This is a genomic window from Pseudomonas sp. 273, from assembly GCF_029201425.1.
Lineage (GTDB): Bacteria > Pseudomonadota > Gammaproteobacteria > Pseudomonadales > Pseudomonadaceae > Pseudomonas > Pseudomonas delhiensis.
Map to the genome: position 1 here is coordinate 7,052,454 of NZ_CP116775.1, position 112,633 is coordinate 7,165,086.

Genomic DNA, 112,633 nt, shown 5'->3' on the forward strand with positions numbered 1-112,633 from the left:
ACCCTGATCGCCGCCATCTCAACGTTGGGCCTGGGCGCCGCCGTGGCGCAGGCCGAGCCGACCGTCCACATCTACAACTGGAGCGACTACATCGGCGAGACCACCCTGGCCGATTTCGAGAAGGAAACCGGCATCAAGCCGGTGTACGACGTCTTCGACTCCAACGAAACCCTCGAAGGCAAGCTGCTGGCCGGCCGCACCGGTTACGACATCGTGGTGCCGTCCAACCACTTCCTCGGCCGCCAGATCAAGGCCGGTGCCTTCCAGAAGCTGGACAAGAGCCAGCTGCCGAACTGGAAGAATCTCGATCCCAAGCTGATGAAGCAGCTGGAAGCCAACGACCCGGGCAACCTGTACGGCGTGCCGTACCTGTGGGGCACCAACGGCATCGGCTACAACGTCGACAAGGTCAAGGCCGTGCTCGGCGTCGACAAGATCGACTCCTGGGCCGTGCTCTTCGAGCCCGAGAACATGAAGAAGCTCAGCCAGTGCGGCGTCGCCTTCCTCGATTCGGGCGACGAAATGGTGCCGGCCGTGCTCAAGTACCTGGGCCTGGACCCCAACAGCACCAACCCGGCCGACTACGAGAAGGCCGAGGCCAAGCTGATGGCGGTACGCCCGTACGTCACCTATTTCCATTCCTCCAAGTACATCTCGGACCTGGCCAACGGCAACATCTGCGTCGCCGCCGGGTTCTCCGGCGACGTGTTCCAGGCCGCCAACCGCGCCAAGGAAGCCGGCAAGGGCGTGAACATCGCCTATGCGATCCCCAAGGAAGGTGCCAACCTGTGGTTCGACATCCTGGCGATCCCCAAGGACGCCTCGAACCCCAAGCAGGCCCACGCCTTCATCAACTACCTGCTCAAGCCCGAGGTGATCGCCAAGGTCAGCGATTACGTCGGTTACGCCAACCCGAACCCCAAGGCTGGCGAATTCATGGATGAGTCCGTGCGCGACAATCCCGAGGTCTACCCACCTCAGGAGGTACTCGACAAGCTCTTCGTGCAGCACGAGCTGCCGCCGAAGATCCTGCGCCTCATGACCCGTTCCTGGACCAAGATCAAGTCCGGCAAGTAAGCAATCCGAGTACGCTCGGCCGCGGGGGCCGGGCGTCTAAAAGTTGGGAGTTGTGGTAATGGCTATAGCCTCCGGTGCCTACAAGAAAGCCCTCGCGGGCGACCAGCAGCCCAAAGAGGTGTTGGTAAAAATCGACCGGGTCACCAAGCAGTTCGACGAAACCCTTGCGGTGGACAGTGTTTCCCTGACCATCAAGAAGGGCGAGATCTTCGCATTGCTCGGCGGTTCCGGTTCCGGTAAATCCACCCTGTTGCGCATGCTGGCCGGCTTCGAGCGGCCGACCGAAGGTCGCATCTTCCTGGACGGCCAGGACATCACCGACCTGCCGCCCTACGAGCGGCCGATCAACATGATGTTCCAGTCCTATGCGCTCTTCCCGCACATGTCGGTGGCGCAGAACATCGCCTTCGGCCTGAAGCAGGACGGCCTGCCCAAGGCCGAGATCGACAAGATCGTCGAGGAGATGCTCAAGCTGGTGCAGATGACCCAGTACGCCAAGCGCAAGCCGCACCAGCTGTCCGGCGGCCAGCGCCAGCGCGTGGCCCTGGCCCGTTCGCTGGCCAAGCGGCCGAAGCTGCTGCTGCTCGACGAGCCCATGGGCGCCCTGGACAAGAAGCTGCGTTCGCAGATGCAGCTGGAGCTGGTGGAGATCATCGAGCGCGTCGGCGTGACCTGCGTGATGGTGACCCACGACCAGGAAGAGGCCATGACCATGGCCCAGCGCATCGCCATCATGCACCTGGGCTGCATCGAGCAGATCGGCAGCCCGATGGACATCTACGAGACCCCGGCCAGCCGCCTGATCTGCGAGTTCATCGGCAACGTCAACATGTTCGACGGCCAGTTGGTCGAGGACGTGCAGGATCACGCGGTGATCGCCTGCCCGCAGCTGGAGAACCCGATCTACATCGGCCACGGCATCAGCACCCGTGCCGAAGACAAGCGCATTACCTACGCGCTGCGTCCGGAGAAGGTCATGGTTTCCGCGCAGAAGCCGGAGAACCTCGAGCACGAGGGCTTCAACTGGGCCCAGGGCACCGTCTACGACATCGCCTACCTCGGCGGCCACTCGGTGTACTACATCAAGCTGGCCTCGGGGATGATCGTCCAGGCCTTCATGGCCAACGCCGAACGCCACGTGGCGCGCCCGACCTGGGACCAGCCGGTGTACATCAGCTGGTACGACGACAGCGGTGTGGTGCTGCAATCATGAACATCAGCAAATCGCTCATGAAGCGCCTGCCGCGTGGCCGGCACGCCGTGATCGGTGTGCCGTTCATCTGGCTGTTCCTGTTCTTCCTGCTGCCCTTCGCCATCGTGCTGAAGATCAGCCTGGCGGCAGCGGACGTGGCCATCCCGCCGTACACCGAAGTGTTCCAGTACGCCGACCAGACCCTGCAACTGGTGCTGAACCTCGGCAACTACCTGATGCTGACGGACGACCCGCTCTACATCGACGCCTACCTGGGCTCGCTGAAGATGGCGGCGATCAGCACCTTCCTGTGCCTGCTGATCGGCTACCCGATGGCCTACGCCATCGCCCGCGCCAGCAAGGAAATGCAGACCGTCCTGCTGCTGCTGATCATGATGCCGACCTGGACGGCGATCCTGATCCGCGTGTACGCCTGGATGGGCATCCTGTCCAACAACGGGCTGCTCAACGGCTTCCTGATGTGGCTGGGGGTGATCAACGAACCGCTGACCATCCTCAACACCAACCTGGCGGTGTACATCGGTATCGTCTACTCGTACCTGCCGTTCATGGTGATGCCGCTGTACGCCAACCTGGTGAAGCACGACATGAGCCTGCTGGAAGCCGCGTCCGACCTCGGCGCGCGCAACTTCACCAGCTTCTGGAAGATCACCGTGCCGCTGTCGAAGAACGGCATCATCGCCGGCTGCATGCTGGTGTTCATCCCGGCGGTGGGCGAGTTCGTCATCCCGGAACTGCTCGGCGGCCCCGAGACGCTGATGATCGGTAAAGTGCTGTGGCAGGAGTTCTTCAACAACCGTGACTGGCCGGTGGCATCCGCCCTGGCGGTGGTCATGCTGGCGATCCTCATCGTGCCCATCATCCTGTTCAACAAGAACCAAGCGAAGGAACTGGAGGGCAAGGTATGAACAAGCGCTGGTCGTTCTCCAACATCATGCTGGTGTTGGGCCTGCTGTTCATCTACGTGCCGATGGTCATCCTGGTCATCTACTCCTTCAACGGCTCCAAGCTGGTGACGGTGTGGGGCGGCTGGTCGGTGAAGTGGTACGTCGGCCTGCTGGACAACACCCAACTGATCAGCTCGGTGTTCCGCTCCCTGGAAATCGCCGTGTACACGGCGATTTCCTCGGTGGCCCTGGGCACCCTGGCGGCCTTCGTGCTGACGCGCATCCCGCGTTTCCGCGGGCGCACGCTGTTCGGCGGCATGGTCACCGCGCCGCTGGTCATGCCCGAGGTGATCACCGGTCTGTCGCTGCTGCTGCTGTTCGTGGCCATGGCCCAGCTGATCGGCTGGCCGCAGGAGCGCGGCATCGTCACCATCTGGATCGCCCACACCAGCTTCTGCTCGTCCTACGTGGCGGTGGTGGTGTCGGCGCGCCTGCGTGAACTGGACCTGTCCATCGAGGAAGCGGCCATGGACCTGGGCGCCAAGCCCTGGAAAGTGTTCCTGCTGATCACCATCCCGATGATCGCGCCTTCGCTGGCGGCCGGCGGCATGATGTCCTTCGCCCTGTCGCTGGACGACCTGGTGCTGGCCAGCTTCGTGTCCGGCCCCGGCTCCACCACCCTGCCGATGGAAGTGTTCTCCGCCGTGCGCCTGGGCGTGAAGCCGGAGATCAACGCGGTGGCCAGCCTGATCCTGCTGACCGTCTCGCTGTTCACCTTCTTCGCCTGGTACTTCACCCGCCAGGCCGAGGAGCGCCGCAAGCGTGCCGTCCAGGAGGCCATGGAAGCCACGGCCACCGACTGGCAGAAAGGTTCGCCGGCCACCGCCTGACGTCGTCTTGTCGGCCGGCTGCAGCCGGTGCCTGCGAAAGCCATGGGCCACCTTCGGGTGGCCCATGTTTTTGGGGGTGCGGACATATGCCGAAGGGCAAGAAGAATCTGTTTTCTCAGAAGAATCTGACAGTCAATCGCTGCAACTTCCACGCATTTGCCAACTACTATTCAGTGTGTCCGTTGGCGGTTGCCGGCTATTCCCCGCAGCTTGGTCGGCCTCCGTGATCCCGGGCAACTTGCCAGTGCTTACCACAGCACCCAGGCGGGAGGTGGCGCGCAAATACAACACCCCGACAGTTATCCCTAGGGGGAATAACGCGCCAGGGAGCTTCGGCGCCTCCCGCAGTCCCTTCTCACGGAAACGACGAACCCCGCATTGCGCGGGGTTCGTCGTTTTCGGCGCTACCTAGCGGCCCTGCGGGACCAGCCTGAGCAGGCCGTGGCTGTTGGCGGCGACCTCGTCGGGCTGGAAATGCTCGGCGTGGTAGCGGCCTTCGACGTAGTCCTCGGCCTGGTCCTTGTAGTGCGCGTCGAAGAGCACGCCGCTCTGGCCCACCGGGTTGATGCCCAGGGCGTGGGTCGGGTCGGCGAAGTCCACCAGGCGCCGCGTCGAGGGCCCGTAGGTGACGGCCCAGGGCGCCGGGCCGATGGGCGCCGAGAGATTGTTCGGCACCTCGTGGCCGCCGGGGGCGGCGAAGGGGCCGATGTTGAACAGGCGGTCCAGCGGCTTCTGCATGCCCAGCGGGTGCACGTGGGTGAGGGTGTGCGCCTCGCCCCATCTCCAATTGGCCGGGTCCTGGCCGAAGGTGTCGCGCAGGTGCGCAAGGCTCGCCTGCCAGGCGGCCCTGACGATGTCCGCGCGGCTTTCCTTCTGCGCCGTGCCGCGGTCGTCCCACCAGGGCGACGCGTCGTCGGCGGCCAGCCGCGGCAAGGCGCTGTCGATCGCCCGGGTGCTCAGCAGGGTGTTGAAGAAGGCGTCGCCCATCTCGTCGTGCATGGCGGCGTAGGCCAACTGGTAGAGGAACTGGCTGAACAGGGTGGCGGCCACCGAGTCCAGCGGGTAGTCGCCCTTCCAGGCCGCCAGTTGCTCCACCAGTGCCTTCTCCTGGTCGCCGGCCGCCACCTGGCGCAGGCTCGGCAGCAGCGGGGCCAGGGTGCGCGGGCCGTAGTCGGTGCCGGTGTCCAGCTGCAGCGCCTGGCTGTTCTGCAGGTCCCACTTCACCGAGGTGTCGGCCAGGCGTTGGTCCAGGCGCTGGCCGCGGTCGGCCAGGTTGTAGTAGCCGGGGATCGGCCGGCCGTTGGCGGGCACCGGTTGGAAGTTGGCCGAGACGATGTAGCCGCGCGCCGGGTTCTCCTCGTGGGGGTTCTCGACGAAGGGGTAGAAGCCGTCCTTGTCCGCCGCGGCGGTGCTGCCGTCGAGGATGAAGTTGGGCTCGACGCCGGCCGGGCGCCGCGGCAGCTGCGCCGAGGCCCACCAGGCGATGTCGCCGCGGGCGTTGGCCCAGACCACGTTGAGCCCCGGCGCGTGGATCTGCGCGGCGGCGGCGCGGGCCTTGTCCAGGGTGTCGGCGCGGTCGAGGTGGTAGAAGGCGTCCAGCAGCGGGTTCTCGGTCTGCAGGAAGCCCCACCACATGGCGATGGGCGTCTTGCCCGAGGCGGCGCCCAGGGCGTCGTTGACGATCGGCCCGTGGGGCGAGCTGCGCAGCACCAGCCTGACCGGCGCCTGGCCCTTGACCGCGATGCTCTGCTCCTCGCGCTGCAGGTCCACCCACTGGCCGTGGTACCAGACCTGCTCGGGGTTGGCCGGGTTGGTCTTCTCGGCCACCAGGTCCATGTCGTCGTTCTGGAACATGGTCAGGCTCCAGCCGAAGTCCTTGTTGTGGCCGAGCATGGCGAAGGGCACCAGGGCCTGGTGGTGGCCGTAGAGTTCGAAGCCCGGGGCGCTGAGCTGCGCCTCGTACCACACCGAGGGCGCGGCGAAGCGGATGTGCGGGTCGCCCGCCAGCAGCGGCCTGCCGCTGCGCGTGCGGCTGCCGGAGACCACCCAGGCGTTGCTGCCCTCGTACTGTGGCAGGCCGGCGGCCTCCAGGGCCTGCTGGCTGATCTGCGCCAGGGCGCCGAGGTCCTTCCAGTCGCCGGCGGCCAGCGCGGTGGGCCGCTGCAGCACGCCCTCGGGGTGCCAGGCCAGGTCGAAGGCCTTCAGGTAGTCGGCGCCCAGGTCGTCGCGGATGTAGGTGAGCACCGGCTCGGTGCGCAGGGCCACGGCGAAGCTGTAGGCCAGGTAGCCGGACACGGCGAGGGTGTCCTCCACCGTGAACGGCCGCTTGGGAATGCCCAGCACGTCGAACTCCAGCGGCTTCGGGTGGCTGGCCTGGTACTGGTTGATGCCGTCCAGGTAGGCCTGCAGGGCTTTCCAGGCCGGCGACTGGCGGTCCTGGCGGGCGGCGTACTCGGCGGCATGGCTGCGCAGGCGCAGGGTGCGAAACAGGCGGTCGGTGTCCACCAGCTTGGGCCCCAGCACCTCGGCCAGTTCGCCGTTGGCCAGGCGGCGCAGCATCTCCATCTGGAACAGCCGGTCCTGGGCGTGCACGTAGCCCAGCGCGCGGTACAGGTCGCTTTCGTTCTGCGCACGGATGTGCGGCACGCCACGCTCGTCGTAGCGCACCTCGACCTCGGCCTGCAGCCCCGGCAGCCCGGCCAGGCCGTCGCGGGTCGGCTGCTTGCCATGCAGGTACCAGGCGCCCCCGGCGGCGGCCGCCGCCACCAGCACGGCAAGAACGGTCAACGTACGTTTCATGCAAGGCTCTCCTTGTTGTTCTGCGCGGATTCTGCGCATTCGCGCCGGGCGCTTGCATTGACCAAACGCCCGCAAGCTGCAAGTCTTCGGTCAAAAGGAGGCCGCATGCCCGCTGCGCGCGCACCACTCACCCACTCGGCCACCCTGCGCCGCCTGCTCTACGAGGCCCTGGCCAGCCTGGGGCTGGAGCCGGCGCGCATCTACCGCCAGGCGCTGCGCCGGGTGCGCCTGGCGCCGGTGAGCGCCGACGGCCGCCTGCTGCACGACGAGGTGCCGTTGTTCTGGGCGGCGCTGCCGGAGCTTAGCGGCGACGCGGACATCGGCCTGCACCTGGGCGAGGCGATGAAGCCGCGCCTGCTCGACGTGGTCGGCTACCTGCTGCTCGCCAGCCGCGACCTGGAGCAGGCGCTGCACAGCTTCCTGCGCTTCCAGCACATCCTTTCCGGCGGCCTGGCCGCGCAGCTGCGCGAGGAGGGCGAGCAGGTGCGGCTGGTGCTCGACATCCACTACCGCGACTGCCCGCCGCTGCGCCAGCAGATGGAATGCCTGCTGCTGCTGTTCATCAAGCTGCTGAAGGCGGTCACCGACGACGAGTTCGCCTGTTCCGCCATCGAGTTCCGCCACGCCGCGCCCCGGCGCCTGGCCGAGCACCGCCGGCTGTTCGGGCTGACGCCGCGCTTCGCCTGTGAACACGACGCCCTGCTGTTCCCCCGTGCCCTGCTGCGACGCCCGTCGCGCACGGCCAACGCTGCCTTGCACGGCGTGCTCACCCGGCATGCCGAGGAGGAATTGCAACGCCTGCAGGAGAACGACCTGCGCAACCGCCTGCGCTACCTGCTGGCCCACCGCCTGGGCCGCGAGCCCTGCACCCTGGAGGCCTGCGCCGAGCTGCTGGGGCTGCCGGCCGGGGCCCTGCAGCGCAGCCTGGCCGGGCAGGGCAGCGGCTTCCGCGAGCTGCACGAGGAAGTGCGCCGCCAGCGCGCCACCGAGCTGCTGGCCGAAGGCGTGGCCATCCGCGAGGTCGCGCGGACCTGCGGCTTCGCCGAGCTGTCGCCGTTCTACCGCGCCTTCCGGCGCTGGTTCGGGGTGCCGCCGGAGGCCTACCGGCGGCGTTTGCGGGAGATGGCGCAGGCGCGTTGAGGCGACCCGCGCCGGGTTCATTCGGCCAGCGGGATCTCGCGGGACACGTCCAGCAGGGCCATGGCGTCGAGCTGTGTCTCGATCTGCAGGAAACGCATGGCGCGCGTCGGCGAGACGGCCTTGGCCATGCGCGTGATGTAGCGGTTGCGCAGGTCCAGGCGCATCTGCTGGAGCTTCTCGGCGCGCGTGATCAGCTTGCTGGCGTCGGCATCGGCGACCTTGCCGGTGTTGTAGGACCTGGCGTAGTCGAGGATCAGCGCCAGGTGCTGCTTGCTCAGCTTCTCGGCTTCGCTGCGGTAGGTGTTGTAGATCGGCCAGAACGCCTCGCCTTCCTTGTCGGTGAGGTTCATGTTGGCTTCGACGATGCGCTTGCGCTTGTAGTCGATGTCGGCCAGGCGGTTGTCGATCTCGGCCTTGTGCTCGGACATCACCTGGTCGGGGTTGGGCGCCTGGTCGTCGGCGACGGCCAGCAGCGGCAGGGCGAGCAGGGCGCACAGGGCGAGGGTGGGGCGTAGCGGCATGGGAGGCTCCTTGTAGTCGCGCGCCGGCCCTTCATGGGCCAGCTCCGGCAAGTGTAGATGCTGGCGCCCGGCTGTCCGCCCGCCAGGGGCAATAGCAGCCTTGCGCGAGGGTCTGGGTGGCCTGCACCGGGCGGCCGTCGACGAGGGCCTGCAGCACCGGCTCGATGAAGCTGTTGGCCGAGCTGCACACCGCGCCTTCGCTATAGGGACCGAAATAGGCCAGGCGGCCCTGGCGGTCCCAGATGGCCACTGCCGGGCTTGCCGGCAGCGCCTCGGCGCCGGGCGGCATGGCCAACGGCTGCAGGGCCTGGAGGGTGGCGGGCAGGCGGCCCTGGCTGGCGGGTTTCTGTACGGCGAAGAACTGCACGCCGAGCGGCGCGAAGCGCGCCAGCAGCTCGGCCAGGTGCTGCTGGTTGCCGACGTTGCACGGGCAGGCCGGGTCCCAGAAATGCACCAGGCGGATGGCGCCTGGGCCGGCCAGCCCCGCCGGCAACTGCAGGCCGGCGCCGCTGAACAGCGTCGGCTGGGTGTCGAAGGGGCGGATGTAGCGCTGCTGGAACCACTGGTAGGCGCCCAGCAGGGTGGCGCCGGCGAGCAGTGCGGCCAGGCTGGCGAGGATGAGCTTGCGGCGGGCAGGCATGGCGAATCCCGGTAAGATAGCCCCCAAGAGTGCCATGCCGCCGCCCGCGGCAGAACGGCCCGGTTGCCGCCGGGCACTCGCCCCCGTGCCACCGTAAACGCGGAAAACCCCGATGCCAGAAGCCTTCCAGCCCGATCTGCTGCGCCAGCGCCTGCGACCCCTGACCGCAGCCGGGCGCGATGGCCAGGTCGCCGCCTACCAGTCCTTCTACGGGCTCGACCTGGCGGCCCGCTACCCGGGCCTGGACAGCCGCCTGGGCTATCTCGAGTGCGCCGGCTACCGCATCGCCGTGCAGACCTGGCGCCCGGCCCTGGCCCGCGGCAGCCTGCTGTTGCTGCACGGCTACTACGACCACATGGGGCTGTACGGCCATGTCGTCGACTGGGCGCTGGGCCTGGGCCTGGCGGTGATCGCCTGCGACCTGCCGGGGCACGGCCTGTCCGACGGCGCGGCAGCCAGCATCAACGACTTCGCCGAATACCAGGCGGTGCTCGCCGGCCTGCTGGACGCGGCGGCGCAGCTGGACCTGCCGCAACCCTGGCACCTCTTCGGGCAGAGCACCGGCGGCGCCATCCTGCTGGACTACCTGCTCACCGGCGCGCCGCGCCCGGAGCTGGGCCACACCCTGCTGCTGGCGCCGCTGGTGCGGCCGCGGGCCTGGGGCTGGTCGAAGCTCAGCTACCAGCTGCTGCGGCCCTTCGTCGATTCCATCCCGCGCAAGTTCACCGACAACTCCAACGACGCCGGCTTCCTTGCCTTCCTCCGCGATCGCGACCCGCTGCAGCCGCGCATCCTGCCCACCGCCTGGGTGGGCGCGCTGGCGCGCTGGATCCCGCACATCGAGGGCGCGCCGCCCAGCCCGCGCAACCTGCTGGTGGTGCAGGGCGACGCCGACGAAACGGTGGACTGGCGCTACAACCTGAGGGTGCTGGAGGAGAAGTTCGAGCGCATCGAGTGCCTGCTGCTCACCGGCGCGCGGCACCACCTGGCCAACGAGAGCGAGGCACTGCGCCGGCGCTACTTCGACTTCCTCGGCGAGCGCCTGAGCTAGTTGGCGGGGGACGCCAGCCCGGCTTTCACCGCGGCCAGGGCGGCCTGGTAGTAGGCCTGGCCGGCCGGCGACTCGGCGAAGTCGGCGAACTGCTGCAGCTCGGCGTCGGAGAGGCTGCGGTAGACGTACAGCAGGGTGTTGTCGAGGTCGGCGCCGATCTGCTGCACGACGTTCTGCCGCTGCCCTTCGAGCAGCCCCTGGCCCTGGCCGAGCAGGCCGGGGAGCATCTGGCTGAGGCTGTCGGCGGCCACGCTGGCCAGCGCCATGCTGACCTCGGCGCCCGCTTCGCTGGCCGGCAGGGCACGGCTCAGGCGCTGGGCGAGCTGCTGGCGCTGCGGCGTGGCCTGCTGGCGCGGCAGGCCGTTGGCGTACTGGGCGAGCTGGTCGCTGCGGGTGGCGAGGGTTTCCGCGGCGGCGATCTTGTGCCCCAGGGGCGATTCGAAGAAGGCCAGCGCCGGCCCGCTGTCCGCCAGGTTCTGGCGCAGCCCGGCCAGCGCCCGGGCATCGATCTGCGCCGGGGCGAAGCGCTGGTTGCTGTTGTTCACCAGGGCCTGGTACAGCGCCGGCGGCAGGTTGGCCTGGTAGCGCTTCTGCGCGGCGTGCAGGGCATCGTTGAAGTGCGCGCGTTGTTCCGGCCAGCCGGCGGCCTGGTACAGGCGCTGGTAGTCGTCGGCCAGGACGGGTAGGCCCAGCATCAGCAGGGCTAGGGCAAGCAGTGCACGCAAATCGGGTCCTCCTGGCGACAGTGGCCATCCGCCGCGGCTATTGTCGGCAAGCCCGGCCCCGCTTGTCGAGGCGCTTGTCGCCGGCGTTACAATAGCGCATGAACCCGCATTCCGATTCCTCCCCCCTGCAGAACGCCGTCGACGACCTGGCCGAACGGGGCTGGTCGCTGCAGCGCGACTTCCTGCCCGCGGACCTGGTCGCCGCCCTGGCCACGGAGTGCCGCAAGCGCGCCGCCGCCGGCGAGCTGGCCTCGGCCTCGGTGGGGCGCGGTGCCGGCCAGGCGGTGCGCGAGGGCATCCGCGGCGACCGCATCCAGTGGCTGGAGCCGGGCCAGGCCGTGGCCTGCGATCGCTACCTGGGGCTGATGGACGAGTTGCGTGTGGCGCTCAACCGCGCGCTGTTCCTGGGCCTGGAGGACTTCGAGTGCCACTTCGCCCTGTACCCGCCGGGCGCCTTCTACCAGAAACACCTGGACCGCTTCCGCGACGATGACCGGCGCAGCGTGTCGGCGGTGCTCTACCTCAACGACGGCTGGCTGCCCGAGCATGCCGGCGAGCTGCGCCTGTACTTCGCCGACGGCAGCCACGACGACGTGCCGCCGCTGGGCGGCAGCCTGGTGCTGTTCCTCTCCGGCGAGTTCCCCCACGAGGTGCTGCCGGCCCACCGCGAGCGCCTGTCGCTGACCGGCTGGTTCCGCCGCCGCGGCGATGCCCCGCTCTAGGGCTCAGTGGCCCCAGACGCGGATGGTGCCGCTGATGTCCTGGATGTCGCGGACCTCCAGGCTGCCCAGGCGGCTTTCCCCGACGTAGAGGTCGCCGGCGACGCGCACGCGGATGGTCTGCGCCGGCAGGCCGCCGGCATTGAGCTGCTTGTTGATGGTGGTCAGGTCCGGCAGGGTCAGCGCCAGCTGCTGCTGGCCGTTGCTGCCCTGGACCACGTCGACCTGCAGGGTCGGCAGCTCGACGCCGAAGACCGGCAGGCTCAGGCCCAGTTGCGCGGCGCCCAGGGGCAGCGCGCCGCCGCGGCCGTCCGGGCAGACGGCGGCGCTGGTGCAGCCGTTGTCGATCTTCACGTTGCGCAGCGAGACGCTGCCGCCGTCGTCGACCCAGGCGGCCTTGCCGATGCTGGCCATGACGTCGGCGCGGATGCTCAGGCCGTCCTGGCCGCTGATGCGGCCGAGGTTTTCGTTGTCCAGCGGTTCGAGCGCGGCCTGGCTGGCGCCGGCGGCGCACAGCAGCAGGCCGCCGAGCAGGTGCGGCAGGCTGTCGAGAAACTTGACCATGGTGGCGGTTCCCTCGCGGTGGGCGACATGGCGAGGCAGTCTGCGCGCGATGCGGCCGGCCCGCCATGTCGGCGCGGCAGTTCCAGCCGAAGGATGGGCCCGGCCGCCGTCGGCGGCCCGCCATCGGTTGCCAGGTGACCGGGGCGGATGTGCGGGCTAGTCTGTTGCGATCGAAAAGGGAGCGCTTCGCCCATGCAGAAGATTCTCGTCAGCCGCTGCCTGCTGGGCCACCGGGTGCGCTACGACGGTGGCAGCCACGGCCCCTTCGACCTGCTGGAACGCTGGCAGGCGCAGGGCCGGGTGGTCGCGCTGTGCCCGGAAGTGGCCGGCGGCCTGCCCACGCCGCGGGCGCCGGCGGAGATTCCCGGCGGCCGCGGCGCCCTGGTGCTGGAGGGCCGGGCGCCGGTGGTGACGGTGAACGGCGAGGACGTCACCGGCGCCTTCGTCCGCGGCGCCGAACAGGCCATGGCCCTGGTCGACCGTCACGGCATCCGCCTGGCCATCCTCAAGGCGCGCAGCCCCTCCTGCGGCAACCGCGAGAACTACGACGGCAGTTTCTCCGGCCTGCGCGTGCCCGGCGAAGGCGTCACCGCGGCGGCGCTCAAGCGCATGGGCGTACTGGTGTTCAGCGAAGAGGAGCTGGACGCGGCGGCGGTCTGCCTGGCCGGCCTGGAAGCCGGCGGCTGAGCGCGCTGTGGTAGCCTGAAAGGCGCGGCGTAGAGCCACCCGACAGCCCTTGTAGCACTCTTTCCCTTGAGCCGTCGGCGTGGCGGCCTATGCTGAAGAGTCCCGCTGGAGGCTCGCTTTAGCGTGCCGGGCCTCCCCATCCCGCTCACAAGGAGAACTCCATGAAGCTCACGTTGCCTTGCCTCGGCCTCGCCGGCCTGCTGCTCGCCGCCTCCACCGCCGCGCTGGCGGCCGGCATGCCGCGTACCCCGGCGCCCGAGGGGCCAAGGTGTATTTTATCGAACCGCAGGACGGCGCCACCGTCGGCCAGACCTTCACCGTCAAGTTCGGCCTGGAAGGCATGGGCGTGGCGCCGGCCGGCGTCGACGCGCCGAGCACCGGGCACCACCACCTGCTGGTCGACCTCAAGGAGCAGCCGGCCATGGACATGCCGCTGCCGATGACCGACAACATCCGCCACTTCGGCAAGGGCCAGACGGAAACCAAGATCACCCTGCCGCCGGGCAAGCACACCCTGCAGCTGCTGCTGGGCGACAAGAACCACGTGCCCTTCGAGCCGAACGTGGAGTCGCAGAAGATCACCGTGATGGTGAAATGAGCCATCGGCTCGCTCCTACAAAAGAAGCCGCAGGGCGCAATGAAAAAGGGAGGCCGAGGCCTCCCTTTTTCATTGCCGGCGTGCCTTAGAACAGGACGCGGCTGCGGATGGTGCCGTTGACGTGCTGCAGCTTCTCCAGCGCCAGGTCCGAGTACTCGGCGTCGACGTCGATCACCACGTAGCCGACCTTCTCGTTGGTCTGCAGGTACTGGCCGGAGATGTTGATGCCGTTGTCGGCGAACACCTTGTTGATCTCGCTCATCACGCCCGGGATGTTGGCGTGGATGTGCAGCAGGCGGTGCTTGCCGGGGTGCGACGGCAGGGCCACCTCGGGGAAGTTGACCGAGGACACCGAGGTGCCATTGTCGCTGTACTTGACCAGCTTCTCGGCCACTTCCAGGCCGATGTTGGCCTGGGCCTCGGCGGTGGAGCCGCCGATGTGCGGGGTGAGGATCACGCGGTCCAGGCCACGCAGGGGGCTGGCGAACTCTTCGTCGTTGGACTTGGGCTCGACCGGGAACACGTCGATGGCGGCGCCGATCAGGTGCTCGTCCTTGATAGCGTCGGCCAGGTGGTCCAGCTCGACCACGGTGCCGCGGGCGGCGTTGATCAGGATGCCGCCCTTCTTCATGGCGCGGATTTCCTTCTCGCCGATCATCCACTGGGTGGACGGCAGTTCCGGCACGTGCAGCGAGACGATGTCGCACAGGCCCAGCAGCTCGTGCAGCGAGCCGATCTGCTGCGCGTTGCCCAGCGGCAGCTTGGTCACCACGTCGTAGAAGAACACCTGCATGCCCAGGGCCTCTGCCAGCACCGAGAGCTGGGTGCCGATGGAGCCGTAGCCGACGATGCCCAGCTTCTTGCCGCGGATCTCGAAGGAGTTGGCCGCCGACTTGATCCAGCCGCCGCGGTGGCAGGAAGCGTTCTTCTCGGGGATGCCGCGCAGCAACAGGATGGCCTCGGCCAGCACCAGCTCGGCCACCGAGCGGGTGTTGGAGTAGGGCGCGTTGAACACCGCGATGCCGCGCTCACGGGCGGCGTTCAGGTTGACCTGGTTGGTGCCGATGCAGAAGCAGCCGACGGCGATCAGCTTCTTGGCGCAGTCGAAGACTTCCTCGGTGAGCTGGGTGCGGGAACGGATGCCGATGAAGTGGGCGTCGGCGATCTTTTCCTTCAGCTCGTCGCCGGACAGCGCGGTCTTGAGGTACTCGATGTTGGTGTAGCCGGCGGCCTTGAGGGTATCAACGGCATTCTGGTGCACGCCTTCCAGGAGAAGGAATTTGATCTTGCTCTTGTCGAGAGAAGTCTTGCTCATCTGCTTGAACCTGTAGTCCCGGGATAATGGCTAGAAAATGAACAGCTCTGGCCGAACCGGCCGGTGCCGCAGCTCGGCGCCAGGTGGCGAACTGCGTGGGGTGCGTATGCTAGCATGTTCTCCCTTTTCCTTGTCCGGTTGCGACCTGAGCTGTTCTCAGGACGACCATGAACCATTTGAGAGTTCCTCCGATGACCCGCGAAGCCCTGATCGAATCGCTCAAGCCCCTGCTGGAGCCCGGCAAGCTGCTGACCGATGCCGATTCCCTGGATGCCTATGGCAAGGACTGGACCAAGCATTTCGCCCCGGCGCCGCTGGCCATCGCCTTCCCCAAGAGCATCGAGCAGGTGCAGGCCGTGGTGCGCTGGGCCAACGAGCACAAGGTCGGCCTGGTGCCCTCGGGCGGCCGCACCGGGCTGTCCGCCGCCGCCGTCGCCGCCAACGGCGAGGTGGTGGTGTCGTTCGACTACATGAACAAGATCCTCGACTTCAACGCCTTCGACCGCACCGTGGTGTGCCAGCCGGGCGTGGTGACCAAGCAGCTGCAGCTGTTCGCCGAGGAGCAGGGCCTGTACTACCCGGTGGACTTCGCGTCCTCCGGTTCCAGCCAGATTGGCGGCAACATCGGCACCAATGCCGGCGGGATCAAGGTGATTCGCTACGGCATGACGCGCAACTGGGTGGCCGGCATGAAGGTCGTCACCGGCAAGGGCGACCTGCTGGAGCTGAACAAGGACCTGATCAAGAACGCCACCGGCTACGACCTGCGCCAGCTGTTCATCGGCGCCGAGGGCACCCTGGGCTTCGTGGTCGAGGCCACCATGCGCCTGGAGCGCACGCCGAAGAACCTCACCGCGATGGTCCTGGGTACCCCCGACTTCGACTCGATCATGCCGGTGCTGCACGCCTTCCAGGGCAAGCTCGACCTGACCGCCTTCGAGTTCTTCTCCGACAAGGCCCTGGCCAAGGTCCTGGCCCGCGGCGACGTGCCGGCGGCCTTCGAGACCGACTGCCCGTTCTACGCCCTGCTGGAGTTCGAGGCCAGCACCGAGGAAGTGGCCAACGAGGCCCTGGCCACCTTCGAGCACTGCGTGGAGCAGGGCTGGGTGCTGGACGGCGTGATGAGCCAGAGCGAGCAGCAGCTGCAGAACCTGTGGAAGCTGCGCGAGTACATCTCCGAGACCATCTCGCACTGGACGCCGTACAAGAACGACATCTCCGTCACCGTCAGCAAGGTCCCGGCCTTCCTCAAGGACATCGACGCCATCGTCGAGGCCAACTACCCGGACTTCGAAGTGGTCTGGTTCGGCCACATCGGCGACGGCAACCTGCACCTGAATATCCTCAAGCCCGAGAACCTGTCCAAGGACGAGTTCTTCGCCAAGTGCGCCACCGTCAACAAGTGGGTGTTCGAGACCGTGCAGAAGTACAACGGCTCCATCTCCGCCGAGCACGGCGTGGGCATGACCAAGCGCGACTACCTGGGTTACTCTCGCTCCGAGGCCGAGATCGCCTACATGAAGGCGGTCAAGACGGTGTTCGATCCCAACGGGATCATGAACCCCGGCAAGATCTTCGCCGAGTGAGCTGATCCAGCAGTAGATCCCAGCAGGGCCGGTTCACCGGCCCTTCGCTTGTCTGGGCCGAGGGATTCGGCCGGCAGCGCCCGCGGGAGGCGGGCACCGCGCAGCGTCACGAGCGCCGCGGGGCATCCCATTCATCCGTCCAGGAGTCGGTCATGAGTTACCAGCATCAGTACGTCGACGGCACCCGCATCCACTTCCCGCTGGGCAAGGTGGTCTGCGTCGGGCGCAACTACGCCGAGCACGCCAAGGAGCTGAACAACCCGGTGCCCACCGAGCCGCTGCTGTTCATCAAGCCCGGTTCCTGCACCGTGCCGGTGGAAGGCGGCTTCGTCATCCCCGAGGGCCGTGGCGACGTGCACTACGAGGCGGAGATCGCCGTGCTGATCGGCAAGCCGCTGTCGCGCCAGCCCAGCGCGGAAGAGGTGCTGGACGCCATCTCCGGCTACGCCCCGGCCCTGGACCTGACCCTGCGCGACGTGCAGGCCAAGCTCAAGGAGAAGGGCCTGCCGTGGGAGCTGGCCAAGTCCTTCGACGGCGCCTTCGTGCTGGCGCCCTTCGTCAGCGCCGACCGCTTCCCCGACCCGACCGACATCGGCATCCGCCTGAGCATCGATGGCGAAGTGCGCCAGGACGGCAATAGCCGCGACATGCTCAACCCGATCGTGCCGCTGATCCAGCACATCTGCGGGCACTTCTCGCTGCAGCCGGGCGACGTGGTCTCCACCGGCACGCCGGTGGGCGTGGGCCCGCTCAAGCGCGGCAGCGCGCTGGTGCTGGAACTTCCCGGCGCCAGCCGGTTCGAAAGCCGCGTCCTCTGATCCGTACCCCGCCAAGGGCCGCCCTCCGTGCGGCCTTTGCTTTCTGCGGGGCGTTGCCAAACCCAGACAACAAGAACCCTCGATGACCCAGGTCCGATCCTCCCGTCTTCTGCGCTGGCTGCTGCTGGCATTGCTCTTCGCCGCCGTGGTGCTGGTGGTGCTGGCCAAGCTGTTCCACTGGGACGACCGTGCCCGCCTGTGGTGGCAGGAAGAGAACACCAGCGCGCAGGACCGCGCCGACAGCGTCTGGCTGCCCGGCTATCGCGCGGTGATCCAGGGCAAGCCGCTCAAGGGCGGCCTGGAGGGGCAGGAGACCTCCGACCTGGCCTACAACCCGGTGACCCGCACGCTGTTCACCGTGACCGGCAAGAAGCCGCTGCTCGGCGAGCTGTCGCTGGACGGCGAGGTGCTGCGGGTGATCCCGCTGCTGGGCCTGGAGAACCCGAGGGGGTGGCGGTGCTGCCCAACGGCAACGTCGCGGTGACCGACGAGCGGCAGAACTCCCTGACCATCTTCCACCTCGACCCGCAGACCCACGAGCTGAGCACCGCCAAGCTGGCCAGCTTCGACCTGGGCAACCTCGGGGAGAAGAGCAACAAGGGCTTCGAGGGCATCGCCTGGGACCCGGCGCAGAAGCGCCTGCTGCTGGGCCGCGAGCGCGACCCCATGACCCTCTTCAGCTGGGCCAGCGACGGCAGCCCGGGGCTGACCGGCAGCATGCAGCCGCTGCCCAGCGAACAGCTGTACATGCGCAACGTCTCGGCGCTCAGCGTCGACCCGCGCACCGGCCACACCCTGGTGCTGTCGGCGGAATCGCACCTGCTGCTGGAGCTGGACGAGAAGGGCGAGCCGGTCAGCTTCATCAGCCTGCTGGGCGGGCTCAACGGCCTGCACGACAAGATCCCGCGCGCCGAGGGCGTGGCCATCGACGAGCAGGGCACCATCTACATGGTCAGCGAGCCGGAGCTGTTCTACGTGTTCCGCAAGCTCAAGGACGACGGCAAGGGCGGTTAAGCCTGGATTAAGCGCGGATTCAGGCTGGTTTCAGCAGGCTTGGCTAATCTGGCTTCAACGAAAACAGCCAGGAGGCTACTTCATGAAATCCATCCGTCTTCCCCTGATCGCCGCCATCGCCCTGTTCTCTGGTGCCACCTTCGCCGCCGGCGGCTACACCGGCCCGGGCAGCGACGCCGCCAAGCCGGCCGCGAGCGGCCCGGTGAACACCGTGAAGACCGCCCAGGCCGCCGCCGACGACACCCCGGCGGTACTCGAGGGCGTGATCACCAAGCGCCTGCACGGCGAGCACTACGAGTTCAAGGACGCCACCGGCAGCATGCAGGTGGAGATCGACCACGACGACTGGCCGCAGGGCGTGGACATCTCCGACAAGACCAAGGTGCGCCTGACTGGCGAGGTCGACCACGAGCGCAAGGGCGTGGAGATCGATGTAGATCGCGTGGACGTTCTGCAGTAACGAGATGCATATGAAAAGGCCGCGCCGGGAGTGATCCTGGCGCGGCCTTTTTGCATTCGGCTTTTCGTAGGAGCGAGCTTGCTCGCGAACGGTGCTTGCTCGGGACTTTGGGTGTTGGGCTGTAGAGCGCCCTCTCCCTAACCCTCGGCTGCGCGCCCCGCCCTGAAGGGAGAGGGGACCGTTGGGCAGGGTCGGATGTTCTGGAGTCAGCCGGCAGCTCTGCAGTTTCCGGCTAAAGCCATGCTCCTCTCGGCACGGACTAGCCCCCTCTCCCTTCAGGGAGAGGGCTGGGGAGAGGGAGCGGAGTCAACCTGGCGCGCCAGGGCCGCCGGGAGACGCGGTTCGCGAGCAAGCTCGCTCCTACAGGGAATGGCGATCAACCAACGCTCTCGAACCCCTGCAACACATTCACCGCATTGATCCCGATCTCCTCCACCGCATACCCGCCCTCCATGACGAACAGCGTCGGCAGGCCCAGCCTCCCGATGACCTCCCCCATGCGCAGGTAGTCCGGCGAGTCCAGCTTGAACTGCGAGATGGGGTCTTCCTTGAAGGTGTCCACGCCCAGGGAGACGATCAGCACTTCCGGCCCGTAGGCGGCTATCTGGCGGATCGCCGCCTGCAGCGCCAGGCTCCAGACCGACCAGTCGCTGCCCGAGGCCAGCGGGTAGTTGAAGTTGAAGCCTTCGCCCACGCCCAGGCCCTTCTCGTCGGCGTAGCCGAGGAAGTAGGGGTACTCGAAGCGCGGGTCGCCGTGGATCGAGGTGAAGAGCACGTCGGCGCGGTCGTAGAAGATGTCCTGGGTGCCGTTGCCGTGGTGGTAGTCCACGTCGAGGACGGCCACCCGAGCCGCGCCCTGGTCGAGGATGGCCTGGGCGGCGATGGCGGCATTGTTCAGGAAGCAGTAGCCGCCCATGTAGTCGGCCGAGGCGTGGTGGCCCGGCGGGCGGCACAGGCTGAACACCGAGCGGGCGCCCTTGGCCAGTTCGGCCTGGCCGGTCAGGGCCACGTTCGCCGAGCTGGTGATGGCCTGCCAGGTGCCGGCGGTGATGGGCGCGCCGGCGTCGAAGCTGTAGTAGCCCAGGCGCCCGTCGATGCTGTCGGGCTCCTTCTGCCGCAGGCGCCGGGTCGGCCAGGCGATGGGCAGCATGTCGTGGCTGCGGCCGGTGGCCAGCCAGTCGCGCCAGGCGTGCTGGAGGAAGTTGACGAAGCCCTCGGTGTGGATGCGCCGGATCGGCTCCAGGCCGAAGTCGCGCGGGGCCTGGATTTCGCCCAGGCCCACGGCCTTGACGCGGTCCAGGACCATGTCGGCGCGGCTGGGCTTCTCGAAGCAGGGCGTGAACTGGCCGCCGATCAGCTCATGCTGGCCGTGGTGCAAGCGATGGTCGTCGGTGTAGATCGTCAGCATCTTGCGCTCCAGTGGGCGCCCGGCGGCGCCCGGTTGGGTCCGTGGGGTGTCAGGCGTTTTCCTCGAAGTTCACGCTCGGCGCCTTGCGGCGGAAGCCGCCGGTGTGCAGCGCCAGGTAGACGAAGCCGACGGCGAACCAGCTCAGGCCGACGATCAGCGTCAGCTGCGACAGGCTGGTCCACAGCCAGAGGGTCAGGCACAGGCCGACGAAGGGCACCAGGCCGTAGCGCAGCAGGTCGGCCGGCGTGCGGCGGCCTTCGACGCCCAGGTAGGTGCGGATCACCGCCAGGTTGACCACCGAGAAGGCCACCAGGGCGCCGAAGCTGATCATCGAGGCCAGGGTGGTCAGGTCCAGCACCAGGGCCAGCAGGGAGATGGCCGAGACCACCAGGATCGCCACCACCGGCGTCTGGAAGCGCGCGTGCAGGGTGCCGAACAGGCTGCGCGGGAGGATGCCGTCGCGGCCCATGGTGAAGAGGATGCGCGACACCGAGGCCTGGGACGCCAGCGCCGAGCCGATGCAGCCGGCGATGTAGGCGGCGGTGAAGAAGTTGCCGAGGAACTGGCCGCCGGCCTTGAGCATCACCTCGTTGGCCGCCGAGTCGGCGTTCTGGAACACGCTGCCGGGGAACACCAGCTGGCTGATGATCGCCAGCAGGGTGAACATCAGGCCGGCCAGCACCGTGGTGATGATGATCGCCCGCGGGATGTCGCGGCGCGCGTCACGGGTTTCCTCGGCCATGGTGGAGACCGCGTCGAAGCCCAGGAACGACAGGCACAGCACCGCGGCGCCGGCCATCAGCGGGGCGAAGCCGGGCTTGCTGCCGTCGCCGACGAAGGGCGCGGCCAGGTCCAGGGCCGGGGCGCCGGCCAGGCTCTTCAGCGACATGCCGACGAACACCACGATGAACACCAGCTGGGCGCCGACGATGGCGTTGCTCATGCCGGCCACCTGGCTGATGCCCACCACGTTGAGCACGGTGACCAGGGCGATGGAGGCGACCACGAAGACCCACGCGGGGATTTCCGGGAAGGCGATGTTCATGAACAGGCCGATGAGCAGGTAGTTGATCATCGGCAGGAACAGGTAGTCGAGCAGCAGCGACCAGCCGGACAGGAAGCCCACCGCCGGGCCGAAGCTCAGGCTGGTGTAGGAGTAGGCGGAGCCGGCGATCGGGTACTTGCGCACCATGAAGCTGTAGGAGGCGGCGGTGAACAGCATCGCCAGCAGGGTGATCAGGTAGGCGCTGGCGGTGCGCCCGCCGGTCATCTCGGTGACCACGCCGTAGGTGGTGAACATGGTCAGCGGGACCATGTAGACCAGGCCGAAGAAGACCAGGGCGGGCAGCCCCAGGATGCGTTTGAGGCGGGCGTCCGCCTGGGCTTGGGGGGCGTTGCCGGTGCTGGCGCTCATGCGGGCGCCTTGTTCGATGGCCATCGATGTTTCCTCGCGAATTCTTGTCGTTGTTGCGCTGGCGCGGGGCGCCGCTGGCGGCCGCGCGGACGGAGCGGGGCGGTCAGCCGCAGCGCTGCCGGCGGACGGAACGGGCGAGGAAGGGGTGGGCGCGGTGACGGCCGCGAACCGGGGTGGAGCAAGGGCTGTTCATGAGCGTTCTCGGGGCATTGTTCTTGTGGATGCTCGCTGGCGGCGCTCCCTGGATGCCGCCGCATGCTGCGGCGGCGGTCGCGGCCCTGGCGGCCATTCCCTGGGCGAGTACCCGGACTTTAGGCCGCCGCGCCGCCCCGCAGAACCCTGTAAAGGGTCAAAAAGGGATCGAAGTGGCCAAACTGACTGTCAGCCCTGCGGCGGGCGCCCGTCCCGCCGCAGGACCCACCGGTCATTTCTTCAGCTTGGTCCAGACCTTGGCGCGCAGCGCCAGGGACTTCGGCGAGCACAGCTGGAACGGCTTCAGGCGGTCGATCTTGTCTTCCGGGGTGTTGATCGCCGGGTCGTCGAACAGCTCCTTGTCCATGAACTTCTCGGAGCCGGTGATGGCGTTGTTGTACTTGGCGAAGTTGGAGGCGGCGGCGATGTTCTCCGGCTGCATCATCCAGTTGAGGAAGACGTGGGCTTCCTTGATGTTGGTGGCGTCCTTGGGGATGGCCAGGTTGTCGATGAACAGGCGCACGCCTTCCTTCGGATAGACGTAGACCAGGCTGGCGCGCTGGGCGTGGGCGCGGTGGAAGGCGCCGTTCCACTGCTGGTGCATGTACACCTCGCCGGCGGCCATGCGCTCGATGGTGCCGTCGCTGTTGTACATCGCCAGCAGCGGCTTCTGCTTCAGCAGCAGGTCGAGGACCTTCTCGGCCTGTTTCGGGTCCTCGGTGCACTCGTCCACGCCGAGGTAGTAGGTCGCCGGGGCCCACAGCTCCTCGATGGAGTTGAGCGCCACCACCTTGCCCTTGAACGCCTCCGGCGGCTCGAAGAACGGCTTCCAGCTCTCGTCGAACTTGCCGCCCGGGGCCTTGGCGCTGTCGTAGCTGTAGCCGGTGCTGCCCCACAGGTAGGGCACGGTGTAGTCGTGGCCGGGGTCGTAGGAGAGTGTCTTGAACTTGTCCTTGAGGTTGGCCAGGTTCGGCAGCTGCGACTTGTCCAGTTTCTGCAGCAGGCCTTCCTTGACGAAGATCTCGATGAAGCTGTCCGAGGGCACCACCACGTCGTAGGCGCCGCCGCCGGCCTTGAGCTTGGCCAGCAGGGTCTCGTTGCTGTCGTAGGAGTCGAGGGTGGCGTGGATGCCGGTGTCCTTCTCGAACTTCTTCAGCAGCTCCGGCGGGAAGTAGTCCGACCAGTTGGCGAAGTGCAGGGTGCCGTCGGCGTGAGCCTGGCTGGCCAGGGTCAGGCCCGCCAGGGCGGCGGCCTTGAGGGCCAGGGGAAGGCGGCGGATGGTCATCGGTGAAGCTCCTGTGCGAATGGTTTTTATCGGGAGGCAGTCAACGCCGGCGCTGGCCGACGTAGTACGACAACGCAACGAACGCGATGGAAATCAGCAGGATGATCGAGGAGATCGCATTGATCTTCGGCGATATGCCCATTCTTATGGAACTGAAGATGTACACCGGCAGGGTGGTGGCCCCGGCGCCGGCGACGAAGTAGGTGATGACGAAGTCGTCCATCGAGATGATGAACGCCAGCATCGCCCCGGAGAGGATGCCGGGCATCAGCAGCGGGCAGGTCACCTTCCAGAAGGCCTTCCAGGGCGAGGCGTAGAGGTCCGCCGCGGCCTCCGCCAGGCGTGGGTCCATGCCCTCCAGGCGGGCGCGGATCGGCAGGTAGGCGAAGGGGATGCAGAACACCACGTGGGCGATGAGGATGGTGAACAGCGACAGCTTCAGGCCGATGAAGGCGAAGAACATCAGCGTGGCCACCGCGACCACTATCTCCGGCACCAGCAGTGGCAGGCCGAGCACCCCGTTCATCAGGCTCTGGCCGCGGAAGGCGCGGCCGCGCATGCCCAGCGCCGCCAGGGTGGCGAGCAGGGTGGCGAACACCGTGGCCAGGCTTGCGACTATCAGCGAGTTCTTCGCCGCGCGGACGATCTCCGGGTCGTTGGCCACCACCGCGTACCACTTGAAGCTGAAGCTTTCCCACAGGGTCGCCGACTGGCCGCTGTTGAAGCTGAGCACCACCAGCACCAGGATCGGCACGTAGAGGAAGGCGAAGAACAGCCAGGCGGCCGGGCGCACGCCGGCGAAGCGCCACAGCGGGTTCAGCGAGTTCATGGGTGACCTCCGGCGGCGCCCTGCCTGAAGCGCATGCTGTAGACCAGCATGGCGGCGAGGACGAAGGCGAGCAGGGCGAAGGACAGCGCCGCGCCGAACGGCCAGTTGTGCGCCGTGCCGAACTGCAGCTGGATCAGGTTGCCGATCATCAGCGACTTACCGCCGCCGAGCAGCTCGGGAATGATGTAGTTGCCCAGCGAGGGGATGAACACCAGGATGCAGCCGGCCACAACGCCGGGCATCGCCAGCGGGATGATGATGCGCCTGAGCGCCTTCCAGCGGTTGGCGCCGAGGTCGAAGGCGGCTTCCACCAGGCGCCAGTCCATCTTCTCCAGGCTGGTGTAGATGGGCAGCACCATGAACGGCAGGTAGGTGTAGAGCAGGCCGATGATCACCGCGTTGTCGGTGTACAGCAAGCCGATGGCGGCGTCGCTGAAGCCCAGCTTGTGCAGGCCCTCGTCGATCAGCCCGCCGTTGCGCAGCAGCAGTATCCAGGCGTAGACGCGCACCAGCAGGTTGGTCCAGAACGGCACCGTGACCAGGAACAGCAGCATGTTGCGCCGGCGCTCGTCCTGCAGCGCCAGGTACAGCGCGGTGGGGAAGCCGATCAGCAGGCAGCCGGCGGTGGTCAGGATGGACAGCCAGAAGGAGCGCTGGAAGATGCCCAGGTAGTCGGTGTTGAACACCAGGGCGTCGTCCAGGTCGCGTTCCCAGAGGAAGTTGATGTACGCCTCCAGGGTGTGCTGGCCCCACTTCACGCCGCCGTAGTCGCCGGGGGCCTGGATGGACACGGCGAACATGATGCCCAGCGGCAGCACCAGGAACACCAGCAGCACCAGCATGGCCGGGGTGGTCAGCGCCAGCCGGGCGCGCAGGCTCTTGCGCTCGGCCTGCAGGCGCAGCGTACTCATTCGGCCAGCACCCGGATGGCGTTGCCGGGCACCCGCACGCGCACCTGAGCGCCGGGCTGGTGGGCGCCGACCGCGCCCTGGCGGTTCTGCTGGCGCACGCGGAAGCCCGGCTGGCCCGCGACCTTCAGGTGGTAGACGGTATCGGTGCCGACGTAGACCACGTTCTCCACCACGCCTTCCAGCTCGCCGTCCTGGGCCAGCTCGGTGCGTTCCGGGCGGATGGCCAGGGTCACCTTGCCCGGCAGGGTGGTGGCGGCGGCCAGGCGCTGGCCGTCGGCGAGCACCACGCCATCGCCACTGGCCTCGGCCTCGAGGAAGTTGGTCTCGCCGATGAAGTCGGCCACCCAGCGGTTGGCCGGGGCGTCGTAGATCTCGGTGGGGGTGCCGATCTGCAGGACCTGGCCCTTGTTCATCACCGCGATGCGGTCGGACATGGTCAGGGCTTCTTCCTGGTCGTGGGTGACGAAGATGAAGGTGATGCCGGTCTCGTGCTGCAGGCGCTTGAGCTCGATCTGCATTTCCTTGCGCAGCTTCAGGTCCAGCGCCGAGAGCGATTCGTCCAGCAGCAGCACCTTGGGCCGGCTGGCCAGCGCGCGGGCCAGGGCGATGCGCTGCTGCTGGCCGCCGGAGAGCTGGTCGGCGCGCCGCGAGCCGACGTCGGGCAGGCGCACCAGTTCGAGCATGGCCTTCACCGTGGCCTCGGTCTCGGCCTTGGGCTTGCCCTGCATCTCCAGGCCGAAGGCGATGTTCTGCGCCACGGTCATGTGCGGGAACAGGGCATAGCTCTGGAACACGGTGTTGACCGGGCGGCGGAAGGGCGGGAGGCCCTGCATGGGCTCGCCGTAGAGGCGGATGCTGCCGGAGGTGGGTTGTTCGAAGCCGGCGATGAGCCGCAGGAGGGTGGTCTTGCCGCAGCCCGAGGGGCCGAGGAGGGTGAAGAACTCGTTGGCGCGGATGTCCAGGGACACGTCGTCCAGGGCCTTGAGGCCTTGGCCGGGGGTACCGAATTCCATGCCGATTCGCTCGATGGCAATCGCGCTGGTCATGCTTCAATACCATGCAGTTAAGCAGTTGTTATTGTTTGCGGTTGTGCGGTTCTGCCGACCGCTTCACCTAGCTGCGGCTTGATAATGGCCCTCCTTTTCGCAGCGGCAGAACGATAGAACAGGCCAATAAGGGATAAATCAGGCCAAGTTGAAGGGCCATATTCACCGGCCATGGCAACCCGTCGTTCCCCTGTAGGGCGCATAACGCCTACGGCGTTATCCGCCGTTGTCGTCGGGCTTCGGTGCATCGGCCAACGGCGGATAACCGCGAACGGTTATTCGCCCTACGTCCTGCTCTTCGTAGGAGCGAGCTGTGCCGTCTGGTGGGGACGCGATTGGCCCTAGCCGCGGTACAGGCTCGGACTCGCCCCGCTCCAGCGCTGGAAGGCGTGGCGGAAGCTGGCGGTCTCGCTGTAGCCGAGCCGCTCGGCGATCAGGTAGATCGGCAGGTCGGTGTCCTTGAGCAACTGCCGGGCCTTGTCGTAGCGCACCTCGTCCAGCACCTGCTGGTAGCTGGTGTTGTGCTGCTGCAGGTGGCGGCGCAGGGTGCGGCTGGAGCGGTGCAGGTGGCGCGCCACCTCGTCCAGGCCGCGGGCTTCCTGCAGGTGGTTGGCGAGGTGGCGGCGGATCAGTTCGAGGATGTCGTCGCGCCCGCTCATGGCCGCGCTCAGGCGCTGGCATTGCTGCAGGCCGTTGTGGCAACTGACCGGGTCGGCCAGCGGCAGGACGCGGTCGAGCAGCGCCGGGCCCAGGCACAGGGCGCTGGTGGCGGCGCCGAACTCCACCGGGCAGCCCAGGCGTTCGGTGTAGGTGCTGGCATGCAGCGGCGGTCGGTAGGCCAGCAGCAGGCGCCGCGGACGCACCGACTCGCCGAGCAGGTCGCGCACCACGGTGAGCAGCGAGGTCAGGCACAGCTCGGTGTTGAACACCGTCAGCTCCGGCGCGTAGCGGTAGCCCTCGGCGCTCAGCCAGACCTCGTCGCCGTGGTCCTGCAGGGCCAGGCGGAAGTAGGTGCCGAGCAGGTCCGGGTGGGCCAGGGCCAGCTGCAGGGCGTCGCGCAGGGTGCGGCTGGCCAGCATGCTGTAGCCGAGCATGCCGTAGGCCGAAACGTGCATGCGCAGGCCGAGGTACAGGCCCAGGGCCGGGTCCTGGTGGCAGTTCAGGGCATTGGCGAACACCCGCAGTTCCTGGGCGTGGCTGATGAATTTCTCCGGCGTCAGCAGATCGGCCTCGGCGATGCCGCTGCCTTCCAGCAGCCGTCCGCGGGGGATGCCGGCCTGGCTCAGCACCTCGGTGGCCAGCACCACCGTGTGCAGGGTGGTCAGGGTTCGCTGCTCGGGAAGCTGGACGGCGCTCATCGGAACTCCTTGCGGGGGCGGTGAGGACTCGGGATTACGCTAGCCTGACTCTAGCCTTGGAGAAATTTCCTGCACGGCGATTAAGCCTGGCTTCAGCGGCCCTGTGCTATTACTGCGCGCTCCCATCGACATGGACCTGCGATGCTCCGTTCCATCACCCCGCGCCGCTGCCTGGCGGCGCTGCTGCTGCTCCTGCTGCTCGCCCTGGCCTGGCTCGGCCAGCAGTTCCGCGTCTACGAACGCGCCTGGTTCGCCGTGCGCGAATGGCACCATGCGGAAAGCTGGCGTGAGCAGTCGATCTGGCTGCCCGACTACCGCGTGGAGATCGAGGCGCAGCCCATCGAGGGCCTGGACGACGACGTCTCGGCGCTGACCTACGACCCAGAGCGGCGCAGCCTGTTCACCGTCACCAACCAGCCGGCGCAGATCGTCGAGCTGTCCCTGGACGGCCGCGTGCTGCGCAAGATCACCCTGCACGATTTCGGCGACACCGAGGCCATCGAGTACATCGGCCCCGGCCTCTACGTGCTCAGCGACGAGCGCCGCCAGCGGCTGTTCAAGGTGCGCCTGGAGAACGACACCCGCGAGCTGGACGCCGCCCAGGCGCAACAGCTGTCCCTGGGCCTGGGGCCGATGGGCAACAAGGGCTTCGAGGGGCTGGCCTACGACTCGGTCGGCCAGCGCCTGTTCGTCGCCAAGGAGCGCGACCCGGTGCGCATCTACGAGGTCCACGGCTTCCCCCACACGCAGCCCGACAAACCCTTCGCCGTGCACGTGCTGGACGACCTCAAGCGCGACCGCCGGCTGTTCGTCCGCGACCTTTCCAGCCTGCAGTACGACGAGGGCAGCGGCCACCTGCTGGCGCTGTCGGACGAGTCGCGCCTGGTGCTGGAGCTGGACGTCAACGGCGAGCCCATCAGCAGCCTGTCGCTGCTGCGCGGCATGCAGGGGCTCAAGCGCAGCGTGCCACAGGCCGAGGGCCTGGCCATGGACGAGGCGGGCACGCTGTACCTGGTCAGCGAGCCCAACCTGTTCTATGTGTTCCGCAAGGCTGTGGACGTAGAGTCCCGGTAACAAAAGCATTACATTGTCGCCCCCAGGCACTGGCGCCATCCGGAGCGGCAATGAACATCATCAGCGAGGCCCTGATCAATCGACGGCTCAACAAGGCGTTGAGTGGCCATCGCTGCCGCCTGGCCGGCGGGATCAAGTCGCTGCGCGACGGCGCGCGGCTGACCCTGGAGCCGGGGGTGAAGATCGGCAAGGCGAAGATCTATTCGCCCTCCCTGGAGATCGGCGCGTACACCGACGTGGTCAGCGGCTGCGAATTCCTCGACGTCTCGCACATCGGCCGCTACTGCTCGATCGCCACCGGCGTGGTGATCGGCCAGGGCCGCCATTCGCACCCGATGGACTGGCTGACCACCCACAATTTTCCGTCCAACCCCAGGCTGATCGGCCGCCCGATCCTCCGCGACGAGCCCCGGTGCCCCTCGTCCATCGGCCATGACGTGTGGATCGGCCGCGACGTGCTGATCCTCGACGGCCTGACGGTGGGGACGGGGCGGTGATAGGCGCGCAGTCCCTGGTCAACAAGGACGTGCCGCCCTACGCGGTGGTCGCGGGAAGCCCGGCGCGGGTGATCCGCTACCGCTTCCCGCCGGAGCTGATCGAGCGCCTGCTGGCCAGCCGCTGGTGGGAACTGCCGCTGGAGGCCCTCGGGGAATTGCCGCTGGACGACCCCCGGGCCTGCCTGGCGCAACTGGAGCGCGAGGCCCCGCAGGCACGGGACAAGCCGCCGCGCCTGCAGGTCAGTTCCAGGCCCTGGGGGATCGAGCGGCTCGGCGGCTGAGCCGCCTCAGGTATCGTCGCTGATACCGGCGTCCGGCGCGTAGCGCTTCACCGAGGCGATGCCGTTCTCGGCGTTGGCGCGGCTGGCGTACATCTGGCTTTGCCCGACCACCTGGCCGTTGGTGGCCTTGAGCACGAAGTAGTGCTTGCCGTTGCTCGCTTCCTTCACCTCGAAGGCGCCCTCGCGCTGCGAGTTCCTGCGCACCGACTCGATGCCCTCGGTGGCCGAGGTCTTGGCCTTGTACAGCTCGCTGCTGAGGACGACCTCGCCGTTGCTGGCGTGCAGGGTGAAGTGGAACTGGCCGTCGCTGGCCCTCTTCAGATGGTATTTCGCGGACATGGCTGCCTCCTGTGCTGAGCCGTATACCCAGACCCAGGGTAGACGTTCGGCGGCCGGCCGACGGAAAGTTTCAGGGGCCCTTGAGAGGGCCGGTGGTGGCCGCCCGGACGGCGGCCACCGGGGCTCAGGCCTTGAGCGTCTTCACGCCCTCGGCGGTGCCGAGCAGCAGCAGGTCGGCCGGGCGCGCGGCGAACAGGCCCACGGTGACCACGCCGACGATGTTGTTGATCTTCTCTTCCAGGGCCACCGGGCTGTCGATGCGCAGGTTGTGCACGTCGAGGATGATGTTGCCGTTGTCGGTCAGCACGCCGTCGCGGTAGACCGGGTCGCCGCCCAGCTTGACCAGCTCGCGGGCCACGTGGCTGCGGGCCATGGGGATGACTTCCACCGGCAGCGGGAAGGCGCCGAGCAGCGGCACCAGCTTGCTCTGGTCGGCGATGCAGATGAACCGCTTGGCCACGGCCGCGACGATCTTCTCGCGGGTCAGCGCGGCGCCGCCGCCCTTGATCAGCTCCAGGCGCTCGTTGCTCTCGTCGGCGCCGTCGACGTAGAACTCCAGCTCGCTGACGCTGTTCAGGTCGTAGACCGGGATGCCGTGGCCCTTCAGGCGCTGGGCGGTGGCCTCGGAGCTGGCCACGGCGCCGTCGAACTCGGCCTTGTGCCTGGCCAGCAGGTCGATGAAGAAGTTGGCGGTGGAACCGGTGCCGACGCCGACGATGCTCTTGCTGTCGAGGTGCGGGAGGATGTGGTCGACGGCGGCCTGGGCCACGGCCTGCTTGAGCTGGTCCTGGTTCATCTCTGGGTTCCGGCAAAGGGGCTTGGGGCGCGAATTATAGCGGGGCCGCCGGGCGAATGTGGATTCGCCGCTCCCGCCGGCCGCCGACTGGAGTAGACTGCCGGCTTTGTGCCCCGTCCCTGCGAAGCCCGCCCCGATGCTCGAACAGTACGTCAAGAAGATCCTCACCTCGCGCGTCTACGACGTCGCCGGGGAAACGCCCCTGCAACCGGCCCGCCGCCTCTCCGAGCGCCTGGACAACCAGGTGCTGCTCAAGCGCGAGGACCTGCAGCCGGTGTTCTCCTTCAAGATCCGCGGCGCCTACAACAAGCTGGCGCAGCTGAGCCCCGAGGAACTGGCGCGCGGCGTGGTCACCGCCTCGGCGGGCAACCACGCCCAGGGCGTGGCCCTGGCGGCGAAGGAGCTGGGGGTGAAGGCGACCATCGTCATGCCGCGCACCACGCCGGAGCTGAAGGTCCAGGGCGTGCGCGCCCGCGGCGGCAAGGCGGTGCTGCACGGCGACGCCTTCCCCGAGGCGCTGGCGTATTCGCTGAAGCTGGTGGAAGAGAAGGGCTACGTCTACATCCACCCCTACGACGACCCGGACGTGATCGCAGGGCAAGGCACCGTGGCCATGGAGATCCTCCGCCAGCACCCGGGGCGCCTGGACGCCATCTTCGTGCCGGTGGGCGGCGGCGGGCTGATCGCCGGCATCGCCGCCTACGTGAAGTACCTGCGCCCGGAGGTGAAGGTCATCGGCGTCGAGCCGGACGACTCCAACTGCCTGCAGGCCGCCATGGCCGCCGGCGAGCGCGTGGTGCTGAGCCAGGTCGGGCTGTTCGCCGACGGCGTGGCGGTGGCGCAGATCGGCCAGCACACCTTCGACGTCTGCAAGCGCTACGTCGACGAAGTCATCACCGTCAGCACCGACGAAATCTGCGCGGCGATCAAGGACATCTACGACGACACCCGCTCCATCACCGAACCCGCCGGCGCCCTGGCGGTGGCCGGGATCAAGAAGTACGTCGAGCGCGACAACGCGCGCGGGCAGACCCTGGTGGCCATCGACTCTGGCGCCAACATCAACTTCGACCGCCTGCGCCACGTCGCCGAGCGCGCCGAGCTGGGCGAGAAGCGCGAAGCCATCATCGCCGTGACCATCCCCGAGCGCCCGGGCAGCTTCAAGGCCTTCTGCGAGGCCATCGGCAAGCGCCAGATCACCGAGTTCAACTACCGCTACAACACCGACAGCGAAGCGCACATCTTCGTCGGCGTGCAGACCCACCCGGACAGCGACCCGCGCGCCGTGCTGGTCGAGCAGTTGCGCGAGCAGGGCTTCCCGGTGCTGGACCTGACCGACAACGAGCTGGCCAAGCTGCACATCCGCCACATGGTCGGCGGCCACTCGCCGCGGGTCAGCGACGAGCAGGTGTTCCGCTTCGAGTTCCCCGAGCGCCCCGGCGCGCTGTTCAACTTCCTCAACAAGCTCGGCGGGCGCTGGAACATCACCATGTTCCACTACCGCAACCACGGCGCCGCCGACGGCCGCGTGGTCGCCGGCCTGCAGGTGCCGGAGGAGGAACGCCACAAGGTGGCGCAGGCGCTGGAGGAAATCGGCTACCCGTACTGGGACGAGACCGACAACCCGGCCTACAAGCTGTTCCTCGGCTGAGGCCGGGCGGCCGGGTGGGGAACGCCGGGGCGGCACGCGCTGTCCCAGCTCAACCCGCCGGCCGGCAGCGCTGCTAGGCTGAGGGAACAGCCCGAATCGCGACAGGGACCGCCCGCATGGAAACCTACCAGACCCTCAAGATCCTCCACGGCGTCGCCGTGGCCGTGCCGCTGCTGGCCATCGCCGGCCTCGCCTGGTACGGCTGGCGCAGCTGGCGTGGCGGGGATGCCGGCGTGCTGGCCAAGGCGCTGCAGCGCATCGGCCTGGCCGCCTGGGTGCTGGTCGCCGGCTGCGTGGCCAGCCTGCCGCTCACCGGCTGGCAGATGGTCCACCGCGCCGGCCTCCCGCTGGGGCAGACCTGGCTGCTGGCCAGCGCCTGCCTGTTGATCCTGGTGGCGATCTTCTGGCTGCTGTTCACCGGCCGCCTGTGGCGCATCCGCCGCCTGGCGGCGAGCGCCCGCGACAGCGGCGAGCCACTGGCCGAGGGGGTGGTGCGCGAGCTGCGCTTCGGCGCGGTGTTCTTCGCCCTGGCCCTGCTCAGCTGGCTGGCGATACTCGCGCTGATGCTGGCCAAGCCGCTGTGAGATCGACGGCGACGGAGCGCCGATGAGTCCCTACCTGCTGCTCAAGACCCTGCACATCCTGTCTTCCACGCTGCTGTTCGGCACCGGCCTGGGCTCGGCCTACTACGCCTGGCGGGCCTGGCGCAGCGGCCACCTGGAGGCGATCCGGGTGACTTTCCGCCACCTGGTCACCGCCGACTGGCTGTTCATCGCCACCACGGCAGTGTTCCAGCCGCTCAGCGGCGCCGCCATGGCGCACCTGGCCGGTTGGCCGCTGGACTCGGGCTGGCTGTTGTGGAGCCTGGCGCTGTACGTCTTCGCCGGCGCCTGCTGGTTGCCGGTGGTGTGGCTGCAGATCCGCGTGCGCGACATGGCCGAGGCGGCGCACCGTGATGGCACGGCGCTGCCGCCGCGGGCCTTCCTCTACATGCGCTGGTGGTTCGCCCTGGGCTGGCCGGCGTTCCTGGCCTTCCTGGCGATCTTCCACCTGATGGTCAACAAGGGCTTCTGAGACGGCTCAGTCGCGCAGGCTGAGCACCGGCCAGCCGCGCGCCTGGGCGGTGGCGCGCAGGACCTCGTCCGGGTCGACAGCCACCGGGTGGGCCACCACTTCCAGCAGCGGCAGGTCGTTGCGCGAGTCGCTATAGAAGTAGCTGTCGTCCAGGCTCATGCCGGTTTCCTGCAGCCAGCGCTGCAGGCGCGTCACCTTGCCGCCCTGGAAGCAGGGCACGTCGAAGGTGCGGCCGGTGTAGAGGCCGTCGCGCATCTCGCACTCGGTGGCGATCAGCGTTTCCACGCCCAGGCGCTCGGCGATGGGGCCGGTGACGAAGCGGTTGGTGGCGGTGATGATCACCAGGCGGTCGCCGGCGGCGCGGTGCTCGGCCAGCAGGGCTTCGCCGCGGGGCAGGATGATCGGCTCGATGATCTCTTCCATGAACTGGCGATGCCAGGTGGCCAGCTGCTCCAGGCTGTTGCGGCCGAGGATCGCCTGGGTGAAGGCCTGGTAGGCGAACACGTCCAGGGTGCCGGCCTGGTAGTCGGCATAGAAGGCGTCGTTGCGCGCCTGGTATTCGCCGGCGTCGACCAGGCCGCGCTGGCACAGCCATTCGCCCCAGCTGTGGTCGCTGTCACCGGCCAGCAGGGTGTTGTCGAGGTCGAAGAGGGCCAGGCGCGCCATGGTTCACCGTTGATTGCGAAAGCGGAAAAGTCGCCTAGAGTAACGGCTTTTGCCTGCCCTGCCCATGCGCGCCAAGCCTCGCGTTGCTGCTGTCACAGGCTTTGTGGAACAATGCGGGCACACGCGTTTTCGAGGATGTACCGCCGTGATCGATCCCGATGGTTTTCGCCCCAATGTCGGCATCATCCTCTCCAACGAGGCCGGTCAGGTTCTGTGGGCGCGGCGCATCAACCAGGAGGCCTGGCAGTTCCCGCAAGGCGGCATCAACGCCCGGGAAACTCCTGAAGAGGCGCTGTTCCGCGAGTTGAACGAGGAAGTTGGCCTGGAGGAGCAGGATGTGCGCATTCTCGCCTGCACCCGCGGCTGGTTGCGCTATCGTCTGCCGCAGCGGCTGGTGCGTACCAACAGCCAACCGCTGTGCATCGGCCAGAAACAGAAGTGGTTCCTGCTGCGCCTCACCGGCGACGAGAACCGGGTACGCATGGATGTGACCGGCAAGCCGGAATTCGATGGCTGGCGCTGGGTGAGTTACTGGTATCCCCTGGGGCAGGTGGTGACCTTCAAGCGCGAGGTCTACCGGCGGGCCCTGAAGGAACTGGCGCCGCGCCTGCTGGCGCGGGACTGAATAGGAGATAAGGCCCTGAGCATGCTCAACACGCTGCGCAAGATCGTCCAGGAAGTGAACGCCGCCAAGGACCTGAGGGCGGCGCTGGGCATCATCGTGCTGCGGGTCAAGGAAGCCATGGGCACCCAGGTGTGCTCGGTCTATCTGCTCGACGCCGACACCAACCGTTTCGTCCTGATGGCCACCGAGGGCTTGAACAAGCGCTCCATCGGCAAGGTCAGCATGGCCCCCAACGAGGGCCTGGTGGGCCTGGTGGGCACCCGCGAGGAGCCGCTGAACCTGGAGAACGCCTCCGAGCACCCGCGCTACCGCTACTTCGCCGAGACCGGCGAGGAACGCTACGCCTCCTTCCTCGGCGCCCCGATCATCCACCACCGCCGGGTGATGGGCGTGCTGGTGGTGCAGCAGAAGGAGAAGCGCCAGTTCGACGAGGGCGAGGAAGCCTTCCTGGTGACCATGAGCGCGCAGCTCGCCGGGGTCATCGCCCACGCCGAGGCCACCGGTTCGATCCGCGGCCTGGGCAAGCTTGGCAAGGGCATCCAGGAGGCCAAGTTCGTCGGCGTGCCCGGCGCCCCCGGCGTGGCCGTGGGCAAGGCCGTAGTGGTGCTGCCGCCGGCCGACCTGGAAGTGGTCCCGGACAAGCCCATCGACGACGTCGAGGCCGAGGTCGAGCGCTTCAAGCAGGCCCTGGAGTCGGTCCGCGAGGACATGCGCAACCTCTCCAGCAAGCTCGCCACCCAGCTGCGCAAGGAAGAGCGCGCGCTGTTCGACGTCTACCTGATGATGCTCGACGACGCCTCCATCGGCCAGGAGGTCAAGCGCATCATCCGCTCCGGACAGTGGGCCCAGGGCGCCCTGCGCCAGGTGGTGATGGAGCACGTCGCGCGCTTCGAGCTGATGGACGACGCCTACCTGCGCGAGCGCGCCTCCGACGTCAAGGACATCGGCCGGCGCATCCTCGCCTACCTGCAGGAAGAGCGTAAGCAGAACCTGACCTACCCGGACCAGACCATCATCGTCAGCGAGGAACTGTCCCCGGCGATGCTCGGCGAGGTGCCCGAGGGCAAGCTGGTCGGCCTGATCTCGGTGCTTGGCTCGGGCAACTCCCACGTGGCGATCCTTGCCCGCGCCATGGGCATCCCCACGGTGATGGGCGCGGTCGACCTGCCGTATTCCAAGGTCGATGGCATCGACCTGATCGTCGACGGCTACCATGGCGAGATCTACACCAACCCGTCGCCGCAGCTGGTCAAGCAGTACGGCGAAGTGGTCGCCGAGGAGAAGGAACTGAGCAAGGGCCTGGCCGCGCTGCGCGAGCTGCCCTGCGAAACCCTCGACGGCCACCGCATGCCGCTGTGGGTCAACACCGGCCTGCTGGCCGACGTGGCCCGCGCCCAGGAGCGCGGCGCCGAGGGCGTTGGCCTGTACCGCACGGAAGTGCCGTTCATGATCAACGACCGCTTCCCCAGCGAAAAGGAGCAGCTGGCGATCTACCGCGAGCAGCTCTCGGCTTTCCACCCGCTGCCGGTGACCATGCGCACCCTGGACATCGGCGGCGACAAGGCGCTGTCCTACTTCCCGATCAAGGAAGACAACCCCTTCCTCGGCTGGCGCGGTATCCGCGTCACCCTCGACCACCCGGAAATCTTCCTGGTGCAGACGCGCGCCATGCTCAAGGCCAGCGAGGGCCTGAACAACCTGCGCATCCTGCTGCCGATGATCTCCGGCACCCACGAGCTGGAAGAGGCGCTGCACCTGATCCACCGCGCCTGGGGCGAGATCCGCGACGAAGGCGTGGACATCCCCATGCCGCCGATCGGCATGATGGTGGAGATCCCCGCAGCGGTGTACCAGACCCGCGAGCTGTCGCGCCAGGTGGACTTCCTCTCGGTCGGCTCCAACGACCTCACCCAGTACCTGCTGGCGGTGGACCGCAACAACCCGCGCGTGGCCGACCTCTACGACTACCTGCACCCGGCGGTGCTGCAGGCGCTGAAGAAGGTGGTCGACGACGCCCACGCCGAAGGCAAGCCGGTGAGCATCTGCGGCGAGATGGCCGGCGACCCGGCGGCCGCGGTGCTGCTGATGGCCATGGGCTTCGACTCGCTGTCGATGAACGCCACCAACCTGCCCAAGGTGAAGTGGCTGCTGCGCCAGATCACCCTGGGCAAGGCCCGCGAACTGCTCGGCCAGCTGATGACCTTCGACAACCCGCAGGTGATCCACAGCTCCCTGCACCTGGCATTGCGTAACCTCGGCCTCGGCCGGGTGATCAATCCCGCGGCGACCGTTCAGGGCTGACCTGGCGCGCCGCCTTCCCCGGAGCTGAGTCGTCCCCGGGGCCCTGTACAACCGGCACTGCCGGGAGAAGGCTTATGGACGAGCAGCAAGCGCTCGCGGGCGACCGCGAAGCCATCGAGAAGACCCTCCGCTATGCCCTGGAGATCGTCAGCGACGGCATCTGGGACTGGGACATCCGCAGCGACGACGTCAAGCGCAGCCCGGGCTGGTACCGCATGCTCGGCCACCCGGTCGACGGCCTGCCGGAAAACGTCGCCACCTGGCACTCGGTGATCCACCCGGACGACTTCCCCCGCGTCATGCGCAGCTTCCAGGCCTACCTGGACGGCCGGCAGGCGGCCTACGCCGAGGAGTACCGTTGCCTCTGCGCCAATGGCGAGTACCTGTGGATAAGGGACCACGGCCGCTTCGTCGAATTCGACGAGCAGGGCCGCGCCACGCGGATGATCGGCGCCCACCACAACATCCACGAGCGCAAGCTGATCGAGCTGGAGCTGAAGCGGCGCAACGAGGAACTGCGCGAACTCAACCGCAACCTCGAGCAACTGGTCGAACAGCGCACCGAAGCCTTGCGCCAGGCCAACCTGGCCCTGGCCGAGCAGGCCGCGGTGGCGGTGCGCCTGAGCGAGACCGACCCGCTGACGCAGATCTTCAACCGGCGCCGCTTCGAAAGCAGCCTGCAGCAGGAGTGGCAGCGCTTCCAGCGCCACGACCAACAGGTCAGCCTGCTGATGTTCGACCTCGACCACTTCAAGCGCATCAACGACCTCTTCGGCCACCCTGTCGGCGACCGCGTGCTGGTGGCGGTGACCCAGGCGGTGCGCCAGACCCTGCGCGAGGAAGACTGCTTCGCCCGCTGGGGCGGCGAGGAATTCATCGTGCTGCTGCCCAACACCCCGGTGGCCTCCGCCACCCGCCTGGCCGAACGCCTGCGCCTGCACATCCGCGAGGCCTGCGGCGACCTGGAGCAACCCCTCACCGCCAGCTTCGCCCTGGCCGGCATGCGCCGCGCCGAATCCCTGGAGGGCCTGCTGCGCCGCCTGGACGATGCCCTCTACCGGGCCAAGCGCCTGCGCGACGCCATCGAGGTATGCTAGGCCGCAGTGCATGGTGTAGGAGCGGGCCCTGCCCGCGATTTCGCGCGCAGGGCCCGCTCCTACATGGAGATGGCGTGGGTGGGGCGGCGTAGGAGCGGATCTCATCCGCGAATCGCGCCGGAACCTCCGGCTATCGCGGAAAAGTTCCGCTCCTACGGGAGGGAATACCGTGCCGCCCGGCAACTGTAGGACGAACCCGCAACCCCCTCCCTAACCCTCCCCCGCAAGCGGGAGAGGGGACCGTCCGTGCCTGCTGGAAGCGTGTGCCTCACGGCTGATCCCGTAGGGCGCATAACCGTTCGCGGTTATCCGCCGTTGGCCCCCGCGCGGGATTGGCATTCGGAACGGCGGATAACCCCTCCGGGGTTATTCGCCCTACGGGTGCCTTTCGTAGGCGCGAGCTTTCCCCCGTAGCGGGCCCTAGGCGTCGAGCAGCAGGCGCACCTCGCCCAGATGGGCCCCTTCCGGCCCGAAGCTGCGTTCGATGAATTCCCGGCGCCCGTCGGCATGCACCCGCAGCACGCTGCTGGCGCGGGTACCGTAGTTGGCGCTGGCGATGAATACGCTGGACAGCAGGCGCTCGGTGGCCAGGCCGACGCCGGTTTCCGGCAGCCGTTCGTCGCCGGGGCGCTCGCGGTCGCCGAGCAGCCCCAGCAGGGCCCCGGGCTCGGCTTCGTCGAGGTGCTCCTCGAGGGCGGCGCGGGCGCGCAGCAGCTTGGGCCAGGGCGTATCCAGCGTGGCATTGGACAGGCCGTGCAGCCCGGCCGGCAGTTCCCGTGGCCCGCCGTCGCGGGGGTTGAAGTAGCAGAGCTGGCGGGCGTCGCCGACCAGCAGGTTGAACCCGGAATATTCGCTGGCGCGGCGCTGCACCTCGGCGAGGTAGGCCAGCGGTGCCTGGCGGCCGCGCAGGAAGCCGGCCACCAGTTCGCCGCGGGAGCGCGGCCCCAGCGGCTGGCCCGGATCACGCACGTTGGTCAGGGCGGCGAAGCGCCCGCCAGGCCCCAGGCCCATCCACGTACCGCCGGCCTCCAGGTCGCGCCCGGCATAGACCTCCGGCGCATCCTCCCAGGCCGCCAGCGGCAGGGTGGGGCGGGCATAGAACTCGTCGCGGTTGGCCGCGACTATCAGCGGCATGGCGTGTCCGGGGCGCCAGGCAAGGACGATCAGGCACATGGGGCAGGGCCCTGCGGTGGTGGTCCAGGCAGGGTAGGTAACTGGCGGTGGCAACTCAATAGCCGGCGTTACCCGGGCAGGGCGGAAGATGACATTTTCGTCATGTTCCGCCCCGGCAAGCCCGTTGCGCCGCGGGCGGCTGCCGTCGCCGGCGCATTTTCGGTACCATGCCGCTTTTGCCACCCGAGGTCTCCATGGAGTTCCTTCTCTACCTGGTGCTGGGTGCCTGCGCGGGGGTGCTGGCCGGGTTGTTCGGCGTCGGCGGCGGCCTGATCATCGTCCCGGTGCTGGTGTTCAGCTTCACCGCCCATGGCTTCCCCGTCGAAGTGCTGACGCAGATGGCGGTGGGCACGTCCCTGGCGACCATCGTCTTCACCTCGGTCAACTCCATCCTCGAGCACCACCGCCGCGGCGCGGTGCTCTGGCCGGTGTTCCTGTGGATGACCGTGGGCATCGTCGTCGGCAGCGCCCTGGGCGCGCTGACCGCCTCGGCCATCAAGGGCCCGGTGCTGCAGAAGATCATCGGCACCTTCGCCGTGCTCATCTCCATCCAGATGGCCCTGGGCCTGCAACCCAAGGCTGGCGGCAGCCTGCCGGGCAAGAGCGGGCTGGGTGCGGCGGGTGGCTTCATCGGCTGGGCCTCGGCGATCTTCGGCATCGGCGGCGGCTCGCTGACCGTGCCTTTCCTGTCCTGGCGCGGCGTCTCCATGCAGCAGGCGGTGGCTACCTCTTCCGCCTGCGGCCTGCCCATCGCCATCGCCGGGGCGATTTCGTTCATCGCGGTCGGCTGGCACCGGCCCGAACTGCCGCAGTGGAGCTTCGGCTTCGTCTACCTGCCGGCGCTGGTGGGCATCGCCGTCACCAGCATGTTCTTCGCCCGCATCGGCGCGCGCCTGGCGCACCGCCTGCCGGCCAAGGTGCTCAAGCGCCTGTTCGCTCTGCTGATGTTCTGCGTCGGCATGAGTTTCCTGATCAAACCCTAGGAGTAAGCGATGCTGCCCTATCCACAGATCGACCCCGTCGCGGTGTCGCTGGGCCCCCTGAAGATCCACTGGTACGGGCTGATGTACCTGATCGGCATCGGCGGCGCCTGGCTGCTGGCCTCGCGCCGGCTGAACCGTTTCGATGCGACCTGGAGCAAGGAGAAGCTCTCCGACCTGGTGTTCTGGGTCGCCTGCGGCGTGGTGCTGGGCGGGCGCCTGGGCTACGTGCTGTTCTACAAGCTGGACTTCTACCTGGCCAACCCGCTGAACCTGTTCAAGGTCTGGGAGGGCGGCATGTCCTTCCACGGCGGCCTGCTGGGGGTGATGCTGGCCACCTGGTGGTTCGGCAAGCGCAACGGCAAGAGCTTCTTCCAGCTGATGGACTTCATCGCCCCGCTGGTGCCGATCGGCCTGGGCGCCGGGCGCATCGGCAACTTCATCAACGCCGAGCTGTGGGGCAAGCCCACCGACGTGCCCTGGGCGATGATCTTCCCGCCCTACAGCGACCCCGCGCAGCTGCCGCGCCACCCCTCGCAGCTGTACGAGTTCGCCCTGGAAGGCATAGTGCTGTTCGCCATCCTCTGGATTTTCTCGCGCAAGCCGCGGCCGACCGCCTCGGTCTCGGGCCTGTTCATCCTCTGCTACGGCTGCTTCCGCTTCTTCGTCGAGTTCTTCCGCCTGCCGGATGCCGACCAGGGCGCCGGCGGCAACGGCGGCCCGGGCTACCTGGCCTGGGACTGGCTGACCATGGGCCAGCTGCTGTGCGTGCCGATGATCCTCGGCGGCATCGCGCTGATGGTCTGGGCCTACCGCCGCGCGGCGGCGAAGCCGGCGACCCACTGAGGGAGCGGCCGCTTTTCGTAGGAGCGAGGGGGCGCCTGGTTCTTGCTCGCGAACCCAACGTCTCTGGCTTCCCGCGTTCGCGGGAGTGACGGGGTGGAAGGATGGTGTCTGACCTACAAGCCACTCCGAACGGCTCCCTCTCCCTTCAGGGAGAGGGTTGGGGAGAGGGCCGGAGTCAACCCCAGACCCAGTGCTCACCGGCAGACACCCCTCAAGCGCGATCCCAGACCTCGAAGGCATAGGCCGGCGTTTCCGCCGTGGCTTCATGCTCGATGCTGGACGCCAGGTGCCAGCGGCTTTCGTCCAGCTCGGGAAAGTGCGCGTCGCCCACCGGGCTCAGGGCCACGCGGGTCAGGTACAGGCGCTCGGCCCTGGGCAGGGCCTCGGCGTACAGCTGGGCGCCGCCGATCAGCATCAGCTCCTCGGCTTCCTCCTCCCGGGCCCAGGCGTCGGCGCGCTGCAGCGCGGCCTCCAGCGAGGTGAAGACTTCCGCGCCTTCCAGCTGCAGGCCGGCCTGGCGGCTGACCACCAGGTTGAGCCGGCCGGGCAGCGGGCGGCCGAGGGAGTCCCAGGTCTTGCGGCCCATGATGATCGGCTTGCCGAGGGTCAGCGCCTTGAAGTGCTTGAGGTCGGCCGGCAGGTGCCAGGGCAGGCGGTTGTCGATGCCGATCACGCGGTTCTCGGCGAGGGCGGCGATCATCGCCAGCGGCAGGCGGGAAGGGGCTTGGGACATCGTGGCTCCGGTCATGTGCTCAGGGTGATCCATCGGTGGCAGAGGATACCAGCCGCTGGGCCGGCGCGTCGTTCGCATAGGGCGGCACGCGCATGAAGAAGGTGCCGTCCTCGTTGACCTGGGTGATGCCGGTGGCCAGCACCTTGCGGTAGTCCCTGAGGTTGAACACCAGCCTCTGGTCCGGCTGCTCGGCCTTGAGCAGCACCTGCGCGTAGGTGATGAGGATCTCGAAGATCTTCAGGTCGCCCGACTGCAGCCAGATGTACGAGGGGCCGGCCAGGGTGGGCGGATCGAAGCGCGGCGGCGGGCTGCCGGCCGGGCGGGCGAAGCGCAGGTGCAGGCCTTGCTGGTCGAGCCAGGCGGCGTCGACCTTGCCGTCGATGCCCACCAGCGGGAACACCTGGTGGTAGTTCAGGCGCATGGCGTTGTCGCGCAGCAGGGCGCCGGGGCGCTCCAGCTCGACCAGCGAATCCAGGTGCAGGCCGACCAGGCTCATGGCGCCGTAGGCCGGCACGCCGAGGACCTTGACCTGGTCCGGCTGGTAGAGGATCTCGTCGCCCTCCAGGCGCACGCTGCCGGACAGCCGCAGCGGCAGCCAGGGGCCGATGCCCAGGGGCTGCACCTGGCCGCTGACCAGCAGGCGCTCGCCGTCCACGCTCATGGCGAAGTCGCGCAGCATGCTCTGTGGATAAGCCAGGATGCGCTGGTTGAACAGGTTGGCCAGTTGCTGCGGGTCGAGGATCACCTCGCCCTCGGTGACCTGGATGCGCATGTCCTGCGGGCGGTCGAAGTCCACCGGCGCGCCGGCCTGCAGCGGCAGCAGCCAGCCCTTGAGCTGCGGGCTGTGGAAGCCGATGCCGCCTTCGAAGTACATGTCCACGTTATGCAGCAGCAGGCCGACGCCGTCCTGGCCGGAATCGCGAATCCCGCCCGGGCGGCTGGCGGCGTGGCCGGCCTCCGGCGGCGTCTGCTGGAACCAGCCTTGGCGCAGCAGCTGCAGCTCCTGCTGCTGGCGGTCGATGGCGGTTTGCGCCCAGGCCGGAACGGCGGCCAGCAGGGGCAGGGCGAGGACCAGGGGCAGCAGGCGCTTCATAGGGCTTTCTCCTGCGGCGCCGGCGCCTTCACCGGCGACACCGCGATGTGCACCATGCCGTCCTGGCGCAGGCGGATCTCGCCATACTGCAGCTGGCGGCGGTAGTCGTAGAGGTTGAACAGCAGCGGCTGCCCGGGGCTGAGGCTGGTGAACAGGGCGTAGGCCTTGACCAGGATGGTGCGGGCCATCTTGATGTCGCCGCCCTGGATGAACATGTAGCTTTCCGGCGCCTGCAACTGCGGCCATTGCAGGCCGGCCAGGTCCTCGCCCAGCAGCAGGTCCATGCCGCCGTCGGCCAGCTTCAGGCTGCGCACGGCGAAGTCCAGGCGCGGTGGCGGGAACAGGCCGTCGAGGTCGACCAGGATGCGGTTGCCGAGCAGTTGCATGTGCGCGGTGTGCAGCTGCAGCACCTCGGACATCTCGATGGAGGCGGCGCTGAGCGAAGGGGTGACGTCCACGCCGTCGACGAAGATGCGCTGCGGCACCAGGGCCACCTTCAGCGGGCCGGCCTGCTCGATCCGGGTGAGCATCCGCAGCGGCCGCCAGCGCCCCTTGCGCAGCAGCTCGCCGTGCACTTCCTGGCCGTCCTTGCGGGTGCTCAGCACCAGGTTGCGCACCGGCGCGTCGGCGCTGCGCAGTTCGGCGTTGAGCAGGGTGGCGAGGGTGGCGTCGGCGACGAAGATGTCGCCGGCCTGGATGCGCGCCACCATGGCCCTGGGGTCGTCGAGCATGAGCGGCGTGCCCTTGGGCCCCACCGAGCTCATGCGGATCAGCATGCGGCGGATGAAGAAGCCGATGTCGTCGTGCAGGCGGAAGTCGGTGTGGCTTATCCACAGCTTCGACTCGTCGCTGTCGGAGGCGCGCTGGCCAACCTTCTCGTCCAGCTGGCGCGGCGGCACCGCCTGCATCAGCGGGGTGTCCGGGCCCCAGTCGGAGGGCCGGGGCGGGGGCGTTTCCACGGCCGCCGCGCGGGCGGCGGCCAGCAGGAGCAGGGCGCAGGGCAGGACGCGCGGCATGGCGGGCCTCGTTGTTGTTGTTCTGGTTGGCTTTGGCACCCTATACCCGTGCGCGCGCCGGGTAAGCCCTTCCTTGGTTCGGTCGGTGGTCGCCGGTGTTACCCCCGCGGGCGGACGCGGCACGGCGCAGCGGTTATGCTTGCGCCCAGGAACCAGCGCCGGAGACCCCGTGAGCGATACCGCCCCACCTTCCGCCTTCGACCGACTGTGGCTGTGCGAAGCCGTGCGCCTGCGCGAGGAGCAGGCCGGCCCGCTGGAGGATGCCGAAGCCAACCGCCGCGCCATCGCCGCCGGCGGCGAACTGCCCCGGCGCATCGAGCACCGCGCCCTGTGGCTGGCCGGGCGCGACCAGCTGGACAGCGCCCTGCGCCTGTGGAAACAGGGCGCGCAACTGGCCTTCTACCTGCTGATCGTCCTCGCCCTGCTCAGCGGCGCCGGCCTGGCGCTGGCCGCACTGGGTGACGGCCAGCGCCCGGTCAACGTGTTCTGGGCCCTGGCCAGCCTGCTCGGCCTGGACCTGCTGATGCTGCTGGGCTGGGCCTGCGGCTTCGCCCTCGGCGGCGGCGAGGCGGCCGGCGCCCTGGGCCGCCTGTGGCTGTGGCTGAGCGGCAAGCTGGCGCGCGATGCCCGCGCCGCGCAACTGGCGCCGTCGCTGCTGGTGCTGCTCGGCCGCCAGCGCCTGACGCGCTGGGCCCTGGGCATGCTGGTCCACGGCCTGTGGCTGCTGGCCCTGGGCGCGGCCCTGGTGGTGCTGCTGGCATTGCTGTCGACGCGGCGCTACGGCTTCGTCTGGGAAACCACCATCCTTGGCGGTGACACCTTCGTCTTCCTTACCCAGGGCCTGGGCGCGTTGCCTTCGCTGCTGGGCTTCCCGCTGCCGGACAGCGACCTGGTGCGCGCCAGCGGCGACGCCCTGGTGGCCAGCGAGGCCGCGCGCCACGCCTGGGCCGGCTGGCTGGTGGGCATCCTGCTGGTCTATGGGCTGCTGCCGCGCCTGCTGCTCTGGGCCTTCTGCCTGTGGCGCTGGCGCAGCGGCCGCGCGGCGTTGCGCCTGGACCTCTCGCTGCCGGGCTACAGCCTGCTGCGCGAGCGCCTGCAGCCCGGCAGCGAGCGCCTGGGCGTGAACGACGCCGCGCCAGTCAGCCTGGTCGAGCCGCAGGCGCAGAACCCTGCGGCCAGCGCAGAGGGCGCCTTGCTGGTGGCCATCGAACTGGACGACAGCCAGAGTTGGCCGCCGAAGTTGCCGGCCGGCGTGGCCGATGCCGGCGTGCTGGACGATGGCGCGCAACGCCGTCGCCTGCTGGAGCAACTGACCCGCTATCCGCCGGCGCGCCTGGCCATCGCCTGCGACCCGCGGCGCTCGCCGGACCGCGGCACCCTGGCGCTGATCGCCGAGCTGTCGCGCTGCGCCGGCGCCACCCGCGTCTGGCTGCTGCAGCCGTCGGCGGGCATCGGCCTGGACAGCGACCGCCTGGCCGACTGGCATGCCGCCATCGACAAGCTGAACCTGCCGCACAGCGGCGCATCGCCCCTGGCCTGGCTGGAGAGCGGACATGACTGAGCCCCTCAGGCTGGCCGTGGTCGGCCATACCAACGTCGGCAAGACCTCGCTGCTGCGCACCCTGACCCGCGACGTCGGTTTCGGCGAGGTCTCGCACCGCCCCAGCACCACCCGCCACGTCGAGGGCGCGCGCCTGTCGGTGGACGGCGAGGCGCTGCTGGAGCTGTACGACACGCCGGGCCTGGAGGACGCCATCGCCCTGAGCGACTACCTCGACGCCCTGGAGCGCCCCGGCGAGCGCCTGGACGGCCCGGAGAAGCTGCGCCGCTTCCTCGACGGCAGCGAGGCGCGCGGGCGCTTCGAGCAGGAAGCCAAGGTGCTGCGCCAGTTGCAGGCCTCCGATGCCGGGCTCTACGTGATCGACGCCCGCGAGCCGGTGCTGGCCAAGTACCGCGACGAACTGGCAGTGCTCGCCGGCTGCGCGCGGCCGCTGCTGCCGGTGCTGAACTTCGTCGCCAGCGCCAACCACCGCGAGGAGCAGTGGCGCGAGGCCCTGTCGCGCCTGGGCCTGCACGCCCTGGTGCGCTTCGACAGCGTGGCGCCGCCGCTGGACGGCGAACGGCGACTCTACGAAAGCCTGGCGCTGCTGCTGGAGAAGTCCCGCCCGCAGCTGGAGCGGCTGGTCCAGGACCACGAGGCCCAGGCCGTGGCGCGGCGCGAGGCCGGCGCCAAGCTGATCGCCGAACTGCTGGTGGATGTCGCCGCCTGCCGCGACCTGGTGCCCGGCGACGCCCAGGCCATCCGCAAGGCCACCGAGGCCCTGCGCGACCGCGTGCGCAAGCGCGAGGAAGCCTGCGTACAGGCCCTGCTGCGCCTCTATGCCTTCCGCAAGGACGATGCCCGCGCCGCCGACCTGCCGCTGCTGGACGGGCGTTGGGGCGATGACCTGTTTAACCCCGAAACCCTGCGCCAGCTCGGCGTGCGCCTGGGCGGCGGCGTGGCTGCCGGCGCCGCGGCCGGCGCCGGCATCGACCTGCTGGTGGGCGGCCTGACCCTGGGCGCCGCCACCGCCCTCGGCGCCCTGGCCGGCGGCGCCTGGCAGACCGTGGGTCACTATGGCCAGCGCCTGCTCGGCAAGCTCAAGGGCCAGCGCGAACTCTCGGTGGACGACAGCGTGCTGCGCCTGCTCGCCCTGCGCCAGCGGCAACTGCTGGCAGCGTTGCAGGCCCGCGGCCACGCGGCCATGGAAGCGATCCGCGTCGATTCACCGGAAGACAAGCAGTGGCGCGAAGGCAAGCTGCCCGAGGCGCTGCGCAAGGCGCGGGCGCACCCGGAGTGGTCGACCTTGAATGGCCGCAAGCGGGTGGACAAGAGCGAACGCCAGGAACAGGTCGACGCCCTGGCTCAACAGCTATTGGTGCCGTAGGGCGTATAGCCGTTCGCGGTTATACGCCGTTTGACCTTGCTCGAAGGGCGTTGCGGGTTCGAACACGAAGCGCCTTCGGGTTCAGCCACGGAGTTGGCTCGTGGGCAAGGTGTAGCGGCGGATAACCGCGAACGGTTATTCGCCCTACGTTCAGCCCAGCGTGATCATTTCCACCGCGGCCTGTCCGTCCGCGATGCTCAGGATCGCCAGCGCGATCGGCAGCTTGAAGCGGCGCGGCCCGGCGCTGCCAGGGTTCAGGTAGAGCACGCCGTTGCGCACTTCCTGCAACGGCTTGTGCGAATGCCCGGCCAGCACCACGTCGAAGCCTTCCGCGCGCGGATCGACGGCCAGTTGCTTGAGGTCGTGGATCAGGTACAGGCGCAGTCCGCCCAACGCCAGGACCAGGGTCTCGGGGATCGCCGCGGCCCAGGCTTCGGTGTCGTTGTTGCCGCGCACCACGTCCAGCGGCGCCAGTTGGCGTAGCGCATCGAGAATGCCCGGCTTGCCGATGTCGCCCAGGTGCAGGATGCGCTCGCAACCCCGCAGGGCATCCAGGGCCTCGGGGCGCAGCAGGTTGTGGGTGTCGGCGATCACGCCGACGCGCAGGGGAGTGCTCATGCCCCCCAGCATAAACGACGACGCCACCGGCAGGTGGCGTCGTGGCGGGCTCAGTGCCGGGCCTGGGCCGCCGGCGTTTCCGGCAGGAACCAGTTCAGCAGCAGGGCGCAGATGCCGCCGGTGGCGACGCCGGATTCCAGCACGTTGCGCAGCGCCGCCGGCATGTGCGCGAGGAACTCCGGCACCTGCGACACGCCCAGGCCCAGGGCCAGGCTGACCGCGATGATCAGCAGCGCGCGGCGGTCCAGCTGGACGCTGGCGAGGATGTTGATGCCCGAGGCGGCCACCGCGCCGAACATCACCATGGCCGCGCCGCCGAGCACCGGCTCGGGCACCGCCTGGATGACCCCCGCGACGCTGGGGAACAGGCCCAGGAGGATGAGCATCGCGGCGATCCACAGGCCGATGTGGCGGCTGGCCACGCCGGTCAGCTGGATCACCCCGTTGTTCTGCGCGAAGACCGAGCTGGGGAAGGTGTTGAAGAGGCCGGCCAGCAACGAGTTGGCGCCGTTGACCAGTACCCCGCCCTTGATCCGCTGCATCCACAGCGGGCCTTCCACCGGCTGCTTCGAGACCTTGCTGGTGGCGGTGACGTCGCCGATGGCTTCCAGCGAGGTGACCAGGTAGATCACCAGCATGGGGATGAACAGGCTCCAGGAGAAGCTCAGGCCGAAGTGCAGCGGCACCGGCACCTGGAACCGCGCGGCCTGGTGCATGCCGGTGAAGTCCAGGCGGCCCAGGTAGCCGGCCAGCACGTAGCCCACGGCCAGGGCGATGACGATGGCGCCGCTGCGCATCCACACCACCGGGATGCGGTTGAGCACCACGATGATCGCCAGCACCACGCCCGACAGCAGCAGGTTCTCGCCGTTGGCGAAGGTGCCGTTGGCCATCGCCGAGAAGCCGCCGCCCATGCTGATCAGGCCGACCTTGATCAGGGTGAGGCCGATCATCAGCACCACGATGCCGGTCACCAGCGGGGTGATCAGGCGCTTCACGAACGGCAGGATGCGCGACACGCCCATCTCCACGAAGGAGCCGGCCATGACCACGCCGAAGATGGCCGCCATCACCTGTTCCACCGGCGTGCCCTGCTTGACCATCAGCGCGCCGCCGGCGATCAGCGGCCCGACGAAGTTGAAGCTGGTGCCCTGGACGATCAGCAGCCCGGCGCCGAACGGCCCGAAGCGCTTGCACTGGACGAAGGTGGCGATGCCGGAGATGACCAGCGACATGGACACGATCAGGTTGGTGTCCCGCGCGGAAACGCCCAGCGCCTGGCAGATCAGCAGGCCGGGGGTGACGATGGGCACGATGATCGCCAGCAGGTGCTGCAGCGCGGCGAGCAGCGTGACGGGCAGGGCGGGGCGGTCTTCCAGGCCGTAGACCAGGTCGCGCTGGGCCTTGTCGGCGGTGACGGGGTTCTCGAGGAAGCTCATGGCGGCAGTCCGGGAAAAAGAGCGGGATTTTACGGGGTGGGAGCGGGATCGCACAGTGCCATAGAGCAGGGCTTGGCGAGGTGGGCGACGAAATTTGTCAGGTATGGAAAGTTCGGTAGTCAGAATCTGCCGCTGAACGTCATGTTTTTGAATGCTGTCCAGAGGCTCTTTGTTCAAGAGAAAATTCAACTTTCTATCGGGGAAATGGACTACATATTCGCCTTGTCCAGAGTCATTCAATTCACTTTGCCGATGTCTCCCGGAGAGCTTGGTGAATACAGACAAATAACTCATGGAGTTTGAAAAATGAATAGATACTGTTCGTTGCAGAAGGGTTTTACCCTGATTGAGTTGATGATAGTTGTGGCGATTATTGCCATTCTGGCGGCAATCTCCATTCCAGCATATCAGGATTATGTGGCTCGAAGTAAGGCAGCAGCAGCACTTGCTGATCTGGCTACTCACAAGGCGCAGTTCGAATTGGATATGAGTGCAGGGCGCACTCCCTCCTTAGCTAGTGTGGGGTTTCCTGCCAATAATACTGCGAACTGTTCCGGCATCACTGTAGGAGGGACTGGAATGACGTGCACTATTCGCAACCCGGGACGCTTGGGTGCTACAGCATCGGTGGCATTGAATTACTCAGTGAACGAGTATGAGACGGATGGCTCTATTAAAACACCGGGGGGATTTACGTGTGCTGTGAGTACAGCAATGCCTGCAGAGTTTATTCCTGCTGGCTGTACGGCAGGTTAATTTAAAACGTATTAGCTCTGGCGCCGTTGAATAACGGCGGATAACGCTAGCGCGTTATGCGCCCTACGGATTGAGGTTGGAGTTCCAGAGGAACATCCGAGCCCGCCGAAGCGGCGCAACACCATTAACCCCAACGCCCAACAAAAAACGCCGTTTCCCTAGAGAGGAAACGGCGTTTTTCCTTGACTGATCGGTATTAGTCGTTCGCGCCGGGCTTTTAATTGGTAGTTGCCTATCAGCCGTCCAGCAACGCCTTATTCCGCACCGCCCCCTTATCCGCACTGGTAGCCAGCAACGCATAAGCCTTCAGCGCGGTACTGACGCGGCGGGCGCGCGGTTGCGCCGGCTTCCAGCCCTTCTTGTCCTGCTCGATGCGGCGGGCGGCCAGTTCCTCGTCGCTGACCAGCAGGTTGATGCTGCGGTTGGGGATGTCGATCAGCACCTTGTCGCCGTCCTGCACCAGGCCGATGGCGCCGCCGGCAGCGGCTTCCGGGGAGGCGTGGCCGATGGACAGGCCCGAGGTGCCGCCGGAGAAGCGGCCGTCGGTGAGCAGGGCGCACTGCTTGCCCAGGCCCTTGGACTTCAGGTAGCTGGTGGGGTAGAGCATTTCCTGCATGCCCGGGCCGCCTTTCGGGCCTTCGTAGCGGATGATCACGATGTCGCCCGGCTTCACTTCGTCGGCGAGGATGCCCTTCACCGCCGCGTCCTGGCTTTCGAAGATCTTCGCGCTGCCTTCGAACACGTGGATGGATTCGTCCACGCCGGCGGTCTTCACCACGCAGCCGTCCAGGGCGATGTTGCCGTAGAGCACGGCCAGGCCGCCCTCGGCCGAGTAGGCGTGCTCGACGCTGCGGATGCAGCCTTCGGCGCGGTCGTCGTCCAGGCTCGGCCAGCGGGTGTTCTGGCTGAACGCGGTCTGGGTGGGGATGCCGGCCGGGCCGGCCTTGAAGAAGGTGTGCACGGCTTCGTCGCGGGTCTGGGTGATGTCCCACTGGGCGATGGCGTCCTTCATCGAAGGGCTGTGCACGGTCGGCACGTCGGTGTGCAGCAGGCCGCCGCGGGCCAGTTCGCCGAGGATGGAGAAGATGCCGCCGGCGCGGTGTACGTCTTCCATGTGGTACTTCTGGATGTTCGGCGCCACCTTGCACAGCTGCGGCACCTTGCGCGACAGGCGATCGATGTCGCGCAGGTCGAAGGCGATCTCCGCCTCTTGCGCTGCGGCCAGCAGGTGCAGGATGGTGTTGGTCGAGCCGCCCATGGCGATGTCCAGGGTCATGGCGTTCTCGAAGGCCTTGAAGCTGGCGACGTTGCGCGGCAGCACGCTGTCGTCGCCCTCGCCGTAGTAGCGCTGGCACAGCTCCACGGCCAGGCGCCCGGCGCGCAGGAACAGCTGCTCGCGGTCGGCGTGGGTGGCCAGGGTCGAGCCATTGCCCGGCAACGATAGGCCCAGGGCCTCGGTCAGGCAGTTCATCGAGTTGGCGGTGAACATGCCGGAGCAGGAACCGCAGGTGGGGCAGGCGCTGCGCTCGTATTCGGCGACCTTCTCGTCGGAGCAGGAGTCGTCCGCCGCGACCACCATGGCGTCCACCAGGTCCAGGCCGTGGCTGGCCAGCTTGGTCTTGCCGGCTTCCATCGGCCCGCCGGAGACGAACACCACCGGGATGTTCAGGCGCAGGGCGGCCATCAGCATGCCGGGGGTGATCTTGTCGCAGTTGGAGATGCAGACGATGGCGTCGGCGCAGTGAGCGTTGACCATGTATTCCACGGAGTCGGCGATGATCTCGCGGCTCGGCAGGGAATAGAGCATGCCGTCGTGGCCCATGGCGATGCCGTCGTCCACGGCGATGGTGTTGAATTCCTTGGCCACGCCGCCGGCCTTCTCGATCTCGCGGGCGACCAACTGGCCCAGGTCCTTCAGGTGCACGTGGCCGGGCACGAACTGGGTGAAGGAGTTGGCGATGGCGATGATCGGCTTCTTGAAGTCTTCGTCCTTCATCCCGGTGGCGCGCCAGAGGGCGCGGGCGCCGGCCATGTTGCGGCCGTGGGTGGAGGTTTTCGAGCGGTAATCGGGCATGACGGGTTCCTGCGGCTAATCAGGTCTCGATGGGAGCCTTCCGGGTCGTCATGGCGACGGCACGCAGCGGGTGGCGCGGGCCGGCGAGACCTCGGACGGGCTCTTTTAAGTCGTATCGTGAGCGTCGGGCGCACCGGATGCAAACGGCAGATGAGGTTGCACGGGCGTTGGTGGCGCGGGGCGTGGCGGGGTCACCGCCTGCTCGGCCGGGGGCTCACAGGTCCGCCGGGGGATAAATGGCAGGAATCCCCCGATTCTACGCCCGCCCCGACCGCCAGGGGAAGGCTGGCGGTCGGGCTGGCTTGCGTGGACGGCGCCAGGGCGCCAATCCTTGCTTGCAGCTTGCAGCTTGCAGCTTGCAGCTTGCAGCTGGCTTCAGCCGTTCGGCAGCAGCCGCACGGTCAGGCTCTTGATGTAGCGGGTTTCGGCGATGGCCGGGTGCACCGGATGGTCCGGGCCCTGGCCGCCGCGCTCCAGCAGCTGGAGGTTGCGGTCCAGGTGGCGGGCGCTGCCGAGCAGGATGTTCTGCAGGTCGTCCTCGGGCAGGTGCATGGAGCAGGAGGCGCTGACCAGGATGCCGTCCTTGTTCAGCAGGCGCATGGCCTGTTCGTTGAGGCGGCGGTAGGCGGCCTCGCCGTTCTTCAGGTCCTTCTTGCGCTTGATGAAGGCCGGCGGGTCGGCGATGACCACGTCGAAGCGCTCGTCGGCGGCCTTCAGCTCGCGCAGGGCGTCGAACACGTCGCCTTCCACGCAGGCGACCTTCTCGGCCAGGCCGTTGAGGGTGGCGTTGCGCTCCACGCCGTCGAGGGCGAAGCCGGAGGCGTCCACGCACATCACTTCGCTGGCGCCGAAGGCCGCGGCCTGGATGCCCCAGCCGCCGATGTAGCTGAACAGGTCGAGCACGCGCCTGCCTTTCACGTAGGGCGCCAGGCGCGCGCGGTTCATGCGGTGGTCGTAGAACCAGCCGGTCTTCTGCCCGGCCAGCACCGGGGCCTCGAAGCGCACGCCGTTCTCTTCCAGGGCGACCCACTCGGGCACTTCGCCGTAGGCGTTTTCCACGTAGCGCTCCAGGCCTTCGGCATCGCGCGCGCTGGAGTCGTTCTTCCACAGCACGGCGCTGGGCTTGAGCACCTGCAGCAGGGCGGCGAGCACGTCGTCGCGGTGCTTCTCCATGGCCGCGGAGGCGAGCTGCACCACCAGCACGTCGCCGAAGCGGTCCACCACCAGGCCGGGGAGCAGGTCGGAGTCACCGTAGACCAGGCGGTAGAAGGGCTTGTCGAAGAGACGATCGCGCAGGCTGAGGGCGACGTTGAGGCGGTGAACCAGCAGCGACTTGTCGAGAACGTGCTTGGTATCGCGGGAGACCAGGCGTGCGCAGATGAGGTTGTTGGGGCTTAGCGCCACCACGCCCAGCGGCTTGCCGTTGGCCATCTCGAGGATCGCCTGGTCGCCGGCGGCGAAGGCGTTCAGCGGGGTGGCCTGGACGTCCACTTCGTTGCTGTAGACCCACAGGTGGCCGGCGCGCAGGCGGCGCTCGGCATTGGCTTTCAGACGCAAGCTGGGCAGGGTCATGGCGGTGCTCCGGGAAAAAGAGCGAGATTATAACCGTTGCCCGCCGGGGTTGCCGATGCCGCGCAGGCGTGGCGGCCGAGCATAAAGTTCGTGCCGAGGCTGCCGATGAAGTTCTGTCTAAATCGGCAGTTCCAGAAGTGCTCCGTCTGGGTAAACTGTGCGCCCCGTCAACTTTTCCAGACCGTCCCCATGGTCCAAGAACTCTCCGCCGAACAGATCCGCCAGACCCTGCAGGGCATCAGTGTGCCGCCGCAACCGCAGATCATGGTCGACCTGCAGATGGAACAGGTCATGCCCAACCCTGACCTGAAGGCCATCGCCAAGCTCATCAGCCAGGACCCGGGGTTGTCCGGTGCCTTGCTCAAGCTGGTCAACTCGCCGTTCTTCGGCCTGGCCAACCGTATCACCTCGATCCAGCGCGCGGTCAACCTGCTCGGCAGCCGCTCGGTGATCAACCTGATCAACGCCCAGTCGATCAAGGGCGAGATGAGCGACGACACCATCGTCACCCTCAACCGCTTCTGGGACACCGCCCAGGACGTGGCCATGAGCTGCCTGACCCTGGCCAAGCGCATCGGCTACGAGCCGGTGGACGAGGCCTACGCCCTGGGCCTGTTCCACAACTGCGGCATCCCGCTGATGCTCAAGCGCTTCCCGCACTACATGGCGGTGCTGGAGGAGGCCTACGCCAGCGCCAGCGACGAACGCCGCGTGGTGGATACCGAGAACCGCGTGCTGAACACCAACCACGCCGTGGTCGGCTACTTCACCGCGCGCTCCTGGCGCCTGCCGGAGCACGTCTGCGAGGCCATCGCCAACCACCACAACGCGCTCTCGGTATTCAGCGAGGAAAGCAGCCGCAACACCCAGCTGAAGAACCTCCTGGCGATCCTCAAGATGGCCGAGCACATCTGCGGCTCGCACCGGGTGCTGGGCAACCAGCCGGAAGACCACGAGTGGCAGAGCATCAGCGCCCTGGTGCTGGATTACGTGGGGCTGACCGAGTACGACTTCGAGAACCTGAAGTCGAGCATCCTCGAGCTGGGGGTGGGGCAGGGGAGCTACTAGGGATCGCGGACGGAGTCCGCTCCTGCGATCGTGCTTCCCCGCAACCGTAGGGCGTATAACCGTTCGCGGTTATACGCCGTTGGCGGGAACACCTATGCCCTTTAAGAGCGCCCTCTCCCCAACCCTCTCCCGCAAGCGGGAGAGGGGGCTGTCCTGAGCGGCGTCGAAGCCAGGCACCATCCTCATACCCCCGCGAACGCGGGAACCCAGAAAACAGCGTAGGAGCAACTGTCTTGCCGGTTGCGCCGAGGTGTTCTTCGTAGGAGCGAGCTTGCTCGCGAATGAGCCCCGCGGCGGACTGTGTTCGCGAGCAAGCTCGCTCCTACGAAAAGCTGTGTTTCCTGGAAACGTAGGAGCGGGCCCTGCCCGCGATTCGCGCGCAGGGCGCGCTCCTACAAGTGCACGAGAACCGGCCGAAGCGCGCCAAGGTACGGGATGGCGCGGCCCTCAGTCGAGCATGTCGCCGAAGCGCTCGTCCTTCCTGTACACCAGCGGCTGGGCGAAGCCCGGTACCGTCAGTTCCTCGGCGCTGATGCGGATGTCGCGGTCGTCGATCATGTCGTTGCCGAAGTTGTAGATGATGTCGAACTGGCCCTTGAGTGCCTGCTCCTCGTAGCGCCGGGCGGCGGCGCGGGTTTGCTCGCGGCGTGCCTGGTAGGCGTCGAAGGCGGCGGCGCCGTGGCGCTTGCGCAGCATCTTCTCGGCCAGGCGCGGGGAGAGCAGCACGCCGGTGGCGTTGTTGCCGCCGAAGCCCTTGGAGTTGATGAAGCAGACGTCGAGGTCGTCGCGCTTGCGGTCCCTGGTGGACAGGGCGATGCGGTCCTTGTGGACGTCGTCGGCGAAGGTCTCGACGGTCTTGATGCCCGGCAGCAGGCCGTACTTGAAGGTGCCCAGGGCGGAGACCAGCTGGTCGGCGCTGGCGGTGGCCAGGGAGTGGCCGACGAAGGCCTTGACCGCCGCCACCGGCCAGTCGGCGATGCCGAAGGCCTTGGCCACGCGGTCGAGGATTTCCGACTCGGTGACGCGGTTGGCCGGGGTGCTGGAGCCGTGGGCGTGGACGAAGCTGTGGCGGCGCACGCCTTCCTCGCCGACGATCTGCATGGCGGCGGCCACGGCCTTGGCCATGGTCAGGTAGTTGCCCGGGCCGGGGGCGGAAATGGATTTCTTGAAGCCGTCGGCGTTGATGAAGACGTCGGTCACCGCGCCGTGGATGTCGGCGCCCAGCTCCAGGGCCAGGGCATCGTCCATCAGCACCACGTACTGGCTGGATTCGGCCAGGGTGAAGCCGCAGTTCTCGCCGAACGGGCGGCTGGCGCGGCGGAAGTCCACGTCCGGGCGGCCTTCGATGTTGCGCAGGCCTTCTTCGGTGGCCAGGGCGCTCATGGCCGCGTAGCCCTCGACGATTTCCGAGGTGATCGGCGCTTCGCTGTTGCCCACCACCACCACCCGCGCCTGGCCGGAGGTGATCGCCTCGATGCCCTTCTGCAGGTTGTAGAGGAAGGTGGCGCAGGCGCCGGTGACGCTGCCGGTGAGGCCGACGCTGCCCAGCACGTAGGCGTTGATGAAGTCGGTGGGCATGCTGTTGAAGCCCAGCGGCAGCTGCTTGGCACTGACGCGGTGGCCCTTCAGGCGCGACTGCAGCAGGCCGCCGAAGCCGTTGTCGTCGAGCTGGCTCATGATGCTGCTGGAGAACACGGCGATTTCGTCGGGCTGCACGCGGTCGACGATGCGCTGCCAGTCGATGCCGGTGGAGCGGATGGCGTCGGTGGCGCCCACCACGGCCATCTGCAGGCCGCGCGGGTGGAAGCGCGAGGCGTACAGCTCGCCCGGCTCGAAGCCGGTGGGCAACTGGCCGGCGGACTTCACCGGCATCTCGCGGTAGCTGTCGACCTTGACCTCGACGCTGTCGTGGAGGGTCACGCGCACCTGGTTGTCGGCCAACTCTTCCACCGACCAGTTGGCCGGCAGCGGCTCGGGCAGCTGCTTGCGGGTGGTGGTGAAGCTCAGCGGCTGGGCATCGCTGGCTTCCAGGGTGAGGTTCTTGTGCCAGTGCGCGGCATCGACGTCGAAGTACTGCTTCTCGATGCGGCGGATCAGGGTGGAGCCGAGGATCTGCGCGGCATGCCGCTGCTCGATGGCGGCCAGGTCCAGGCGCGCGCCGTCGGCGGCGTCCAGGTAGTGGCCGTCCTCGAACCTGACCAGCTTCATCATCACCGCCAGGCCGGCGAGGGTTTCCTGGCGGGCGGCCGCGTCCAGGGACTCCAGGACGGTACGGCGGAACGCGTGGTGGAAGGAACTGCGACCCGCGGCGTTATACCCACCAAAACCAACGATGACCGGTAGTCGAGACATCTCTCGCAAACTCCTTCATATAGGCCCGTCCTGTACAGGACCGGATGGCGCGACCAGGTTGCACGCGAGGCGCTGAAAGGCGGCATCACGGATCGGGGGCACAAGCCCGGCGGCGGCTCTGTGATTGGAATGCTTATGCTGACGAGGATGATGACTGTCGAGTCACGCTTTTGGCCAGGGATTGACGGCGAAAGGCGACGAACTTGCATGGATGGGGGCGCTCGCGCGGCTGCGCGAAGACGCCGGGAGCCAGGACGGCTCCCGGGCGGGGTTGCAGTGCGGGCTCAGCGGTACTCGATGCCGGGCTTCCTGGTGCTGACGCGGGTGCCGGATTTGCCCTGGGTGATGGCCACGATGTTTTCCAGCGAGCCGATCACCGCGTCCTTGCCGGTGGCGCGGGCGAATTCGGCGGCGGCCTGGACCTTCGGGCCCATGGAGCCGGCGGCGAAGCCGAGGCGTTCCAGTTCGTCCGGGTGGGCCTGGGCGATGGCCTTCTGCGTTGGCTTGCCCCAGTCGATGTAGGCCGCGTCCACGTCGGTGGCGATGATCAGGATGTCGGCGTCCAGTTCCTGGGCCAGCAGCGAGGAGCACAGGTCCTTGTCGATCACCGCCTCGACGCCGGAGAGCTTCTTGCCGGACTCGTCGTACATGGTCGGGATGCCGCCGCCGCCGGCGCAGATGACGATGGTGCCTTTCTCCAGCAGCCATTTCACCGGGCGGATCTCGAAGATGCGCTTGGGCCGCGGGCTGGCCACCACGCGGCGGAACTTGTCGCCGTCCGGGGCGATGCTCCAGCCTTTCTCCTTGGCCAGGGCTTCGGCTTCTTCCCTGGCGTAGACCGGGCCGATCGGCTTGGTCGGTTTCTGGAAGGCCGGGTCCTTGGCGTCCACCTCGACCTGGGTGAGGATGGTGGCGAAGGGCACTTCGAAGGGCAGCAGGTTGCCCATTTCCTGTTCGATCATGTAGCCGATCATGCCCTCGGTCTCGGCGCCGAGGACGTCCAGCGGGTAAGGCGTGACCTTGTCGTAGGCGGCGCCCTGCAGGGCCAGCAGGCCCACTTGCGGGCCGTTGCCGTGGGCGATCACCAGTTCATTGCCAGGCGCCACTTTGGCGATCTGTTCGGCGGCGATCCGTACGTTTTCGCGTTGGTTGTCCGCAGTCATGGGTTCGCCACGACGCAGCAGGGCGTTCCCGCCCAATGCGACGACGATACGCATAGTCATTTCCTCCTGAGAGTGAAAACGCCCCCGGGCCAGCAGACGTGGCCCGGGATGCGCATTCGTCGATCACATGTCGGCGAGGGTCGAAACGAGGATCGCCTTGATGGTGTGCATGCGGTTTTCCGCTTGCTCGAAGGCGATGTTGTAGGGGGACTCGAAGACGTCTTCGGTGACTTCGATGCCGTTCTTCAGGTTCGGGTACTGGGCGGCGATCTGCTGGCCGACCTTGGTCTCGCTGTTGTGGAACGCCGGCAGGCAGTGCATGAATTTCACCCGCGGGTTGCCGGCGGCTTTCATGATGTCCATGTTGACCTGGTAGGGCAGCAGTTCCTTGATGCGCTCGCCCCAGGCTTCCACCGGCTCGCCCATGGACACCCAGACGTCGGTGTGGACGAAGTCCACGCCCTTGACGGCTTCCTTCGGGTCCTCGGTGAGGAGGATGCGGGCGCCGCTTTCCTCGGCGAATTTCTTGCAGGCGGCGACGTGTTCGTCGCTCGGCCACAGCGCTTTCGGTGCGGCGATGCGCACGTCCATGCCGAGCTTGGCGCCGATCAGCAGCAGGGAGTTGCCCATGTTGTTGCGGGCGTCGCCCAGGTAGGCGTAGGCGATGTCGTGCAGCGGCTTGTCGCTGTGCTCGCGCATGGTCAGCACGTCGGCCAGCATCTGCGTCGGGTGGTATTCGTCGGTCAGGCCGTTGAACACCGGCACGCCGGCGTACTGCGCCAGTTCCTCGACGATTTCCTGCTTGAAGCCACGGTACTCGATGGCGTCGTACATGCGGCCGAGCACCCGGGCGGTGTCCTTCATGCTCTCCTTGTGGCCGATCTGCGAGGAATTGGGGTCGATATAGGTGACATTGGCGCCCTGGTCATAGGCGGCGACCTCGAAGGCGCAGCGGGTGCGGGTGGAGGTCTTCTCGAAGATCAGGGCGATGTTGTTGCCCTTGAGGTGTTGCTGCTCGGTGCCGGTGTACTTGGCGCGTTTCAGGTCGCGGGACAGGTCGAGCAGGTAGCGCAACTCGCGGGTGCTGTGGTGCATCAGGCTGAGCAGGTTGCGGTTGTGCATGTTGAAAGCCATGTTCTTTCTCCTTGTGGGATGGAATCTCGGCCCTCGTCAGTACAGCTTGTGGCTGGCGGGGCGGGCGGCCCTGGCTGGGGCCGCCGCGTTGGGCAGGGTGGGCTTCGGCGATCAGTAGTCGATCGGGTCGCGGATGATCGGGCAGGTCATGCAGTGGCCGCCGCCACGGCCGCGGCCGAGCTCGCCGGCGCTGATGGTGATGACTTCCACGCCGGCCTTGCGCAGCAGGGTGTTGGTGTAGGTGTTGCGGTCGTAGCCGATGACCACGCCGGGCTCGACGCAGACCACGTTGTTACCGTCGTCCCACTGCTCGCGCTCGGCGGCGAAGCTGTTGCCGCCGGTCTCGACGATGCGCAGTTTCTTCAGGCCCAGGGCCTCGGCGACCACGCTGATGAAGTCCTTCTCCTCGCGCTGCACGTTGATGCCGTAGGGGCTCTTCTCGTCCGGGCGCAGGGTGAAGGCGACGATTTCCTTGACCACTTCCGGGAAGACGGTGACCAGGTCGCGGTCGCAGAAGCTGAACACGGTATCCAGGTGCATGGCCGCACGGGATTTCGGCAGGCCGGCGACTATGACTTTCTCCGCGGCGCCCTTGGCGAACAGCGACTGGGCGACCTGGCCGATGGCCTGGCGGGAAGTCCGCTCGCCCATGCCGATCAGCACCACGCCATTGCCGATGGGCATGACGTCGCCGCCTTCGAGGGTGGAGGAGCCGTGGTCCTTGTCCGGGTCGCCGTACCAGACTTCGAATTCGGCGTTGGTGAATTCCGGGTGGAACTTGTAGATCGCGGTGGCCAGCAGGGTTTCCTGGCGACGCGCCGGCCAGTACATCGGGTTCAGGGTGACGCCGCCGTAGATCCAGCAAGTGGTGTCGCGGGTGAACTGGGTGTTGGGCAGCGGCGGCAGCAGGAAGCTGGAGTGGCCCAGGTAGTCGCGGAACATTTTCAGCGGCTTGGAGCCTTCGGTTTCCGGGATATCGTCGGCGGTCACGCCACCGATGAGGAATTCGGCCAGTCGCCGCGGCTCGAGGCCTTCCAGCCAGGCACGCAGCTCCTGGGTCAGGCCCAGGCCGACGCTGTCGGCGGTGATCTTGCGATCGAGGATCCATTTCAGCGCTTCGGGGTTCTGGACGGTCTCGGTCAGCAGGTTGTGCATTTCCAGGACGTCGACGCCGCGCTCGCGCATCTTGGTGACGAAATCGAAGTGGTCGCGCTTGGCCTGGTTAACCCAGATCACGTCGTCGAACAGCAACTCGTCGCAGTTGCTAGGGGTCAGGCGTTGGTGGGCAAGACCGGGCGAGCAGACCATCACTTTGCGCAATTTGCCAGCTTCGGAGTGGACGCCAAGTTTGGTTTTTTCCGTGCTCATGAGTGTCTCCAGTGATGTCACAGAGTGAGGAAACCGTCGTAGAGGCCGTAGGCCGCGATCAGGGCACCGATCACGACACCTGCGAAGATGAGCTTCTCGACGTTGGTGAAGATCGGTTGACCGACTTCACGTTTCGCTTTCGCGAAGAGGATGACGCCTGGTGCGTACAGCAGCGCCGACAGCAGCAGGTATTTCAGGCCACCGGCGTAGATCAGCCAGACGGCGTAGATCACCGAGATGCCCGCGATGATCAGGTCCTTGTTGCGCTCGCTCGCGTCCTGCTCGTAGGTCTCGCCGCGCACCGTCAGCAGCAGCGCGTAGGCCGCCGACCAGAAGTACGGGATGAGGATCATCGAGGTGGAGAGCAGCAGCATCTTGGTGTACGGGTCCATGCCGCTGGAGTCGCCCGAGGTGAAGAAGACGATGACCAGGAAGACCTGCACGCAGATGTTGGTCAGCCACAGGGCGTTGGCCGGCACCTGGTTGGCGTTCTCCTTGCGCAGGAACTCCGGCATGGTGTGGTCCTTGGCCGCGGCGAACATGATCTCGGCGCACAGCAGCACCCAGGACAGCAGGGCACCGAGCAGGGAGATCAACAGGCCGACGCTGATCAGCACCGCGCCCCAGTGGCCGACCACGTGCTCCAGCACCAGCGCCATCGACGGGTTCTGCAGCTTGGCCAGTTCCGGCTGGGTCATCACGCCCATGGACAGCACGTTCACCAGCACCAGCAGCAGCAGCACGGTGATGAAGCCGATGACCGTGGCCTTGCCGACGTCGCTGCGTTTTTCCGCGCGGGAGGAGAAGATGCTCGCGCCCTCGATACCGATGAACACCCACACGGTGACCAGCATCATGTTGCGCACCTGGTTCATCACGCTGCCCAGGTCGGGATTGCTCAGGCCCCAGATGTCGGTAGTGAAGATGTCCAGCTTGAAGGCGAACAGGCAGATCAGGATGAACAGGAACAGCGGCACTATCTTGGCGATGGTGGTGATGGTGTTGATGAACGCCGCTTCCTTGATCCCGCGCAGCACCAGGAAGTGCAGGGCCCATAGCAGCACCGACGCGGCGATGATCGCCGGGATGGTGTCGCCCTTGCCGAAGACCGGGAAGAAGTAGCCCAGGGTGCTGAACAGCAACATGAAGTAGCCGACGTTGCCCAGCCACGCGCTGATCCAGTAACCCCAGGCCGAGGAGAAGCCCATGTAGTCACCGAAACCGGCCTTGGCGTAGGCATACACACCGCCGTCGAGGTTGGGCTTGCGGTTGGCGAGGGTCTGGAAGACGAAGGCCAGGGTCAGCATGCCGACCGCGGTGATGGCCCAACCGATGAGAATGGCGCCGACGTCTGCACTGGCGGCCATGTTTTGCGGAAGAGAGAAGATACCCCGCCGACCATGGATCCGACGACCAGAGCGGTTAGTGCCCCAAGTCGTAGTTTTTGGCTGCTTTCTTGCGACATTTTCGGAATCTCCCTATAGGAGTTGGAGAGTGTAGTCATTAGGCGCCGACTGTCAGGGGACCCCCTGACCTAAATCAATAGCCTGCTAACAAATGTTTCCAACTGCGCAGCGGTGTCGGTCCGCTTGAAGAAGAACGATAGGAGAGGTTTGCCGAGATCGCCTGATTTAGAGGGGATTCATGTGAAATCCGGATGGCGTTTCGGTGACCGTCCGGCTTTTTATTGATGGTGTGAATGGGTTCCTGCGTCGGGGCCCTCATCAGGAAAATCTGTCAGAAGTTATTGCGGGCCGGATGCCAGGCAGAAAAAAGCCCGACATGGTGGTCGGGCCTGGCTTTCTTGCTTATCGAGCGTTGCCCGCACAGGGTCGCTACACGGGCGGCGCCCCCCAGGGAAGAAGGGCGCCATGGCCGGATGGCCGGAGAGACACCGCCGGGCTTGTGGCCCGCCGGGCGCCACGACGCGGGGTCGGAGCGAGAGGGATGCGCAAGGCACCGGGGCGGTGTACCGCAAGCTCCGTGCCATCGGCGAGGGGCGCTGGAGTGGCCGTGTTGCCTGGGCTTCAGCGAGCGGATCGAGACGGTATCGGCAAGATTCCGCCTATGCGTCGGGGTCTTCGGCGGGATTTCCGCCAGGAGCTTCCGAGATCGCTCTTCCCCATTACTGTTTGCTGATGCCGCCTTCCTGCTTTGCCCCGCCGAAAGTGAAGAATTTATAGATGAGGAAAGTGGCGAAGGCCGGAACGGCCAGGGAGATGGCGTGGGCCAGGCCGTCGGCGATGTTCTCCAGGCCTGCCTGGCGGAACAGGTAGCGAAAGCCCAGGGCTGCCACCCAGACCACCGGCATGAAGGCGATGTTGACCAGCAGGAACTCCCTGGCCTGGGCTGCTATGGGACGCGGCGAACCGGGAAAGACGAAGCGTCGGTTGAGCAGGAAGGCAACGCTGATCCCGACCAGGTAGGCCAGGAGCACCGCCAGCGAGTAGTTCAGTTCCTTGCTGAGGGCATAGCGGCTGCACCAGTTCGCCAGCGCTGCGGTGACGCCCACGCCGATGAACGTGAGGAACTGCATGGAGAAGAAGTGCCTGATCATTTCTCCGCTGCCTGCCTGGCCATCTTGCGGCCGAAGTCGATGCTCTCCGAGATGCCGCGGTCTTCCGGGTAATAGTAGGAAGTATCCGCCGCCCACAAGCCGCGTACCGGCAACTCGACTGGCGGCAGGTGCTCCAGGTAGCCCGGGTCGCAGATGGGCTGGGCATAGCGGTAGCGGCTGGCGCGCATTTCCAGGAAGTCGGCGTCGGTGAGCTGCGGATTGATCTTCTGCAGGTAGCGTTTCACCTTGTCGAGAAATGCCTGGTCCGGCTCCTGGAACTTGGGATGTTCACCGGGCATGTAGAAGGGGACGTAGACGATGTGTTGATCCAGCGGGCGCAGGTTGCTGTATTCCACCAGGCCGGGGATGTCCATCTCGGGGTCGTTGGTGTTGAGCCAGAAGTTCTCGGTTACCGCCTTGCGCAGCTTGGCGATGACGCAGACCACGGCGATGTTCTTCACCGAGCGGAAGGCGTCGAGGGTCACTGTCGGCAGATCCGGCATCAGTCGTGGCACATAAGGCAACGGAATGGTACTGACGACCTTGTCGAAGGTATGCAATTCGCCACCAGCCTCCACGCCACTGACCTTGCCGTTCTCGATCACGACCTTGCTTGCCGGCGTTCCCAGGCGGAACTCGCCGCCATGTTGCTGGATGTAGTCGCGCAGGCCATGCAGCAAGGTCTCCGAGCCCCCCTCCAGGTACCCCAGCTTCTCCTTGAACAGGTTGTAGCGGGAGCGGCCGATACGGCGGATGCGGCTCCAGATCCAGGCCGCCGAGAGGTTGTCCGAATAGTCGTAGAACTTGTAGTCGAACAGCCGGCGCCAGAGTACCTCATAGGCTTCGGCACCCACCCAGCGCTTGATCCAGCCGGTCGCCTCGACATGGTCCAGCGGACGCCAGTCGTTGCGCTTGGTGGACAGGAAGGCGTGCAGGCCGTAGCGGAACTTGGCGATGAAGCTCAGGCCCGAGAATTTCAGCAGGGCGAACGGGTTGCCCCAGGGCTGCACCTTGCCCTGGTACCAATAGCCCATTCTGGTTTCCACCCAGTGCATCCTGTCGGCCAGGCCGAGTTCGTCCAGCACCTTGAGGAAGGCGTGGTCGGAGATGCAGTGGAAATGGTAGTAGCGCTCGATCGACAGGCCGCCGAAGTCGAAGTGGGCGGTCATGCCGCCGACCCGATCGTCGGCCTCGAAGATCACCGGGCGATGGCCGTCCCTGACCAGTTGGTAGGCGACGGCCAGGCCCATCGGACCTGCGCCGAGCACGGCGATGCGTTGATTGTCCTTCATCAGAATTCCAGTACGACCTTGCTGTAGGTGGGGTGCTTGAAGGTTTCCTCCACCGCCTTGGCGAACGGCGTGGGGCGGACCTGGAAGATACCCGGCCAATCGATGACTTCGAACTCGTCGCGGGCCACCAGGGCCTTGAGCTGATCGGCGGTGAAGGGCGGGTTCTTGTCGAACAGGGCCCAGATCTTCAGCAGCACGTAGAAGAGCCTGTAGGGAATCTTCAGCAACAGGCACCTGGCGCCGGTGGTGTTGCGGATGGTGCGGATGATGTCGATGTAGTCGATCTCTTCCAGGCCGGTGATGTTGTACACCTGGCCGGCGATGCGCGACTCGATGCAGCTGACGATGATGCTGCTGAAGTCGCCGGCATACAGCGGCTGGCGCATGTAGCGGCCATCGCCGGGGATCGGGAACACCGGCACCTTCTGCATGAAGCGCGACAGCCAGCCCAGGTGCTTGCGGTCGAACCAGCCGAACATCAGGGTTGGGCGCAGTACGACGCAGCTGATCCCGCTCTCGAGGACGATGCGTTCCTGTTCCTTCTTGGTATTGGTGTAGTGGTCGTCGGCGACCGATTCCACCACCGAGGAACTGATGTGCACGGTATAGGGAATCTCGTAGCGCTTGATCAGTTCGAGGATGCGCTCGGTCGAGGTGATGTTGTTGCGCACGAAGGGCTCGGGGTTGGGATCACCGATCTGGGCCTGCAGCATGACCACGGTGTCTGCGCCTTCGAAGTGCTTCTCCCAGTCGCCGCTTTCGGCGAGGTCGGCGTACTCGATGGTCAGCTCGGGGTGCAGGCTGCGCAGGATGTCCAGGTTGGCGCGGTGCTTGTCGAGGATCACCAGGTTGGTGTAGCCGCGTTCCTTGAGCTGGGCGACCAGGTTCTGGCCGACCAGGCCGGCTCCGCCGGGGAGGAGGATTTTCCTTTGCATTACTCGTGGTGCCTCGTTTCTTGAATAGGGGCAATGCCTGACGTCAGTGGGCCTTGTCCAGGCAATAGGCCTGGATCCGGTTCAATCGGAGTGTCCCGAGGGATTCGGAAAGGTCTATACGAACGGTATCGTCTCCGCGGGACTTGCGGAACGCCAGTTGGGCGACCACGTGTCCTGCCGGATAGTAGCGTTGCAGGGAGTGTCGCTCGCTGAAGCCGTAGTTAGTTCCCCAGTAGACCTGGATGCCTCCCGCTCCGGGACGTTCGGTGTCGACCAGCAATCCGACGTAGCGACTGCCCTTGCACTGGTCCAGACGGAAGCTGACTTGATTGTCCGTATCGGTAGAGATGAGCTCGTTTCTTGCCGGCGAACGCTGCAAGCCCCGCAGAGACAATTGCGTGAGGTCTATGTCATGGCTTTCGCCGGGGTAGCGCGCGCGCATTGGGTATGCGCTCCAGCCCGGGAAGCTCTGGAGCTTGGGAGCCAATGGGATGGAAATGTCCGGGGCCTGTTCCGCGAAGCGGGCGTAGGCTTTCCACTGGAGTTCTCCTCTATCGACGGTGCTGAAGAGCAGGTACGAGATCAATGCGAACGTGGTAAGTACCACGAGCCCGTGCCGTGGGCTGCGTGACAGACAGGCGGCAATCGCCATGAAGCTCAGCGCGTAGGGGATCAGGAAGTAGCGTGCGCCCCCGCCCAGGGGACTCAGAACCTGGGGCTCGTGCTTGGCGGTGCTAAGACCGGCCAGGAGGCAAGTCATGACTACCAGGAACAATGCGACCAGGGTGTGTTTCTGATTCTGATGCAATTGCCGCCAGCTATGGTGGATGGCCAGTATTCCCGCTGTCCAAAAGCCCAGGGACAGGACGATGGCCAGTGAGCTCGATTTGCCAAAGCAGAAGTAGGCCTGGACCGGGCGAAGCCAGTGCAACAGGTTCGGGTCAAACGAGGCCGCCATGTTTGGCCGTCCGTTCAACGCCAGCGCCGTGGCTTGTATGCAGGCGCCGATCAGCAGGATTGCATAGGAGATTCGGCTCTTCGCTTGGCCGCCAGAGATCACAGCAATATAAAGTGCGAATGGCAGGCCCAGGAGGACGAACGGTCCGGTCAGACAAGCTACCGCCAGCAACAGATTGCCGACAAGGCCAAGGTGCTTTCTGTCCCAGTGGCACATATAGAGCAGTAGCGCGGTGCCGATATACCACTGCGAGTTGGTCAGGGTGAATAGGGTTTCACCGGTTTGCGGGGTACAACTGAATGCCAGGCAGAGCAGGGTAGCGATCAATGGGCTGCGGGTATGCCGCAGGGCATAGTGCAACAGTGCCCATGCCGCGGCTAGGTATGCGCAGAGCCAGGCAAGATTGAAAATCAGGGGCGTCGACAGCAGTGGGGCGGCCTTGGCGATCAGGGCCACTAGGCGGGGGTACAGGTGGATGTAGCCCGCATAGACGGTCCACACCGATTCCAGGCCGCGGTTTGCCTGTTCGATGAATACCCGACCGTCTTCGGCCCAGAGCGAGGCCGTGATCAGGTTGGGGTTGCCTATGCGTAGGGCCAGCAACACCAGCAGTGCCAAAGTGACGCCCAGATAGAGGGCGACCTTACCTCGGTCGGTGAGCGAGGTGGAGAACGGCCGTTGCATCGCCTGTGCTTGGTCCATGGGAGCATTCATAGGAAAGGATCAGTTGGTTGAGGTCAGTTCTGCGATTGGATGGTGCAACTCGGGTTTTCTCCTTGCAGCCGTAGCGGGCCGGTGCTGGCCGAAGCCTTTACGTAACCGGTGAAACCCCAGTCCTCGTGATGATTTAACAACTTTGCCAAATACGGACGTGGTGTATTTGCCAATGCATAACCGGCAATCAGGCCCTGGGAGTCGACTATCCAGACCTTCCGGGGAGACTGCCCGGCGTCCGGAGAAAACAGCCGGCCTTCTATTCGCCGGTACTCCGGAGTTCCGTTGATTTCTACCAGGTGCTCAATGCTGCCCTGGCAAACGCTTGTTCCGTGAGTGTCCAGGGTATGACCGATGGATTGCCCAACATCCTTGATCGCATCATTGGCGAAGATCGATTCGTTCAGCCGCCGAGCTTCTTCGGAGAAAGCAACTGCCTGCTGATAGGATGGATAGATGTGCTGGATGGTGTCGTTGTCCTCTACGCCCATTTCCAGGGCCAGGGCAGCCAGCATTCTGGCTTGTGGTTCGGTAGATCCAATCTTGAAAGCGTGCCACTGGGCAGGCAGGAAACCCAGCAGGAAGAACAGGCCGGCCAGCTGTGCCAAGGCGCTTCTCGTCAGCAGGCTATGCCAGCGTTGTATGAAGAGCACCAGGACTGCGCACCAGGCCATCAGTGCCGGGGTGGTATAGCGACTGCTGAGGGCTTGTTCGAGGCCGAAGTTCAGTCGCCCGCCCGCGGTACCCAGTGCAGTGGCCCCTATGTAGCCCAGGTAGATGGCAAGGCAGAGCGCCAGTGGCCGCTGGCGCCATTCTTTTGCGGCCAGCAGGGCGAACCCCAGGCTGCTAAGGCAGATCAACAGGCCTGCATACATGGCCAGTCGTGGGCCGCCGCCAAGGTGGAATAGAGGGCTGCCAAGGTACAGCAGTACATAGCGCAGCAGGTTGGTCGGCTGTGAACTGAGTGCCGCTGACAGGGAGCTATGGCCGGAAATGGAATGGTAGCCATGGAAATAGGCGAACAGGGTCAGAGCCGTCAGCAGTGCCAAGGTGACGATTCTGGCCACGCTCAATCGCAAGATGCTGGCCAGCAGCAAGAGACATGGAAGGGCCAGCACCCCGTTCGCCATGGTCCCGGCGCTGGCTACGCCGATAAGACAAGCAAACGGGAATAACCACTTGCTCTGTTGGCTCTTCCACAGTAGGAACAAGGCCAGTAACGGCAGGGATTGCGCGGCAAAAAACTGGGACTGGAAGCCCCAGTTGAAGTTCTCGTGTTGTACCCAGGAAAAGCACAGGGTGATGATCGCGGCGTAAATGCAAAACCGCAGGGGCCTTGCTTCCTTCTCTGGCAAGCCGGCCCGAGCGATGGCTATGAATGTCCCTGCGGCGAGGGCTGCCAGCAGGAAGTTGCAGAGAATCAGGAAGTGGGTGCTGCCGTTGAACAGATGCATGTCCAGCCAGAACAGCAGCCGGGACAGGATGATCCGGTGTTCGTTGTGCTGGGCGAACCAGGCACTGGTGTCTCCCTGGGAAAGGCGCATGTCGAACGCGATATAGCCTTCCCACATGTCCCAGAAGGGGACCGGCGAGAAATTTAGGGCCTCGATGGCGATGGTCGATGCCAAGGTGAGGGCGGCAAGGGAGGCGCAGATGAGCCAGCCATGGCGCAGGAACGCTCGCCTCACAGAGACAGCCTGTTGAACACCACGCCCGGGATGCTACGGATGATCAGCATGATCCCCGCCCAGAACGCCGGGGTATAGATGCTGTCCTTCTTCTTCTCCAGCGCGCGGACGATATCGCCAGCCACCCGCTCCGGGGTCGCCACCAGTGCCTTGGGCAGCGGTAGCCCCTGGGTCATCGGGGTGTCGACGAAGCCGGGCTTGATGGTCAGTACGTGTACGCCGACCTTGAACAGGCGTGCGCGTAGCCCTTCGCAGAAGGTGGTGACGGCGGCCTTGGCTGTGCCGTAGAGATAGTTCGAGGGCCGGCCACGGTCGCCGGCGACCGAGGAGATCACCGCAATGCTGCCGTTGCGTTGCTGTTCCAGGCGGTTGGCCAGGCGGGTCAGCAGGGCGATCACGCTCAGCCCGTTGCTGGAAAACTCGCGCAGGGCCAGGTCGACATCCTGCTGGCAGGCCGCCTGGTCGGGCAGGGTGCCGTGGGCGATCAGGCTGATGTCGAGGCTACCGAGGCTGGCGACGGCGCTGGCCAGCATGGCTTCGTGGCCCAGCAGATCGTTCATGTCCAGGGCGTAGGTCTGTACCTCGCTGGCGCCGCGGGCGCGCAGGTCGTCGGCTACCTGGCCGAGTTTCTCTTCGTTGCGTGCCACCAGGAAGAAACGGGCCCGCTCGGCGGCCCATTGGCGGGCGCAGGCTGTGGCGATGGCGGAGCTGGCGCCGACGATCAGGATGTTCTTCATGCTTGGGTCACACGTTTCCAGAAGAGGGAGAGAAGGGCCGGGTCGCGCAGTGCTTCGACTTGCTGCCAGGCGGGATAGAAGGTGCGGAAGTCGCTACCCGACATGTGCGCGTCCTTCGCCGGGTAGAGGCGGCCGCCTGCTGCCCTGACGATCTGGTCGAGGCGACTGAACAGTCCCGACTCCAGGCGCTGGTGCTGGGGAAAGTCGAGGGCCAGGGACACCCCTGGCATCGGGAAGGACATCAGGCCCGGGGAAGGCACGTCGCCACAACGTTTCATCACCGCCAGGAAAGAGCCGCTGCCGCTGGCCGCGATGCTGGCCAGGATGTCCGCCATGGCGGATTCGGCGGCAGACTCCGGTATGACGCACTGGTACTGCTGGAAACCCTTGCGTCCGTAGATGCGATTCCAGTGCAGGATGCTGTCCAGCGGATAGAAGAACGGGTCATAGCTGCCTTGGGCTGCGTGCCGTCCGGGCTTGTGCAGGTGGAAGTAGGCGTTGTTGAACAAGTTCAGGCTGAGCTTGTTCATCAGGGTGACCGGTGGAGTCAGCGGCACGCTCAGGCGCGTCCGCCCATCGACCTCGAGGGCGCCCTGCCGGGCGTGATTGCCTACCGAGAACACGCCGCGCCCGGCAGAGTGGCCCTTGGCCAGGCAATCGATCCAGGCCACGGTGTACTCGTGGGTCTTGTCGAACTCCTCCGACAGGCTGAAGAACTCGCCCAGGGAGTCGAAGCGCACGGTGACGCTGTCGATGCGGCTGGAGGCGATCGGCATCAGTTGCAGCTCGACCCAGGCGATGACGCCGGTCAGGCCAAGGCCGCCGATGCTGGCCTGGAAGAGCTCGGGGTTTTCCGCGGTGCTGCATTCCAACAGGGCCGCCTGGTCCGAGCGGAGCAAGGCGAAGCGGCGTACATGGCGGCCAAAGGTCCCGCGGACGTGGTGGTTCTTGCCGTGCACGTCGTTGGCTACCGCACCGCCCAGAGTCACGAACTTGGTGCCGGGGGTGACCGGCAGGAACCAGCCTCGGGGGATAGCGACCGCGAGCAGCTCGGCCAGGGTCATTCCCGCCTCTGCGCGGACCAGCCCCTGCTCCCAGTCGGCCGCCATCAGTCGGTCCATCTGGCGCGTCTGCAGCAATTCGCCGCTGGCGGCTAGGCAACTGTCACCGTAGCTGCGGCCATTGCCGTAGGGCAGTGTCCCTTCGGTTGCCAGGCGCTGGAACAGCGACGGCAATTCATCGCGCCAGGCGCAAGGGTGCAGTTCCTGAGGGGCGTAAGGGTAACGCCCCCAGGAAGCCAACTGGCGGGCCATCAGGCGGCCACCCAGAAGATCAGTGCGAAGCACGCGCCGATGAGCAGACTGGTGCGATCCTTGATGGCGAAGACCACAGGGTCGTCGTGCATCAGCCCACGGTGGGTCAGCATCCAGATCCGGGTAATCCAGTAGAGCAGCAGCGGGCAGGCCAGCCAGATCAGCTGTGGATAGTGGTACATCGCCGCCGTGCTGCCATCCTGGATGTAAAGCGCCAGCACCATCACCGACAGGTAGCCCGACGATGCCCCCAGCGAGGAAACCATTTCCAGGTCATCGGGGTAGTAGCCGCGCCCCCGGGTCTTCTGGTTCTTGCCCTTCATCCTGGCATCGCGCAACTCGGCGTAGCGCTTGACCAGCGCCAGGCTGAGGAAGATGAACATCGAGAACGCCAGCATCCAGAAGGTCAGCTTCACCTCGAAGGCGAAGGTGCCGGCAATGATGCGCGAGGTATAGAGCATCGCCAGGACCAGTACGTCCACGGCCATTCGGCGCTTCAGCCAGAAGGAGTAGGCCAGTGTCAGCAGGTAGTAGGCCAGTAGCGCAAGGCTGAACTTCCACGGCAACAACAGCAGCGCACCGCTGAATCCGGCCAGCAACAGCAGGGGGAACGCGAGCAGGCCGCTCTTGATCGACAGCGCACCGCTGGCGAACGGCCGGCGGAATTTGCTCGCGTGGTGGCGGTCGTCTTCAAGGTCCAGCAGGTCGTTCAGCACGTAGACGCTCGATGCGCACAGGCCGAAGAAGAGGAATGCCAGCAACCCGTTGAGCAACAGCTGAGGTTCCAGAAGACGATGGCTGGCCAGCAATGGCACGAAGATCAGGGCGTTCTTCGCCCATTGGTGCATGCGCAAGGCCTTGATCCAGGTGCGGGCGACCTGCACCTCATGCTTGAGCTCTTCCTCGACGTTGCCGTGGCTGTGGGCACGCTGGCTGATCTTGCCACTGGAGTTCACCACATAGGCGCGGCGGGCAGCCTGCCAGACGGGTAGGTCATCGCTGGAGTTACCGGCGTAGTCGAAGCCCTGCATGCCGAATTCGGCGACCAGCGCATCACGTTTGCGATGCGCCGAAAGGTTGATGTGCTCGTCGGTCGCCAGGACCTGGTCGAACAGGCCGAGGTGTTCGGCGATCTGCTCGGCGTAGCTACGGTGGCTGGCCGTTGCCAGAACGATGCGATGGCCCTCTTCCTTTTTCCGTTGGATCAGCTCGAGGACTGCCTTGTTATAGGGCAGTACCGAGACGTCCACTGGTGCCACGTCGGCAAGGCGACTTTTCAGGTTCGCCTTGCCTCCGGCCAGCCAGCGTAGCGGCGACAACGCCTTCAGGGGATGGCGCTTGAGAAAGCTCAGACCGGACTCTAGCAGTAGGTCGCTGTGGATAAGGGTGCCATCAAGATCGACGACCAAGGGAGCTGACACGTACTACTACCTCGACAAGTCCATGAGAAGAGTCCATTGAACACGAATGCCTTTACGTTCTTGTAAATCTGCAAGCGCAGGATACTAGCTGCTGAATTGGTGTAGAAAAAGCCGATAACTGACAGAGGGGGCCTCAATCTTCCCCTGGCGTACCTTCTGGCTGATTGAACAGCAGCCCGTGCTTGCGCAACTTGTCGTGCAGGGTCTTGCGCGGTACGCCCAGCGCCTCGGACAGGCTTCGCAGCGAGGCGTGCTGGTTGGCCATCTCGGCGGCGATCAGGGCGCGCTCGAAGGCTTCCACCTGCTCGTTCAGGGAGTCGCCGGAAATCGCAGCTGGCATGTGCGCCACCTGTTCGTCGAGGCCGAGGTCCAGGCCCAGGGCGAAGCGTTCGGCGACGTTCTGTAGCTCGCGCACATTGCCCGGCCAGCTGTGGCCGAGCAGTTGCGCGCGTTGTGCCGGCGCTAGGCTGCGCGGCGGGATGCCGTGGCGCTGCGCGGCTCCCTCGGCGAAATGCTGGAACAGCAGCAGGATGTCCTCGCCGCGCTCGCGCAGGGGCGGAATGCGCAGGCTGGCGACGTTCAGGCGGTAATAGAGGTCGGCGCGGAAGCGGCCGTCGTCGGCGGCCAGGCGCAGGTCCTCCTTGGTCGCGGCGATGATGCGGATGTCCAGGGGATCAACTGGTTCGAGCCGAGCCGCTCGACCACCCGTTCCTGTAGCAGGCGTAGCAGCTTGACCTGCACATCCAGGCTCATGCTCTCGATCTCGTCGAGGAACAGGGTGCCGCCGTTGGCGAACTCGAACTTGCCGATGCGGCGCTTCTGCGCGCCGGTGAACGCGCCCTGCTCATGGCCGAACAGCTCGCTTTCCACCACCGACTCGGCCAGGGCGCCGGCGTTGATAGCGACGAAGGGGCCGTTGCGCCGGCCGGAAAGGTCGTGCAGGGCGCGGGCGACCACTTCTTTGCCGGAGCCGGTCTCGCCGAGGATCAGCACGTCGGCTTGCAGGCCGGCCAAGGCTGCGACCTGCTCCTGCAGGCGCTGCATGCCGGCCGACTGGCCGACCAGGCGCCCCTTCAGTTCCTTGCGCTCGGCCAGGGCCATGCGCAGGCTGCGGTTCTCCAGCACCAGGCGGCGCACCTCCAGGGCGCGACGCACGCTGTCGAGCAGGGCGTCGCTGGGGAAGGGCTTCTCGAGGAAGTCGTAGGCGCCGGCGCGCATGGCCTTGACCGCCAGGGGCACGTCGCCGTGCCCGGTGATCAGGATCACCGGCAGCTCCGGGTCCTGGGCGTGCAACTGCTCCAGCAACTGCAGGCCGTCGACGCCAGGCATGCGGATATCGCTCACCACCACGCCCGGCCAGTCGCGCGCGAGGCTGGCGTCCAGATCCCTGGCATCGCCCAGGCTGGTGGCATGGAAGCCGGCGAGATCGAGGGTCTGGCCCAGCGCCTGGCGCAGGTGCGGATCATCGTCGATCAGCAGGACCTGGGTATCGGCTGCGAATGCGGCGCTGCTCATGCGCGGGTTTCCTCCTGGGGCGTCGGCATCACGCCGGGGATGCCCGGCAACAGGTGCAATTGTACGAGAGCGCCGCCCTCGGGGTGATTGCCCAGTTCCAGGCGGCCGCCGAGGGCGCGCAGCAGAGTGTCGCAGATGGCCAGGCCGAGGCCGAGCCCCTTGGCGCTGGTCTTGGTGGTGAAGAAGGGTTCGCGGGCGTGGGCCAGGGCCTGTTCGGAGAAGCCCGGGCCGTTGTCGCGCAGGTACAGGACGATGCCGTCCGGCGTCTGCTCGGCCGTGAGCCAGAGGCGCCGTGGCGGGGCCTTCTCGCTGAGGGCGTCGAGCGCGTTGGAGAGCAGGTTGGCGAGGATCTGCCGCAGGCGCGTTTCCCCTGCCTGCACCCAGATTGGCGCATCGGGCAGGTCGCGTTGCAGTTCGACGTTCATCGCCTGGCGCCGACTGGCCACCAGCGCCAGGGCGTCGTTGATCGCGGGCTGCAGGGCGACGTTTTCCGGCGCGCGACGGGCGCCTCGGGCGTAGGCCTTGAGGTGGGCGATGATCGAGGCCATGCGCTCGGTCAGCGAGCTGATCTGCTCGAGGTTGCCGCGGGCGTCGTCGAGGCGCTGGTGGTCGAGCAGCACCCGGGCGTTGTCGGCATAGCTGCGGATGGCGGCGAGCGGCTGGTTGAGCTCGTGGCTGATGCTCGCCGACATGGTGCCCAGGGCCGTCAGCTTGCCGGCCTGGACCACTTCGTCCTGGGCGTGCATCAGCTCGCGCTGGGCCTGTTCGCGGTCATGCACCTCCTGCTGCAGTCGGGCATTGGCGCCTTCCAGTTCCTGGGTACGCTCCAGCACGCGCATTTCCAACTGGCGCTTGGCCCGGGCCTCCAGGGCGATACGCTCGAGGTAATGGCGGCGGCTGATGCTCAGCAGGACGAGCAGCAGCAGCAGGGTCATGAGGGTTGCACCGCCTATCAGCAGCACGCTGCGTACCGGGCGGTCGATCTGCGTCTTCGGCGTGTAGATGCTCACTGTCCAGCCGGTTTCCGGCAGCTCGCGGCTGAGGCTGATCCAGCGTTTCTCGTCGATCTGCAGAGGCTTGGGGTCGAGCACCGGATAGGGGATGTTCTCGGCGATCTCGCGCCGCTTGGCCGGTGACAGCGGACGGCTGGCATGGAAACGCCAGGCGCCGTTGGAGGAAAGGATGACCACGCCATTGCTGTCGGTGACCAGCAACTGCTCCGGCGTGTTGCCCCAGAGCTGCTCCATATGCTCCAGGTCCAGCTTGACCACCAGGACGCCCAGCAATCTTTCGCCTTCGCGAACGTCACTGGCGAAGTAGTAGCCACGCCGGTTGGAGGTGGTGCCCAGGCCGAAGAAGCGCGCCGGTTTGCCCTGCATCGCCTCCTTGTAATAGGGACGGAAGGAGAAATTGCGGCCGACGAAGCTGTCCGGCTGGTCCCAGTTGGAGGCGGCCTGGGTCAGGCCGTCTGGGCGCATCAGGTAGATGACGTCGGCGCCGGTGCGCCGGCAGATCTCCGCCAGACGGGCATTCGCCGCATCCCGGGTTTCCAGGTCTTCGGTTTGCCGCAGGGTGGCTCGCAGCGCCGGCAGCTCGCTGAGGATCGGTGGCAGGTCCTCGTAGCGGCGCAGCGTACCTAGCAGGTTGCCGACGTAGAGGTCGAGGGTCTGCTGGTTCTGCTCGGCGAGTTGTTCGCTGTAGTAGCGCTCGGCGAAGTGATAGAGGGGCCAGAGCAGAGCCAGAAGCAGAACGGCGAACAAGGAAAGTGCAGGGTAGCCCGTGGGGATCAACAGTTTCATGGGCGACTCCTGACTCCTGTCGGCTAGTGGATGGGGACTCTACCAGCGCGACGTCAACAGTCCGGTGGTTCTGCAAACGGTAGGCCACGAACTGGAGTACACGACAGAACATTTCGCAGATATCAATTGTTGAGAGCCGCCGCGCTCATTGCTCATTGTATGGCCAGTCCGGAAAGTCCCCGCGTACGTCGTATAACGGCCACACCCTTATGCTACCGCACCGGGAAAGGCTTGCTGCGCGGGCGAGACTTCGAGACGGATGGCAGGAATAGCCGGCTGGCGCCAGTCAGGCTGAAATCGAGCACGGCAGGGCTGATCTGCACTATTGCGACGTCCGGATGAAGTATCTGCACATCGTTGTCATATTGATCAAGTTCTGGCTCTATGATCAAGTGCTGATAGCGGTTGTTGACAGCTTTGTCCTCGCCTTGGCGGCCGCGACCATGGGTTGACGGTGGCTAATGCAACCTACGGGTCATGGCCTGACCCTCAGGCTTCGTCGCGACAGGCGCTGAGCACCGCGCCGAGCAGGCGGTCGAGCGCTGCCGCCTTGTCCAGCTGGCTGGTATCCAGCACCAATTGTGCGGCATCCGGCGTTTCGTAGGGCGATGAAATGCCGGTGAAGTCCGCGATTTCTCCGTTTCGCGCCTTGTGATATAGCCCCTTCGGATCGCGGGATTCGCAGACTTCCAGCGGCGTGCTGACGTGGACTTCATTGAAACGATCCGCGCCTATGATCTCGCGGGCCATGGCGCGATCCTCCCGGAAAGGGGAAATGAAGGCGCTGATGACGATCAGCCCGGCATCGTTCATCAGTTTCGCGACTTCCGCCACGCGCCTGATGTTCTCCGTCCGGTCGGCCGCCGAGAAACCGAGGTTGCGGTTCAGGCCGTGGCGGACGTTGTCGCCATCAAGCACAAAGCAGGCCCGGCCGAGGTCGACCAGGGCATGCTCGAGCGCGAAGGCCAGGGTCGACTTGCCTGCGCCACTGAGGCCGGTCAGCCAGATGGTGCAGGGGCGCTGACCGAACAGTTGGCGGCGCTTGCCGGGAGGCATGCTGCCGTGATGCCAGGTGATGTTTTCCCGATCGTACGAGGTCATGGGCGTCCTGCTGTTGGGCCACCCCTCGGGGTGGCCTTGTTATTGTTGTGTCATTGCCAGCGCTAGGGTGCCTCTTCCGGGGTCGCCGCTGCAACCGCATCCAGCGGCCGGGGTGTCAGCAGTAAGCTGCGTCGTGCCAGGCTGGGCGTGCCGGCCGAGCTCGCCTGCTCCAGCACGGGTTTGACCCGCGGCGGCCAACCCAGGCCGAAGTCGGTATTGGTCAACGTCAGGTTAGGGTTGTACGCGTAGTCGCTGAGGATATCCGGCCAGCGTTGCAGCATGTAGTCGACTTCCTTCTCGAAGCGCGCCTGCTTCTCCGGCGTATCTTCCGCCCCACGACTGGCGGACTCGTGGTGGTAGAGCTCGGCGTAGGGAGTCCAGACGTTGGTGTATCCGGCCTCCAGCAGGCGCAGGCAGAAGTCGACATCGTTGAAGGCGACCTTCAACTGCACTTCGTTCAGGCCGCCGAGCTCATCGAAGGCCTTGCGACTCACCAGCAGGCAGGCCGCGGTGACGGCCGAGAACTCCTGGGTCAGCAGGGCTCGACCGAAGTAGCCACCGTGCTCCTTCGGCAACAGGCGATGGGCATGTCCTGCCACGCCTCCCATGCCGATCACCACGCCGGCATGCTGCAGCCTGTCGTCCGGATACCAGAGGCGGGCGCCAACCGCGCCTACCCCGGGCTGGGCGGCCAGGGCGACCATTTCCTCCAGCCATTGCGGGGTGATCACCTCGATGTCGTTGTTGATCAGGCCTATGTATTCGCCGCGCGACTGGCGGACGGCATTGTTGTTCAGCGCCGAATAGTTGAACGGGCCGTCATCGCGGATGATCTTGATCCGTTCGTTCTGCGACAGCTCCGCGAAGTATTCCAGGGCGGCGGGGTCGTCGGAGCCGTTGTCGACCAGGAGGATTTCGTAGGCCGGGTAGGTGGTGAGTCCCAGGATGCTGTCGATGCATTGCTTCACCAACTCGCGCGCATTACGCGTCGGGATGATCAGGCTGACCAATGGGGCTGGTTCCGGCACCTGGTACTGCACACGGTACATGCCGATCGGCAGCAGCATCGTTTTGCCTGCACAGCCGGTGCGCTGCAGGTGATCACCCAGTGCCTTGAGGCCGGCGAGTGCTGCGTAGGGCTTCTCGTCGGACGCCAGTGCCGTGCTGCCACTATGGATGCGCCAGTGATAAAGAACATGGGGGATATGGACTATCTGCCCGCGTTCCAGCTGCTCAACGCAGCGCAGCGCCAGATCGTAGTCCTGAGAGCCTTCGTAGCCGACGCGGAAGCCGCCCACGGACTCGACGAGATCGCGGCGATAAACGCCCAGGTGGCTGATCATGTTCTGCGAGCGGAATAGGTACAGGTTCCAGTCCGACTTGAAATAGGGTGCGGAACGCTTGCCCTGTTCGTCTATCTTGTCTTCATCGGAATAGAGCACGCCGGCGTCGGGATTTTCATTGATCGCCTTGGCTACAGTGTAAAGGGCGTGCTCTGCCAGCAGATCGTCCTGATCCATCAGCGCAATATAATCGCCGCTGGCAATTTCCAGTGCCGAGTTGCTGGCATTGGAGATATGGCCATTGTTTTCCCGATAGACCACCTTGACTCGGGGGTCGGCGGCGCTGAAGCGATCCAGAACTTCCTTTACGCCTTCGTTCTTGGAGGCGTCGTCGGCAATGCACAGTTCCCAGTGCGAATAGGTTTGTGCGATGACCGACTGGATGGCGGCTTCCAGCAGATGCAGCGGCGGGTTGTACACCGGCATGACTACCGAGATTTTCGGCTGCAGGGCCAGTCGCTCGCCAGCATCGACCAACTGCTGGCGATAATCGTCGGAGATGCTGTCGAAGTTGCTGATCCACTGCGTGTAGTCGTAGGGGGGCTCGCCTGCCAGCGGGGTGTCCGGGGATTGGCCCAGGAGCAACGAGCGGTTCTCCCGGCGCAGCCGAGAGCGGAATCCCGACAGGCCGTCGCGTTTCAGGATGCGGAGCCCTTTCCTGAGCGCTGGTACAAGACCTTGCTCCCGCTGGATGACGTTTTGCGAGACTATGGCCAGGCGCTTCACGCGGTGGGTGACGGGGGCCAGTTTGAATCTGGCCTCACGCAGTCGGCGGCCGGCGAAGCGTAGCGGGCGGGTGATCTTCCAGCTCAGCGAGGCATGGGTGAGCGCCAACGCGTTGGAGAGCGAGCTTTGCGCCTCCTGGGCCTGCTGCAGATGTGCCATCAAATTGCGCACATGCTGTTGTGTGCCAGCCAGTTCATCCTGCGTCTGCGCACATTTATTCTGTAGATCGGCCAAATCCGCTGTCTGTCGAACAAATTGCGCGACAACCTGTTGCTTGCTCAGCAGTTCCAGATCGACCCGTACCTCAAGGCCCGCCTGTGCCGGGAATACTTGCGGAACAAGCAGGTAGGGGTCATTGCCGATGGAGTAGAACAGGTTGGCATTCTGGCCGGGGAAAATCTCCTGAATATCGGCGCGAAGCGCCTGATCGGGAGCTTCGGAGAAACGCCAGAGCGTTTCCTGTTGGCTATTGAGCACGACGATATCGTGAATGACCATCCAGGTGGGCTGGTCGGCCGGATCCAGGCGTAGACGAGCTACCGCTCCTTGTGCCTGATCGATGGTGAAGCAGAGTTGTTGCCGGCCGGGGCGGATCTGTTGCCGCAGGGCGCTGCCTTCCGAGTACTCTTCGTCCGCGCTGGCAAAGTACAGGCTGGCGAATTGAACCGCCGAGGCGTGGTCTGGTACCAATGGAGAATCGGGCTTCCAATCCTCCAGGACGCTTTGCGATATCCCGGTGACCTGCTGTTGAAATTCGATTTCCCGTGCGAGATAGCGTGTCAGGTCCGCCTCGTCCAGGGGCAGACCGGCTGCCTCCATGGCTCGCTCGATGAAGCCCCTGCGGGATATATCTGGGGCCTCTGCAAGAGGCACGATCTCGCTTGCATGGTGCAGCAGGAAGAACAACCCGCGGAAAACGATATTTCCCAGTTCGACATCCGTAGTGGCGCGCCACTCCAGATCGAAGAGCTGGGGTGTGCCGTCCGGGGCTATGATGATGTTTTGCGGCAGCGCGTCGAGGAACTCGGCAGGCAGCAGGGTACGAATGGTGACGTCCGCCACGTCCCCTGCAATGCCGGATAGGTCGAGAAGATACTGGCAGTGAGCACCGATCAGTCTTGCAAGTTCGGCGAGGGTCCAGCCGGGCGTCTTGAACAGTTCCAGGTAGCGCTGGCTGAAGACGTGGCCTGTCTTGTAGCTTTCTTTCCCTGGAAGATCGAAGCGATAGGTATCGGAGTCTGCCTGGCTGGCCTGGGCCAGTGGTCGATAGACGACTTCGATGCCCCGGCCCTGAGTTTCTCTGAAGAGTGCTTCCTTGCAGAACTGGACGCGGCGTTCGGTGCTGTAATGGAAGGCCAGGATATCGGCATCGAGCGCAGACTGTTGGCGGGGGCTGGCGGCGATGATGAAGGAGTTGGCCAACTCCATTCCCAAGCGATTTTCGAAGATGACCGGCCAGGCGCTGCCCAGGTTGAAATAGGGCTCGGGCGGCAGTTGCGGGTCTGCCAGGACACTTTGCCAGGCAAGGGCTGCGGCATCGAAGTCGGGCGCGGTGCTGCCCCGTTCGGTCACGATGGATTTCGGGAACTTGTAGTCAGGGAACGGCGCCAGGAAGTCGATGGCTGCATAGCCGGCCTGGCGAAGCAGCCGATCTAGAGCATGGCGGCCGAAGGTCTGCGGCTGGCCGTCGCGGTAGCGCCCTTCGATGCCGTACATGGGTTGGCCCAGGTGATCTTCCGGGGCGCCGGCAAAGTACTTTAGGCCTAGCTGGTTTTCGATCGCGATCAGCAACCGGCCGTCCGGCTTGAGCAGCTGCAATGCCTTTTGCAGCATGCGCAGAGTCGGTGTTTCGCCTGGCGTAAACAAATTGGCATATTCGAGAACGCCAATCAGTGTGATGACGTCGAAGCGTTCCTCGCTCTGGAAGTCTTCGAAACGCTCGGCCAGGACGGAGACGTTGTCCAGGTCCCGGGTGCGGCTGGCAGCGATGGTGGCGCGGCGCGGGCTGCCTTCCAGGGCCAGTACCTGGCCACCGGCTTCACCGAGGTAGCGGGTGATTGCACCGCAGCCGGCGCCGATCTCCAGGGTCCTGCCCCGAGCAGGTGCGCGAAGGGGCGCAGCACGTTGCCCCGTTGCGAGCTCAGGTGGTAGAGCGTCTGCCAGTCCCGGCATTGCTGGCGCAGCTCGGCCGAGAACACGGACGTGTCAGTGGCTTGCCGCACGATGCGAGCCAGCCGGTTTTCTGCGCTGTCGCCGTCGTTATAGGCAATACCGGCAAATTCGGGGCGCATCCAGATCCCCTGCTCGGCAACGAACACATAGCCCTTGCTCTCAAGTTGGAACATCAACGAGTACCTGATTCATTTCCATGGTCAATCCTAGGTCAACGAGTCCCAGGACTGTCTCGGTGGGTGCCACCACCAGGTGTATGGAGTCATAGCGACGATCATGCGGGACTATGTCCTCGCCCTGTCGTGAAGCTATGCCCAGTGAAAGAAAATAGTCGCCGCAGGCCAAGTGATTGTGGAACTGCAGGCGCATGCGCAGCACCTGCCCCGGCTGGCCAGAGCCCTGGAACTGATCGCAGCCCAGCAGGAAGGAGTTGCTGCCGCAGAGGGTGACGCCCTCCTTGGTCTTGATGTTGAAGCCTAGGATCGGATTGACCACCAGGTGATTGAAACGGATGGCCACATCCAGCGTGATCTTCGTTCCAGATTCCGCGCTGTGGGAGAAGGCACGTCCATCGGCACGCAGCTCGAAGTCGAGGATGCTTGCGCCACCGTCGCCCCAGCGGTATTCGTGGGGGTTGTAATGGGGCCGGCTGGCGAAGGTATCCTCGTCGAAGCTGAGCTGCGATTCCTCCGCAGCCAGTTGCGCGACAGGTGCCTCGGTGGAGTTGCCCTCGCGTTTCTCGCGGCCGAACAGCAAATCCATGTAGCGATTCATCACCGGCCGCGGTTCGCCGATCATCCGTACCCGGTGCGAATCCAGGAGAATGGCGCGCGAGCAGTGGGTGACCACCTGTTCGCTGGAGTGGGTGACCAGCAGGATGCTGGTGCCATTTTCCTTCAGCTGGCGCAGGCGCTCGAAGCATTTGGCCTGGAAACGTGCGTCCCCGACGGCCAGCGCCTCGTCCACGATCATGATGTCCGGGTCGACTTGCGCCTGCACCGCAAAGGCCAGGCGCAGCGCCATGCCGCTGGAGTAGTTCTTCACCGGCTGGTCGATGAAGTCGCCGATGTCGGCGAAGGCCAGGATGCTGTCGAAGCGCTGGTCCACTTCCTGGCGGCTCAGCCCGAGGACCGAGGCGTTCAGGTAGACGTTCTCGCGCCCGCTGAATTCGGGGTTGAAGCCCGAGCCCAGCTCCAGCAGCGCGGCGATGCGGCCATGGGTTTCGACCTCGCCGCTGGTCGGCATCAGGGTGCCGCAAATGATCTGTAGCAGGGTCGACTTGCCGGAACCGTTACGGCCGACGATGCCCACGGTTTCGCCACGGGCAATTTCGAAGTCGATGTCCTTCAGCGCCCAGAATTCCCGGCCATAGTGGGGCGCGGGGCGGCCCAGCAAGCGGTACAGGCGTGGCATGAACGCCTGTTTCAGGCGGTCATGGGGCTTGTCGTATGTCGTGAAGCACTTGCTGATACCGCGGACGCGGATCGCCACATCGTCAGAGGACATCCGCAAAACCTCGACGGGTCTTCTGGAACCAGGCATAGCCGAGCCAGGCGGTCAGGCTGGATGCCAGCATGTAGAGCGCCAGGCCTCGCCAGGCCGGCAGGTGGCCCCAGATCAGCACATCCCGGGCCTGCTCGATGATGAAGGTCAGCGGGTTGGCCATCATCAATGGGCGCAGGTTTTCCGGCAGCGCGGTGACTGGGAAGAACACCGGGGACAGGAACAGCATGATGGTGGTGAGGATTCCGATTGTCTGGCCCACGTCGCGCAGGTAGACGCCAAGGGAGGCGAGAAACCAGGCCAGGCCCAGGGTGAAGATCATCAGTGGCAGCAGGACCAGCGGCAGGAATACCGATGTCCACTGCAGGGTGCCGGTAATCAGCAGTTTGGCGCCCAGCAGTACGACGACGCTCACCAGGCTGTGGAAGAGCGCCGCAGCCAGGCTGACCACCGGCAGGATCTCCAACGGGAAGACCACTTTCTTCACGTAGTTGACGTTGCCGAGAATCAGCGTCGGCGCCCGGTTCAGCACTTCGGCGAAGAGGCCGTGCACGATCATCCCGGCGAACAGGATGACGGCGAACTGGCCGCGGCTTTCATCTTCGCTGCCGCCCCAGCGGGCCTTGAATACCACCGAGAACACGAAGGTATACACCGCCAGCATGAACAGCGGATTGAGGAAGGACCACAGCAGCCCCATGACCGAGCCCTTGTAGCGCCCCACCACTTCGCGGCGGGTCATTTGCACGATCAATTGTCCATGGGCCCACAGGCTGCGCAGTAGAGACGGCAGGGAGACCGGGGCCGCAGCATGGGGGTTCATGCGTAGCACTCGGCCTCTGAGAACGACTTGCCGACCTGGTCCTTGGCCGAGAGCTGCGGAGCGACGCCATCGAGACGCTCGAGCATCCAGTCCACGCCCACCTCGGCATCGTTCCAGGCCAGGCAGCGCTCATGCTGCGGCGCGTAATAATCGGTGGTCTTGTAGAGGAAGTCCGCCGACTCCGACAGCACCACGAAGCCATGGGCGAAGCCTTCCGGCACCCACAGCTGGTGCTTGTTTTCCGCGCTCAGCAGCGCGCCCACCCACTTGCCGAAGGTCGGCGAGGAGCGGCGCATGTCCACGGCGACGTCGAAGACTTCGCCATTGACCACGCGCACCAGTTTCCCCTGGGGATTCTGGAGCTGGTAGTGCAGGCCGCGCAGCACGCCTTTCGACGAGCGCGAATGGTTGTCCTGGACGAACTTGACCGGGCGGCCGATGGCTTCCTCGAATTGCTGGTGGTTGAAGCTTTCGAAGAAGAAACCCCGGTCGTCACCGAAAACCTTGGGCTCGATCAGGACCACTTCGGGGATTGCAAGACGGGTGGCTTTCATCAGTAGACGGTCTCGACCAGCAGGCGTTTCAGGTATTGGCCATAGCCATTCTTGGCCAGAGGGGCGGCCAGGGCTTCCAACTGCTCGGCGCTGATCCACTTCTGGCGGAAGGCGATCTCTTCCGGGCAGGCGACCTTCAGGCCCTGGCGGTTTTCCAGGGTGGCGATGAAGTGGCTGGCCTCCAGCAGCGAGTCGTGGGTGCCGGTGTCCAGCCAGGCGTAGCCGCGGCCCATGATCTCCACGGAAAGCTTGCCGGCTTCCAGGTAGGCCTTGTTGACGTCGGTGATCTCCAGCTCGCCGCGGGCGGAGGGCTTGATGTTCTTGGCGATGTCGACCACCTGGTTGTCGTAGAAGTACAGGCCGGTCACCGCGTAGCTGGACTTCGGCTTGGCCGGCTTCTCTTCGAGGCTGATGGCCTTGCCATCGGCGTCGAACTCGACCACGCCGTAACGTTCCGGATCATGCACGTGATAGGCGAAGACGCTGGCGCCAGCATCGCGCTGCATGGCGTTGAGCAGCAGCTCCTGGAAGTCGTGGCCGTGGTAGATGTTGTCGCCCAGCACCAGCGCGCAGAGGTCGTTGCCGATGAACTCCTCGCCGATCAGGAATGCCTGGGCCAGGCCATCCGGCGAAGGTTGCACGGCGTATTGCAGGTTCAGGCCCCACTGGCTGCCGTCGCCGAGCAGTTGCTCGAAGCGCGGGGTGTCCTGCGGGGTGGAGATGATCAGGATGTCGCGGATGCCCGCCAGCATCAGGGTGCTGAGCGGGTAGTAGATCATCGGCTTGTCGTAGACCGGCAGCAACTGCTTGGAGATGGCCAGGGTCGCCGGGTGGAGGCGGGTGCCGGAACCCCCGGCGAGGATGATGCCTTTGCGTTTCATACTGCTCCCTGGTCTACCAGTTCCCGGATCATGCGTTGGACATGGTACTCCCAGGCGGGCAGTACCAGGCCGAAGGTGCGTTGCAGCTTGTCGTTGGCCAGGCGCGAGTTGTCCGGGCGTTTCGCCGGCAGCGGGTATTCGCTGGTGGCGATGGGGGCGATGCGCTCCGGCGTGGCGCGCAGGCCGGCGCCCAGGCGGATGGCTTCGCCGATGACGAACTGGGCGTAGCGGTGCCAGCTGGTCTCGCCGCTGGCTACCAGGTGATAGGTGCCGCTGGCCCGCTCGCGCAGGTCGGCATCATGGGCGAGGCGTTGCAGCGCCAGGGCGGTGACGTCGGCGATCAGCTCGGCGCTGGTCGGTGCGCCCACCTGGTCGGCGATGACGCGCAGTTCGTCGCGCTCCTTGGCCAGGCGCAGCATGGTCTTGGCGAAGTTCGCCCCGCGCGTGGCATAGACCCAGCTGGTACGGAAGATCAGGTGGTGGCAGCCGCTCTCGCGGATGGCGAGCTCGCCTTCCAGCTTGGTCTGGCCATAGACGCCCAGGGGGCCGGTGGCGGCATCTTCCTCGAAGGGCGCTTCGCCGCTGCCGTCGAAGACGTAGTCGGTGGAGTAGTGCACCAGCCAGGCATCGATTTCCCGCGCGGCCTGGGCCAGGGTAGCAACCGCCTCGGCATTGATCCGGCGGGCGGCGTCGACGTCGCTTTCGGCCTTGTCCACCGCTGTGTAGGCGCCGGCGTTGACGATCACGTCGGGGCGCTCTTCGGCGACTAGCCTGGCCAGGCCCGCCAGGTCACTCAGGTCGGCCCGCTGCCTGTCGCAGACCACCAGTTGCGCCAGGGGCGCCAGGGCGCGCTGGAGTTCCCAGCCGACCTGGCCGTTGGCGCCGAGTAGAAGGATCTTGTTCATGCGTACTGCTTACCTACCCATTCGCGGTATGCGCCGCTGGTGACGTTGTTCACCCAGGCCTGGTTGTCCAGGTACCAGCGCACGGTCTTGCGGATGCCGGTCTCGAAGGTTTCCGCCGGCTTCCAGCCCAGCTCGCGCTCGAGGCGGGTGGCGTCGATGGCGTAGCGACGGTCGTGACCGGGGCGATCTTTGACGAATGTGATCTGCTCGCGGTAGCTCCGTCCGTCGGTCCGCGGCTGCTCCTGGTCGAGGATGTCGCACAGGGTATGGACCACGTCGATATTGGCTTTCTCGTTCCAGCCGCCGACGTTGTAGGTCTCGCCCAGCTGGCCGGCTTCCAGCACGCGGCGGATGGCCGCGCAATGGTCCTTCACGTACAGCCAGTCGCGGACCTGCTGGCCGTCGCCGTAGATCGGCAGCGGCTTGCCGGCCAGGGCGTTGTGGATGACCAGCGGGATCAGCTTCTCGGGGAAGTGGTAGGGGCCATAGTTGTTCGAGCAGTTGGTGGTCAGCACCGGCAGCCCGTAGGTGTGGTGGTAGGCGCGGACCAGGTGGTCGGACGCGGCCTTGGAGGCCGAGTAGGGGCTGTTCGGCTCGTACTTGTTGCTTTCGCGGAAGGCCGGATCGTTCGGGCCCAGCGAGCCGTAGACCTCGTCGGTGGAGACGTGGAGGAAGCGGAAGGCGGCCTTGGGCTCGTCGGCCAGGCCGTTCCAGTAGGCGCGGACCGCTTCCAGCAGGCGGAAGGTGCCGACGATGTTGGTCTGGATGAAATCTTCCGGGCCGTGGATGGAGCGGTCCACGTGGGATTCGGCGGCGAAGTTCAGTATGGCGCGGGGCTGGTGCTCGGCCAGCAGGCGGGAAACCAGTTCGCCATCGCCGATGTCGCCGTGCACGAATACGTGCCGCTCGTCGTCGTCCAGGCTGGCCAGGTTCTGGCGGTTGCCGGCGTAGGTCAGCTTGTCGAGGCTGATGACCTTTTCGTCATTGCCTGCCAGCCAGTCGAGAACGAAGTTGGCGCCGATGAAGCCGGCGCTGCCGGTCACGAGAATGGTCATGGGTCAAAACCTCTGGAAAAGAGTAGCAATGAACAGCCCCAGGTTGCCCTGAAAGGTCTGGCGGTAGATGCCTGCCTTGCGCGCCAGCCTGAGTCGTTGCAGGAGCGGGGCCGCTCGAGCCCGGGCGAACAGGTCAAGGACTTCCAGGCTGTGCGGTGTCAGATGACTACGCATGGGAGCCAGGGCTGCCAGATTCGCCTCGTTCCACGTCTTGAAGGTGCCTTTCAGGAGCCTGCGCAGGCGCTGCAGTCGGCCGCGGATCGATATGTTGGAACCAATCAGGTTCTGCGAATGCTGGCGGTAATTCAGCGTGGGCTCGGGATCATAGCAGACCTCTCCCCCGCAGCCGGTGACCAGGATATACGACCACCAGTCATGGGAAACGATGTGGCTGGATTCCCGGGTCGTTGCGAGCAGCTTTCGGGTTTCTTCGTTGAAAAGCATGGTGTTGCCGCCGGCAATGCTCTGCACCAATGCATTTTCGAAGGACAGGGGGCCTCGAACAGCGGGGAGAGGCCGATCGGTTTTCCCGCCTCGTCGATCAGGCGAGTGCGCGAGCAGTGCAGCAGGGGTTTTTCTGCCGGCCGGCTGGAGATCCAGGCCAATCCGCGCTCGAGTTTCTCGGGCGCCCAGATGTCGTCCTGGTCACAGAATGCGTAGTAACAGGCCTGGACGCCTGCTGCCCTGACCAGTGAAAGGAAGTTGGCCGAGAACCCTTTTGCTGGCCCCCGGTGCAGTACCAGTCGTCCTTCGCCCAGCTGCCGTTGATAGCGCTGCAGGATGGCGAGTGTCGCGTCCCGGGAGCCATCATCCGAGGCATGAATGATCCAGTTACCATGGGTCTGGCTGATCAACGAGTCCAACTGCTCCGCCAGATAACGCTCGCCGTTGTAGGTGGAAAGCAGGATTGCGACCGTACCGGAAGCTTGCTCTGCCTTCCCTGTGCGGTGAGGGAGCGATGCCGATGCCTGATTCAATATGCCGCCCTTGGCTTTGTCGCCCCGATCAATGGGTAACTGATAATTATTCTCAGGTTAGCCTTAGGTGGCTGATTTGCTGAGTAAAACTCGATTATATGCATGGTCGCTTGCTAGTAAACCAGCGGGAGTAGCCATTGGGCGGGCAGGAAGCTCTCGCCTGCGACCTCAATATCTAGTGAAGGTTCCCTGTAGGTGGCGAAATGGGGCTTCTGGACTGCCGTGGAGGCGATCACATGCTTGTCTCAACGGGCGCCTGATTTCTGGCTGACCTGTGGGCAAGGACCCTACAGGGTAATCCTGCTAAGATTGCAAAATTTTGACAGATGGATAGGGCTACTTGCTCGGTCGATCACGTCACGTCTTTTGGGCAGTGAGGTTACAGGTGAGGCGCATATTCGATCCCAGGCTTTTATACGCCGCTTATTTCTTCGGCGTAGCAGGGATATTTCTGACGGTATTTGCCAAATATTGTGCAAGGGCGCAGGGTCCTTTGCCGCCGGAAATGATCAAAGGGCTATTACCCTTGGTTGAGCTTGTGATTCTTGGCGGGTTGGGTGTCATTATTTCACCCATGCGTCGTGCACGCTCAAGCGTATGGCGATGGGGGATTTATCTGGCTCTTCCTTTGGCCGTCGGCATGGTTTATGTCGCTCAGTCTTATTCGCTATATCTGTCCAATAGCTACATCACTGTTCTTGCGATGGAGAATAGTGCGGAAAGCCGCTTGACGACTACCTGGCTGCTAAAGGCAATGATAGGTACAGTGGTGTTGGGTTGGGTTTTTCTGCTGTTCTCTCACACATCAAGGCGCTATCGCGAGGTGAGGCAGGCACCAAGATTGTTTGTCGGAGTATGGGCCGTTGTTTTGGTTGGCTATCTCGTAACCTTCCTTGCAACCGCGCATGAGCGTGGCGCCATTTCTCTGCAGAGGAACCAGGCGCCTCTCCTGTCTCTGTTGCGGACTACCTATATCCTGGCTGAGCGTCGCATGGATGAGTTTCGTCCCGCTGCTTCGGAATTTGATGGGGATATCTATTTCGTCAAGGATAGTGAGTTTCCGTTCAAGAAGAATTATGTCTACAACAGTGCTCTTCCTTTCGAGAGAGTCGTTCAGACCAAGAAGAAGCGTAATGTCATAGTCATTTTCACCGAGGGTATGTCGGCGCGCCTGATCAATGCCTATGGCGGAAGCCATCCTGGCTTGACGCCAAATATCGATGCGCTCTTGGACCGCTCCATGCGAGTCGACAATTATTTTAATCACACCGCGGCGACCTATCGAGGGCTCCAGGGGCAGATGGCTTCCGGCTATCCGGGAACGGGAGGTGCGCAGTCTGGTGCCGGCTGGGGTGAGGGTGAAAATGCGCAATCCCTGGCGCGTATTCGCTACAGGACACTGCCGCAAATATTTCGCACGCGTGGATATGACACTTACTTCTTCTCGCCGCATCATGATTCAGTCCAGTTGAACACTATGCTGCGTGCTTTGGACTTCGACCAGGTCTATTCATTCGACAGCCTGAATGACGAGTTCCTGCAAGGTAAGGCTACTCTGACTGCCGGATCTCTTAGTGACAAGGATCTTTTCCGATCCCTGAACGCAATGCTGGAGTCCAGAGCCCAGACTGCAAACGATAGGCCTTTCTTTATTGGCCTTTACGACATCGGTACCCATGCGTTTCTGGATGTTCCACAAGGGGGCGAGAAATATGGGGATGGCAAGAACTCCGTTCTGAATCGTATGCACAACTATGATCAGCAACTCGGGCAGTTCTTGAGTTATTTCTTCTCTTCGAAGTACGCCAAGGACACGGTTCTGGTATTTACGGCGGACCATGCAACCTATCCTGAACCACCCTTTGTCGACGCGGTGCGGGGGAGAACTATCAGCCATATTTCGTGGATCGAATTCCCCTGGCTATCTACGACCCCGCCCATGTGCTGCCCCAAGAGTTTGATGCCGATGGGCGGAGTTCAATCGACTTCGCTCCCACGCTGCTGCACCTGCTGGGTGTGCAGAAGGTTGCCAACAGCTTCATCGGGCGTTCGATCTTCGATGCAAAGCGGATCGTTCCCTTTGGTGTCGCAGCAATTGGTGGCGACATCTTCATGACCACGAGGGACGGTGTCGTCATGGAACCGGGGGTTCCCCTCGGCGATAAGGAGCAGTTCTTGAAGTACGCGGACTACATCAGGACCTACTACACGCTGGAAAAGGAGAATCGCATCTTTCCTGATGAGCGGGTACAGATTGCCCATGCGCAGGGGCAAGATGGTGATTCGTCCGAGCGCAGTGCCTCTGCCGCCCTGCACTAGGTGGGGCTGGCATAGGCCAGTCAAAGAAAAGGCCCGCATTTCTGCGGGCCTTCGTCTGTATGGTGCCGGCACCAGGAGTCGAACCCGGGACCTACTGATTACAAGTCAGTTGCTCTACCAGCTGAGCTATACCGGCAAGGAGGGACGCCATTATAGCCACGCGCCGGGCGGTGTAAACCTCTGATTTTCCAGCCTGTGTCCGCTTGCTCAGTGGCCGCTGGCGGCGGCTCCCGGCTTGGCGCCGAAGGGGGGCTTGGCGAGGCAGATGACGGCCAGCAAGGTCAGGAACAGCCAGCCCAGCAGGGTGAAGTATTCCACCGTGGAAAGCATGTAGGCCTGGCTCTCCACCATGCGGTCGAGCATGGCCGCGCTGTGCTGGTTGGCGCCGCCCAGCAGGTCCAGGGCGTTGCGGGTGGCCGGGTCGTAGGTGCTCAGGCTTTCCGCCAGGTGGGCGTGGTGCAGGGTGGCGCGGCGGTCCCAGATCCAGGTGGTGAGGGAGGCCGCGAAGCTGCCGCCCAGGGTGCGCAGGAAGGTGGCCAGGCCCGAGCCGTCGGCGATCTGGTCCGGCGGCAGGTCGGAGAGCAGGATGCTCAGGATGGGCATGAAGAAGAAGGCCACGCCCAGGCCCATGAGGGTCTGCACCAGGGCGATGTGGGCGTAGTCCACCTCGGTGTTGAAGCTGGCGCGCATGAAGCTGGTGACGGACATCACCAGGAACGCCAGGCCGGCGAGGACGCGCAGGTCGAAGTTGTTGGCGTAGCGGCCGACCAGCGGCGAGAGGAACACCGGCAGGATGCCGATCGGCGCCGCCGCCAGGCCCGCCCAGGTGGCGGTGTAGCCCATCTGCGTCTGCAGCCACTGCGGCAGCAGCAGGTTCATGCCGAAGAAGCCGGCGTAGCCGCCCACCAGCGCCAGGGTGCCGAAGGTGAAGTTGCGGTGCACGAACAGGCGCAGGTTGACGATCGGGTGCTTGTCGGTCAGTTCCCAGATGATGAAGGCCGCCAGGGCGATGACCGACACCACGGTGCCGCCGACGATGAAGTTCGACTCGAACCAGTCCAGGTCGTTGCCCTTGTCGAGCACGATCTGCAGGGCGCCCACGCCCAGGACCAGCAGGATCAGCCCCATGTAGTCCATGGGCGCGTGCTTGATCACCACCGGGCGTTTCTTCAGTTGCTGGTAGACCACGAAGGCGGCGAACAGGCCGATGGGCACGTTGATGAAGAAGATCCACGGCCAGCTGTAGCTGTCGGTGATCCAGCCGCCGAGGATGGGCCCGGCGATCGGCGCCACCACCGTGACCATCGCCAGCAGCGCCAGGGCCATGCCGCGCTTGGCCGGTGGATAGATGGAGATCAGCAGCGTCTGGGTGATCGGGTACAGCGGCCCGGCGACGAAGCCCTGCAGGGCGCGGAAGCCCACCAGCATGCCCATCTGCTGGGCCACGCCGCAGAGGAAGGAGGCGATCACGAAGAGAATGGTGGCGGCGATGAACAGCCGCACCTCGCCGACCTTGCGGCTCAGCCAGCCGGTCAGCGGCAGGGCGATGGCGTTGCTCACCGCGAAGGAGGTGATCACCCAGGTGCCCTGCTCGGCGCTCACCCCGAGGTTGCCGGAGATGGTCGGCAGGGCGACGTTGGCGATGGTGGTGTCCAGCACCTGCATGAAGGTCGCCAGGGACAGGCCGATGGTGGCCATCACCAGGCTGGGCGGGCTGAAGGCGGCGTTGCTGTTCTCGCTCATGATGCTTCCGGGCTCAGCGCGCGGCGGTGCTGCGGCTGCGGCCGTCGGCCATGTTGGCGTGGATCAGTTGTTCGATGAGCTGGTCCGCCGAGGCCAGTTGCTGCTGGTAGACGTCGGTGGAGAACAGCGCTTCCTTCGGCGACTGCTGCGATAGGGCCGGGCCGCTCTGGTCGTGCAGGTCGACGTTGACGTCCATCGACAGGCCGATGCGCAGCGGGTGTTCTTCCAACTGCCTGGCGTCGACGCGGATACGCACCGGCACGCGCTGGACGATCTTGATCCAGTTGCCGGTGGCGTTCTGCGCCGGCAGCAGGGAGAAGGCGCTGCCGGTGCCCACGCCCAGGCTTTCCACGCTGCCTTGGTACTTGACGGTGCCGCCGTAGAGGTCCGAGCGGATCTCCACCGGCTGGCCGATGCGCATGTGCTGCAACTGGGTTTCCTTGAAGTTGGCGTCGATCCACACCTGTTCCAGCGGGATCACCGCCATCAGCGCGGCGCCCGGCTGCACGCGCTGGCCGACCTGCACGGTGCGCTTGGCCACGTAGCCTGTGACCGGCGCGACTATCACCGCGCGGGCGTCGTCCAGGTAGGCCTGGCGCAGCTTGGCGGCGGATGCCTTGACGTCGGGATGGGAGGCGACGACGGTGTCGTCCACCAGGGCGCGGTTGGTGTCCAGCTGCTGCTCGGCGCTGGTCAGCGAGTTGCGCGCGGTGTCCAGGGCGTCACGGGCGTGGGCCAGTTCCTCCTGGGAGATGGCGCCGTCGCTGGCCAGGTTCTGCCGGCGCTTGAAGTCGGCCTCGGCCTTGGCCAGGGCGACCTTCTTCGCGGCGACGTCGGCCTTGTAGCCGTCGACGTTGCTGAACAGCCCGCGCACCTGGCGCACGGTGCGGGCCAGGTTGGCCTCGGCCTGCTGCAGGGCCACGTCGGCGTCGCTGGGGTCGAATTTCACCAGTACCTGGCCCTTCTGCACCAGGTCGCCGTCGTCGGCGCCGATGCTGACCACGGTGCCGGTGATCTGCGGGGTGATCTGCACCACGTTGCCGTTGACGTAGGCATCGTCGGTGTCTTCGTGCCAGCGCCCGTAGAGGAACTCCCAGAGCGCCGCGGCGATGCCGGCGAGGATGACGACGGCGAGCAGGATCAGCAGCCAGCGCTTGCGCTGGGGGTTGCCGCCGGTGGTTTCTTGGGTGTCGGTGGTCATGGCGGTTGCCTCTCAATGCGCGGCGGCCGCGCCCGCCTGGGCGAGCGGCGCGGAAGACGGGGGGACGGAGTCGGCCTGGAAGCCGCCGCCCAGGGCTTGCACCAGCTGGACGGAAAGGTCGATGCGCTGGGCTTCCAGGTTGGCCAGCTGGCGCTCGGCGAGCAGCAGTTGCTGTTGCACGCTGAGGGCGTCGAGGTAGTTGCCGACACCTTCGCCGTAGCGGCGCATGGCCAGTTCGAAGTTGGACTTGGCGATGTCGCGGGCCTCGCGCTGGTCGACCAGTTGCTGCTCCAGCGAGCGCAGCTGGCCGAGGTCGTCGCTGACCTCGCCCAGGGCGCCGACCAGTGTCTTGTTGTACTGCGCCACGGCCAGGTCGTAGTCCGCGTCCTTGCCGGCCAGGTTGGCGCGCAGGCGGCCGCCGTCGAACAGCGGCAGGGAGATGGCCGGGGCGACCTGGTAGAAGCGGCTCGGCGCCTCCAGCAGGTCGCTGGTGTGCATGCTCGCCAGGCCGATCATCGCGCCCAGGTTGAGGTTCGGGTAGAACTGCGTCTTCGCCGCCTGGATGTCCTTGCCCGCGGCCTCGACGCGCCAGCGCGCGGCGACTATGTCCGGGCGGCGGCCGAGCAGTTCCGCCGGCAGGTCGGGCGGCAGGTTCAGGGCATCGGGCTTGAGCGGCTGCGGGCGCTGCAGGTCGAGGCCGCGGTCCGGCCCCTGGCCGAGCAGCACGGCCAGGGCGATGCGGTCGCTGGCGATCTGCTGCTCGGCGGCGGCCAACTGCTGGCGGGCGCTGGCCACCTGGCTCTGGGATTGCTGCAGTTGCACCTTGCTGTCCAGGCCGGCATCCATGCGCTTGCGGCTGAGGTCGTAGATGCGCTGGGAGCGTTCCAGCTCATCGTGGGACAGGTCGCGCACGGCGAAGGCGTGGCCCAGCTCGCTGTAGGCGCGGGCCACGTTGGCCGAGAGGTTGATGGCCGCGGCCTGGCGGTCCACCTCGGCGGCGTTGGCCTGGCCGAGGGCGGCTTCCCAGGCGGCGCGCTGGCCGCCCCAGAGGTCGAAATCGTAGTTGAAGCCCAGCGACAGGTACTTCACCGCCGCGTAGTGCCCGCCCGTTGGCGCGGGGAGCACGCTGGTGGGGGCGCGGATGCCGGCATAGCTGGCCTTGCCGTTGAGGGTAGGCATGCGTTCGGCATCGGCGGCGTTGGCCGAGGCGGCGGCCTGGCGGGCGCGGGCATCGGCGATCTGCAGGTCCGGCGTGCCTTTGAGGGCTTCGTCGATCAGGCCGTCGAGCTGGGCGTCGCCCAGGCTGCTCCACCAGTTCCGGCGTGGCCAGGCGGCGCTGGACAGCGGCGTGCCGTCGAGGCTGCGGCCGGCCTGCAGCGAGGCGCTGTCGAGCGCCTTGCCGCTGGGGGCCAGGCCCGAGGAGCTGACGCAACCGGCCAGCGCCACGGCGCTGGCCAGCAGGGTAGCGGCGGGTAAGCGGAATGCGCGCATGGCTTACTTCTCCTGCGGCGCGCCGGGCGCGACGCCATGGCTGCTGAGGATCTTGCCCAGCAGCCGGGTGAGGGTCAGCAGTTCCTCGGGGCTGAGGCAGCCGACCAGTTCGTTCATCGCCCGCACGGCGATCTGCGGCGCCTGGGCGTTCACCGCCTCGCCGGCGGGGCTGAGCTGCAGGCGCACGCTGCGCCGGTCGTTGGGGCAGGGCTGGCGCAGCAGCAGGTCCTTCTTCGCCAGGCGGTCGAGCATGCGCGTCATCGAGCCGCTGTCGATGGACAGCTCGCGGCACAGCTCGCCCGGGGTGTTGGCGCGGTTCTGGCCGATGAAGAACAGCACCTTGAATTGCGCGGCGGTGATGTCCAGGTCGATCAGGTGCTTGTCCAGCAGGCGGTCCTTGAGGATGGCTGCCAGCCCCAGCAACTGGCCGATCGAGCCCTTGAACGGAAAGTCCGAGACGCGGTAGTGATCCATGGCAAGGCTAATAACTGTCTAGGCAGGTAATCTATTTCAAAATAATACTGCCTAGGCAGCTAATGACAAATAGCGGATTGTTGCAAATGGGCAACAATCCGTTCCTGAATGCACTATGGGAGCGTTCCGCGAAACAGGACGTGCCCGGCCCTTGTGCGGCACAGCCCTGTTCCCGGTGCTTATGCACAATGCCGGGGCACGGGCGAGCGACTCGTGCTAAAAAAGCCTCAGCGCTTTTCAGGTTTTTCTTAAATATATGTTTTTAAAAGAAATTACCTGATCTGTTCAAAATTCGAACAGTGCTGCGCCAGCGGGCCAGGGGCGGGCCGCAGAGGCGATTTTCCCGATCTTCTCAACAGAGTTATCCACAGCTTCTGTGGGCTTCTCTCTGGAACGCTCGTACTAGACGTGCTCGGCGAGGATGAGCAGGTTGCGCGGGGTGAGCTGGGCGGCGCAGAAGCGTCCCAGGCGTACCCGGTAGCCCTGTTCGACGAGGAACAGCGCGCGGTCGAGCAGCAGCCAGAGTTCCAGCGGGCGGCGGAACAGGCCACGCACCAGCTCCAGGTTGCGCACCTGCGCCAGGCGCTGCCAGCCCTGGGCCTCCAGCGCGTTCCAGTCACGTTCGGCGGGGCGGGGCAGGCCCTTGAGCGCGGCCAGGTCGCGGCAGTAGTCGGCGAACGGCTTGTGCAGCCAGTCCGCCGGTACCGAGGGCACCGGCAGGTAGCTGTCCGCGCCGCGCAGTTCGCGCTGCAGCAGGTCGAAGGCCAGGCGCCGGGCCATGGAGTTGTCGCGCTGGCGCCGCACCCGGGCGCCGGCGGTGACCGTCTCGGCGAGCGGCAGGCGCAGGTCGTCCTGGTCCAGCTTCAGGCGCGAGGCGCCCGCGGCTGTGGATAACGGCTGGTAGTGCTCGCCAGCGATGCGGTTGTAGCAGCAGGGCGCCACCGCCAGTTGCCGGCAGCGTCTGCTCGCCGCCAGGCGCAGCAACTGGACGTGCAGGTCGCCGCAGGCATGCAGGGCCACGGCGGTCTGGCCGGGCTGCAGGTAGCGGGCGGCGCCCTCGGCGAGCACGTCCTGCTCGACGTGCATGGCGCGCAGGCCCAGGCGGTCGCTCAGGCGCTGGCCGTCGGTGACCAGCGCGAGGTCGCGCTCCAGGCTCAGCAGCGGCTGCCCGCCATGGGCCAGCAGGCGCCCCAGGTGGCCCTTGCCGGCGCACCAGTCCAGCCACTGGACGGAGGGCGTGGCGAAGTCCAGGCGGCTGGCGAAGGCCTCGATCTGCTGCCACTTGCGCCCGGGCACGTCGACCTGGAACTGCGTCGGCAGCTTGGGCAGGGCATGGGATGGCAGGTCCCCGACGTCGCTCAGTTGGGCGGCACGGCGCGCCAGCTCCGGGAAAGGCGCCGGCGCGGGCAGGCGTTCGGGCTGGTTGTGCGCGGCATCGGCCTGTTCCAGGTCGCGCCCGCGCAGCCAACTGGCCAGTTCCCGGTGCTGGGCTTCCCAGGACAGCTCCAGCAGGGTGAAGGGCTTGGGCCGCCACAGCCCCTGGTGGGCGAGCAGGAAGGCATCCAGGGCCTGGAAGCGCTGGAGCAGGTCGTCGTCGGTGAGGCGGTTGGCCACGGCGGTGCGCTGGGGATGAGTGGCGGGGCGGCGATTATAGCGGCCCCGCCACGTCCGGGAAGCGCCGGTCAGCGCCCCTGCATGGAGTCCACCCGCAGCCAGCGCTCGGCGAGGCGGAACAGGCGGGTGAGGACCAGGGTGATGACCAGGTAGAACACCCCGGCGAGGCAGAAGAACAGCATGGCCTCGTAGGTGCGGGCGATGATGGTGCGGGTCATGCCCATGATGTCGAACAGGGTCACGGTGTAGACCACGGCGCTGGCCTTGAGCATGAGGATCACCTCGTTGCTGTAGGCCGGCAGGGCGATGCGCGCGGCGCGCGGCAGGATGATGTGCAGCAGCGCCTGCCGGCGCGACATGCCCAGGGCCCGCGCCGCCTCCACTTCACCCACCGGGATGGCGTGGATGGCGCCGCGGAGGATCTCGGCGATGTAGGCCGCGGTGTGCAGGGTCATGGTCAGCAGCGCGCACCAGTAGGGATCGCGCAGGTACGGCCACAGCGGCCCCTGGCGCACCGACTCGAACTGCGCCAGGCCGTAGTAGACGATGAACAGCTGCAGTAGCAGCGGGGTGCCGCGGAAGAAGAAGATGTAGCTGTAGGGCAGCGCGCGCACGTACCAGTGCCGCGAGGCGCGGGCGATGCCCAGCGGCAAGGCCAGGGCCAGGCCGGCGACCACGGCGAAGGCCAGCAGCTCGAGGGTCAGCCCGGCGCCCTGGAGCATCTTCGGCAGCCACTTGAGGATCAGCTCCATGTCGTTCATAGCTCGTTCCTCACGAAGCCACGGCCGGCGCGGCGCTCCAGGAAGTGCAGGGCGGCCATGACGAAGACGGTCAGGCCCAGGTAGATCAGCGCGGCGGTCATGTAGAAGGTGAAGGGTTCCTTGGTCGCGTTGGAGGCGACCTGGGCCTTGCGCATGATCTCGTCGAGGGTGATCAGCGAGACCAGGGCGGTGTCCTTGAGCAGGATCAGGTACAGGTTGCCCAGGCCCGGCAGGGCCACGCGCCACACCTGCGGCAGGACGATGCGCCAGAAGATCCGCGGGGCGGACAGGCCCAGCGCCTGGCCGGCCTCGCGGTGGCCCTTGGGCACCGCCAGCAGGGCGCCACGGAAGACTTCGGTGGCGTAGGCGCCGAAGCACAGGCCCAGGGCGCAGGTGCCGGCGGCGAAGGGGCTCAGGGCCAGGTCGGGCTTGCCGAACAGGTCGCCCAGGGCGTTCAGCCCGGCCACGGTGCCGAAGTAGATCATCAGCACCCAGAGGGTTTCCGGCACGCCGCGCACCAGGGTGGTGTAGGCGCCGCCGAGCATGCGCAGCAAGGCATTCTTCGAGGTCTTGGCGATGGCGCCGAGCAGCCCGAGGATCAGGCCGAGGCAGACCGCGGCCAGGGACAGCTTGAGCGTCATCAGGGTGCCGGCCGCCAGCTGCGGGCCGAAACCGTGCAGGTCGAAAATCATGGGGATCACGCCTGAAGGGGCGCGCCCTGGGTTACAGGGCGCACCGGACTGGCATCAGTAGATGCTGAAGGGGAAGTACTTGTCGTTGATCTTCTTGTAGGTGCCGTCGTCGACGATTTCCTTCAGGGCGGCGTTCAGCTTGTCACGCAGCGGGTCGCCCTTGCGCACGGCGATGCCGATCTTGTCGTTGTCGAACACCGGCTGGCCCTTGAACTCGAAGTCCTTGCCGGCGTCGCTCTTGAGCCAGTCGTACTGCACGAACTTGTCGGCCAGCACGCCGTCCAGGCGGCCCGAGGACAGGTCCAGGTAGGCGTTTTCCTGGGTGTCGTAGAGCTTGATGGTGACGGTGTCGGCCATGTTGTCTTCCAGCCAGGTGCCGGCGATGGTCGCGCGCTGGGCACCGATCACCTTGCCTTTCAGGTAGCCCTTGTCGGTCTTGAAGTCCACCGATTTGGGCGCCACGAACTGCAGCTTGTTGGTGTAGTAGGGGTTGGTGAAGTCCACCGCCTGCTTGCGCTCGTCGGTGATCGACATGGAGGCGACGATGAAGTCGAACTTCTTGGCGTTCAGCGCCGGGATGATGCCGTCCCAGTCGGAGGTGACCACCTCGCACTCGACCTTCATCTTGGCGCACAGGGCCTTGCCGACGTCGAGGTCGAAGCCGACCACCTGGCCGCTGGCGTCGATGCCGTTGAAGGGCGGGTAGGCGCCTTCGGTGCCGATGCGCAGCTTCTCGGCGGCGACCGCGTGGGCGCCGAAAGCCAGGGTGGCGGCAGCGGCCAGAAGGATCTTCTTATAGTTCTTCATGCAAAGTTGCTCCGTTAGCGGTGGCTGGACATGAACTGCTTGCAGCGCGCGGACTGCGGGTTCCCGAAGACCTGCTCGGGGGAACCCTGTTCCTCGACCAGGCCCTGGTGGAGGAACACCACTTCGCTGGAAACCTGGCGGGCGAAATTCATCTCGTGGGTGACCAGCAGCATGGTGCGGCCTTCTTCGGCCAGCGCGCGGATCACGTTGAGCACTTCCTGGACCATCTCCGGGTCCAGGGCCGAGGTGGGCTCGTCGAACAGTATCACCTTGGGTTGCATGGCCAGGGTGCGGGCAATGGCCGCACGCTGCTGCTGGCCGCCGGAGAGCTGCGCGGGGAAGGCGTGGCGCTTGTCGGCGATGCCGACCTTGGCCAGCAGGGCCTCGGCGATCTCGATGGCTTCGGCGCGGCTCTTGCCCAGCACGCGGCGCGGCGCCTCGATGATGTTGTCGAGGATGCTCATGTGCGGCCAGAGGTTGAAGTTCTGGAAGACGAAGCCCAGTTCGCTGCGCAGGCGGTTGATCTGGCGGTTGTCGGCGGCGACCAGCGCCCCGTCCTTGGCCTTCTTCAGCTTGAGCTCTTCGCCGGCGACGATGATCTGGCCCTGGTGCGGGTTTTCCAGCAGGTTGATGCAGCGCAGGAAGGTCGACTTGCCGGAACCCGAGGAGCCGAGAATGGAGATCACGTCGCCTTCGCGGGCGGTCAGGGAAATGCCCTTGAGCACTTCCAGGTCGCCGTAACGCTTGTGCAGGTTACGGATTTCCAGCGCGGGTATGGCCTCGGCCATTGGGGGCTCCTCTATTGTTGTTCGGATGCTTCGCGGCGCGCCGCGGCAGGGGGTAGGGCCTTCCTGGCGAACGCAAGCTATCACGCGACCCGGGGGGCGCCAAGCGTTCGGGGGCCGCGCCGGGCCTGGATAGTGGCATCTTGTCGCATTGCCGCAGTGCCTTGTCGCCTGGGCTGAACACCGGGGTGCCGGAGGCCTGGCGAGGGGGCTGGCGGAACGAGGGGCGCGATAGTGCCAGCTTCGCCGGCGGGGGAAAAGGCCGCGGGCCCCGACCTTGGTCGGGGCCCGGGAGGGTCACTGGGTGATCTGCTGCTCGCCGCCGCTGTCGTCGCGGCTCTCTTCGTCGAGCTGGTCGAGCTGGCCGGCCATCAGCGCCGGGCGGCCGCCGATGCGCGGGCCTGGCAGTACGCTGCCGCCGGCGACCCGGGTGGGATGCTCGCTGGCGTCGATGGCCGATTTGCGCGGCTGCGTCTGCACGTGGAAATCGGTGATCTCGATGATGCCCTTGCCTTCGGCCAGCAGGTGGAAGGAGAAGGCCTTGCGCGCGCGCTCGTTGTCGAAGCCGAAGGTCACCTGCAGCGGCTTGTCGCGGGTCAGCAGCGGGAACTCGGGGATCGCCAGGTCCACCGGGCGTTCGAACTCGCGGGTCTTCAGCTGCACCTTGGCGCCGGCCTTGTCCATCTGCAGCGCGCGGATCTTCAGGTTCACGGTGGTGTGGCTGTCGGCCGGGAACTCCAGGTACTGGGCGCCGATCAGGTTGTCGGTGTACTCGTTGGTGACCTGCGGCTTGATGCGGATCTTCTCCTGGGTGGCGAACTGGTATTCGCCGCCCGGGCCGCTGCCGGTCACCGAGTGGTCGAGGAGGCCGGCGCGGGCGGCGACCAGGCGGGCGTCGCGGCCGCTGAAGCGCCCGACGAACTGGGCGCTGTCGGCGATGAAGCCATCGCTCTTGTAGCGCCGGCAGACCTGCTGGAAGTCGCATTCGGTGAAGGTCTGCTTGCCGTCGTGGAAGCGCAGCATGCCGTTGGTGAAGGAGACCATCTCGCGGCCGTTACTGTATTCGCGGAACAGCGAGCGCCCGGAAACGTCCTTCGGCGGGGTGAAGCCGAAGTAGTCGAGGACCGAGGCGTCCATGTCGACGTGGCCGTAGACGCCGCTCTTCACCGGCGGCAGGGCCGCCTGCTCGGGGCCAGCACCAGGTTCAGGCCCCAGGAGGAGGCCAGGCGCACGTTGTCGATGCCGTGGGATTCGTCGGAGGTGACGATCACCAGGGTGTCCTTGAGCACGCCCTGCTTCTCCAGCCCGGCGAGGAAGGCGTCGACGGCGTCGTCCAGGTAGCCCACCGCGGCCTGGCGCGGGGTGGGGTACCTGGCCAGGTATTCCGGGGTGGCCGAGTACGGCTGGTGGGTGCCGACGGTCAGCAGGGTGAGCATCCACGGCTTCTTGTCCTTGCGCAGCTGGCCGACGTAGTCCAGTGCGCCCTCGAAGAAGGCCTTGTCGTCCATGCCCCAGGCGAACTCCAGGTAGGGCTTCTTCTTGAACCAGTCGCGGCCGAGGGTCTTGTCGAAGCCCATGGCCGGCATCACCTTGTCCTTGGCCATGAAGCGCAGCCCGGCGCCCTGCAGGAAGTGGGTGCTGAAGCCGTGCTGGCGCAGCTGCGCCGGCAGGCACTCGGCGGCGCGGCCGGGGTTGGACAGCAGCTCGACGCCCTTGGGCGTGCCGTTGTCCAGCTTGCTGTAGTCACCGCACAGCAGCGCGTACAGGCCGCGGATGGTCTGGTGGCTGTGCACCACGTAGTCCGGGGTGGTCATCGAGCGTTCGGCCCAGGCGCTGAGCTTGGGCATCATGGATTCTTCGTAGCTGCTGCTCAGGGCGGCGCGGTTGGTCGCCACGTAGGCCCCGGGGATGCCTTCCATGGTGATGATCAGCACGTTCTTCGCCGTGCCCGGGCCGGCCAGCAGCGGGGTTCCGGACAGGTCGAGCTGGGTCAGCCCGGTGACGTCGGGCGGGGTGTCGCCCTGGTCGCCGGCCAGCCAGTCCTCGACCGCCAGCTCGCCCTGGCTGGCGCCGCCGGCCAGCAGGCGGTGCGGCAGGTTGAACTGCTTCCACACGTCGACGTCGTTGGGGATCACGTACTGCAGGCCGAAGTGGGCGCCCAGCAGGGCCACCGGCAGGCTATAGGCCAGGCGCGACAGGCGCTGCTCGCGGCGCCGCCAGAGCAGCGCGCAGAGCGCGATGGCGCCCAGCAGCGCGCCGGCCAGCCACGGGTGGGCGATGCCGCCGCCCTGGGTGGAGTTGCCGACGAAGGTCGGGTCGGCGAGGAAGTGCAGGTCGCTGGGATCGGGCATGCGGCCCACGGCGCTGACCAGCTCGGCGTTGCCGATCGTCATCAGCGCCCACAGCAGCATCACCGGCAGCGCGAGGAACAGGCGCAGGCGGTGCAGCAGCAGGACCAGCAGGCTACCGATGGCCAGGTCGGACAGGTAGCCGTAGAGGTTGCCCCAGCCAAAGGCATGGCGGCTGGCCAGCGGGATCACCAGGAACAGGATGGCAAGCGTCGCGAGGTTGCCGCGTTGTTGCCACCAGCGCTTTAGAGGATGCACGAGCACTCCCTTTTCAGGCATCGGGGACCTGAAAGTATCCCATCCATCGGGCGGAAATCATCCGGAATGTCATCATTCTGAAAAAACGTTCTGCTACGCGCCAGTAGACAACGTAACCCGGGGAGTATTCGCCGGGCGGGCGACCAGCGGTGCAGGGGCGGCGGTGATCGGCTGATGGGGCGGGGAATGCAAAAAGCCCCTGGTTCTGGCGAACTCAGGGGCCTTTCGGAAGCTTGGTGCCCGGGGACGGAATCGAATGATTACCTGCAGGTCGTGCCAATGCTGGGTTTCTGGCTTTCCCGAAGAAGAACGAAACCTTGCTGTTGGACCTTCAAACCGAACCGTAAAGGCTTGATTCTTCCTGCGAGCCAAGCCCTGCCGCACCCACGGGGCTTGTCATTTCTCAGCAGCCTAAACCAGAACCTGCCGAGTGCTGGCGATCAATTGGTTGACTTGGCGAACCACCGATTCATCAGTAGGTGTCTCGGGCCCCCTTCCCTCCGGGCATGGCATGCTAGGCGTGGTCCCAAATAGCCTGCAGATAAGTGGGCGCTGCTCATACGCCTCGCAACCATTGACGCCAAGGTGGACGCAGCTCCACTCCGCCAAGGCTGTATCGTGCTCGGCCTCACTCTTGACGGGTAATCGGGCCATCTCTTCCGAAGACGCAGTGACCGGTCCGCAGCAATCGTGGCAGCCAGGCTTGCATTCAAAGCCAGGGATTTTCCGACGCAACTGATCGATCCTGCGGCTAACACTGTTCATTTTCGCTTCCTGATTTGGCGCGCGGATTGTACATCCATGACTACGCGGTTCATCACCACATCCGCGGGGAACACTCAGCCTTGCCATCACCTGCTCTGCTGCGAAGCGTGCCTTCGCTGCGGCGGGTCGCGGGTTTTCAGCGAGCGTTTGTATTCGTGTCCAGGGATGGGGCGGAGCTCATCGGGAACGCGGCGTCGGAGATAGAAGACTCCGCTCTGGGGATGCTTGAAGGGCTGTGCCATGAAGGATCGCGCGCGGTATCGGGGTGACCCGCCGATCATGCGGCTGGAGTCGGCCATGTGTACCCACCTTGTGTACCAGTCGGGTGGGCTTTAGCCGTGCTTCAGAAAGACAAAGCCCCTGATCTCTTTCGAGATCAGGGGCTTAGGTGTCTTGGTGCCCAGGGACGGAATCGAACCGCCGACACGGGGATTTTCAATCCCCTGCTCTACCAACTGAGCTACCTGGGCAACGTGGCGCGCATTAAAAGGGTTTTCGTTTGGGGTGTCAAGCGTGCCGCGAAAAAATTTTCAGTTAATACCGAAACTTACGCGCTCGGCGGGACGTAGCCCTCGGCCTGGGCGTATTCCTCGCCGGAGAGGAACTTGTCCATCTCGGCCTGGAGGAACTTGCGGTCCTCGGCGTTCATCATGTTCAGCCGGCGCTCGTTGATCAGCATGGTTTGGTGCTTCTGCCACTCGTCCCAGGCCTTGCGCGACACGTGCTCGTAGATGTCCTGGCCCTTGGCGCCGGGGTAGGGCGGGCGATCGAGGCCGGGCAGCTCTTCTTTGTACTTGCGGCACATCACCATTCGGCTCATGTCATCTCTCCTGCATTCAACGCGTCGGCTGCCCGTTTGAGCAGCTTCTTGACCGGGGCCGCGAGACCGAGCCGCGGCGGCGTGGCGAGGTTATACCAGAGCCAGTCGCCCTCGGCCACGCCGCCGGCTGCGTCCTCCACGCGCACCAGCCAGGGCTCGATGGCCAGCTGGAAGTGGCTGAAGGTGTGGGTCAGGCCGGGCAGCGCGTGGCGTTGCCCCAGGCGCAGGGCGTGCTGCGCGGCGAGCGGGTCGAGCTGGGCGAGGTCGTCCAGTTCCGGGAAGCTCCACAGGCCGCCCCACAGGCCCGTGGACGGGCGGCGGTAGAGCAGGATGGCGCCTTCGCGGTTGGCCAGGATCGGCATCAGCGTGCGCCGCTGCGGCAGCTCCTTGCGCGGCTTGGGCACCGGGTAGGCGCTTTCGCGGCCGAGCAGGTGGGCGCGGCAGCCTTCGCTCAGCGGGCACAGCAGGCAGCTGGGCTTGCTGCGGGTGCAGAGGGTGGCGCCCAGGTCCATCATCGCCTGGGTGTAGTGGTTGACCCGCGCATGGGGGGTGAAGCGCTCCGCCGCTTCCCACAGTTGCTTCGCCACCTTGGGCTCGCCCGGGTAGCCGTTGCAGGCCAGGTAGCGGGCCAGCACGCGCTTGACGTTGCCGTCGAGGATGGGCGCGCGCAGGTCCATGGAGATGCTGGCGATGGCCCCGGCGGTGGAGCGGCCGATGCCGGGCAGCTCGGTGAGTTGCTCGAGGTCGCGGGGGAATTCGCCGCCATGGCGCTCCATCACCAGCTTCGCGGTCTTCTGCAGGTTGCGCGCGCGGGTGTAGTAACCCAGCCCGGTCCACAGGTGCAGGACTTCGTCCTCTGGCGCTGCGGCCAGGTCGGCGACCGTGGGCAGCGCCGCCATGAAGCGGTCGAAGTAACCCAGCACAGTGCTCACCTGGGTCTGCTGCAGCATGATTTCCGACACCCACACCCGGTAGGGGTTGATGTCGCGCTGCCAGGGCAGGTCGTGGCGGCCGTGGCGGTCGTACCAGTCGAGGACCGCGGTATTGAAGCGTTCGGGGGTCATTTCTTCTTCAGCAGGTTCTTCAGGGCGTCCTTCAGGTCGGGGCTGACCTTGTCGCCGAATTTCTCTTCGAGTTTCTCGTTCAGGCGCTGCCCGGCCAGTTGCCCGGCGATGCGGCCGATACCTTCCTGGTCCAGGCGGCAGGCCTTGGCACCGAGTTCCAGCGGGCCACGGCAGCGCAGCGGCCATTCGATGCCGACGTAGCGCTTGTTCACCTCGCAGGCCGGATCGGGCATGTCGCTCTTGTCGCCTTCGATGATCACGCCGACGCGGTAGTCCATGCCCAGCACGCGCAGGTCGAGGTCGCCGTCGCCCTTCACCGTCAGGCCGGGCACCGCGACGCGCAGGTCGGGGTTGCTGGCCACGCCGTTGCGGAAGGTCAGGCTGCCGTTGAGCTCGCGGAAGGGGGTGTCCTTGCCGCCGTGCTCGGCGCTCAGGCTCTTCCGGTTGAGGGTGGCGATGCCGCGGCACAGCTGCTCTTCCAGGTTGGCGTTGAGCAGCACGCCCTTGCTCAGCTTGAAGTTGGCCTTGCCGTTCAGGTTGTCGATCCAGGCCTTCTGGCTGTTGCCCTGGGTGGTGATGTCCGCGTCCAGGTTCAGCAGGCCGGTGACCGGCGGCTTCTGGCCCTGGACTTCGAGGAGTTTCTCCACCGGCACGCCTTCGATGTGCTTCTGCGCCGCCAGCAGCGCCACGTCCTGGCGCACGTCGAGGCTGGCCTTGGCGTTGAAGCGGCCGTCGTAGAGTTCGCCGCGCATGTCGTCGAGGCTGAACTGGCCGTTCTGCCCGCGCAGCTTGAGCACGGCGTTCTCGATCGGCAGCTTGTCCAGGGTGAGCTGGCCGAGGTTCAGGTCGAGGTCTAGGTCCAGCGTGCGCAGCTTGGCCAGCGGCAGCAGCGGTGCGTCGCTCCAGGCCTGCTGGGTCGGGGCGTTGGGCAGTGGGCTATCGCCCTTGCCGGTGGCGCTGGCGACGGTGGCGTCGACTTCCGCCTTGCGGCTGGCGCTGGCCGCCTCGGCGCCTTTGGCGGCCTTGGCCGGCAGGTAGCGGTCGAGGTTCAGCCTGTCGCCGCTGAGCTGGGCGCGCACGGCCTGCCTGGCGATGTCCGCCAGGCCCAGGCTGCCGCTGAAGCTGCTGTCGTCGAGCTTGAGCTGGATGTCGCTGAGGTTGACGCTGTTGCGGCTGCCGTCCAGGCGCGCGGCCAGCTCCAGCCTGGTCAGGGTGTTGCCGTCGGCCATCTCCGGCAGTTTCTGGCCGAGGCCTTCGAGGAATTCGCGCAGGTTGAACGGGGCGATGGACAGGCCGCCGGTGAACTGCGGGTCCTTGTCGAGGTTGCGCGCCTTCAGCTCGCCAAGGGCGCGCAGCTGGTTGACCGACAGCTTCAGGCCGTTCCACTCGGCGACCTGCGCGGCCTGGTCGAGCAGCAGCTGGCCCTGGGCGGAGAAGGTCGCGGTGCGGCCCTGCAGCTGGTCGCCGGCCAGCTCGCCGGAGAGCTTGGCGTCTTCCAGCTGGTAGCGCTTGAGCGCGCGGTCGAAGCGCAGGTTGCCGGTCAGCTCGGTCTTGGCGCGGGTCACCGGCTGGTTGGTGCCCAGGTAGGCGTTGAGCTTGAAGGGGATGCTGCTGCCTTCGCGGATGGCGCCGGTGTTCAGGTCCAGGCCTTCGACGGTGTACTGCTTGCCGCTCTGCTCGTCGCTGTAGTCGATGCGCGCGCCGCTGACGTTGAGGCTGTCGATGTCCAGCTTCATCGGCGTGGACGCGGTTTCGGCCGGCGCCTTGGGCGCTTCGGCGGGCGCGCTGGCCTGGCCGGCCGGCGTGGCGGGAGTGGCGCCGGCGGGTTGGGCCGGCTTGCCGATGTCTTCCCAGTTGCCCTTGCCGGCCTTGTCGCGGTTCAGCGTCAGGGTCAGGCCCTGCGCGCGGATGTCGCTCATCTGCACCTCGCGGCGCAGCAGCGGCAGCACCCGCACCGACAGGCCCAGCAGCTGCAGGTCGGCGAACGGCTTGTCCGGGCTGCGCACGCTGGCCACGCTGGTGTCGTGCAGTTCCAGGCCGAGCCAGGGGAACAGGCTCCAGCCGATGTCGCCGCGCAGGTCCAGCTCGAGGTTGGCCTTGTCGCGGGCGAGCTGGCGGATCTCGTCCTTGTAGTCGTTGGGGTCGAAGAAGTGGGTGAGGATGAAGCCGGCGGCGACTACCAGTAGCAGCAGGGCGAGGACGGCTATGCCCAGGATCTTGCCGAACGCTTTCATGGACGGGTCCTTGTTCTGGCGGCGGGTGAATTGGCGGGAGTATATCAATGCGCCCGCCCGCTTCAGCAGGCGGCGGCGACGCGTTCGGCGATGGCCAGGCTGGCGGTGAGCCCCGGCGACTCGATCCCGAACAGGTTGACCAGGCCCGGCAGGCCGTGGTCCACGGCGGTTTGGATGACGAAGTCGGAAGCGGGTTCCCCGGCGCCGCTCAGTTTAGGACGAATCCCAGCGTAGCCGGCCTGCAGACGTTCGGCGTCCAAGCCCGGGAAGTAGCGGCGGATGGCCTGGGCGAAGGGCTCGCGCAGCGCTTCGTCGACCAGATAGTCGATGGTTTCCAGGTAACGCACGTCCGGGCCGAAGCGCAGCTGGCCGCCGAGGTCGAGGGTGGCGTGTACGCCCAGGCCGGCGGTGTTGGCCTCGGGCATCGGGTAGATCAGGTGGCTGAACGGCGAGCGGCCGCCGTAGGTGAAGTAGCGGCCCTGGCACAGGTGCAGCGGCGGCACGCCTTGCAGGCCTTCGGTGCGCGCGGCCAGTTGCTGGGCGAACAGGCCGCCGGCGTTGACCACCTGTGCGGCCTGGATGCTGAAGGGTTCGCCGACGCTGACGCCCTCGGCGATCCAGCCATCGGCGGCGCGGCGCAGGCTGTCGATGCGGGTGTCCAGCACCAGCTGCGCGCCGCGGTTTTCCGCGGCGTGCTGCAGCGACAGCATGTAGACGTGGCTGTCGATGATCCCGGTGCTCGGCGAGAGCAGGGCGGCCACGCCACGCACCGCCGGCTCCAGCGCGTGCAGCTGGGCGGCGTCCAGCGGCTGCAGGTCATGTACGCCGCTGGCTTCGGCATTGGCGGCGAGGGCTTCCAGCTTGCCCAGTTCGGCGTCTTCCACGGCCACCAGCAGCTTGCCGATGCGGCTGTGCGGCACGTCGTGGCTGGCGCACCAGGCGTACAGGCGCTCGCGGCCCTCCAGGCAGAGTTCGGCCTTGAGCGAGCCGGGCGGGTAGTAGAGGCCGGCGTGGATGACCTCGGAGTTGCGGCTGGAGGTGTGGCTGCCGATCAACCGTTCGGTTTCGACGATCAGCACGCTGCGTCCGGCGGCGGCCAGGCGCGCGGCGCAGGCCAGGCCGACCGCGCCGGCGCCTATGACCAGGATGTCGATGTCGTTCATGCGTCCTCGGTGGCCCGTTGCAGCACTGCGGCGATGGCTGCGCGGGCCTGCGGGCTGTTCTTCCAGCAACTGCTGCCGGTCAGCGCGGCGCCGGCGCCGAGGATGCTCTGCGCATCGCTTTCGCGCAGCTTGCCGAAGCTGTCCAGGCCCATCTGTTCCAAGCGTTGCAGGACCGTCGGGCCGACGCCCTTGAGGGCGAGCAGGGCCGCGCGTTCGCGTTCTTCGAAAGGCATGTGCCTCGTACCTCGTGGTTGCGCAGTCCGTCCCAGGCTAGCAGCTCAGGTCCATTCCAGGGCCAGGCCCAGGTGCCCGGCCAGTTCCGCGGCCTCCGCCTGTCCGGCCGGGGCCTGCAGGTGCAGCGGGCAGCCGGCGAGCACGGCCTGGCGCTGGGCTTCTTCCAGCAGCCGCCGGGCCACGCCGCGGCCGCGGGTGACGCGGCGCACGCACAGGCGCGAGAGGCGCCAGGCGTCGGCGTCGCGGCGTAGCCAGGCGGCGCCCAGCAGGCGGTCGTTGAAGCGCCCGGTCAGCAGCGTGCCGGCGGCCAGCGCGGCGTCCACCAGGGCCTCGCCATCGGCGAAGGGCGCGAGCAGCCAGGCCGGCGCCTCGGCGTAGAGCCTGGCCAGGTCCTGGCGGTCCTGGGCGGAGGGCTGGGCAAGGTGTTCGACGATCACGGGCATGGCGGCATCCTCGGCGGGGACGCGCAGTTTACGGACAAGCGGTGGCCCGCGGCCAGCGCCGCCGACCGTCGCCCGTAGCCCTGCGCGGCCCGCCGCGCCTATAATGCGGGCCCTCTTATAATTAAGTGCAGTGTTAGCTGTGGAGCTGGTGATGGCCGAACGCAAGGCAACCGTCGCGCGCGACACCCTGGAAACCCAGATCAAGGTGTCCATCGACCTGGATGGCACGGGCAAGGCCCGTTTCGATACCGGGGTGCCCTTCCTCGAGCACATGATGGACCAGATCGCCCGCCATGGCCTGATCGACCTGGACATCGAGTGCAAGGGCGACCTGCACATCGACGACCACCACAGCGTCGAAGACATCGGCATCACCCTCGGCCAGGCCTTCGCCAAGGCCATCGGCGACAAGAAGGGCATCCGCCGCTACGGCCATGCCTACGTGCCGCTGGACGAGGCGCTGTCGCGCGTGGTCATCGACTTCTCCGGCCGCCCCGGCCTGCAGATGCACGTGCCCTTCACCCGCGCCAGCGTCGGCGGCTTCGACGTCGATCTGTTCATGGAGTTCTTCCAGGGCTTCGTCAACCACGCCCAGGTGACCCTGCACATCGACAACCTGCGCGGGCACAACACCCACCACCAGATCGAGACGGTGTTCAAGGCCTTCGGCCGCGCCCTGCGCATGGCCATCGAGCTGGACGAGCGCATGGCCGGGCAGATGCCGTCGACCAAGGGGTGCCTGTAATGCAGACGGTCGCCGTCATCGACTACGGCATGGGCAACCTGCACTCGGTGTCCAAGGCGCTGGAGCGCGTGGGCGCCGGCCGCGTGCTGGTGACCAGCGACGCCGCGGTGATCCGCGAGGCCGACCGCGTGGTGTTCCCCGGCGTGGGCGCCATCCGCGACTGCATGGCCGAGATCAGGCGCCTGGGCTTCGACGCGCTGGTGCGTGAAGTCAGCCAGGACCGCCCCTTCCTCGGCATCTGCGTCGGCATGCAGGCGCTGCTGGAGCACAGCGAGGAGAACGGCGGCGTCGACTGCATCGGCCTGTTCCCCGGCCAGGTGCGCTTCTTCGGCAAGGACCTGTACGAGGACGGCGAGCACCTGAAGGTGCCGCACATGGGCTGGAACCAGGTCAAGCAGACCCTCGACCACCCGCTGTGGCACGAGATCCCCGACGAGGCGCGCTTCTACTTCGTGCACAGCTACTACATCGAGGCGGGCAACCCGCGCCAGGTCGCCGGCCGCGGCCACTATGGCCGCGACTTCGCCGCCGCGCTGGCCGAGGGCCCGCGCTTCGCCGTGCAGTTCCACCCGGAAAAGAGCCACACCCACGGCCTGCAGTTGCTGCAGAACTTCGCCGCCTGGGACGGCCGCTGGTAGGCCATGGCGCGCCAGAAGGACAAGCCGGCGATCCTCCAGCTCGATGGCGCCCAGCGCCAGAGCGCGGCGCGGGCCATCCAGCGCTTCCTCGAGGAGCGTTTCGAGCTGGACGTCGGCTCCTTCGAGGCCGAGGAAGCGCTGGACTTCTTCATGCGCGAGTTCGGCCCGCTGTTCTACAACAAGGCGATTCTCGATGTGCAAGCGCACCTGAAGGACAGGTTCGAAAGCATCGAAAGCGACTTGTGGGCGCTCGAGAAGAGCTGACCCGACCCTATTCACGACTTGGATTCGAGCAGGTTCAACCGATGCTGATCATCCCCGCAATCGATCTGAAGGACGGCGCCTGCGTGCGCCTGCGCCAGGGCCTGATGGAAGACGCCACCGTCTTCTCCGACGACCCGGTGGCCATGGCCGCCAAATGGGTCGAAGGTGGCTGCCGCCGCCTGCACCTGGTGGACCTCAACGGCGCCTTCGAGGGCAAGCCGGTCAACGGCGAGGTGGTCACCGCCATCGCCAGGCGCTACCCGAACCTGCCGATCCAGATCGGCGGCGGCATCCGTTCGCTGGAAACCATCGAGCACTACGTGCGCGCCGGCGTCAGCTACGTGATCATCGGCACCAAGGCGGTCAAGCAGCCGGAATTCGTCGGCGAGGCCTGCCGCGCCTTCCCCGGCAAGGTGATCGTCGGCCTGGACGCGAAGGACGGCTTCGTCGCCACCGATGGCTGGGCCGAGGTCAGCGAAGTGCAGGTCATCGACCTGGCCAGGCGCTTCGAGGCCGATGGCGTGTCCGCCATCGTCTACACCGACATTTCCAAGGATGGCATGATGCAGGGCTGCAACGTCGAAGCCACCGCCGCCCTGGCCAACGCCACGCGCATCCCGGTGATCGCCTCCGGCGGCATCCACAACCTGGGCGACATCCAGAAGCTGCTGGACGCGCGCACCCCGGGCATCATCGGCGCCATCACCGGCCGGGCGATCTACGAGGGCACCCTGGACGTCGCCGAGGCGCAGGCGCTTTGCGACAAGGCAGCGGCAGGCGGCAGGCTGTAGGCTGCAGGTAAGAGCTTGGCGTGGTTTGGGTGGGCGGTATGCTGTTCGCCTGAAGCCTGAAGCCTGAAGCCTGAAGCCTGAAGCCTGAAGCCTGAAGCCTGAAGCCTGAAGCCTGAAGCCTGAAGCCTGAAGCCTGAAGCCTGAAGCCTGAAGCCTGAAGCCTGAAGCCTGAAGCCGCTTTCGGAGAAAGCTATGACATTGGCAAAACGCATCATCCCCTGCCTCGACGTGGACAACGGCCGCGTGGTCAAGGGCGTCAAGTTCGAGAACATCCGCGACGCCGGCGACCCGGTGGAGATCGCCCGGCGCTACGACGAGCAGGGCGCCGACGAGATCACCTTCCTCGACATCACTGCCAGCGTCGATGGCCGCGACACCACGCTGCACACCGTCGAGCGCATGGCCAGCCAGGTGTTCATCCCGCTGACCGTCGGCGGCGGCGTGCGCACCGTGCAGGACATCCGCAACCTGCTCAACGCCGGCGCGGACAAGGTCTCGATCAACACCGCCGCGGTGTTCACCCCGGAGTTCGTCGGCGAGGCCGCCGCGCGTTTCGGCTCGCAGTGCATCGTGGTCGCCATCGACGCCAAGAAGGTCTCGGCGCCGGGCGAAACCCCGCGCTGGGAAATCTTCACCCATGGCGGACGCAAGCCCACCGGGCTGGACGCGGTGGAGTGGGCGAAAAAGATGGAAGGCCTGGGCGCCGGCGAGATCCTCCTGACCAGCATGGACCAGGACGGCGTGAAGAGCGGCTACGACCTGGGCGTGACCCGCGCCATCAGCGAGGCGGTGAACGTGCCGGTGATCGCCTCCGGCGGCGTCGGCAACCTCGAGCACCTGGCCGCCGGCATCCTCGAAGGCAAGGCCGACGCGGTGCTGGCGGCGAGCATCTTCCACTTCGGCGAATACAGCGTGCCGGAGGCCAAGGCCTACCTGGCCAGCCGCGGCATCGTGGTGCGCTGAAGCGGCGCGGCGCACGCCCGATGTGCAGGCCCGGCCCGTCCCGCGACGGCCCGGGCCTTTTTCATGGCCGGCCGCAGGCCCCGTGCCAGAGCGCTCCGCCGCGGCTTCCGGAAGGCGTGATGCGGTCCGAAAGATGCAAGGCCGAATGATGGCAAACTTGCGGTAAGCTCTGTGCCTTCGTTTTCGACCAGGAATGCTTCTCGATGCTGAAACGCCTCCTGCTGGCCAGTACCCTGCTATTGGCCGGCACAGCGCATGCGGAAATCTCCCCGGACTACAGCATGGTCCTGCTGACGGAGAACTTCCCGCCCTACAACATGGCCATCAACGGCAAGAATTTCGCCCAGGAAGACAACATCGACGGCATCGCCGTGGACATCGTCCGGGAGATGTACAAGCGCGCCGGCATCAAGTACAGCATGACCCTGCGCTTCCCCTGGGAGCGCATCTACAAGCTGGCGCTGGAGAAGCCGGACTACGGCGTCTTCGTCACCGCGCGGCTGCCGGAGCGGGAAAACGCCTTCAAGTGGGTCGGCCCCATCGGCCCGGACGACTGGGTGCTGCTGGCCCGCGGCGACAGCCCCATCGCCCTGAAGAGCCTGGACGAGGCGAAGAAATACAAGGTGGGCGCCTACAAGGGCGACGCCATGGCCGAGTACCTCGCCGAGCACGGCTTCGAGCCGGTGCTGGTGCTGCGCGACCAGGAGAACGCCGGCAAGCTGCAGAAGGGCGAGATCGACCTCTGGGCCAGCGGTGACCCGGCCGGGCGCTACCTGGCCAAGCAGGTCGGCGTCGGCGGCCTGAAGACGGTGCTGCGCTTCAACAGCGACCAGCTGTTCCTGGCGCTGAACAGGGAAACCCCCGACGAAGTGGTGCAGAAGCTGCAGGCCGCGCTGGACAAGATGCGCGCCGAAGGCTTCGTCGACGATGTACTGAACAGCTACCTGTGATTCGCCGGCGCCGCCCGAGGGGGCGGCGCCGCGATGCGTTGCCGGCCACGGCCGGAGCTGTGCCAGGGACGGTGTACGGGACGGGAATCGCGTCCGCGATGCAGGGATGCCGCTAGCCATAACGATAACCAAGCGAGCGGTATGACCATGCTGAAACTCAAGACCTGCGGGCTGTTCATCGGCCTGCTGCTGGGGGCCGCCACGGCCCGCGCCGAATTGCCCGCCGACTACAAGGTG

96 protein-coding genes, 2 tRNA genes and 7 pseudogenes (2 of these 105 only partly in view) are annotated in these 112,633 nt (G+C 66.2%); 36 read left to right on the plus strand and 69 right to left on the minus strand.

Going from position 1 to position 112,633, the window contains the following annotated elements:
• The 4 genes in view from PKO50_RS32275 to PKO50_RS32290 are tightly spaced (at most 58 nt apart) and all read left to right on the plus strand, a layout consistent with a single transcriptional unit that may run on beyond the window.
• On the plus strand, positions 1-1,077 hold the 3' portion of the coding sequence (locus PKO50_RS32275; protein WP_109935452.1) for a polyamine ABC transporter substrate-binding protein. Its footprint begins 21 nt before the window's first position; the window shows 1,077 of its 1,098 coding nt (coding positions 22-1,098); its start codon lies beyond the left edge, outside the window; the stop codon is at positions 1,075-1,077.
• A gap of 58 nt (positions 1,078-1,135) precedes the next feature.
• Positions 1,136-2,290 carry a polyamine ABC transporter ATP-binding protein gene (gene potA, locus PKO50_RS32280; protein ID WP_074980346.1) on the plus strand — a complete coding sequence of 385 codons (1,155 nt, stop codon included), beginning with the start codon at positions 1,136-1,138 and terminating at the stop codon, positions 2,288-2,290.
• A 26-nt stretch (positions 2,291-2,316) separates the two neighbouring features.
• Positions 2,317-3,198 (plus strand): ABC transporter permease subunit, encoded by an 882-nt coding sequence (locus PKO50_RS32285; RefSeq protein ID WP_173427895.1) that lies wholly within the window; start codon positions 2,317-2,319, stop codon positions 3,196-3,198.
• Positions 3,195-4,067 carry an ABC transporter permease subunit gene (locus tag PKO50_RS32290; protein WP_109935451.1) on the plus strand — a complete coding sequence of 291 codons (873 nt, stop codon included), beginning with the start codon at positions 3,195-3,197 and terminating at the stop codon, positions 4,065-4,067. The genes PKO50_RS32285 and PKO50_RS32290 overlap by 4 nt, the downstream gene beginning before the upstream one ends.
• Positions 4,068-4,475: 408 nt before the next feature.
• On the opposite strand, the gene PKO50_RS32295 is transcribed toward PKO50_RS32290, so the two are convergent.
• Positions 4,476-6,866: a penicillin acylase family protein gene (locus PKO50_RS32295; RefSeq protein ID WP_275628282.1), complete on the minus strand. Its 2,391-nt coding sequence runs from the start codon at positions 6,864-6,866 to the stop codon at positions 4,476-4,478.
• A 105-nt stretch (positions 6,867-6,971) separates the two neighbouring features.
• On the opposite strand from PKO50_RS32295, the gene PKO50_RS32300 reads away from it, so the two are divergent.
• Positions 6,972-8,006, plus strand: a complete 1,035-nt coding sequence (locus tag PKO50_RS32300) for an AraC family transcriptional regulator (protein WP_275628283.1) — start codon at positions 6,972-6,974, stop codon at positions 8,004-8,006.
• Between the two features lie 17 nt (positions 8,007-8,023).
• Here PKO50_RS32300 and PKO50_RS32305 read toward each other — a convergent pair whose 3' ends face one another.
• Both PKO50_RS32305 and PKO50_RS32310 read right to left on the minus strand, forming a co-directional pair.
• Positions 8,024-8,527: a transcriptional regulator gene (locus PKO50_RS32305; protein ID WP_109935448.1), complete on the minus strand. Its 504-nt coding sequence runs from the start codon at positions 8,525-8,527 to the stop codon at positions 8,024-8,026.
• Between the two features lie 31 nt (positions 8,528-8,558).
• Positions 8,559-9,167, minus strand: a complete 609-nt coding sequence (locus PKO50_RS32310) for a DUF6436 domain-containing protein (RefSeq protein ID WP_275628284.1) — start codon at positions 9,165-9,167, stop codon at positions 8,559-8,561.
• Between the two features lie 112 nt (positions 9,168-9,279).
• Here PKO50_RS32310 and PKO50_RS32315 point away from each other — a divergent pair, with 112 nt between their 5' ends.
• Complete coding sequence (locus PKO50_RS32315; RefSeq protein ID WP_109935446.1) at positions 9,280-10,218, plus strand: alpha/beta hydrolase; 939 nt, start codon at positions 9,280-9,282, stop codon at positions 10,216-10,218.
• On the opposite strand, the gene PKO50_RS32320 is transcribed toward PKO50_RS32315, so the two are convergent.
• Positions 10,215-10,943, minus strand: coding sequence for a hypothetical protein (locus PKO50_RS32320; protein WP_109935445.1), 729 nt, complete (start codon positions 10,941-10,943; stop codon positions 10,215-10,217). The two genes, PKO50_RS32315 and PKO50_RS32320, sit on opposite strands and share 4 nt — an antisense overlap.
• Positions 10,944-11,041: 98 nt before the next feature.
• On the opposite strand from PKO50_RS32320, the gene PKO50_RS32325 reads away from it, so the two are divergent.
• Positions 11,042-11,665, plus strand: coding sequence for a 2OG-Fe(II) oxygenase (locus PKO50_RS32325; protein WP_109935444.1), 624 nt, complete (start codon positions 11,042-11,044; stop codon positions 11,663-11,665).
• A 3-nt stretch (positions 11,666-11,668) separates the two neighbouring features.
• Here the strand turns inward: PKO50_RS32325 and PKO50_RS32330 are convergent, their stop codons facing one another.
• On the minus strand, positions 11,669-12,226 hold the full coding sequence (locus tag PKO50_RS32330; RefSeq protein ID WP_109935443.1) for a DUF6160 family protein: 558 nt from the start codon (positions 12,224-12,226) through the stop codon (positions 11,669-11,671).
• Between the two features lie 192 nt (positions 12,227-12,418).
• Here PKO50_RS32330 and PKO50_RS32335 point away from each other — a divergent pair, with 192 nt between their 5' ends.
• Together PKO50_RS32335 and PKO50_RS32340 are read left to right on the plus strand one after the other, a co-directional pair.
• The gene (locus PKO50_RS32335) at positions 12,419-12,913 is read left to right on the plus strand and encodes a DUF523 domain-containing protein (RefSeq protein WP_275628285.1); all 495 of its coding nucleotides are present in this window, start codon (positions 12,419-12,421) and stop codon (positions 12,911-12,913) included.
• A gap of 161 nt (positions 12,914-13,074) precedes the next feature.
• A pseudogene (locus PKO50_RS32340) lies at positions 13,075-13,511 on the plus strand (DUF4399 domain-containing protein).
• Between the two features lie 85 nt (positions 13,512-13,596).
• On the opposite strand, the gene serA reads toward PKO50_RS32340, so the two are convergent.
• Entirely contained in the window at positions 13,597-14,826 is a 1,230-nt protein-coding gene (gene serA / locus PKO50_RS32345; RefSeq protein ID WP_109935441.1) for a phosphoglycerate dehydrogenase, read from the minus strand.
• Positions 14,827-15,017: 191 nt separating this feature from the next.
• On the opposite strand from serA, the gene PKO50_RS32350 reads away from it, so the two are divergent.
• From PKO50_RS32350 to PKO50_RS32365, 4 genes and pseudogenes are all read left to right on the plus strand, one after another.
• Positions 15,018-16,412: an FAD-binding oxidoreductase gene (locus PKO50_RS32350; RefSeq protein WP_275628286.1), complete on the plus strand. Its 1,395-nt coding sequence runs from the start codon at positions 15,018-15,020 to the stop codon at positions 16,410-16,412.
• 152 nt (positions 16,413-16,564) lie between these two features.
• Positions 16,565-17,230 carry a fumarylacetoacetate hydrolase family protein gene (locus tag PKO50_RS32355; RefSeq protein ID WP_109935439.1) on the plus strand — a complete coding sequence of 222 codons (666 nt, stop codon included), beginning with the start codon at positions 16,565-16,567 and terminating at the stop codon, positions 17,228-17,230.
• Positions 17,231-17,312: 82 nt separating this feature from the next.
• Positions 17,313-18,244 (plus strand): annotated as a pseudogene (locus tag PKO50_RS32360) (SdiA-regulated domain-containing protein).
• 82 nt (positions 18,245-18,326) lie between these two features.
• Complete coding sequence (locus PKO50_RS32365; protein ID WP_275628287.1) at positions 18,327-18,704, plus strand: NirD/YgiW/YdeI family stress tolerance protein; 378 nt, start codon at positions 18,327-18,329, stop codon at positions 18,702-18,704.
• Between the two features lie 376 nt (positions 18,705-19,080).
• On the opposite strand, the gene PKO50_RS32370 is transcribed toward PKO50_RS32365, so the two are convergent.
• The 7 genes from PKO50_RS32370 to PKO50_RS32400 form a co-directional block, all read right to left on the minus strand.
• The gene (locus PKO50_RS32370) at positions 19,081-20,112 is read right to left on the minus strand and encodes a histone deacetylase family protein (protein WP_275628288.1); all 1,032 of its coding nucleotides are present in this window, start codon (positions 20,110-20,112) and stop codon (positions 19,081-19,083) included.
• A gap of 49 nt (positions 20,113-20,161) precedes the next feature.
• On the minus strand, positions 20,162-21,526 hold the full coding sequence (locus PKO50_RS32375; protein WP_275630560.1) for an APC family permease: 1,365 nt from the start codon (positions 21,524-21,526) through the stop codon (positions 20,162-20,164).
• Positions 21,527-21,950: 424 nt separating this feature from the next.
• Positions 21,951-23,003 (minus strand): extracellular solute-binding protein, encoded by a 1,053-nt coding sequence (locus PKO50_RS32380; protein ID WP_089390860.1) that lies wholly within the window; start codon positions 23,001-23,003, stop codon positions 21,951-21,953.
• A 40-nt stretch (positions 23,004-23,043) separates the two neighbouring features.
• A complete protein-coding gene (locus tag PKO50_RS32385; RefSeq protein WP_009613945.1) occupies positions 23,044-23,832 on the minus strand; it encodes an ABC transporter permease in 789 nt (262 codons plus the stop codon).
• On the minus strand, positions 23,829-24,743 hold the full coding sequence (locus PKO50_RS32390) for an ABC transporter permease (protein ID WP_089390861.1): 915 nt from the start codon (positions 24,741-24,743) through the stop codon (positions 23,829-23,831). Before PKO50_RS32390 ends, PKO50_RS32385 begins: the two co-directional genes overlap by 4 nt.
• Positions 24,740-25,789, minus strand: a complete 1,050-nt coding sequence (locus tag PKO50_RS32395; protein ID WP_089390862.1) for an ABC transporter ATP-binding protein — start codon at positions 25,787-25,789, stop codon at positions 24,740-24,742. The genes PKO50_RS32390 and PKO50_RS32395 overlap by 4 nt, the downstream gene beginning before the upstream one ends.
• Before the next feature lie 341 nt (positions 25,790-26,130).
• Positions 26,131-27,147 (minus strand): AraC family transcriptional regulator, encoded by a 1,017-nt coding sequence (locus tag PKO50_RS32400; RefSeq protein ID WP_275628289.1) that lies wholly within the window; start codon positions 27,145-27,147, stop codon positions 26,131-26,133.
• 141 nt (positions 27,148-27,288) lie between these two features.
• Here PKO50_RS32400 and PKO50_RS32405 point away from each other — a divergent pair, with 141 nt between their 5' ends.
• Both PKO50_RS32405 and PKO50_RS32410 read left to right on the plus strand, forming a co-directional pair.
• A complete protein-coding gene (locus tag PKO50_RS32405) occupies positions 27,289-28,221 on the plus strand; it encodes an SdiA-regulated domain-containing protein (protein WP_275628290.1) in 933 nt (310 codons plus the stop codon).
• 50 nt (positions 28,222-28,271) lie between these two features.
• Positions 28,272-28,999: pseudogene (locus tag PKO50_RS32410) on the plus strand (CatB-related O-acetyltransferase).
• 6 nt (positions 29,000-29,005) lie between these two features.
• Here the strand turns inward: PKO50_RS32410 and PKO50_RS32415 are convergent.
• Positions 29,006-29,338, minus strand: coding sequence for a YegP family protein (locus PKO50_RS32415; RefSeq protein WP_109935432.1), 333 nt, complete (start codon positions 29,336-29,338; stop codon positions 29,006-29,008).
• 124 nt (positions 29,339-29,462) lie between these two features.
• On the minus strand, positions 29,463-30,134 hold the full coding sequence (rpiA, locus tag PKO50_RS32420; RefSeq protein ID WP_089390867.1) for a ribose-5-phosphate isomerase RpiA: 672 nt from the start codon (positions 30,132-30,134) through the stop codon (positions 29,463-29,465).
• 106 nt (positions 30,135-30,240) lie between these two features.
• Here rpiA and ilvA point away from each other — a divergent pair, with 106 nt between their 5' ends.
• The 3 genes from ilvA to PKO50_RS32435 all read left to right on the plus strand — a co-directional run bounded on the left by ilvA (position 30,241) and on the right by PKO50_RS32435 (position 32,859).
• Entirely contained in the window at positions 30,241-31,785 is a 1,545-nt protein-coding gene (gene ilvA, locus PKO50_RS32425; protein ID WP_256595921.1) for a threonine ammonia-lyase, biosynthetic, read from the plus strand.
• 116 nt (positions 31,786-31,901) lie between these two features.
• Positions 31,902-32,369 carry a DUF2269 family protein gene (locus PKO50_RS32430; RefSeq protein ID WP_275628291.1) on the plus strand — a complete coding sequence of 156 codons (468 nt, stop codon included), beginning with the start codon at positions 31,902-31,904 and terminating at the stop codon, positions 32,367-32,369.
• A gap of 22 nt (positions 32,370-32,391) precedes the next feature.
• Positions 32,392-32,859 carry a DUF2269 domain-containing protein gene (locus PKO50_RS32435; RefSeq protein WP_109935429.1) on the plus strand — a complete coding sequence of 156 codons (468 nt, stop codon included), beginning with the start codon at positions 32,392-32,394 and terminating at the stop codon, positions 32,857-32,859.
• Between the two features lie 6 nt (positions 32,860-32,865).
• Here PKO50_RS32435 and PKO50_RS32440 read toward each other — a convergent pair whose 3' ends face one another.
• A complete protein-coding gene (locus PKO50_RS32440; protein WP_275628292.1) occupies positions 32,866-33,525 on the minus strand; it encodes an HAD family hydrolase in 660 nt (219 codons plus the stop codon).
• A 145-nt stretch (positions 33,526-33,670) separates the two neighbouring features.
• Between PKO50_RS32440 and PKO50_RS32445 the strand changes: the two genes are divergently transcribed.
• The 3 genes from PKO50_RS32445 to PKO50_RS32455 all read left to right on the plus strand — a co-directional run bounded on the left by PKO50_RS32445 (position 33,671) and on the right by PKO50_RS32455 (position 37,548).
• Positions 33,671-34,150: an RNA pyrophosphohydrolase gene (locus PKO50_RS32445; RefSeq protein WP_009613927.1), complete on the plus strand. Its 480-nt coding sequence runs from the start codon at positions 33,671-33,673 to the stop codon at positions 34,148-34,150.
• Positions 34,151-34,171: 21 nt separating this feature from the next.
• A complete protein-coding gene (gene ptsP / locus PKO50_RS32450) occupies positions 34,172-36,451 on the plus strand; it encodes a phosphoenolpyruvate--protein phosphotransferase (protein ID WP_109935427.1) in 2,280 nt (759 codons plus the stop codon).
• Between the two features lie 74 nt (positions 36,452-36,525).
• Positions 36,526-37,548 carry a sensor domain-containing diguanylate cyclase gene (locus tag PKO50_RS32455; protein WP_275628293.1) on the plus strand — a complete coding sequence of 341 codons (1,023 nt, stop codon included), beginning with the start codon at positions 36,526-36,528 and terminating at the stop codon, positions 37,546-37,548.
• 420 nt (positions 37,549-37,968) lie between these two features.
• Here the strand turns inward: PKO50_RS32455 and PKO50_RS32460 are convergent, their stop codons facing one another.
• The gene (locus PKO50_RS32460; RefSeq protein ID WP_275628294.1) at positions 37,969-38,721 is read right to left on the minus strand and encodes an NRDE family protein; all 753 of its coding nucleotides are present in this window, start codon (positions 38,719-38,721) and stop codon (positions 37,969-37,971) included.
• Positions 38,722-38,915: 194 nt separating this feature from the next.
• Between PKO50_RS32460 and PKO50_RS32465 the strand changes: the two genes are divergently transcribed.
• Together PKO50_RS32465 and lgt are read left to right on the plus strand one after the other, a co-directional pair.
• Positions 38,916-39,704 (plus strand): sulfite exporter TauE/SafE family protein, encoded by a 789-nt coding sequence (locus PKO50_RS32465; protein ID WP_275628295.1) that lies wholly within the window; start codon positions 38,916-38,918, stop codon positions 39,702-39,704.
• Positions 39,705-39,713: 9 nt separating this feature from the next.
• Positions 39,714-40,547, plus strand: coding sequence for a prolipoprotein diacylglyceryl transferase (gene lgt / locus PKO50_RS32470; RefSeq protein ID WP_275628296.1), 834 nt, complete (start codon positions 39,714-39,716; stop codon positions 40,545-40,547).
• A 211-nt stretch (positions 40,548-40,758) separates the two neighbouring features.
• Here lgt and PKO50_RS32475 read toward each other — a convergent pair whose 3' ends face one another.
• The 3 genes from PKO50_RS32475 to PKO50_RS32485 are packed head-to-tail and all read right to left on the minus strand — an operon-like array spanning position 40,759 to position 43,389.
• Positions 40,759-41,280, minus strand: coding sequence for a dihydrofolate reductase (locus PKO50_RS32475; protein WP_275628297.1), 522 nt, complete (start codon positions 41,278-41,280; stop codon positions 40,759-40,761).
• Positions 41,281-41,299: 19 nt separating this feature from the next.
• A complete protein-coding gene (locus tag PKO50_RS32480; RefSeq protein ID WP_275628298.1) occupies positions 41,300-42,373 on the minus strand; it encodes a hypothetical protein in 1,074 nt (357 codons plus the stop codon).
• Positions 42,370-43,389 carry a hypothetical protein gene (locus PKO50_RS32485; protein WP_275628299.1) on the minus strand — a complete coding sequence of 340 codons (1,020 nt, stop codon included), beginning with the start codon at positions 43,387-43,389 and terminating at the stop codon, positions 42,370-42,372. Before PKO50_RS32485 ends, PKO50_RS32480 begins: the two co-directional genes overlap by 4 nt.
• A 169-nt stretch (positions 43,390-43,558) precedes the next feature.
• On the opposite strand from PKO50_RS32485, the gene PKO50_RS32490 reads away from it, so the two are divergent.
• Both PKO50_RS32490 and PKO50_RS32495 read left to right on the plus strand, forming a co-directional pair.
• On the plus strand, positions 43,559-44,950 hold the full coding sequence (locus tag PKO50_RS32490) for a DUF2868 domain-containing protein (RefSeq protein ID WP_275628300.1): 1,392 nt from the start codon (positions 43,559-43,561) through the stop codon (positions 44,948-44,950).
• The gene (locus tag PKO50_RS32495; RefSeq protein WP_275628301.1) at positions 44,943-46,316 is read left to right on the plus strand and encodes a GTPase/DUF3482 domain-containing protein; all 1,374 of its coding nucleotides are present in this window, start codon (positions 44,943-44,945) and stop codon (positions 46,314-46,316) included. The genes PKO50_RS32490 and PKO50_RS32495 overlap by 8 nt, the downstream gene beginning before the upstream one ends.
• A 150-nt stretch (positions 46,317-46,466) precedes the next feature.
• On the opposite strand, the gene PKO50_RS32500 is transcribed toward PKO50_RS32495, so the two are convergent.
• Both PKO50_RS32500 and PKO50_RS32505 read right to left on the minus strand, forming a co-directional pair.
• Positions 46,467-46,934, minus strand: a complete 468-nt coding sequence (locus PKO50_RS32500; protein WP_275628302.1) for a metallophosphoesterase family protein — start codon at positions 46,932-46,934, stop codon at positions 46,467-46,469.
• 50 nt (positions 46,935-46,984) lie between these two features.
• Positions 46,985-48,373, minus strand: a complete 1,389-nt coding sequence (locus PKO50_RS32505; protein WP_275628303.1) for a uracil-xanthine permease family protein — start codon at positions 48,371-48,373, stop codon at positions 46,985-46,987.
• 306 nt (positions 48,374-48,679) lie between these two features.
• Here PKO50_RS32505 and PKO50_RS32510 point away from each other — a divergent pair, with 306 nt between their 5' ends.
• Positions 48,680-49,129 (plus strand): pilin, encoded by a 450-nt coding sequence (locus PKO50_RS32510; protein ID WP_275628304.1) that lies wholly within the window; start codon positions 48,680-48,682, stop codon positions 49,127-49,129.
• Between the two features lie 235 nt (positions 49,130-49,364).
• Here PKO50_RS32510 and ilvD read toward each other — a convergent pair whose 3' ends face one another.
• Both ilvD and PKO50_RS32520 read right to left on the minus strand, forming a co-directional pair.
• Positions 49,365-51,203, minus strand: coding sequence for a dihydroxy-acid dehydratase (gene ilvD, locus PKO50_RS32515; protein WP_275628305.1), 1,839 nt, complete (start codon positions 51,201-51,203; stop codon positions 49,365-49,367).
• 375 nt (positions 51,204-51,578) lie between these two features.
• Positions 51,579-52,775 carry a class I SAM-dependent rRNA methyltransferase gene (locus tag PKO50_RS32520; RefSeq protein WP_275628306.1) on the minus strand — a complete coding sequence of 399 codons (1,197 nt, stop codon included), beginning with the start codon at positions 52,773-52,775 and terminating at the stop codon, positions 51,579-51,581.
• Positions 52,776-53,018: 243 nt separating this feature from the next.
• Between PKO50_RS32520 and PKO50_RS32525 the strand changes: the two genes are divergently transcribed.
• On the plus strand, positions 53,019-53,843 hold the full coding sequence (locus tag PKO50_RS32525) for an HDOD domain-containing protein (RefSeq protein WP_089390921.1): 825 nt from the start codon (positions 53,019-53,021) through the stop codon (positions 53,841-53,843).
• Positions 53,844-54,290: 447 nt separating this feature from the next.
• On the opposite strand, the gene PKO50_RS32530 is transcribed toward PKO50_RS32525, so the two are convergent.
• The 25 genes and pseudogenes from PKO50_RS32530 to PKO50_RS32650 all read right to left on the minus strand — a co-directional run.
• Positions 54,291-56,195, minus strand: coding sequence for a beta-ketoacyl synthase (locus PKO50_RS32530; RefSeq protein ID WP_109934881.1), 1,905 nt, complete (start codon positions 56,193-56,195; stop codon positions 54,291-54,293).
• 284 nt (positions 56,196-56,479) lie between these two features.
• Positions 56,480-57,412, minus strand: a complete 933-nt coding sequence (arcC, locus tag PKO50_RS32535; RefSeq protein ID WP_109934880.1) for a carbamate kinase — start codon at positions 57,410-57,412, stop codon at positions 56,480-56,482.
• Between the two features lie 69 nt (positions 57,413-57,481).
• Positions 57,482-58,492, minus strand: coding sequence for an ornithine carbamoyltransferase (locus PKO50_RS32540; RefSeq protein WP_109934879.1), 1,011 nt, complete (start codon positions 58,490-58,492; stop codon positions 57,482-57,484).
• 111 nt (positions 58,493-58,603) lie between these two features.
• Positions 58,604-59,860 carry an arginine deiminase gene (gene arcA / locus PKO50_RS32545; protein ID WP_109934878.1) on the minus strand — a complete coding sequence of 419 codons (1,257 nt, stop codon included), beginning with the start codon at positions 59,858-59,860 and terminating at the stop codon, positions 58,604-58,606.
• Positions 59,861-59,877: 17 nt separating this feature from the next.
• A pseudogene (gene arcD / locus PKO50_RS32550) lies at positions 59,878-61,325 on the minus strand (arginine-ornithine antiporter).
• 660 nt (positions 61,326-61,985) lie between these two features.
• The gene (locus tag PKO50_RS32555; RefSeq protein WP_109934876.1) at positions 61,986-62,417 is read right to left on the minus strand and encodes a GtrA family protein; all 432 of its coding nucleotides are present in this window, start codon (positions 62,415-62,417) and stop codon (positions 61,986-61,988) included.
• A complete protein-coding gene (locus tag PKO50_RS32560; protein WP_275628307.1) occupies positions 62,414-63,709 on the minus strand; it encodes an NAD(P)/FAD-dependent oxidoreductase in 1,296 nt (431 codons plus the stop codon). The genes PKO50_RS32555 and PKO50_RS32560 overlap by 4 nt, the downstream gene beginning before the upstream one ends.
• Positions 63,709-64,644 (minus strand): NAD-dependent epimerase/dehydratase family protein, encoded by a 936-nt coding sequence (locus PKO50_RS32565; protein WP_275628308.1) that lies wholly within the window; start codon positions 64,642-64,644, stop codon positions 63,709-63,711. The genes PKO50_RS32560 and PKO50_RS32565 overlap by 1 nt, the downstream gene beginning before the upstream one ends.
• 43 nt (positions 64,645-64,687) lie before the next feature.
• Positions 64,688-66,304 (minus strand): hypothetical protein, encoded by a 1,617-nt coding sequence (locus PKO50_RS32570; RefSeq protein WP_275628309.1) that lies wholly within the window; start codon positions 66,302-66,304, stop codon positions 64,688-64,690.
• 35 nt (positions 66,305-66,339) lie between these two features.
• Positions 66,340-68,004 (minus strand): hypothetical protein, encoded by a 1,665-nt coding sequence (locus PKO50_RS32575; RefSeq protein WP_275628310.1) that lies wholly within the window; start codon positions 68,002-68,004, stop codon positions 66,340-66,342.
• Entirely contained in the window at positions 68,001-68,741 is a 741-nt protein-coding gene (locus PKO50_RS32580) for an SDR family oxidoreductase (RefSeq protein WP_275628311.1), read from the minus strand. Before PKO50_RS32580 ends, PKO50_RS32575 begins: the two co-directional genes overlap by 4 nt.
• Positions 68,738-70,054: an FAD-binding oxidoreductase gene (locus tag PKO50_RS32585; RefSeq protein ID WP_275628312.1), complete on the minus strand. Its 1,317-nt coding sequence runs from the start codon at positions 70,052-70,054 to the stop codon at positions 68,738-68,740. The genes PKO50_RS32580 and PKO50_RS32585 overlap by 4 nt, the downstream gene beginning before the upstream one ends.
• Complete coding sequence (locus tag PKO50_RS32590; protein ID WP_275628313.1) at positions 70,054-71,475, minus strand: UbiA family prenyltransferase; 1,422 nt, start codon at positions 71,473-71,475, stop codon at positions 70,054-70,056. The genes PKO50_RS32585 and PKO50_RS32590 overlap by 1 nt, the downstream gene beginning before the upstream one ends.
• A 133-nt stretch (positions 71,476-71,608) precedes the next feature.
• Positions 71,609-72,990 (minus strand): annotated as a pseudogene (locus PKO50_RS32595) (sigma-54 dependent transcriptional regulator).
• Complete coding sequence (locus tag PKO50_RS32600) at positions 72,987-74,789, minus strand: sensor histidine kinase (RefSeq protein ID WP_275628314.1); 1,803 nt, start codon at positions 74,787-74,789, stop codon at positions 72,987-72,989. Before PKO50_RS32600 ends, PKO50_RS32595 begins: the two are co-directional and overlap by 4 nt.
• A 489-nt stretch (positions 74,790-75,278) precedes the next feature.
• The gene (cysC, locus tag PKO50_RS32605; RefSeq protein ID WP_275628315.1) at positions 75,279-75,890 is read right to left on the minus strand and encodes an adenylyl-sulfate kinase; all 612 of its coding nucleotides are present in this window, start codon (positions 75,888-75,890) and stop codon (positions 75,279-75,281) included.
• Positions 75,891-75,952: 62 nt separating this feature from the next.
• Positions 75,953-80,131, minus strand: a complete 4,179-nt coding sequence (locus tag PKO50_RS32610) for a glycosyltransferase (protein ID WP_275628316.1) — start codon at positions 80,129-80,131, stop codon at positions 75,953-75,955.
• A 159-nt stretch (positions 80,132-80,290) separates the two neighbouring features.
• The gene (locus PKO50_RS32615) at positions 80,291-81,637 is read right to left on the minus strand and encodes an ABC transporter ATP-binding protein (protein ID WP_275628317.1); all 1,347 of its coding nucleotides are present in this window, start codon (positions 81,635-81,637) and stop codon (positions 80,291-80,293) included.
• Positions 81,627-82,457, minus strand: coding sequence for an ABC transporter permease (locus PKO50_RS32620; RefSeq protein ID WP_275628318.1), 831 nt, complete (start codon positions 82,455-82,457; stop codon positions 81,627-81,629). The genes PKO50_RS32615 and PKO50_RS32620 overlap by 11 nt, the downstream gene beginning before the upstream one ends.
• Positions 82,454-83,011 (minus strand): dTDP-4-dehydrorhamnose 3,5-epimerase, encoded by a 558-nt coding sequence (rfbC, locus tag PKO50_RS32625; RefSeq protein ID WP_275628319.1) that lies wholly within the window; start codon positions 83,009-83,011, stop codon positions 82,454-82,456. Before rfbC ends, PKO50_RS32620 begins: the two co-directional genes overlap by 4 nt.
• Positions 83,011-83,892 (minus strand): glucose-1-phosphate thymidylyltransferase RfbA, encoded by an 882-nt coding sequence (gene rfbA, locus PKO50_RS32630; RefSeq protein WP_275628320.1) that lies wholly within the window; start codon positions 83,890-83,892, stop codon positions 83,011-83,013. The genes rfbC and rfbA overlap by 1 nt, the downstream gene beginning before the upstream one ends.
• Positions 83,889-84,797 (minus strand): dTDP-4-dehydrorhamnose reductase, encoded by a 909-nt coding sequence (gene rfbD, locus PKO50_RS32635; protein WP_275628321.1) that lies wholly within the window; start codon positions 84,795-84,797, stop codon positions 83,889-83,891. The genes rfbA and rfbD overlap by 4 nt, the downstream gene beginning before the upstream one ends.
• Positions 84,794-85,852 carry a dTDP-glucose 4,6-dehydratase gene (rfbB, locus tag PKO50_RS32640; protein ID WP_275628322.1) on the minus strand — a complete coding sequence of 353 codons (1,059 nt, stop codon included), beginning with the start codon at positions 85,850-85,852 and terminating at the stop codon, positions 84,794-84,796. Before rfbB ends, rfbD begins: the two co-directional genes overlap by 4 nt.
• Positions 85,853-85,855: 3 nt before the next feature.
• Complete coding sequence (locus PKO50_RS32645; RefSeq protein WP_275630572.1) at positions 85,856-86,323, minus strand: hypothetical protein; 468 nt, start codon at positions 86,321-86,323, stop codon at positions 85,856-85,858.
• 176 nt (positions 86,324-86,499) lie between these two features.
• Positions 86,500-86,829: pseudogene (locus PKO50_RS32650) on the minus strand (glycosyltransferase); the annotation flags it as partial.
• A 385-nt stretch (positions 86,830-87,214) separates the two neighbouring features.
• On the opposite strand from PKO50_RS32650, the gene PKO50_RS32655 reads away from it, so the two are divergent.
• Together PKO50_RS32655 and PKO50_RS32660 are read left to right on the plus strand one after the other, a co-directional pair.
• The gene (locus PKO50_RS32655) at positions 87,215-88,945 is read left to right on the plus strand and encodes a sulfatase-like hydrolase/transferase (protein ID WP_275628323.1); all 1,731 of its coding nucleotides are present in this window, start codon (positions 87,215-87,217) and stop codon (positions 88,943-88,945) included.
• A 59-nt stretch (positions 88,946-89,004) separates the two neighbouring features.
• Positions 89,005-89,148 (plus strand): hypothetical protein, encoded by a 144-nt coding sequence (locus PKO50_RS32660; protein ID WP_275628324.1) that lies wholly within the window; start codon positions 89,005-89,007, stop codon positions 89,146-89,148.
• Between the two features lie 60 nt (positions 89,149-89,208).
• Here the strand turns inward: PKO50_RS32660 and PKO50_RS32665 are convergent.
• The 20 genes and pseudogenes from PKO50_RS32665 to PKO50_RS32755 all read right to left on the minus strand — a co-directional run bounded on the left by PKO50_RS32665 (position 89,209) and on the right by PKO50_RS32755 (position 108,045).
• Positions 89,209-89,284: transfer RNA gene (locus PKO50_RS32665), tRNA-Thr, on the minus strand.
• A 71-nt stretch (positions 89,285-89,355) separates the two neighbouring features.
• Entirely contained in the window at positions 89,356-90,891 is a 1,536-nt protein-coding gene (locus PKO50_RS32670) for a DHA2 family efflux MFS transporter permease subunit (protein ID WP_275628325.1), read from the minus strand.
• A gap of 13 nt (positions 90,892-90,904) precedes the next feature.
• Positions 90,905-92,092 (minus strand): efflux RND transporter periplasmic adaptor subunit, encoded by a 1,188-nt coding sequence (locus PKO50_RS32675; protein WP_275628326.1) that lies wholly within the window; start codon positions 92,090-92,092, stop codon positions 90,905-90,907.
• A gap of 12 nt (positions 92,093-92,104) precedes the next feature.
• The gene (locus PKO50_RS32680; RefSeq protein ID WP_109934912.1) at positions 92,105-93,583 is read right to left on the minus strand and encodes an efflux transporter outer membrane subunit; all 1,479 of its coding nucleotides are present in this window, start codon (positions 93,581-93,583) and stop codon (positions 92,105-92,107) included.
• A gap of 3 nt (positions 93,584-93,586) precedes the next feature.
• Complete coding sequence (locus tag PKO50_RS32685) at positions 93,587-94,057, minus strand: MarR family transcriptional regulator (RefSeq protein WP_109934913.1); 471 nt, start codon at positions 94,055-94,057, stop codon at positions 93,587-93,589.
• A gap of 402 nt (positions 94,058-94,459) precedes the next feature.
• Positions 94,460-95,671 (minus strand): methyltransferase, encoded by a 1,212-nt coding sequence (locus tag PKO50_RS32690; RefSeq protein ID WP_275628327.1) that lies wholly within the window; start codon positions 95,669-95,671, stop codon positions 94,460-94,462.
• 68 nt (positions 95,672-95,739) lie between these two features.
• On the minus strand, positions 95,740-96,432 hold the full coding sequence (locus tag PKO50_RS32695) for an ABC transporter permease (RefSeq protein WP_109934915.1): 693 nt from the start codon (positions 96,430-96,432) through the stop codon (positions 95,740-95,742).
• Positions 96,429-97,124, minus strand: a complete 696-nt coding sequence (locus PKO50_RS32700; protein WP_069863078.1) for an ABC transporter permease — start codon at positions 97,122-97,124, stop codon at positions 96,429-96,431. The genes PKO50_RS32695 and PKO50_RS32700 overlap by 4 nt, the downstream gene beginning before the upstream one ends.
• Before the next feature lie 54 nt (positions 97,125-97,178).
• The gene (locus PKO50_RS32705; protein WP_275628328.1) at positions 97,179-97,931 is read right to left on the minus strand and encodes an ABC transporter substrate-binding protein; all 753 of its coding nucleotides are present in this window, start codon (positions 97,929-97,931) and stop codon (positions 97,179-97,181) included.
• Between the two features lie 14 nt (positions 97,932-97,945).
• Positions 97,946-98,719 carry an ABC transporter ATP-binding protein gene (locus tag PKO50_RS32710; RefSeq protein WP_089390913.1) on the minus strand — a complete coding sequence of 258 codons (774 nt, stop codon included), beginning with the start codon at positions 98,717-98,719 and terminating at the stop codon, positions 97,946-97,948.
• 294 nt (positions 98,720-99,013) lie between these two features.
• Positions 99,014-101,343: pseudogene (locus tag PKO50_RS32715) on the minus strand (LTA synthase family protein).
• Positions 101,344-101,733: 390 nt separating this feature from the next.
• A complete protein-coding gene (locus PKO50_RS32720) occupies positions 101,734-102,087 on the minus strand; it encodes a YkgJ family cysteine cluster protein (protein ID WP_109934917.1) in 354 nt (117 codons plus the stop codon).
• Positions 102,088-102,173: 86 nt separating this feature from the next.
• Positions 102,174-102,386, minus strand: a complete 213-nt coding sequence (locus tag PKO50_RS34135) for a DUF6538 domain-containing protein (protein WP_346770484.1) — start codon at positions 102,384-102,386, stop codon at positions 102,174-102,176.
• 95 nt (positions 102,387-102,481) lie between these two features.
• A tRNA-Phe gene (locus PKO50_RS32725) sits at positions 102,482-102,557 on the minus strand.
• Positions 102,558-102,634: 77 nt separating this feature from the next.
• Positions 102,635-102,907, minus strand: a complete 273-nt coding sequence (locus PKO50_RS32730; RefSeq protein ID WP_089394528.1) for an oxidative damage protection protein — start codon at positions 102,905-102,907, stop codon at positions 102,635-102,637.
• The gene (gene mutY / locus PKO50_RS32735; protein WP_109934918.1) at positions 102,904-103,971 is read right to left on the minus strand and encodes an A/G-specific adenine glycosylase; all 1,068 of its coding nucleotides are present in this window, start codon (positions 103,969-103,971) and stop codon (positions 102,904-102,906) included. Before mutY ends, PKO50_RS32730 begins: the two co-directional genes overlap by 4 nt.
• Positions 103,968-106,205: an AsmA family protein gene (locus tag PKO50_RS32740; protein WP_275628329.1), complete on the minus strand. Its 2,238-nt coding sequence runs from the start codon at positions 106,203-106,205 to the stop codon at positions 103,968-103,970. Before PKO50_RS32740 ends, mutY begins: the two co-directional genes overlap by 4 nt.
• 62 nt (positions 106,206-106,267) lie before the next feature.
• Positions 106,268-107,368, minus strand: coding sequence for an NAD(P)/FAD-dependent oxidoreductase (locus PKO50_RS32745; RefSeq protein ID WP_275628330.1), 1,101 nt, complete (start codon positions 107,366-107,368; stop codon positions 106,268-106,270).
• Positions 107,365-107,601, minus strand: a complete 237-nt coding sequence (locus tag PKO50_RS32750) for a helix-hairpin-helix domain-containing protein (protein ID WP_275628331.1) — start codon at positions 107,599-107,601, stop codon at positions 107,365-107,367. Before PKO50_RS32750 ends, PKO50_RS32745 begins: the two co-directional genes overlap by 4 nt.
• A gap of 45 nt (positions 107,602-107,646) precedes the next feature.
• Positions 107,647-108,045: an acetyl-CoA sensor PanZ family protein gene (locus PKO50_RS32755; protein ID WP_275628332.1), complete on the minus strand. Its 399-nt coding sequence runs from the start codon at positions 108,043-108,045 to the stop codon at positions 107,647-107,649.
• 151 nt (positions 108,046-108,196) lie between these two features.
• Here PKO50_RS32755 and hisB point away from each other — a divergent pair, with 151 nt between their 5' ends.
• The 7 genes from hisB to PKO50_RS32790 form a co-directional block, all read left to right on the plus strand.
• Positions 108,197-108,790: an imidazoleglycerol-phosphate dehydratase HisB gene (hisB, locus tag PKO50_RS32760; RefSeq protein WP_089394534.1), complete on the plus strand. Its 594-nt coding sequence runs from the start codon at positions 108,197-108,199 to the stop codon at positions 108,788-108,790.
• Positions 108,790-109,428 carry an imidazole glycerol phosphate synthase subunit HisH gene (gene hisH, locus PKO50_RS32765; protein ID WP_109934922.1) on the plus strand — a complete coding sequence of 213 codons (639 nt, stop codon included), beginning with the start codon at positions 108,790-108,792 and terminating at the stop codon, positions 109,426-109,428. The genes hisB and hisH overlap by 1 nt, the downstream gene beginning before the upstream one ends.
• Positions 109,429-109,431: 3 nt before the next feature.
• Positions 109,432-109,692 (plus strand): DUF2164 domain-containing protein, encoded by a 261-nt coding sequence (locus PKO50_RS32770; protein ID WP_089394536.1) that lies wholly within the window; start codon positions 109,432-109,434, stop codon positions 109,690-109,692.
• Positions 109,693-109,733: 41 nt separating this feature from the next.
• A complete protein-coding gene (gene hisA, locus PKO50_RS32775) occupies positions 109,734-110,483 on the plus strand; it encodes a 1-(5-phosphoribosyl)-5-[(5-phosphoribosylamino)methylideneamino]imidazole-4-carboxamide isomerase (protein WP_109934923.1) in 750 nt (249 codons plus the stop codon).
• Between the two features lie 192 nt (positions 110,484-110,675).
• Positions 110,676-111,446, plus strand: a complete 771-nt coding sequence (gene hisF, locus PKO50_RS32780; protein ID WP_089394554.1) for an imidazole glycerol phosphate synthase subunit HisF — start codon at positions 110,676-110,678, stop codon at positions 111,444-111,446.
• Positions 111,447-111,649: 203 nt separating this feature from the next.
• Entirely contained in the window at positions 111,650-112,396 is a 747-nt protein-coding gene (locus PKO50_RS32785; RefSeq protein ID WP_275628333.1) for an ABC transporter substrate-binding protein, read from the plus strand.
• A 147-nt stretch (positions 112,397-112,543) separates the two neighbouring features.
• Positions 112,544-112,633, plus strand: the start of a protein-coding gene (locus PKO50_RS32790; protein ID WP_089394555.1) for an ABC transporter substrate-binding protein. The gene runs 669 nt beyond the window's last position; the window shows 90 of its 759 coding nt (coding positions 1-90); it begins with the start codon at positions 112,544-112,546; the stop codon falls past the right edge of the window.

What these genes read in the sequence shown, in the direction of transcription:
- ilvD (WP_275628305.1), bottom strand. Translation starts at nt 51,203, where the DNA reads ATGCCCGATTACCGCTCGAAAACCTCCACCCACGGCCGCAACATGGCC.
- PKO50_RS32560 (WP_275628307.1), bottom strand. Translation starts at nt 63,709, where the DNA reads ATGAAGGACAATCAACGCATCGCCGTGCTCGGCGCAGGTCCGATGGGC.
- PKO50_RS32475 (WP_275628297.1), bottom strand. Translation starts at nt 41,280, where the DNA reads ATGTCCCAAGCCCCTTCCCGCCTGCCGCTGGCGATGATCGCCGCCCTC.
- potA (WP_074980346.1), top strand. Translation starts at nt 1,136, where the DNA reads ATGGCTATAGCCTCCGGTGCCTACAAGAAAGCCCTCGCGGGCGACCAG.
- PKO50_RS32500 (WP_275628302.1), bottom strand. Translation starts at nt 46,934, where the DNA reads ATGAGCACTCCCCTGCGCGTCGGCGTGATCGCCGACACCCACAACCTG.
- lgt (WP_275628296.1), top strand. Translation starts at nt 39,714, where the DNA reads ATGCTGCCCTATCCACAGATCGACCCCGTCGCGGTGTCGCTGGGCCCC.
- PKO50_RS32615 (WP_275628317.1), bottom strand. Translation starts at nt 81,637, where the DNA reads ATGTCCTCTGACGATGTGGCGATCCGCGTCCGCGGTATCAGCAAGTGC.
- cysC (WP_275628315.1), bottom strand. Translation starts at nt 75,890, where the DNA reads ATGACCTCGTACGATCGGGAAAACATCACCTGGCATCACGGCAGCATG.
- PKO50_RS32400 (WP_275628289.1), bottom strand. Translation starts at nt 27,147, where the DNA reads ATGAGCGCCGTCCAGCTTCCCGAGCAGCGAACCCTGACCACCCTGCAC.
- PKO50_RS32750 (WP_275628331.1), bottom strand. Translation starts at nt 107,601, where the DNA reads ATGCCTTTCGAAGAACGCGAACGCGCGGCCCTGCTCGCCCTCAAGGGC.
- hisF (WP_089394554.1), top strand. Translation starts at nt 110,676, where the DNA reads ATGACATTGGCAAAACGCATCATCCCCTGCCTCGACGTGGACAACGGC.
- rfbD (WP_275628321.1), bottom strand. Translation starts at nt 84,797, where the DNA reads ATGAACAAGATCCTTCTACTCGGCGCCAACGGCCAGGTCGGCTGGGAA.
- PKO50_RS32530 (WP_109934881.1), bottom strand. Translation starts at nt 56,195, where the DNA reads ATGTCTCGACTACCGGTCATCGTTGGTTTTGGTGGGTATAACGCCGCG.
- PKO50_RS32680 (WP_109934912.1), bottom strand. Translation starts at nt 93,583, where the DNA reads ATGCGCGCATTCCGCTTACCCGCCGCTACCCTGCTGGCCAGCGCCGTG.
- arcC (WP_109934880.1), bottom strand. Translation starts at nt 57,412, where the DNA reads ATGCGTATCGTCGTCGCATTGGGCGGGAACGCCCTGCTGCGTCGTGGC.
- PKO50_RS32455 (WP_275628293.1), top strand. Translation starts at nt 36,526, where the DNA reads ATGGACGAGCAGCAAGCGCTCGCGGGCGACCGCGAAGCCATCGAGAAG.
- rfbB (WP_275628322.1), bottom strand. Translation starts at nt 85,852, where the DNA reads ATGACCATTCTCGTGACCGGCAGCGCCGGCTTCATCGGCGCCAACTTC.
- PKO50_RS32540 (WP_109934879.1), bottom strand. Translation starts at nt 58,492, where the DNA reads ATGGCTTTCAACATGCACAACCGCAACCTGCTCAGCCTGATGCACCAC.
- PKO50_RS32695 (WP_109934915.1), bottom strand. Translation starts at nt 96,432, where the DNA reads ATGAACGACATGGAGCTGATCCTCAAGTGGCTGCCGAAGATGCTCCAG.
- arcA (WP_109934878.1), bottom strand. Translation starts at nt 59,860, where the DNA reads ATGAGCACGGAAAAAACCAAACTTGGCGTCCACTCCGAAGCTGGCAAA.
- PKO50_RS32380 (WP_089390860.1), bottom strand. Translation starts at nt 23,003, where the DNA reads ATGACCATCCGCCGCCTTCCCCTGGCCCTCAAGGCCGCCGCCCTGGCG.
- rfbC (WP_275628319.1), bottom strand. Translation starts at nt 83,011, where the DNA reads ATGAAAGCCACCCGTCTTGCAATCCCCGAAGTGGTCCTGATCGAGCCC.
- PKO50_RS32685 (WP_109934913.1), bottom strand. Translation starts at nt 94,057, where the DNA reads ATGGATCACTACCGCGTCTCGGACTTTCCGTTCAAGGGCTCGATCGGC.
- hisH (WP_109934922.1), top strand. Translation starts at nt 108,790, where the DNA reads ATGCAGACGGTCGCCGTCATCGACTACGGCATGGGCAACCTGCACTCG.
- PKO50_RS32465 (WP_275628295.1), top strand. Translation starts at nt 38,916, where the DNA reads ATGGAGTTCCTTCTCTACCTGGTGCTGGGTGCCTGCGCGGGGGTGCTG.
- PKO50_RS32460 (WP_275628294.1), bottom strand. Translation starts at nt 38,721, where the DNA reads ATGTGCCTGATCGTCCTTGCCTGGCGCCCCGGACACGCCATGCCGCTG.
- PKO50_RS32755 (WP_275628332.1), bottom strand. Translation starts at nt 108,045, where the DNA reads ATGCCCGTGATCGTCGAACACCTTGCCCAGCCCTCCGCCCAGGACCGC.
- PKO50_RS32315 (WP_109935446.1), top strand. Translation starts at nt 9,280, where the DNA reads ATGCCAGAAGCCTTCCAGCCCGATCTGCTGCGCCAGCGCCTGCGACCC.
- rpiA (WP_089390867.1), bottom strand. Translation starts at nt 30,134, where the DNA reads ATGAACCAGGACCAGCTCAAGCAGGCCGTGGCCCAGGCCGCCGTCGAC.
- PKO50_RS32310 (WP_275628284.1), bottom strand. Translation starts at nt 9,167, where the DNA reads ATGCCTGCCCGCCGCAAGCTCATCCTCGCCAGCCTGGCCGCACTGCTC.
- PKO50_RS32395 (WP_089390862.1), bottom strand. Translation starts at nt 25,789, where the DNA reads ATGACCAGCGCGATTGCCATCGAGCGAATCGGCATGGAATTCGGTACC.
- PKO50_RS32355 (WP_109935439.1), top strand. Translation starts at nt 16,565, where the DNA reads ATGAGTTACCAGCATCAGTACGTCGACGGCACCCGCATCCACTTCCCG.
- PKO50_RS32555 (WP_109934876.1), bottom strand. Translation starts at nt 62,417, where the DNA reads ATGATCAGGCACTTCTTCTCCATGCAGTTCCTCACGTTCATCGGCGTG.
- PKO50_RS32700 (WP_069863078.1), bottom strand. Translation starts at nt 97,124, where the DNA reads ATGATTTTCGACCTGCACGGTTTCGGCCCGCAGCTGGCGGCCGGCACC.
- PKO50_RS32770 (WP_089394536.1), top strand. Translation starts at nt 109,432, where the DNA reads ATGGCGCGCCAGAAGGACAAGCCGGCGATCCTCCAGCTCGATGGCGCC.
- PKO50_RS32710 (WP_089390913.1), bottom strand. Translation starts at nt 98,719, where the DNA reads ATGGCCGAGGCCATACCCGCGCTGGAAATCCGTAACCTGCACAAGCGT.
- mutY (WP_109934918.1), bottom strand. Translation starts at nt 103,971, where the DNA reads ATGACCCCCGAACGCTTCAATACCGCGGTCCTCGACTGGTACGACCGC.
- PKO50_RS32290 (WP_109935451.1), top strand. Translation starts at nt 3,195, where the DNA reads ATGAACAAGCGCTGGTCGTTCTCCAACATCATGCTGGTGTTGGGCCTG.
- PKO50_RS32365 (WP_275628287.1), top strand. Translation starts at nt 18,327, where the DNA reads ATGAAATCCATCCGTCTTCCCCTGATCGCCGCCATCGCCCTGTTCTCT.
- PKO50_RS32375 (WP_275630560.1), bottom strand. Translation starts at nt 21,526, where the DNA reads ATGAGCGCCAGCACCGGCAACGCCCCCCAAGCCCAGGCGGACGCCCGC.
- PKO50_RS32620 (WP_275628318.1), bottom strand. Translation starts at nt 82,457, where the DNA reads ATGAACCCCCATGCTGCGGCCCCGGTCTCCCTGCCGTCTCTACTGCGC.
- PKO50_RS32510 (WP_275628304.1), top strand. Translation starts at nt 48,680, where the DNA reads ATGAATAGATACTGTTCGTTGCAGAAGGGTTTTACCCTGATTGAGTTG.
- PKO50_RS32740 (WP_275628329.1), bottom strand. Translation starts at nt 106,205, where the DNA reads ATGAAAGCGTTCGGCAAGATCCTGGGCATAGCCGTCCTCGCCCTGCTG.
- PKO50_RS32610 (WP_275628316.1), bottom strand. Translation starts at nt 80,131, where the DNA reads ATGCCGGGACTGGCAGACGCTCTACCACCTGAGCTCGCAACGGGGCAA.
- PKO50_RS32390 (WP_089390861.1), bottom strand. Translation starts at nt 24,743, where the DNA reads ATGAGTACGCTGCGCCTGCAGGCCGAGCGCAAGAGCCTGCGCGCCCGG.
- PKO50_RS32570 (WP_275628309.1), bottom strand. Translation starts at nt 66,304, where the DNA reads ATGGACCAAGCACAGGCGATGCAACGGCCGTTCTCCACCTCGCTCACC.
- rfbA (WP_275628320.1), bottom strand. Translation starts at nt 83,892, where the DNA reads ATGAAACGCAAAGGCATCATCCTCGCCGGGGGTTCCGGCACCCGCCTC.
- PKO50_RS32705 (WP_275628328.1), bottom strand. Translation starts at nt 97,931, where the DNA reads ATGAAGAACTATAAGAAGATCCTTCTGGCCGCTGCCGCCACCCTGGCT.
- PKO50_RS32300 (WP_275628283.1), top strand. Translation starts at nt 6,972, where the DNA reads ATGCCCGCTGCGCGCGCACCACTCACCCACTCGGCCACCCTGCGCCGC.
- PKO50_RS32505 (WP_275628303.1), bottom strand. Translation starts at nt 48,373, where the DNA reads ATGAGCTTCCTCGAGAACCCCGTCACCGCCGACAAGGCCCAGCGCGAC.
- PKO50_RS32405 (WP_275628290.1), top strand. Translation starts at nt 27,289, where the DNA reads ATGCTCCGTTCCATCACCCCGCGCCGCTGCCTGGCGGCGCTGCTGCTG.
- PKO50_RS32730 (WP_089394528.1), bottom strand. Translation starts at nt 102,907, where the DNA reads ATGAGCCGAATGGTGATGTGCCGCAAGTACAAAGAAGAGCTGCCCGGC.
- serA (WP_109935441.1), bottom strand. Translation starts at nt 14,826, where the DNA reads ATGAGCAAGACTTCTCTCGACAAGAGCAAGATCAAATTCCTTCTCCTG.
- PKO50_RS32785 (WP_275628333.1), top strand. Translation starts at nt 111,650, where the DNA reads ATGCTGAAACGCCTCCTGCTGGCCAGTACCCTGCTATTGGCCGGCACA.
- PKO50_RS32440 (WP_275628292.1), bottom strand. Translation starts at nt 33,525, where the DNA reads ATGGCGCGCCTGGCCCTCTTCGACCTCGACAACACCCTGCTGGCCGGT.
- PKO50_RS32670 (WP_275628325.1), bottom strand. Translation starts at nt 90,891, where the DNA reads ATGAGCGAGAACAGCAACGCCGCCTTCAGCCCGCCCAGCCTGGTGATG.
- PKO50_RS32600 (WP_275628314.1), bottom strand. Translation starts at nt 74,789, where the DNA reads ATGAAACTGTTGATCCCCACGGGCTACCCTGCACTTTCCTTGTTCGCC.
- ptsP (WP_109935427.1), top strand. Translation starts at nt 34,172, where the DNA reads ATGCTCAACACGCTGCGCAAGATCGTCCAGGAAGTGAACGCCGCCAAG.
- PKO50_RS32430 (WP_275628291.1), top strand. Translation starts at nt 31,902, where the DNA reads ATGGAAACCTACCAGACCCTCAAGATCCTCCACGGCGTCGCCGTGGCC.
- PKO50_RS32745 (WP_275628330.1), bottom strand. Translation starts at nt 107,368, where the DNA reads ATGAACGACATCGACATCCTGGTCATAGGCGCCGGCGCGGTCGGCCTG.
- hisA (WP_109934923.1), top strand. Translation starts at nt 109,734, where the DNA reads ATGCTGATCATCCCCGCAATCGATCTGAAGGACGGCGCCTGCGTGCGC.
- PKO50_RS32435 (WP_109935429.1), top strand. Translation starts at nt 32,392, where the DNA reads ATGAGTCCCTACCTGCTGCTCAAGACCCTGCACATCCTGTCTTCCACG.
- PKO50_RS32520 (WP_275628306.1), bottom strand. Translation starts at nt 52,775, where the DNA reads ATGACCCTGCCCAGCTTGCGTCTGAAAGCCAATGCCGAGCGCCGCCTG.
- PKO50_RS32330 (WP_109935443.1), bottom strand. Translation starts at nt 12,226, where the DNA reads ATGGTCAAGTTTCTCGACAGCCTGCCGCACCTGCTCGGCGGCCTGCTG.
- PKO50_RS32305 (WP_109935448.1), bottom strand. Translation starts at nt 8,527, where the DNA reads ATGCCGCTACGCCCCACCCTCGCCCTGTGCGCCCTGCTCGCCCTGCCG.
- hisB (WP_089394534.1), top strand. Translation starts at nt 108,197, where the DNA reads ATGGCCGAACGCAAGGCAACCGTCGCGCGCGACACCCTGGAAACCCAG.
- PKO50_RS32335 (WP_275628285.1), top strand. Translation starts at nt 12,419, where the DNA reads ATGCAGAAGATTCTCGTCAGCCGCTGCCTGCTGGGCCACCGGGTGCGC.
- PKO50_RS34135 (WP_346770484.1), bottom strand. Translation starts at nt 102,386, where the DNA reads ATGGCCGACTCCAGCCGCATGATCGGCGGGTCACCCCGATACCGCGCG.
- PKO50_RS32415 (WP_109935432.1), bottom strand. Translation starts at nt 29,338, where the DNA reads ATGTCCGCGAAATACCATCTGAAGAGGGCCAGCGACGGCCAGTTCCAC.
- PKO50_RS32485 (WP_275628299.1), bottom strand. Translation starts at nt 43,389, where the DNA reads ATGCCGCGCGTCCTGCCCTGCGCCCTGCTCCTGCTGGCCGCCGCCCGC.
- PKO50_RS32585 (WP_275628312.1), bottom strand. Translation starts at nt 70,054, where the DNA reads ATGGCCCGCCAGTTGGCTTCCTGGGGGCGTTACCCTTACGCCCCTCAG.
- PKO50_RS32295 (WP_275628282.1), bottom strand. Translation starts at nt 6,866, where the DNA reads ATGAAACGTACGTTGACCGTTCTTGCCGTGCTGGTGGCGGCGGCCGCC.
- PKO50_RS32350 (WP_275628286.1), top strand. Translation starts at nt 15,018, where the DNA reads ATGACCCGCGAAGCCCTGATCGAATCGCTCAAGCCCCTGCTGGAGCCC.
- PKO50_RS32580 (WP_275628311.1), bottom strand. Translation starts at nt 68,741, where the DNA reads ATGAAGAACATCCTGATCGTCGGCGCCAGCTCCGCCATCGCCACAGCC.
- PKO50_RS32495 (WP_275628301.1), top strand. Translation starts at nt 44,943, where the DNA reads ATGACTGAGCCCCTCAGGCTGGCCGTGGTCGGCCATACCAACGTCGGC.
- PKO50_RS32480 (WP_275628298.1), bottom strand. Translation starts at nt 42,373, where the DNA reads ATGAAGCGCCTGCTGCCCCTGGTCCTCGCCCTGCCCCTGCTGGCCGCC.
- PKO50_RS32370 (WP_275628288.1), bottom strand. Translation starts at nt 20,112, where the DNA reads ATGCTGACGATCTACACCGACGACCATCGCTTGCACCACGGCCAGCAT.
- PKO50_RS32565 (WP_275628308.1), bottom strand. Translation starts at nt 64,644, where the DNA reads ATGCAAAGGAAAATCCTCCTCCCCGGCGGAGCCGGCCTGGTCGGCCAG.
- PKO50_RS32720 (WP_109934917.1), bottom strand. Translation starts at nt 102,087, where the DNA reads ATGAACAGTGTTAGCCGCAGGATCGATCAGTTGCGTCGGAAAATCCCT.
- PKO50_RS32325 (WP_109935444.1), top strand. Translation starts at nt 11,042, where the DNA reads ATGAACCCGCATTCCGATTCCTCCCCCCTGCAGAACGCCGTCGACGAC.
- PKO50_RS32385 (WP_009613945.1), bottom strand. Translation starts at nt 23,832, where the DNA reads ATGAACTCGCTGAACCCGCTGTGGCGCTTCGCCGGCGTGCGCCCGGCC.
- PKO50_RS32675 (WP_275628326.1), bottom strand. Translation starts at nt 92,092, where the DNA reads ATGACCACCGACACCCAAGAAACCACCGGCGGCAACCCCCAGCGCAAG.